Source organism: Massilia sp. Masssp93 (assembly GCF_059491295.1).
In genome coordinates, this window is the sequence record NZ_CP168502.1 from 4017753 (window position 1) to 4126105 (window position 108353).

General features: G+C 67.6%; 116 protein-coding genes (2 of these 116 cut by a window edge). 42 read left to right on the forward strand and 74 right to left on the reverse strand.

Features of this window, described 5'->3' with window-relative positions:
* Positions 1–493, reverse strand: the 5' portion of a protein-coding gene (locus ACEN9Q_RS16315; protein WP_056436699.1) for a type IV pilus twitching motility protein PilT. The gene continues 602 nt to the left of window position 1, outside the view; only the first 493 of its 1095 coding nucleotides appear in the window; the start codon lies at positions 491–493; its stop codon lies beyond the left edge, outside the window.
* A 2-nt stretch (positions 494–495) separates the two neighbouring features.
* A complete protein-coding gene (locus ACEN9Q_RS16320) occupies positions 496–1395 on the reverse strand; it encodes an SET domain-containing protein (RefSeq protein ID WP_495625306.1) in 900 nt (299 codons plus the stop codon).
* A gap of 318 nt (positions 1396–1713) precedes the next feature.
* Here ACEN9Q_RS16320 and ACEN9Q_RS16325 point away from each other — a divergent pair, with 318 nt between their 5' ends.
* Together ACEN9Q_RS16325 and ACEN9Q_RS16330 are read left to right on the forward strand one after the other, a co-directional pair.
* Entirely contained in the window at positions 1714–2295 is a 582-nt protein-coding gene (locus ACEN9Q_RS16325) for a hypothetical protein (RefSeq protein WP_495625307.1), read from the forward strand.
* A 299-nt stretch (positions 2296–2594) separates the two neighbouring features.
* Entirely contained in the window at positions 2595–3587 is a 993-nt protein-coding gene (locus ACEN9Q_RS16330; RefSeq protein ID WP_157201718.1) for a hypothetical protein, read from the forward strand.
* Between the two features lie 64 nt (positions 3588–3651).
* Here the strand turns inward: ACEN9Q_RS16330 and sctC (ACEN9Q_RS16335) are convergent, their stop codons facing one another.
* From sctC (ACEN9Q_RS16335) to ACEN9Q_RS16380, 10 genes are all read right to left on the reverse strand, one after another.
* A complete protein-coding gene (gene sctC, locus ACEN9Q_RS16335; RefSeq protein WP_495625308.1) occupies positions 3652–5568 on the reverse strand; it encodes a type III secretion system outer membrane ring subunit SctC in 1917 nt (638 codons plus the stop codon).
* A 12-nt stretch (positions 5569–5580) separates the two neighbouring features.
* Positions 5581–7029: a helix-turn-helix transcriptional regulator gene (locus ACEN9Q_RS16340; RefSeq protein WP_082547720.1), complete on the reverse strand. Its 1449-nt coding sequence runs from the start codon at positions 7027–7029 to the stop codon at positions 5581–5583.
* Between the two features lie 122 nt (positions 7030–7151).
* Entirely contained in the window at positions 7152–7982 is an 831-nt protein-coding gene (sctT, locus tag ACEN9Q_RS16345) for a type III secretion system export apparatus subunit SctT (RefSeq protein ID WP_495625309.1), read from the reverse strand.
* A complete protein-coding gene (locus tag ACEN9Q_RS16350; RefSeq protein WP_495625310.1) occupies positions 7979–8476 on the reverse strand; it encodes a hypothetical protein in 498 nt (165 codons plus the stop codon). The genes sctT and ACEN9Q_RS16350 overlap by 4 nt, the downstream gene beginning before the upstream one ends.
* On the reverse strand, positions 8473–9795 hold the full coding sequence (gene sctN, locus ACEN9Q_RS16355) for a type III secretion system ATPase SctN (protein ID WP_082547721.1): 1323 nt from the start codon (positions 9793–9795) through the stop codon (positions 8473–8475). The genes ACEN9Q_RS16350 and sctN overlap by 4 nt, the downstream gene beginning before the upstream one ends.
* The gene (gene sctL, locus ACEN9Q_RS16360; RefSeq protein WP_495625311.1) at positions 9792–10568 is read right to left on the reverse strand and encodes a type III secretion system stator protein SctL; all 777 of its coding nucleotides are present in this window, start codon (positions 10566–10568) and stop codon (positions 9792–9794) included. The genes sctN and sctL overlap by 4 nt, the downstream gene beginning before the upstream one ends.
* Positions 10565–11173 carry a type III secretion protein HrpB4 gene (locus ACEN9Q_RS16365; protein ID WP_495625312.1) on the reverse strand — a complete coding sequence of 203 codons (609 nt, stop codon included), beginning with the start codon at positions 11171–11173 and terminating at the stop codon, positions 10565–10567. Before ACEN9Q_RS16365 ends, sctL begins: the two co-directional genes overlap by 4 nt.
* Positions 11170–11937, reverse strand: coding sequence for a type III secretion system inner membrane ring lipoprotein SctJ (sctJ, locus tag ACEN9Q_RS16370; RefSeq protein WP_495625313.1), 768 nt, complete (start codon positions 11935–11937; stop codon positions 11170–11172). Before sctJ ends, ACEN9Q_RS16365 begins: the two co-directional genes overlap by 4 nt.
* A gap of 1 nt (position 11938) precedes the next feature.
* Entirely contained in the window at positions 11939–12346 is a 408-nt protein-coding gene (locus tag ACEN9Q_RS16375) for a hypothetical protein (protein WP_056436730.1), read from the reverse strand.
* Positions 12347–12355: 9 nt separating this feature from the next.
* Positions 12356–12826 carry an HrpB1 family type III secretion system apparatus protein gene (locus ACEN9Q_RS16380; protein ID WP_495625314.1) on the reverse strand — a complete coding sequence of 157 codons (471 nt, stop codon included), beginning with the start codon at positions 12824–12826 and terminating at the stop codon, positions 12356–12358.
* A 212-nt stretch (positions 12827–13038) separates the two neighbouring features.
* Between ACEN9Q_RS16380 and sctU the strand changes: the two genes are divergently transcribed.
* The 13 genes from sctU (at position 13039) to ACEN9Q_RS16445 (ending at position 21788) form a co-directional block, all read left to right on the forward strand.
* Positions 13039–14091, forward strand: a complete 1053-nt coding sequence (sctU, locus tag ACEN9Q_RS16385) for a type III secretion system export apparatus subunit SctU (RefSeq protein ID WP_056436736.1) — start codon at positions 13039–13041, stop codon at positions 14089–14091.
* A gap of 14 nt (positions 14092–14105) precedes the next feature.
* Positions 14106–16022 carry an FHIPEP family type III secretion protein gene (locus tag ACEN9Q_RS16390; protein WP_495625315.1) on the forward strand — a complete coding sequence of 639 codons (1917 nt, stop codon included), beginning with the start codon at positions 14106–14108 and terminating at the stop codon, positions 16020–16022.
* A 12-nt stretch (positions 16023–16034) separates the two neighbouring features.
* Positions 16035–16652, forward strand: a complete 618-nt coding sequence (gene sctP, locus ACEN9Q_RS16395; protein ID WP_495625316.1) for a type III secretion system protein SctP — start codon at positions 16035–16037, stop codon at positions 16650–16652.
* An 8-nt stretch (positions 16653–16660) separates the two neighbouring features.
* A complete protein-coding gene (gene sctQ / locus ACEN9Q_RS16400) occupies positions 16661–17704 on the forward strand; it encodes a type III secretion system cytoplasmic ring protein SctQ (protein WP_495625317.1) in 1044 nt (347 codons plus the stop codon).
* Complete coding sequence (gene sctR, locus ACEN9Q_RS16405) at positions 17688–18335, forward strand: type III secretion system export apparatus subunit SctR (protein WP_056436747.1); 648 nt, start codon at positions 17688–17690, stop codon at positions 18333–18335. The genes sctQ and sctR overlap by 17 nt, the downstream gene beginning before the upstream one ends.
* Before the next feature lie 4 nt (positions 18336–18339).
* Entirely contained in the window at positions 18340–18600 is a 261-nt protein-coding gene (gene sctS, locus ACEN9Q_RS16410) for a type III secretion system export apparatus subunit SctS (protein WP_056436750.1), read from the forward strand.
* Positions 18579–19133, forward strand: a complete 555-nt coding sequence (locus ACEN9Q_RS16415) for a hypothetical protein (RefSeq protein WP_495625318.1) — start codon at positions 18579–18581, stop codon at positions 19131–19133. Before sctS ends, ACEN9Q_RS16415 begins: the two co-directional genes overlap by 22 nt.
* Positions 19127–19444 (forward strand): hypothetical protein, encoded by a 318-nt coding sequence (locus tag ACEN9Q_RS16420; protein WP_495625319.1) that lies wholly within the window; start codon positions 19127–19129, stop codon positions 19442–19444. Before ACEN9Q_RS16415 ends, ACEN9Q_RS16420 begins: the two co-directional genes overlap by 7 nt.
* A gap of 43 nt (positions 19445–19487) precedes the next feature.
* Positions 19488–20471 (forward strand): HrpD5 family protein, encoded by a 984-nt coding sequence (hrpD5, locus tag ACEN9Q_RS16425; protein ID WP_495625320.1) that lies wholly within the window; start codon positions 19488–19490, stop codon positions 20469–20471.
* Between the two features lie 9 nt (positions 20472–20480).
* Positions 20481–20714, forward strand: coding sequence for a hypothetical protein (locus ACEN9Q_RS16430; RefSeq protein WP_056436761.1), 234 nt, complete (start codon positions 20481–20483; stop codon positions 20712–20714).
* A gap of 101 nt (positions 20715–20815) precedes the next feature.
* Positions 20816–20965 (forward strand): hypothetical protein, encoded by a 150-nt coding sequence (locus ACEN9Q_RS16435; RefSeq protein ID WP_200958257.1) that lies wholly within the window; start codon positions 20816–20818, stop codon positions 20963–20965.
* A 102-nt stretch (positions 20966–21067) separates the two neighbouring features.
* Entirely contained in the window at positions 21068–21523 is a 456-nt protein-coding gene (locus ACEN9Q_RS16440) for a CesT family type III secretion system chaperone (protein ID WP_056436764.1), read from the forward strand.
* 46 nt (positions 21524–21569) lie between these two features.
* Positions 21570–21788, forward strand: a complete 219-nt coding sequence (locus ACEN9Q_RS16445) for a hypothetical protein (RefSeq protein WP_495625321.1) — start codon at positions 21570–21572, stop codon at positions 21786–21788.
* Positions 21789–21832: 44 nt separating this feature from the next.
* Here ACEN9Q_RS16445 and ACEN9Q_RS16450 read toward each other — a convergent pair whose 3' ends face one another.
* From ACEN9Q_RS16450 to ACEN9Q_RS16540, 19 genes are all read right to left on the reverse strand, one after another.
* On the reverse strand, positions 21833–22816 hold the full coding sequence (locus ACEN9Q_RS16450; protein ID WP_495625322.1) for a pectate lyase: 984 nt from the start codon (positions 22814–22816) through the stop codon (positions 21833–21835).
* Between the two features lie 115 nt (positions 22817–22931).
* Positions 22932–24026 (reverse strand): type IV pilus twitching motility protein PilT, encoded by a 1095-nt coding sequence (locus ACEN9Q_RS16455; RefSeq protein WP_056436773.1) that lies wholly within the window; start codon positions 24024–24026, stop codon positions 22932–22934.
* A 79-nt stretch (positions 24027–24105) separates the two neighbouring features.
* Positions 24106–25881 carry a type III effector protein gene (locus ACEN9Q_RS16460; protein WP_495625323.1) on the reverse strand — a complete coding sequence of 592 codons (1776 nt, stop codon included), beginning with the start codon at positions 25879–25881 and terminating at the stop codon, positions 24106–24108.
* A 68-nt stretch (positions 25882–25949) separates the two neighbouring features.
* Complete coding sequence (locus ACEN9Q_RS16465; protein ID WP_495625324.1) at positions 25950–26399, reverse strand: lytic transglycosylase domain-containing protein; 450 nt, start codon at positions 26397–26399, stop codon at positions 25950–25952.
* Positions 26396–27667: a shufflon system plasmid conjugative transfer pilus tip adhesin PilV gene (pilV, locus tag ACEN9Q_RS16470; protein WP_495625325.1), complete on the reverse strand. Its 1272-nt coding sequence runs from the start codon at positions 27665–27667 to the stop codon at positions 26396–26398. Before pilV ends, ACEN9Q_RS16465 begins: the two co-directional genes overlap by 4 nt.
* A gap of 10 nt (positions 27668–27677) precedes the next feature.
* Positions 27678–28169: a type IV pilus biogenesis protein PilM gene (gene pilM / locus ACEN9Q_RS16475; protein WP_495625326.1), complete on the reverse strand. Its 492-nt coding sequence runs from the start codon at positions 28167–28169 to the stop codon at positions 27678–27680.
* A 9-nt stretch (positions 28170–28178) separates the two neighbouring features.
* Positions 28179–28724 carry a type 4 pilus major pilin gene (locus ACEN9Q_RS16480; protein WP_495625327.1) on the reverse strand — a complete coding sequence of 182 codons (546 nt, stop codon included), beginning with the start codon at positions 28722–28724 and terminating at the stop codon, positions 28179–28181.
* 21 nt (positions 28725–28745) lie between these two features.
* A complete protein-coding gene (locus tag ACEN9Q_RS16485) occupies positions 28746–29822 on the reverse strand; it encodes a type II secretion system F family protein (RefSeq protein WP_495625328.1) in 1077 nt (358 codons plus the stop codon).
* Positions 29812–31401 (reverse strand): GspE/PulE family protein, encoded by a 1590-nt coding sequence (locus ACEN9Q_RS16490; protein ID WP_056442244.1) that lies wholly within the window; start codon positions 31399–31401, stop codon positions 29812–29814. The genes ACEN9Q_RS16485 and ACEN9Q_RS16490 overlap by 11 nt, the downstream gene beginning before the upstream one ends.
* Positions 31398–31901 carry a type IV pilus biogenesis protein PilP gene (gene pilP, locus ACEN9Q_RS16495; RefSeq protein WP_495625329.1) on the reverse strand — a complete coding sequence of 168 codons (504 nt, stop codon included), beginning with the start codon at positions 31899–31901 and terminating at the stop codon, positions 31398–31400. Before pilP ends, ACEN9Q_RS16490 begins: the two co-directional genes overlap by 4 nt.
* Positions 31891–33153 (reverse strand): type 4b pilus protein PilO2, encoded by a 1263-nt coding sequence (gene pilO2, locus ACEN9Q_RS16500; protein WP_495625330.1) that lies wholly within the window; start codon positions 33151–33153, stop codon positions 31891–31893. Before pilO2 ends, pilP begins: the two co-directional genes overlap by 11 nt.
* A 19-nt stretch (positions 33154–33172) precedes the next feature.
* Positions 33173–34810, reverse strand: a complete 1638-nt coding sequence (gene pilN / locus ACEN9Q_RS16505) for a PilN family type IVB pilus formation outer membrane protein (RefSeq protein WP_056442306.1) — start codon at positions 34808–34810, stop codon at positions 33173–33175.
* Positions 34810–36585: a type III secretion system outer membrane ring subunit SctC gene (sctC, locus tag ACEN9Q_RS16510; RefSeq protein WP_495625331.1), complete on the reverse strand. Its 1776-nt coding sequence runs from the start codon at positions 36583–36585 to the stop codon at positions 34810–34812. Before sctC (ACEN9Q_RS16510) ends, pilN begins: the two co-directional genes overlap by 1 nt.
* A gap of 444 nt (positions 36586–37029) precedes the next feature.
* Positions 37030–38007 (reverse strand): type I phosphomannose isomerase catalytic subunit, encoded by a 978-nt coding sequence (locus ACEN9Q_RS16515; protein WP_495625332.1) that lies wholly within the window; start codon positions 38005–38007, stop codon positions 37030–37032.
* A 71-nt stretch (positions 38008–38078) separates the two neighbouring features.
* Entirely contained in the window at positions 38079–39704 is a 1626-nt protein-coding gene (locus ACEN9Q_RS16520) for a methyl-accepting chemotaxis protein (protein WP_495625333.1), read from the reverse strand.
* A gap of 38 nt (positions 39705–39742) precedes the next feature.
* Positions 39743–40783, reverse strand: a complete 1041-nt coding sequence (locus tag ACEN9Q_RS16525; protein ID WP_495625334.1) for an ABC transporter ATP-binding protein — start codon at positions 40781–40783, stop codon at positions 39743–39745.
* Between the two features lie 22 nt (positions 40784–40805).
* Positions 40806–43037, reverse strand: a complete 2232-nt coding sequence (locus ACEN9Q_RS16530; RefSeq protein WP_495625335.1) for an ABC transporter permease — start codon at positions 43035–43037, stop codon at positions 40806–40808.
* A gap of 85 nt (positions 43038–43122) precedes the next feature.
* Positions 43123–44145 (reverse strand): ABC transporter substrate-binding protein, encoded by a 1023-nt coding sequence (locus ACEN9Q_RS16535; RefSeq protein ID WP_056442223.1) that lies wholly within the window; start codon positions 44143–44145, stop codon positions 43123–43125.
* 31 nt (positions 44146–44176) lie between these two features.
* Positions 44177–45364 carry a porin gene (locus ACEN9Q_RS16540; protein WP_495625336.1) on the reverse strand — a complete coding sequence of 396 codons (1188 nt, stop codon included), beginning with the start codon at positions 45362–45364 and terminating at the stop codon, positions 44177–44179.
* Positions 45365–45714: 350 nt separating this feature from the next.
* Here ACEN9Q_RS16540 and ACEN9Q_RS16545 point away from each other — a divergent pair, with 350 nt between their 5' ends.
* Positions 45715–46395 (forward strand): response regulator transcription factor, encoded by a 681-nt coding sequence (locus tag ACEN9Q_RS16545; protein WP_056442218.1) that lies wholly within the window; start codon positions 45715–45717, stop codon positions 46393–46395.
* Complete coding sequence (locus ACEN9Q_RS16550) at positions 46392–47804, forward strand: sensor histidine kinase (RefSeq protein WP_056442213.1); 1413 nt, start codon at positions 46392–46394, stop codon at positions 47802–47804. Before ACEN9Q_RS16545 ends, ACEN9Q_RS16550 begins: the two co-directional genes overlap by 4 nt.
* Here ACEN9Q_RS16550 and ACEN9Q_RS16555 read toward each other — a convergent pair.
* A complete protein-coding gene (locus tag ACEN9Q_RS16555; RefSeq protein WP_056442210.1) occupies positions 47801–48202 on the reverse strand; it encodes a hypothetical protein in 402 nt (133 codons plus the stop codon). The genes ACEN9Q_RS16550 and ACEN9Q_RS16555 overlap by 4 nt on opposite strands.
* A gap of 9 nt (positions 48203–48211) precedes the next feature.
* Complete coding sequence (locus ACEN9Q_RS16560) at positions 48212–48409, reverse strand: hypothetical protein (protein WP_056442206.1); 198 nt, start codon at positions 48407–48409, stop codon at positions 48212–48214.
* Positions 48410–48673: 264 nt separating this feature from the next.
* On the opposite strand from ACEN9Q_RS16560, the gene ACEN9Q_RS16565 reads away from it, so the two are divergent.
* On the forward strand, positions 48674–48880 hold the full coding sequence (locus tag ACEN9Q_RS16565; protein WP_495625337.1) for a hypothetical protein: 207 nt from the start codon (positions 48674–48676) through the stop codon (positions 48878–48880).
* Here the strand turns inward: ACEN9Q_RS16565 and ACEN9Q_RS16570 are convergent.
* From ACEN9Q_RS16570 to rpsO, 4 genes are all read right to left on the reverse strand, one after another.
* Positions 48877–49197 carry a type II toxin-antitoxin system RelE/ParE family toxin gene (locus ACEN9Q_RS16570; RefSeq protein WP_495625338.1) on the reverse strand — a complete coding sequence of 107 codons (321 nt, stop codon included), beginning with the start codon at positions 49195–49197 and terminating at the stop codon, positions 48877–48879. The two genes, ACEN9Q_RS16565 and ACEN9Q_RS16570, sit on opposite strands and share 4 nt — an antisense overlap.
* 8 nt (positions 49198–49205) lie before the next feature.
* The gene (locus ACEN9Q_RS16575) at positions 49206–49481 is read right to left on the reverse strand and encodes a type II toxin-antitoxin system Phd/YefM family antitoxin (protein WP_056442196.1); all 276 of its coding nucleotides are present in this window, start codon (positions 49479–49481) and stop codon (positions 49206–49208) included.
* 152 nt (positions 49482–49633) lie between these two features.
* A complete protein-coding gene (gene pnp, locus ACEN9Q_RS16580; RefSeq protein ID WP_056442194.1) occupies positions 49634–51739 on the reverse strand; it encodes a polyribonucleotide nucleotidyltransferase in 2106 nt (701 codons plus the stop codon).
* Between the two features lie 205 nt (positions 51740–51944).
* Positions 51945–52214: a 30S ribosomal protein S15 gene (rpsO, locus tag ACEN9Q_RS16585; protein ID WP_056442303.1), complete on the reverse strand. Its 270-nt coding sequence runs from the start codon at positions 52212–52214 to the stop codon at positions 51945–51947.
* A 190-nt stretch (positions 52215–52404) separates the two neighbouring features.
* Here rpsO and ACEN9Q_RS16590 point away from each other — a divergent pair, with 190 nt between their 5' ends.
* The 4 genes from ACEN9Q_RS16590 (at position 52405) to ACEN9Q_RS16605 (ending at position 55180) form a co-directional block, all read left to right on the forward strand.
* Entirely contained in the window at positions 52405–52908 is a 504-nt protein-coding gene (locus tag ACEN9Q_RS16590) for a hypothetical protein (RefSeq protein ID WP_056442191.1), read from the forward strand.
* A gap of 19 nt (positions 52909–52927) precedes the next feature.
* Positions 52928–53446, forward strand: a complete 519-nt coding sequence (locus ACEN9Q_RS16595; protein ID WP_056442188.1) for an outer membrane protein assembly factor BamE — start codon at positions 52928–52930, stop codon at positions 53444–53446.
* Positions 53447–53502: 56 nt separating this feature from the next.
* The gene (locus ACEN9Q_RS16600) at positions 53503–54237 is read left to right on the forward strand and encodes a hypothetical protein (protein ID WP_495625339.1); all 735 of its coding nucleotides are present in this window, start codon (positions 53503–53505) and stop codon (positions 54235–54237) included.
* A 316-nt stretch (positions 54238–54553) separates the two neighbouring features.
* Complete coding sequence (locus ACEN9Q_RS16605) at positions 54554–55180, forward strand: phasin family protein (protein ID WP_495625340.1); 627 nt, start codon at positions 54554–54556, stop codon at positions 55178–55180.
* Between the two features lie 68 nt (positions 55181–55248).
* Here ACEN9Q_RS16605 and pssA read toward each other — a convergent pair whose 3' ends face one another.
* Both pssA and ACEN9Q_RS16615 read right to left on the reverse strand, forming a co-directional pair.
* On the reverse strand, positions 55249–56103 hold the full coding sequence (gene pssA, locus ACEN9Q_RS16610) for a CDP-diacylglycerol--serine O-phosphatidyltransferase (RefSeq protein WP_056442179.1): 855 nt from the start codon (positions 56101–56103) through the stop codon (positions 55249–55251).
* A gap of 84 nt (positions 56104–56187) precedes the next feature.
* Positions 56188–56964: an SIMPL domain-containing protein gene (locus ACEN9Q_RS16615; RefSeq protein WP_056442176.1), complete on the reverse strand. Its 777-nt coding sequence runs from the start codon at positions 56962–56964 to the stop codon at positions 56188–56190.
* Between the two features lie 207 nt (positions 56965–57171).
* Between ACEN9Q_RS16615 and ACEN9Q_RS16620 the strand changes: the two genes are divergently transcribed.
* A complete protein-coding gene (locus ACEN9Q_RS16620) occupies positions 57172–57978 on the forward strand; it encodes a PEP-CTERM sorting domain-containing protein (RefSeq protein WP_495625341.1) in 807 nt (268 codons plus the stop codon).
* Between the two features lie 117 nt (positions 57979–58095).
* On the opposite strand, the gene ilvC is transcribed toward ACEN9Q_RS16620, so the two are convergent.
* From ilvC to ACEN9Q_RS16640, 4 genes are all read right to left on the reverse strand, one after another.
* Positions 58096–59112 carry a ketol-acid reductoisomerase gene (ilvC, locus tag ACEN9Q_RS16625; RefSeq protein ID WP_056442168.1) on the reverse strand — a complete coding sequence of 339 codons (1017 nt, stop codon included), beginning with the start codon at positions 59110–59112 and terminating at the stop codon, positions 58096–58098.
* A gap of 122 nt (positions 59113–59234) precedes the next feature.
* The gene (ilvN, locus tag ACEN9Q_RS16630) at positions 59235–59726 is read right to left on the reverse strand and encodes an acetolactate synthase small subunit (RefSeq protein WP_026334297.1); all 492 of its coding nucleotides are present in this window, start codon (positions 59724–59726) and stop codon (positions 59235–59237) included.
* On the reverse strand, positions 59726–61450 hold the full coding sequence (locus tag ACEN9Q_RS16635) for an acetolactate synthase 3 catalytic subunit (RefSeq protein WP_056442164.1): 1725 nt from the start codon (positions 61448–61450) through the stop codon (positions 59726–59728). Before ACEN9Q_RS16635 ends, ilvN begins: the two co-directional genes overlap by 1 nt.
* Before the next feature lie 510 nt (positions 61451–61960).
* Positions 61961–62596: a glutathione S-transferase family protein gene (locus tag ACEN9Q_RS16640; protein WP_495625342.1), complete on the reverse strand. Its 636-nt coding sequence runs from the start codon at positions 62594–62596 to the stop codon at positions 61961–61963.
* Between the two features lie 166 nt (positions 62597–62762).
* On the opposite strand from ACEN9Q_RS16640, the gene ACEN9Q_RS16645 reads away from it, so the two are divergent.
* From ACEN9Q_RS16645 to ACEN9Q_RS16660, 4 genes are read left to right on the forward strand one after another with little or no spacing between them, the layout of a single operon-like run.
* Positions 62763–63332 (forward strand): RNA polymerase sigma factor, encoded by a 570-nt coding sequence (locus tag ACEN9Q_RS16645; protein ID WP_056442158.1) that lies wholly within the window; start codon positions 62763–62765, stop codon positions 63330–63332.
* Complete coding sequence (locus ACEN9Q_RS16650) at positions 63329–63751, forward strand: DUF3619 family protein (protein ID WP_056442156.1); 423 nt, start codon at positions 63329–63331, stop codon at positions 63749–63751. Before ACEN9Q_RS16645 ends, ACEN9Q_RS16650 begins: the two co-directional genes overlap by 4 nt.
* Before the next feature lie 3 nt (positions 63752–63754).
* Positions 63755–64531, forward strand: a complete 777-nt coding sequence (locus tag ACEN9Q_RS16655) for a DUF3106 domain-containing protein (protein ID WP_056442153.1) — start codon at positions 63755–63757, stop codon at positions 64529–64531.
* A gap of 7 nt (positions 64532–64538) precedes the next feature.
* Positions 64539–65060: an RDD family protein gene (locus ACEN9Q_RS16660; protein ID WP_495625343.1), complete on the forward strand. Its 522-nt coding sequence runs from the start codon at positions 64539–64541 to the stop codon at positions 65058–65060.
* 1 nt (position 65061) lies between these two features.
* Here ACEN9Q_RS16660 and ACEN9Q_RS16665 read toward each other — a convergent pair whose 3' ends face one another.
* Both ACEN9Q_RS16665 and ACEN9Q_RS16670 read right to left on the reverse strand, forming a co-directional pair.
* Complete coding sequence (locus tag ACEN9Q_RS16665; RefSeq protein WP_495625344.1) at positions 65062–65574, reverse strand: thioredoxin family protein; 513 nt, start codon at positions 65572–65574, stop codon at positions 65062–65064.
* Between the two features lie 10 nt (positions 65575–65584).
* Entirely contained in the window at positions 65585–66292 is a 708-nt protein-coding gene (locus tag ACEN9Q_RS16670; protein ID WP_495625345.1) for a cytochrome c biogenesis CcdA family protein, read from the reverse strand.
* 173 nt (positions 66293–66465) lie between these two features.
* On the opposite strand from ACEN9Q_RS16670, the gene ACEN9Q_RS16675 reads away from it, so the two are divergent.
* The 3 genes from ACEN9Q_RS16675 (at position 66466) to ACEN9Q_RS16685 (ending at position 69746) form a co-directional block, all read left to right on the forward strand.
* On the forward strand, positions 66466–67209 hold the full coding sequence (locus ACEN9Q_RS16675; RefSeq protein ID WP_056442141.1) for a response regulator: 744 nt from the start codon (positions 66466–66468) through the stop codon (positions 67207–67209).
* Positions 67206–68519, forward strand: coding sequence for an ATP-binding protein (locus ACEN9Q_RS16680; RefSeq protein WP_056442139.1), 1314 nt, complete (start codon positions 67206–67208; stop codon positions 68517–68519). Before ACEN9Q_RS16675 ends, ACEN9Q_RS16680 begins: the two co-directional genes overlap by 4 nt.
* Before the next feature lie 255 nt (positions 68520–68774).
* Positions 68775–69746, forward strand: coding sequence for an IS110 family RNA-guided transposase (locus ACEN9Q_RS16685; protein WP_495625346.1), 972 nt, complete (start codon positions 68775–68777; stop codon positions 69744–69746).
* Positions 69747–69970: 224 nt separating this feature from the next.
* On the opposite strand, the gene maiA (ACEN9Q_RS16690) is transcribed toward ACEN9Q_RS16685, so the two are convergent.
* Positions 69971–70618, reverse strand: coding sequence for a maleylacetoacetate isomerase (maiA, locus tag ACEN9Q_RS16690; protein WP_495625347.1), 648 nt, complete (start codon positions 70616–70618; stop codon positions 69971–69973).
* A 123-nt stretch (positions 70619–70741) separates the two neighbouring features.
* Here maiA (ACEN9Q_RS16690) and ACEN9Q_RS16695 point away from each other — a divergent pair, with 123 nt between their 5' ends.
* Entirely contained in the window at positions 70742–71212 is a 471-nt protein-coding gene (locus tag ACEN9Q_RS16695) for a MarR family winged helix-turn-helix transcriptional regulator (RefSeq protein ID WP_056442132.1), read from the forward strand.
* Between the two features lie 4 nt (positions 71213–71216).
* Here the strand turns inward: ACEN9Q_RS16695 and ACEN9Q_RS16700 are convergent, their stop codons facing one another.
* Positions 71217–71822, reverse strand: coding sequence for a TetR/AcrR family transcriptional regulator (locus tag ACEN9Q_RS16700; protein ID WP_082547998.1), 606 nt, complete (start codon positions 71820–71822; stop codon positions 71217–71219).
* Positions 71823–72074: 252 nt separating this feature from the next.
* On the opposite strand from ACEN9Q_RS16700, the gene ACEN9Q_RS16705 reads away from it, so the two are divergent.
* Positions 72075–72812: a 3-oxoacyl-ACP reductase family protein gene (locus ACEN9Q_RS16705; protein ID WP_495625348.1), complete on the forward strand. Its 738-nt coding sequence runs from the start codon at positions 72075–72077 to the stop codon at positions 72810–72812.
* Between the two features lie 5 nt (positions 72813–72817).
* Here the strand turns inward: ACEN9Q_RS16705 and ACEN9Q_RS16710 are convergent, their stop codons facing one another.
* The 13 genes from ACEN9Q_RS16710 to ACEN9Q_RS16770 form a co-directional block, all read right to left on the reverse strand.
* Positions 72818–73771 (reverse strand): basic secretory protein-like protein, encoded by a 954-nt coding sequence (locus ACEN9Q_RS16710; RefSeq protein WP_495625349.1) that lies wholly within the window; start codon positions 73769–73771, stop codon positions 72818–72820.
* Positions 73772–73840: 69 nt separating this feature from the next.
* The gene (locus ACEN9Q_RS16715) at positions 73841–74551 is read right to left on the reverse strand and encodes an RNA pseudouridine synthase (protein WP_495625350.1); all 711 of its coding nucleotides are present in this window, start codon (positions 74549–74551) and stop codon (positions 73841–73843) included.
* Positions 74548–75585: a low-specificity L-threonine aldolase gene (gene ltaE / locus ACEN9Q_RS16720; protein WP_056442118.1), complete on the reverse strand. Its 1038-nt coding sequence runs from the start codon at positions 75583–75585 to the stop codon at positions 74548–74550. The genes ACEN9Q_RS16715 and ltaE overlap by 4 nt, the downstream gene beginning before the upstream one ends.
* Before the next feature lie 10 nt (positions 75586–75595).
* A complete protein-coding gene (locus tag ACEN9Q_RS16725; RefSeq protein WP_495625351.1) occupies positions 75596–76504 on the reverse strand; it encodes a class I SAM-dependent methyltransferase in 909 nt (302 codons plus the stop codon).
* Positions 76491–76685: a Fe-S cluster assembly protein IscX gene (iscX, locus tag ACEN9Q_RS16730; protein ID WP_056442104.1), complete on the reverse strand. Its 195-nt coding sequence runs from the start codon at positions 76683–76685 to the stop codon at positions 76491–76493. Before iscX ends, ACEN9Q_RS16725 begins: the two co-directional genes overlap by 14 nt.
* Positions 76686–76702: 17 nt before the next feature.
* Positions 76703–77041 carry an ISC system 2Fe-2S type ferredoxin gene (fdx, locus tag ACEN9Q_RS16735; RefSeq protein WP_056442102.1) on the reverse strand — a complete coding sequence of 113 codons (339 nt, stop codon included), beginning with the start codon at positions 77039–77041 and terminating at the stop codon, positions 76703–76705.
* 132 nt (positions 77042–77173) lie between these two features.
* Entirely contained in the window at positions 77174–79078 is a 1905-nt protein-coding gene (hscA, locus tag ACEN9Q_RS16740) for a Fe-S protein assembly chaperone HscA (RefSeq protein ID WP_495625352.1), read from the reverse strand.
* A gap of 146 nt (positions 79079–79224) precedes the next feature.
* Positions 79225–79740, reverse strand: coding sequence for a Fe-S protein assembly co-chaperone HscB (gene hscB, locus ACEN9Q_RS16745; RefSeq protein ID WP_495625353.1), 516 nt, complete (start codon positions 79738–79740; stop codon positions 79225–79227).
* A 16-nt stretch (positions 79741–79756) separates the two neighbouring features.
* Complete coding sequence (gene iscA / locus ACEN9Q_RS16750) at positions 79757–80080, reverse strand: iron-sulfur cluster assembly protein IscA (RefSeq protein WP_056442094.1); 324 nt, start codon at positions 80078–80080, stop codon at positions 79757–79759.
* A 198-nt stretch (positions 80081–80278) separates the two neighbouring features.
* On the reverse strand, positions 80279–80680 hold the full coding sequence (gene iscU / locus ACEN9Q_RS16755) for a Fe-S cluster assembly scaffold IscU (RefSeq protein WP_056442092.1): 402 nt from the start codon (positions 80678–80680) through the stop codon (positions 80279–80281).
* Positions 80681–80711: 31 nt separating this feature from the next.
* Positions 80712–81968, reverse strand: coding sequence for an IscS subfamily cysteine desulfurase (locus ACEN9Q_RS16760; protein WP_056442090.1), 1257 nt, complete (start codon positions 81966–81968; stop codon positions 80712–80714).
* Positions 81968–82465, reverse strand: a complete 498-nt coding sequence (iscR, locus tag ACEN9Q_RS16765; RefSeq protein ID WP_056442087.1) for a Fe-S cluster assembly transcriptional regulator IscR — start codon at positions 82463–82465, stop codon at positions 81968–81970. The genes ACEN9Q_RS16760 and iscR overlap by 1 nt, the downstream gene beginning before the upstream one ends.
* Positions 82466–82623: 158 nt before the next feature.
* On the reverse strand, positions 82624–83406 hold the full coding sequence (locus ACEN9Q_RS16770) for a uracil-DNA glycosylase family protein (protein ID WP_495625354.1): 783 nt from the start codon (positions 83404–83406) through the stop codon (positions 82624–82626).
* A 163-nt stretch (positions 83407–83569) separates the two neighbouring features.
* On the opposite strand from ACEN9Q_RS16770, the gene ACEN9Q_RS16775 reads away from it, so the two are divergent.
* Entirely contained in the window at positions 83570–84028 is a 459-nt protein-coding gene (locus ACEN9Q_RS16775) for a CBS domain-containing protein (RefSeq protein ID WP_495625355.1), read from the forward strand.
* Between the two features lie 47 nt (positions 84029–84075).
* Here ACEN9Q_RS16775 and maiA (ACEN9Q_RS16780) read toward each other — a convergent pair whose 3' ends face one another.
* The gene (gene maiA / locus ACEN9Q_RS16780) at positions 84076–84720 is read right to left on the reverse strand and encodes a maleylacetoacetate isomerase (RefSeq protein ID WP_056442080.1); all 645 of its coding nucleotides are present in this window, start codon (positions 84718–84720) and stop codon (positions 84076–84078) included.
* Positions 84717–85742, reverse strand: a complete 1026-nt coding sequence (locus ACEN9Q_RS16785; RefSeq protein WP_495625356.1) for a fumarylacetoacetate hydrolase family protein — start codon at positions 85740–85742, stop codon at positions 84717–84719. Before ACEN9Q_RS16785 ends, maiA (ACEN9Q_RS16780) begins: the two co-directional genes overlap by 4 nt.
* A 116-nt stretch (positions 85743–85858) precedes the next feature.
* On the opposite strand from ACEN9Q_RS16785, the gene ACEN9Q_RS16790 reads away from it, so the two are divergent.
* From ACEN9Q_RS16790 to ACEN9Q_RS16805, 4 genes are all read left to right on the forward strand, one after another.
* Positions 85859–86935 (forward strand): LysR family transcriptional regulator, encoded by a 1077-nt coding sequence (locus ACEN9Q_RS16790; RefSeq protein ID WP_495628961.1) that lies wholly within the window; start codon positions 85859–85861, stop codon positions 86933–86935.
* A gap of 34 nt (positions 86936–86969) precedes the next feature.
* Positions 86970–87542, forward strand: a complete 573-nt coding sequence (locus tag ACEN9Q_RS16795) for a gamma-glutamylcyclotransferase (protein WP_056442075.1) — start codon at positions 86970–86972, stop codon at positions 87540–87542.
* A gap of 83 nt (positions 87543–87625) precedes the next feature.
* On the forward strand, positions 87626–88174 hold the full coding sequence (locus ACEN9Q_RS16800; protein ID WP_056442072.1) for an ankyrin repeat domain-containing protein: 549 nt from the start codon (positions 87626–87628) through the stop codon (positions 88172–88174).
* Positions 88175–88295: 121 nt separating this feature from the next.
* A complete protein-coding gene (locus ACEN9Q_RS16805) occupies positions 88296–89642 on the forward strand; it encodes a deoxyguanosinetriphosphate triphosphohydrolase (RefSeq protein WP_495625357.1) in 1347 nt (448 codons plus the stop codon).
* 13 nt (positions 89643–89655) lie between these two features.
* Here the strand turns inward: ACEN9Q_RS16805 and ACEN9Q_RS16810 are convergent, their stop codons facing one another.
* Positions 89656–90270 (reverse strand): AAA family ATPase, encoded by a 615-nt coding sequence (locus ACEN9Q_RS16810; RefSeq protein WP_495625358.1) that lies wholly within the window; start codon positions 90268–90270, stop codon positions 89656–89658.
* A 140-nt stretch (positions 90271–90410) separates the two neighbouring features.
* Between ACEN9Q_RS16810 and ACEN9Q_RS16815 the strand changes: the two genes are divergently transcribed.
* Entirely contained in the window at positions 90411–90953 is a 543-nt protein-coding gene (locus ACEN9Q_RS16815) for a GNAT family N-acetyltransferase (protein WP_495625359.1), read from the forward strand.
* Here the strand turns inward: ACEN9Q_RS16815 and ACEN9Q_RS16820 are convergent.
* The 7 genes from ACEN9Q_RS16820 to ACEN9Q_RS16850 all read right to left on the reverse strand — a co-directional run bounded on the left by ACEN9Q_RS16820 (position 90950) and on the right by ACEN9Q_RS16850 (position 98411).
* Entirely contained in the window at positions 90950–92053 is a 1104-nt protein-coding gene (locus ACEN9Q_RS16820; protein ID WP_495628962.1) for a PA0069 family radical SAM protein, read from the reverse strand. The genes ACEN9Q_RS16815 and ACEN9Q_RS16820 overlap by 4 nt on opposite strands.
* Positions 92054–92197: 144 nt before the next feature.
* Complete coding sequence (locus ACEN9Q_RS16825; protein WP_495625360.1) at positions 92198–92821, reverse strand: tRNA-uridine aminocarboxypropyltransferase; 624 nt, start codon at positions 92819–92821, stop codon at positions 92198–92200.
* Between the two features lie 58 nt (positions 92822–92879).
* On the reverse strand, positions 92880–93494 hold the full coding sequence (locus ACEN9Q_RS16830) for an NADPH-dependent FMN reductase (RefSeq protein WP_495625361.1): 615 nt from the start codon (positions 93492–93494) through the stop codon (positions 92880–92882).
* A gap of 17 nt (positions 93495–93511) precedes the next feature.
* Positions 93512–94897, reverse strand: coding sequence for an efflux transporter outer membrane subunit (locus ACEN9Q_RS16835; protein ID WP_495625362.1), 1386 nt, complete (start codon positions 94895–94897; stop codon positions 93512–93514).
* Positions 94894–96225, reverse strand: coding sequence for an HlyD family secretion protein (locus tag ACEN9Q_RS16840; protein ID WP_495625363.1), 1332 nt, complete (start codon positions 96223–96225; stop codon positions 94894–94896). The genes ACEN9Q_RS16835 and ACEN9Q_RS16840 overlap by 4 nt, the downstream gene beginning before the upstream one ends.
* Before the next feature lie 15 nt (positions 96226–96240).
* Positions 96241–97983: an MFS transporter gene (locus tag ACEN9Q_RS16845; protein WP_495625364.1), complete on the reverse strand. Its 1743-nt coding sequence runs from the start codon at positions 97981–97983 to the stop codon at positions 96241–96243.
* Positions 97980–98411: a MarR family winged helix-turn-helix transcriptional regulator gene (locus ACEN9Q_RS16850; RefSeq protein ID WP_056441908.1), complete on the reverse strand. Its 432-nt coding sequence runs from the start codon at positions 98409–98411 to the stop codon at positions 97980–97982. The genes ACEN9Q_RS16845 and ACEN9Q_RS16850 overlap by 4 nt, the downstream gene beginning before the upstream one ends.
* Positions 98412–98615: 204 nt before the next feature.
* Between ACEN9Q_RS16850 and ACEN9Q_RS16855 the strand changes: the two genes are divergently transcribed.
* Both ACEN9Q_RS16855 and ACEN9Q_RS16860 read left to right on the forward strand, forming a co-directional pair.
* The gene (locus ACEN9Q_RS16855; protein ID WP_495625365.1) at positions 98616–99860 is read left to right on the forward strand and encodes a dienelactone hydrolase family protein; all 1245 of its coding nucleotides are present in this window, start codon (positions 98616–98618) and stop codon (positions 99858–99860) included.
* Positions 99861–100115: 255 nt separating this feature from the next.
* Positions 100116–101315: an esterase/lipase family protein gene (locus ACEN9Q_RS16860; protein WP_495625366.1), complete on the forward strand. Its 1200-nt coding sequence runs from the start codon at positions 100116–100118 to the stop codon at positions 101313–101315.
* A gap of 10 nt (positions 101316–101325) precedes the next feature.
* Here the strand turns inward: ACEN9Q_RS16860 and ACEN9Q_RS16865 are convergent, their stop codons facing one another.
* From ACEN9Q_RS16865 to ACEN9Q_RS16880, 4 genes are all read right to left on the reverse strand, one after another.
* Positions 101326–103230, reverse strand: a complete 1905-nt coding sequence (locus ACEN9Q_RS16865; protein ID WP_495625367.1) for a hybrid sensor histidine kinase/response regulator — start codon at positions 103228–103230, stop codon at positions 101326–101328.
* Between the two features lie 194 nt (positions 103231–103424).
* Positions 103425–104300, reverse strand: coding sequence for a helix-turn-helix domain-containing protein (locus ACEN9Q_RS16870; RefSeq protein ID WP_495625368.1), 876 nt, complete (start codon positions 104298–104300; stop codon positions 103425–103427).
* A 31-nt stretch (positions 104301–104331) separates the two neighbouring features.
* Positions 104332–105186, reverse strand: coding sequence for an alpha/beta fold hydrolase (locus ACEN9Q_RS16875; RefSeq protein ID WP_495625369.1), 855 nt, complete (start codon positions 105184–105186; stop codon positions 104332–104334).
* A gap of 10 nt (positions 105187–105196) precedes the next feature.
* Positions 105197–105571, reverse strand: a complete 375-nt coding sequence (locus ACEN9Q_RS16880) for a nuclear transport factor 2 family protein (protein WP_495625370.1) — start codon at positions 105569–105571, stop codon at positions 105197–105199.
* A 291-nt stretch (positions 105572–105862) separates the two neighbouring features.
* Between ACEN9Q_RS16880 and ACEN9Q_RS16885 the strand changes: the two genes are divergently transcribed.
* Positions 105863–108103: an ATP-binding protein gene (locus ACEN9Q_RS16885; RefSeq protein ID WP_495628963.1), complete on the forward strand. Its 2241-nt coding sequence runs from the start codon at positions 105863–105865 to the stop codon at positions 108101–108103.
* 19 nt (positions 108104–108122) lie between these two features.
* Positions 108123–108353, forward strand: partial view of a response regulator gene (locus ACEN9Q_RS16890; protein ID WP_056441887.1) — the 5' portion only. Its footprint extends 228 nt past the window's final position; the window shows 231 of its 459 coding nt (coding positions 1–231); it begins with the start codon at positions 108123–108125; the stop codon falls past the right edge of the window.

The following is a 108353-nucleotide window of genomic DNA, read 5'->3' on the forward strand; positions in this document are numbered from 1 at the left end:
CGATGTGGGCGCTGCGCGTGGCATTGATGTGGTCCAGCATCGACGCGATCGTCGTCGACTTGCCCGAGCCGGTGGGGCCGGTGACCATGATGACGCCGCGCGTCGCCTCGACCATCACCCGGACGTGGGGCGGCAGCCCGGTCTGCGCCAGCGGGATGGGGTGCCGCGGGAGGCGCCGGATCGACACCGTGACCCTGGCGCCGCCGGCGGACCGGTAGACGTTGCAGCGCAGCCGGTAGTCGGTCAGCGCGAACGGCCGGTCGATGGCTCGGTCGGCGATCCTGTTCTTCCAGTCCTCGTCGATCGCGCCCAGCACCGGGACCATGTCTTCGAGCGTGACCGGTTCGGCGCCGGCCTGGCGCCAGCCGCGCGGCGTCTTGATCATCATGGGCATGTCCTGCTCCAGGTGAATGTCCGAAAAACTCTGCTCGGAATTCACCAGGGACACGAGTTCGTCCAGCAGGTCGCGGACAAGGCTGAATGCGTGGGGCATTGCTAGCCGGCGAGGTACATGGGGCGGTACACGGCGGCGATGGTCTCGGCCGGGTGGCCGTAGTTCCAGCGCAGTTCCGTGTCCGCCGCGACGTCGCCGGCGGCGAAGAACGCGCCGATCGAAAAGCGGCGGCCGCCTTCGGCAATGACGTGGAAGCGCGCCACCGTCATGTTGTAGCCGTCCCCCGCCTGGGCCACCGGCAGGCCGGCGGCATCGTAGGCGAGCCGGGTGTTGGCCATCGCGAGGATGTTCTCGCCGTCGACGAATGCAAAGTTCCCGCCCGACACGGCGGACAGGATGAACGCGTCGTCGGCGCACGCGAAGTACATGGCCGGCGTCAGCAGCTGGCCGCCGTACACGCCCAGGCATTCGCCGCTGCGCAGGTCGCGCGCGGCGAAGACGCCGAGCTGCCCCACGAGCACGCGCTCGCGCGGATCGGCCAGGTCGGCGCCGGTGATGGCGCGGCAGACCAGGCGGTCGTGGTAGGCGGCGGCCAGCGCCGCCGCGCCCGCGTCGGGATCGAGGAACGGCAGCACCGCCTCGCGGCGCGGGTCCTCGCACGCGCCGAACCGGTCCGGCCCGTCCGCCACGGCGACGATGTGGATGGGCCGGTGCCCCGCGTCGCGGAACGGGTAGCGCCCGTCGAGGAGCGGCGAATACGGCAGCCGCGCGACCGGACGGCGCTGCTTGAAGCGCTCGAACATGGCGGCCAGGTGGGCCAGGGCCTGCGCCTCCGCCTGCGCGTCGCCGGCCAGCGTGTCGACGATGCGCGCCTTGAGGGCCGGCACGCTGTCGAATATCGCGTCGTGCGCCGCCGCGCCGGGCAGGCGTTCGGCCTGCGCCAGGCAGGTGTCGATCGTCTCGATGAGGGATTGCACGCGGGGGTCGGTCGCTGCGCTCATGGGGTTTCTCGCTTTCTCGGGTGGGCCGCGCTGGTCGGCAGTGGCGCCACGATAGCCCCGCCGGCGGGCGGCCGGCCGCGTCGATGCGAAGCGCGGCGGCGGGAATGCGAAACTTCGCTGGCGGCGCGGCCGGATCGCTTCCCCGCCGCACCCCGCGCACGCGGCGCCCCAAGCTGGACGTACCGACCAACCACCTGGGGTCCCCATGCCACAAACCCGCATCACGGATTATTTTCGACCGGTGAACGACCCGGGCCAGTCGTCCCCGGCACCGGCCCCCCGCCCGCCCGCGCCACGCGTCCCGCCCCCGGTGGCCCGGTGGCGCCGGAACTGCAGGCGCGCGCGCCGCAGCCCTATTCGACCGGGTCGGTGAACCGCGGCCACGCGCGCGCCGACCTGGGCGCGAAGCTCGCGGCGTTCTCGGAACGCATGCGGCGCGAACAGGCGCCGCCGGCGCCGGCGTACGTCCTCAGTCACATGACGCAACCCGCGCCGGCACCAACGGCCGAACCTGCACCGGCCACGCCGCAGCAGCCGCTGTTCGTCCTCAGTCACATGACGCAACCCGCGCCGGCACCAGCGGCCGAACCTGCACCGGCCACGCCGCCGCAGCCGCTGTTCGTCCTCAGTCACATGACGCAGCCCGCGCCGGCACCAGCGGCCGAACCCGCGCCGGCCACGCCGCCGCAGCCGCAGCCGCAGTTCGTCCTCAATCACACGTCGCAAACGCATGCGCCCCAGCAGCCGCTCTACTACCTCAACCACAATCCGAACCCGGTCTACGCGGACCCGTTCGCGCGCGCGAACCGTCATTCGTACTTTGCGGGCCGGATGACCAACCTGCTGACCGGGCTGCCCAACCGGTTCCTGCCGCGCCGACGCGGCAACGGCGGCGTCTGAGCCGGCGGTCAAACCGTGGACGCGCCGTCCGCATCCACGCCCCGCGTCGCTGCCGCGGCCGTGTTCCCTCGCGCGCGGCTCGTCCTCGACGAACGCAGACAGCCGGCATGGTCGACGGGCCGTTCGACGAAGCGCCGGCCGGACTTCGGCGCCAACCGCACGTCTTCGCATCCCGCCCCGGCCGGGAAGGACCGTTCTCTTACGCTATGGTCCAGGAGGATCGCGTTCGCGATTCTGCGCGGCCAGACCTTTTCATTCTCCCGTAACCCAACGCGCGCCTGCGCATCGAGGAGCACAGCATGAGCAGTATATTTACAAAGATGAAACACGCGTTCCAGCATCTCGGCCACGATATCGAGAAGGCCGCCGGCGCGGTCGCCCACGGCGTCGAGCACCTCGCGAAGAAACTGGCGCACGACGTCCTGAACGTGTTGAAGGATGCGCTCGACCTGACCGAAGCGCTCATGGAGGGCAACATGAAACTGGCGCTGCAGGACCTGGCCAAGCTCGGCTCGGACCTGGAAAAGACGGCGGCGGATGCTGCCACCGGCACCGCCGACATGGCCCTCAAGACGCTCGGCGACCTCCACCTCGGCAAAGGCTTCGACCATCTCGTCGAGGATGTCGAAAAAGGATTGGAGACCGTCAAGGATGCGATCAACAAGGGCACCGACGCCGGCCTGAAGGACCTGGTCAATTCGGCCGAGGGCATCGTCGAACACTCGCTCAGCGCCGTCAAGGACCTGGCCCATGGCGACCTCAAGGGCATGATGGGCGAACTCGGCCACGTCGGCGAGGACGCCCTCAACCTGGCCGCCGACCTGACCCCGGAAGGCATGGGCACCACGATCGCGGCCTCGACCCTGTCGGCCCTGCACATCGGCAACGACAAGATCAACGGCGCGATTGCCGGCCTGATGCATGGCAGTGTGGGCAAGGTGGTCAAGTCGGCGGTGGAAACCGGCACGAACGCGGGCGCGACCGCGCTGGCGAACGGCACCGCCAGCGACGCGATCTTCGGCGGTGCCGCGGTGCTGACGGCGGCGTCCCTCGTCCCGGGCGGACGCGGCAAGAAAGGCGGCCACACGACGAGTCGCGTGTCGACGGAGCCGTCGAAGCCGCCGAAAGGCGAGCACAAGACCGGGCACAAGGACGACAAGAAAGCGGACAAGAAGGACAAGAAGGACGAAAAAGACGGCAAGGACGACGACAAGGGCAGCGACAAGTCGCCCAGGATCTTCGTCCTGCCGACGAAGAGCGATGCGTTCACGCGCAACGTCAAGCGGGTGTAAAAGCCTGCGGCCGACATGAAAACGGCGCCCGCGAGGGCGCCGTTTTCGTTTGGCCGGCAGCGTGTCAGGGCGCGGCCGCGGGCACGGCTGCGCGCTTCATGCGGCAGGCCAGGCGCGGCTTCTTGACGGGGGCCGGCAACACGGCCTGGCGCGCGCTTTCCGTCGCGCCGATGCCCCCGATGGCCGGCGACAGCACCCGCGGGGTCAGCAGGAACATGCGTTGATAGTGCTGCCCTTCGTGCTTGCGATAGCGGAACATGTCGCCGATCACGGGCAGCCGCGAGAGGCCCGGCACCGCCGTTTCGGTATTGTCGTCCTGGGTGACGGAATAGCCCGCGATCAGCAGGCTCTCGCCTTCGGTGATCAGGGCCTGCGTGTCGATGGTGCTGTTGCTCACCACCGGCAGCTGCCCCACCTGCTGGGTGGTGAGCTTGCCGTCTTCGATGTGCACGTCCATGCGGATCTGCTGGGCCCCGCCGGGCGCCGTGATAATCGACGGCAGCACGCGCAGGGACACACCGGCGGACACGCTGTACAGGTCGGCGGACTGGTAGCCGGCCACCTGCACGTAGAACGTCTTCTTGCTGTCCATCAGCGCTTCGACATTGTCGAGCGTCTCGACGCGCGGGCTGGCGGTCACGCGCGCCTGGTCCTTCTGCTGCAGGGCGCTGATGCGGTTGAGCAGGTAGCGGCCGGCGTTGCCGATCACCGTCGTCAGCACGGCGCCCTGGGGCGTGGCCGGCAAGGCGCCCGATACCGGAACGACGCCGAAGCCGGCGGGGTTGAGCGAGTCGGGATTGGCCGCCTGCGGCAGCTGGCCGTTGCCGGTCTGGAGGTCGAGGTGGCCCGAGTGCAGGCGCCAGTCGATGCCCAGTTCGTTCAGGGCGTTGTCGGTGATTTCGATGATGGTCGCGTCGATTTCGAGCACGCCTGGACGCATGTCGAGCGACTCGATCAGGCTGGCGTAGGCGGCCATGTTCCCGGCCCGGTCGCGCACCAGGATGGCGTTGCCACGCGGGTCCGCTTCGATCGACGGCCCGGCCTGGGCGGCCGGCGCGCGTTCCTCCTCCTGTGCGCGCGCGAGCGGCGGCGCCCCGGGCGGCAGACCGGGAGCAACGCCGGACGGAGCGGCGGCGGGCGCGCCGGGCGGCGTCATGGCGCCGAGTCCGGACAGCGCGGGCAGCGGCGGCACCCGGTTACTCGGCAGGCGCGCAGCCGCGTCGTCCTGGGTTTCGCGCATGCTCGGCAACCGGTAGGTGTCGCGCCGCACCGGTGCCGGTTCGGCGCCGGTGCCAGGGGTCTGCTGCCCGTACAGGCCGCGCAACAGGCCGGCGACGCCGCGTACGCTCACGCTGCGTCCGTTGATCGTGATGGTCTTGTCGGTGGCCGACGCGTAGCGCAACGGGAAGCGCTTCACGACCACGGTATCGCCCGAGACCTGGACATGGTCGATCAGGCGCGCGACGTCGTTGACCAGGTCGACCAGGTGCGGCGGCCCCGACACGACGGCCGTGCGCGACACGTCGTCGTAGCGCACCGGGAAGCGCGGGTCGTCGATCTGCAGCCGGGCCAGCGCCTGGCGCAGGTCGGCGGTGCTCGCATGCTGCAGGCCCAGCGTGGCGCTGCGCGCCTCGTTGGCGCCGTAGATGCGCAGCACCGCCCCGTCGTAGTACCAGAGCACGCCGAACGACGCGACCATCTTGTCGAGGAATTGCTGTGGCGCGCTGTTGAAGCGGCCAGTGACGTTGCCCTCGACCTGCGGCGAGATCCAGGTCATCACGTGCTGGCTGGCGCCGAAATCGCGCAGCACGTCCTTGAGGTCCTTGCGGTCGGCGACGTATTCGAAACGGTTGCCCTGCCACGGAATGCGCTCGGCGTGGGCGGGAGCGGACGCGGTCATGGCCGCGACGGCGGCGGCGACCGCCAGGAACATGGCGAGCCGCGAGGGCCGGCGCCGGCGTGCGGGAGTCGATGGGCTCATGACGGCGGCACCTCAACCGTAGATGGTCTCGGACGGCGACTCGTGGAACTGGCGCCGGTATCCCTTGGCCAGCACGGAGCGGCTCTTCACGCCCCAGCGGCTGGCGGTATCGACGATCGAGCCGTTGACCCGTGCGTCGCTGAGCAATTCGTCGCGGATGCCCTCCAGCCGCAGCTTGCGGATCAAGCCGCCCGGCGTCATGCCGATCGAGCTCTTGAAGGTCATCTGCAGCGCACGTTCCGTCACGCCGATCTGGGCGGCGACTTCGCGCGTGCTCAGGTCGGCGCGCTCGAGGTTCTCGACGATGTGGCGGTAGGCGCGCCGGTATTTCGCCGGCAGGCGGGCGGACAGGTCGTCGACGGCCAGCGCACGGCCGGGCTGCGGATGGATCGCGCCGGATTCGGGCGCCTCGCTGCGCAGGCAACGCAGCGCCTCGGCCGTGTAATTGGCGTAGAGCTTCAGCGCCTGGACCGGATTGCCCTGGCGCGCGGCGATCCGTGCCACGCAATACAGGTAGTCGAAGTTGCAGCGGCGCGTGCCAAGCTCCGTTTCGGTGCGGTTGAGCTTACCCATCACGGCCTCGGCCACGTCGTCGAGGCCGCCGGCGAACGCCGCCAGCGCGATATCGATCTTGGTCAGCAGGCCCTGGATGCCGCTGCGGAAATTGTGGCCGTGGTGCGCGATGGCGATCAGCGGCGCGGCGGCCAGGCGGTCGCCGTCGGCCAGCGCGGCCAGGCGCTCGAGATAATCGTTGCGCTGCGTGATCAGGGCGGGCAGCGGCGCCAGGATGGCCGTGGTGGCGGCGAGCCTGCGCGTGACGTCGGCGCGCTGGTTGCCGGCGTACGTCTGGACCAGCTGCGCCGAGCTCCAGAAGGCGTGGTCGTTCAAGGTGGTGGAGGTGCGGATGCGCAGCTGGACGTCGAACTCGCGCGCCAGCAGCCCGATCACGATGCGCCAGCCCGGCTCCGCGTGGCCATCGGCCAGCGTGGCGGCCTCCAGCAAGGCATTGTCGGCGTCGCGCTGCAGGCCGAGCTGGTGCTGCACGAGCGCGACGCCGATCAGGGCCTCGATGCGCTCGCCCGCCGTGGCGGCGCCGTCCTGCACGATGCGGGCGAAGCATTTCGCCGTCGTCGCATAGCGGTCGCGCATCATCAGCTGCCAGCCCGTGTTCCGGCACGACATGATGCGCAGGCGGTCGTTGTCGTTGACGGTGAATTTCTGCGCGCGCCGGTACAGGTCCTCGGCGTCTTCGTCGTAACCGAGCAGCAGCGATGCGTCGCCCGCCGCCACCAGGCGCGCGACGTCGACTTCGCCCAGCTTGCGCGCCGCGCTGTCGAGTACCTCGTCGACGGTGCAGTAGGCGCGCTCGGCGGCGCCGTCGAGGATGGCGGCCGCATAGCCGGGCAAGGTGCCGCGTTGCGCAAGTCCGGAACACAGAGCGAAATAAATGGTCGAAAACATGGTGCACCTCCCGGTTGATCTGTTTGCGGCCGGGTTATCCCGGCGACAAGATCATGGTAAGCGCGATACGCCTCGACAAATCTCAACAAACCGCAGCGCAAATCACAACAAACCTCAACTCCTCACTGCCCGGGCGCGCCGAGCATGCCCTTCGCCAGCTGGGAGCCGAGATCGCCCAGCAGCACGTCGCCCACGACCTGCGACGCGAACACGGCCACCAGCGCGATCAGCATGACCATGCCGATCATGCCGCGCAACGGCTGGCTCAGTGCGTTCGGCTCGAGCTTGTCGGCCGAGCGGGCCATGATGCCGAGGCCGACGTCGACCAGCACCAGTACGAGCATCACCGGCGTGCCCAGCTTGGCGAGCGCGGTCCACACGGTGTCGGTGCGACCGATCAGGAACGCCTCGGCCGTACTGGCCAGCGTGGGCAGCATCACCTGCGGCGGCCACCATTTGTACGACTGGAACAGCGCGCCGAGCAGGAAGCTCATGCCGCCGCCGACATAGAACAGCGTCGTCACCAGTTGCAGCAGCAGGTTCGAGACCGGGGTGCTCTGTTCGCCGCGCAGCGGATCGGTCATCTGGATGTTGTTGAACCCGGCCATGTCGTCGATCAGCGTGCCGACGCTTTGCGCGATCCAGAACACCGGCGCGGCCGCGAAGCCGAACGCCAGGCCAAGGAAGGCCTCCTTGCAGGCCAGTACGATCAGCATCGCGCTGCCGGCCGTCTCGAACGCCTGCGGCGACTGCCCGGACGCGACGAAGAAGGTGAGCACGTAGACGACGCCGTTGCGCACGGTGCCCGGCAACGCGCTGTCGCCGGTGGCCGGCAGCACGATGAAGGCCACCATGATGCGGATGCCGGTGAGCAGCACCAGCACGATCAGCGTGTGGTAGGCGCCGTACCAGTCCATCAGGGCCCGGAGCCAGGCGTGGGTATCGTAGGTCATCGTTTGCTCGCATAACGTCGGGCCAGCAGGTTGTCCACCGCTTCCTCGTCGGCGGCCAGTTCGGCGGCGTGGGCAGCGGCGCGGCGCACCTCGTCCAGCCTGGCCCGGCACCGGTCGAGCGCCGCGCCGGCGCGCGCCAGCCGGGCTTCCGCGGCGCGCACCCTTTCCTGGTGGCGCTCCACGGCGCCGGCCGCCTTCTGCTCTTCCTTGCGGGCCGCGTCGAGCGCGTCCTTGAGCGCCACGCGCCAGTTTTCGTGGCGCACGTAGTCGGGCACCGACAGCGCGGCGGCACCGCGGAAGCGCGCGGCCATGCCGTCGGCGTGGGTGCCGCAACGCGCCTGGGCCTGCTCCACCTCGCGCCGCGCCGCGTCGCGGGCGGCCTCGCGCTCGGCCAGCGCGCGCCGGTCGCGCGCGGCTTCTTCCTCGATGCGCTCGCGGCGCCGGGTCTTGGCGGCGACGATCGCCCGCCACTTGCCGATGGCCGCCGCGCTCATTGCGGTGCGAACCCGGCGACGAATTCGTGGGTGTCCGCGCCGTCCGCGAAGTCGTCGGTGCGCTGGTTGAGGAAGTCGTCGAGCGGGTCGTGCTGCGCGATCGCCTCGTCGGTCAGCGGGTCCGTGCCCTGCTGGTATTCCCCCATCTGCAGCAGCAGCTCGACGTCGTCGTACTTCGCCAGCAGCTTGCGCACGTGCCCGGCGCCGGCGCAGTGCTCGGGCGTGGCGACCAGGGTCATGACCCGGCTCAGGCTGTGCAGCACGTCGATGGCCGGATAGCGGTTGCGCGCCGCCACCTTGCGCGACAACACCATGTGCCCGTCGAGGATGCCGCGCACTTCCTCGCTGACGGGGTCGTTGCCCTCCTCGTCCTCGGCCAGCACCGTATAAAAGGCGGTAATGGAACCGTCCGGCCCCATGCCGGCCCGCTCGAGCAGGCGCGGCAGTTCGGCGAAGACCGACGGCGGAAAGCCGCGCCGGGTGGGCGGCTCGCCGGCCGCCAGGCCGATTTCGCGCTGCGCGCGGGCGAAGCGGGTCAGCGAATCCATCATCAGCAGCACGCGCAGGCCGCAGTCGCGGAAGTACTCGGCGATGGCGGTGCCGACGTGCGCCGCCTTGGCGCGCTCGATGGCGGAGCGGTCGGACGTGGCGCACACGACCACGCTGCGCGCCATGCCGTCCTCGCCCAGGATCAGTTCGATGAATTCGCGCACCTCGCGGCCCCGTTCGCCGATCAGGACGATCACGTTGACGTCGCAGGCCGCGCCGCGCGCCAGCATGCCGAGCAGGGTGCTCTTGCCGACGCCGGCCGGCGCGAAGATGCCGAAGCGCTGGCCTTCGCCGACCGTCAGCAGGCCGTCGATGACGCGCACGCCGGTATCCAGCGGCGTGTCGACCATGCGCCGCGTCAGCGGATCGGGCGCGGCGGCCATCACGGGGCGCAGCAGCGCGTCCGGCGGCAGCGGCGTACCGTCGATCGGCTGGCCGAGCCCGTCGAGCACGCGCCCCAGGAGCGCTTCGCCCACCGGCACCGACAGCGGGCGGCCCAGGCCTACCACGCGGGTCGCGCGCGACAGGCCGGTCACGTCGCCGAACGGCGCGAGCAGCGCGAACTGGCGCGTGAAACCGACCACCTCGGCGCGCTGCAGCAGGGTGCCGTGCGCGTCGCGCAGTTCGCACAGTTCGCCCAGCATGACGTCGATGCCGCCGACCTTCAGCAGCGTGCCGACGGCTTCGACCACTTTGCCGTGCCGGACGACCGCCGCGGCGTTATCGAGCGCGCCGCCCAGCGCGTCGAGGAAGGCGATGGCGTCGTTCATGGCGTGTCCCAATCGGCGCCGCCGTACGCAGCTTCGTCTTCTTCCTCGTCTTCCTCTTCCTCTTCCTCTTCCTCGCCCACCTCGGCGGCGTCCACGTCGAGCGCCGCGCCGCCGGCCCTGAGCGCGCCGACGGCCCGTTCGAGCGCGTCCAGCAGCAGCGGCAGGCCGCCGGTCACGATGCCATGGTCCCATTCGCACACGCAGCTGCCCGCTTCCGCGTCGGGATCGGCGGTCACCGCCGGGTTCAGCTGCCAGCGGTGCGCCGCGCACACGGCGCCGAACGCCCGGGTCGCGGCGGCGACGTCTTCCGGCGCCACGCGGACCGACAGGTACGAGGCATCGTCGAGGTGGCGCGACAGGTCGGCGCCGATGCGCGCGAACAGGGCCTCGCTGTCGGCGTCGCCCAGCGCGCGCGCGACCGTGCGCAGCACGACGTCGGCGATGCGGTCGCGCAGCGCCAGCAGCGCATCATGCCCGTCCTCCGCGCCGCGCAGCATGGTTTCCTGCGCCGCTTCCAGCGCGCGCGCCCGTCCGGCCTCGTAGCCGCGCTGCTCCGCCGTGTCGTACTCGGCACGCGCCGCCTCCATCATCCGCACGGCCTCGGCGCGCGCCGCTTGCCGGAGCGCCTCGGCTTCCTCTTCGGCGGCGGCGATCAGCTCTTCCACCTGCCGGCGGCACTGCTCGGCGGCGCCGTCGAGGGCGACCAGGCCGGCCATGTCGCCGGCACGCAGGACATCCTGTCCAACGCCGATCCCGCCACGCGGCGATCTCAACCAAATAACCATGTGAACTCCGGAAAAATCAGCGCGGCGTCCGCCAGGAAAGGCGTGCTCGCGCCGGTTGTGGCGGGGCGCGCGTCCGCTGCGCCCTGCAGGGTCAAGGCAACCAGCCGCGCCGCGACGTCCAGGGTCAACGCCCCGTCCGCGACGAGCATCGCGTGGCCGCCGGCGGCCAGCGCATCGGCCCCGTCGGGCGGCGCCGCGCCGGCGCCGGGCGCCTGCAGGCCGAGCCGCACCAGCGTGTCGAAAGCCTGTTCGCCGACCGCGCCGGCGAGCAGCCGCCGCTGCGCGCCGGATACGATGCGCCGCAGCGCGCCGCGCGCGGGATACAGGCGCAAGGCGGACAGCACGCGCCGCAACGCGTCCTCGTCGAGCAGGGCCAGGCGGTTGGCGTGCGGGGCGAAGCTGCTCAGGGGCGCCGGGGCACCCAGCCAGTCGGCGCGCGCGCCATACCAGGGTCGTTCCGCGCCGGACGGCACGGGCACGCCCAGGCGGCGGCAGGCGCGTTCGCCCAGCGCGGCCGCCAGCGCCGCCACCCGCCGCTCGTAGGCGGCCAGCCAGCCGGCCAGGCGTTCCGGCGGCAGCGGCACGGAGTTCATACGGCGTGGGTCCCGGAACGCTTGAGCACGCGCTGGACGGCCCCATTGAGCGAGATGCCGAAGCGGCGCGCCAGCAGCGCCAGCGCGGCGGCCAGCGCAAGCAGGCCGAGCGCGGCGCCACCCCAGCGCCAGGCCGCGGAGCCCTTGTTCGACTCGCGCAAGGCCTCCGGCGCCGCCATGCCCTGCACCATCGTGACGCTGACGTTGTCGTAGGTGAGCCCCTCGACCGCGTGCACCACCAGGTTCTTCAGGTTGGGCGTGAGCGTTGCCACGTCCGTGCCCGGCAGGTACTGGATGAAGACCGCCGCCGACGACGGCTTGACCGTGGCGGCCAGCGGATCGTTGTTCGGCAGGACGATCTGCACGCTGGCATAGGCCACGCCGTCGATGCGCGACAGGACCTCCGACAGCTGCTGCGACACGCCGTAGATGAAGCGCACGCGTTCCTCGGTGGGCGTCGAGATCAGGCCGTCCTTCTTGAACATGTCGCCCAGGTTCTGGAAGCGCTGGTGCGGCAGCCCGTGCGCGCGCAGCACGTCCATCGCGCGGGCGAACTGGTCGCCGTCGATCTCCACGTTCCAGGTCTTGCCGCCGTCGTCGGACTGCTTCGAGGCGTCGACCTGGGCGTCGAGCAGCACCGCCAGCATCTCGTTGGCGTCGCGCTCGGGCAGGTGCGCGAACAGCTGCTTGCTGCAACCGCTCAGCAGCAAGGCCGTGGCGCAGGCCAGCACGCCGGCCTTCAGCACTTTCACATGGGTGGCCATATCACTGGTTCTTCATCAAAGTCTGCACCGACGTCTTGACGCCCTGGGCCACCATCTGGCCGCCGTACATCTTGCACGCCATCTGCGCCGCCTCGAACTGGATCTTCGTGGTGGCGCCAACAAGTTCCTGCTGCGACATGAAGGGCGCCTCGGCGGCGAACCGGTCGACCCGCCCGCCGAATTCGGCGAAGGCCTGGTCCTGGCGCGTGACGGCCTCGGTCATCGCCGACGGGCCATGCGCGCGCGACGCCTCCGGGGGCGCCAGGCGCGCGGCGTCCAGCTTGCTGCGGAACAGGTCGACCAGTTCGCTGGCGGGCTGCGCGCGCGGGCCCGCCGGGGTTGCCGGCTGCGGCGCGGACGGCGGCGCCAGGGTGGAGATCGGCGGCAGGGGCTGGATGGGGATCGTCATGGCGGGCTCCTAGGCACGCAGGTGGCGCTGCTGCATCATCTTCTGCAATTCGGCGAGGTCGACCGGCGCCTCGGCGCTGGCAGCGGCGCGGCGCGTGCTGGCCTTGCCCAGCAGCGCATTGACGATGTCGACGGAATCCTGGTCCTCGTTGCGGTTGATGACGTCGTTGGCGTACGAGCGCCACGACGGATCCTGCAGCCCGTACAGCGCCACGGCCAGGAGGGCGCTGACGTAGGGGCCGAACGCGCCGCGCAGGGGGCGCTGTTCGAGGTCGCGCAGGTAGCGCAGGGCGCCGGCGAAGTCGTGGCGGCGGATCAGCATCCAGGCGTCGTAGGCGTGCAGCTCGACGAAATTCGGACGCAGGATGTGCAAGGCGGTCAGGACCCGTTCGGACTGCTCGAGATGGCCATGCTTGGCGCCGAACATCAAGACCTCGATCAACGCCGCTATCAGGCGGTTACTGCATTGGGACACGGGCATGGTTCGCTCCTGTTGGGTGGGCCGCACGGCGCGGCATGACCGACACCTTACCGGCCGGCCGGCCGTTCCCGCGGGCCGGAGCCGAAATCCCCGCGCGCCAAACGAAGACCCGCCTTCGCCGCGCCGGACTTCGCATGCGCCGCCGCCGCTTCGCGCGGCCGCCGGCCGGCCGCGCCGCGGCGCCGACAATGCCGATCGGAAGGGGGGACGCCATGTCCGACGAAAAAACCGAACAACCCAGCGACAAGAAGCTGCGCGACGCGCGCCGCGACGGCGAGACGAGCAAGAGTACCGACCTGCCGTTCGCCGCGATCCTGCTGTGCGCCTGGCTGGGCTTCTCGCTCGCCGGCGGGCGCATGGCAGAACAACTGCGCCTGCTGCTCCTCGACGGACTCGACGTCAAGCGCGCGCAAAACGACCTGCGCGTGGCCGACGCGCTCGTCGCCGCGGCCACCCACGGGCTGATCCTGGTGCTGCCGGTCGTGGCCGTCGCGGCGCTCGCCGCGGTGGGCGCGCTGGTCGCCCAGGTCGGCCTGCAGACGTCGTTCAAGCCGCTGGAACTCAAGTTCGACGCCATCAACCCGGCGTCGGGCCTGAAGCGCATCTTTTCGCTGCGTTCCCTGATCGACCTGCTCAAGTCGGTGCTCAAGGCCCTCTTGATCGGCGCCGTGCTGTACCGCACCGGCATGCTGCTGGTGCCGCTGGTGCTCGGGGTGGTGTACCAGCCGGTCGGCGGCCTGGCCGACGTCGCCTGGGGCGTGCTGTGCAAGGTATTCGGCGTGGCCGGCGTGCTGTACGCGATCGTCGGCGTGGCCGACTACGGCATCCAGCACTGGCTGTTCGTGCGCGACCACAAGATGAGCAAGGACGAGGTCAAGCGCGAGAACAAGGATTCCGAGGGCGACCCGCACATCAAGAACGAGCGCCGCAAGCTCGGGCGCGAATTCGCCAACGCCGCGCCGAACGAACCGGTGGCCAACGCCAACGTGGTGGTCGTCAACCCGACCCACTATGCGGTGGCGCTGCGCTACGACCCCGGCGAGACGGGCCTGCCGCGCGTGATCGCCAAGGGCGTCGACGGCGACGCCAGGGTGATCCGCGAGCAGGCCATGCGCTTCGGCGTGCCGATCGTCGGCAACCCGCCGCTGGCGCGCGCGCTGTACCTCGTGGCGGTCAACGATGCCATTCCGGAACCGCTGTTCGATTCGGTCGCCGCCGTGCTGGCGTGGGTCGAGGACATGCGGGCCCCGAGCCCCAACCCATGACAAAGAGGACGCCCATGAAATCATTCCGCCTGAACGACCTGGGAGGGGAAGTCTCGATCGCCGTGCTCATCGTCGCGGTGATCGCCCTGATGATCCTGCCGCTGCCGACCGTCCTGATCGACGGCCTGCTGGCGCTCAACATCACGATCAGCGTGCTGCTGCTGATGGTCACGCTGTACATCCCGAACGCGACGTCGCTGTATTCGTTCCCGTCGCTGCTGCTGTTCACCACGCTGTTCCGGCTGTCGCTGAACATCGCGTCCACCAAGTCGATCCTGCTGCACGCCGAGGCGGGCCACATCATCGAAAGCTTCGGCGAGCTGGTCGTCGGCGGCAACCTGGTCGTCGGCCTCGTGGTGTTCCTGATCATCGCCATCGTCCAGTTCATCGTCATCGCCAAGGGGTCGGAACGGGTGGCCGAGGTCGGCGCCCGCTTCACGCTGGACGCGATGCCGGGCAAGCAGATGAGCATCGATGCCGACGTACGCGCCGGCAACCTGACCGCCGAGGAGGCGCAGCGCCGCCGCACCATGCTGTCGATCGAGAGCCAGCTGCACGGCGGCATGGACGGTGCCATGAAGTTCGTCAAGGGCGATGCCATCGCCGGGCTGGTGATCACCATGGTCAACATCGTGGCCGGCATCGTCATCGGCGTCACCTATCACAGCATGTCGGCGGCCGAAGCGGCCGACCGCTTCGCCGTGCTGTCGGTGGGCGACGCGATGGTGTCGCAGATTCCCTCGCTGCTGATTTCCGTCGCGGCCGGCGTGCTCATCACCCGGGTGTCCGACGAACACAGCAAGCCGCGTTCGCTCGGCACGGAGATCGTCAAGCAGCTGGGCACCAATTCGCGCGCCCTGTACAGCGCGGCGGCCATGCTGCTCGGCTTCGCGCTCGTGCCGGGCTTCCCGTGGCCGATGTTCCTCGTGCTCGCGGCCGCGCTGTTCGCCGGCGCGCGCATCATGGGCAAGCGGGTCCTCGACCGCGAACCGGCCGCCGGCCCGGAACTGTCCGCGCTGCGCGCCGACGGCGCCAAGGGCCAGGCGCCGACCATCGGCGCGCAGGCGCCGGCATTCTCCGCGCCGCTGTCCGTGCGCCTCTCCCCCGCGCTCGCGCAGCGCCTCGATACCGCCGAACTGAACCGCGCATTCAACATCGCCCGCACCGCGCTGGTCGACGAACTGGGCCTGCCGTTCCCGCGCGCCGCCGTGTGGACGGCCGACGCCCTCGCCGGCCTGGCGTACGAGATCATGCTGCACGACGTCCCGCAGCCGGCGACCGAATTGCCGGCCCGGCCCGAGCGTCCCGAACGCGCGCTGGCCGACGCCGTGGGCGCGGCGGTGCGGGCGCATGCCCACCTGTTCATCGGCGTCCAGGAAACCCAGTGGATCCTCGACCGGGTCGGGACCGAGTATCCGGGCCTCGTCGCGGAAGTCCAGAAAGTCATGCCGGTGCTGCGCATCGCCGAGGTCCTCAAGCGCCTGCTCGAGGAACACGTCCCGATCCGCAACCAGCGCGCCATCCTCGAGAGCCTCGTGAACTGGGGCGCCAAGGAAAAGGACCTGCTGCTGCTCACCGAATACGTGCGCGGCGACCTCGGCCGCTTCATTGCCCACCGCGCCGCCGGCGGCGGCCAGCTGGCGGCGATCGTGCTGGACGTCGAAGTCGAGCAGACCATCCGCCAGGCGATCAAGCAGACCCCGGCCGGCAATTACCTGACTCTGGAACCGCAGCAGATCGACCAGTTGCTGGCGTCGCTGGAACACCTCGTCGGCGCCAATCCGCCGCCGAATCTCGCGGTCGTCACGTCGATGGACATCCGGCGCTATTTCCGCCGCATGATCGCGCAGCGGCTGCACTGGCTGCAGGTGTATTCGTTCCAGGAACTGGGCGACATCGACCTGCGCCCCGTCGGCCAGCTCGGCCTGTAACGGGAGGCCCCGATGACCCGCATCCGCTCGCCGCGCGAACTGCGCATCGTGGTGGCGCAACCGCCGGCCGCCGGCACGCGCTTCGGCCAGCTGCTCGACCAGGCGCGCCAGGCGCTGGACCCGCCGGACCGGGGCGCGCCCGCCGGCGACGACGGCGCGCGCGACGACGGCGACGAGGCAGGCCAGGAACGCCACGGCGGCGACGGCCATGCGCCGGACCGTGTCGGCGCCCTGCCTCCGCCGCCGCGCCCGCGGGTGCCCGGCGCCGCGCGCGACGTCTCGACCCGCGCCATCGGCGCACGGCTCGTCGCCCACTGCGCCCGCGCCGCCGAGGCCGAGCTGGTGGCCGATCACCTGGCCGAACGCATCGCCCGCTTCTGCACCAGCCCAGCGCTGGAGCACGCGGGCGGGCGCTGGGAGGTCGTGGTCGAACTCGACCCGGCCATCCTGCCGCACACCCGGCTCCACCTGCTGCTTTCGGACGGCACGCTAGCGCTTCGCTTCGACGCCCGCGACGCCCGGGCCCGCCAGCTAATCTGTGACCACGGCAGCGCATTGCGCAGCCGACTTGAAGCTCACCTTGAAGCGCGCCCCGGCGCGCGCATCACGGTCCATGTGGAAGTGAACTGAGGAAGCCCATGCAAACCACAACGGCAACCATTGCGCTCGCGGACAGGCTGCGCCACTACACGCCGGCGCTGGCCGGCCTGGCGCGCGCCCTGTACGACGCCCGCGGCGCGCTGCACGGGAGCGTGCGGGCCGTGCCCGCCGGGCAGCCGCGCACCGGCAAGACGGCGCAGCTGACCATCGCCAGCGGCCAGGGCGAGTTGCACGTGCACGTCGAGGCCGGCGCCGCCTTCGAGGCGATCGCCCTCGAACCGGAGGCAGCGTGCCGCGCCGCGGTGGCCAGCCTGTACCTGGCGGGCCCGCTGGAAGCGCTGGCGCGCCATGGCATGACGCGGCCTGCCGTGCAGGACCTGCGCCTGGCCGCGCCGCCGGCCGGCCGCACCGGCGTGCTGCACCTCGAATACGACCACGATGGCGCCACCGCCACGGCCACCGTGGCCGCGGTGTCCGGCACGCTGGCCGCCGCGCTGGCGGAGCGCATCGGTCCGCGCGGCCGCGCCGCCCTGCCCCCGGCGCTGGCCACGCTCACCCTGCCGACCACGCTGCGCCTGCGCACCCGCCACGCCACGCCCGCGCTGCTGCGCACCTTGCGCGCGGGCGACGTGCTGCTCGGCTGGCCGGCCGCACCCGGCCTCGCGCCGCACGCGACACTCGACCGGGCGACCCTGCTGTGGGGCGCCGCCAACGGTCACGCCGTCCATGCGCGCGCGCGCATCGATTCCCGCAACGTCATCCTGGAAAGCCATCCCGCCACCATGAGCCACGATCCCGACCTGTCCCTGCGCGCCGCGCCGGACGCCGCCTCCACCCCGATCGACGTCAGCGACGTCGAACTGCCGGTCCACATCGAAGTGGTGACGGTGAACCTGCCGATCGGGCAGATCGCCGCCCTGCAGCCGGGCTATCTCCTCACCCTGCCGGTCGCGCTGGCCGACGCCGAGATCCGCCTGGTGGCGCACGGCCAGACCCTGGCCTTCGGGGAGCTCGTCGCCATCGGCGACCAGCTCGGCCTGCACATCCGCCGTATCGCGAGCGCCGATGAACGCCGCGCCTGACGTCGGCTCGCTGCTGATCGCCGCGCTCGCGCTCGCGGTCCTGCCGTTCGTGGCGATGGTGGTCACGTCCTACACCAAGATCGTGGTCGTGCTGGGCCTGCTGCGCAATGCGCTCGGGCTGCAAGGCGTGCCGCCCAACTCGGTCCTCAACGGCGTCGCCCTGATCGTGACGTGCTTCGTGATGGCGCCGGTCGGCATGGACGCCATGCACCGCGCCCACCTGTCCGGCGAAGGCGCGGCCGGGGCCCAGGTCATGCCGCTGCTCGACGCCGGGCGCGAGCCGTTCCGCGCCTTCCTGCAAGCCCATGCGACGGCGCGCGAGAAGGCGTTCTTCCTGCGTTCGGCGCGCCAGATCTGGCCGCCGGCGCGCGCGGCCGAACTCAAGGACGACGACCTGATCGTGCTGGCGCCGGCGTTCATCCTGAGCGAGCTGACCGCCGCCTTCAAGATCGGTTTCCTGCTGTACCTGTCGTTCATCGTGATCGACCTCGTCGTCGCAAACGTGCTGATGGCGCTCGGCCTGTCGCAGGTCAGTCCGACGAACGTGGCGATCCCGTTCAAGCTGCTGCTGTTCGTCTCGCTCGACGGCTGGTCGATGCTGGTCCACGGCCTGATCTCCACCTACAAGTGACGTCATGGAATACGATAACCTCACCCACCTGACCGCCCAGGCACTGAAGCTGTGCCTGATGGTGTCCCTGCCGGCCGTCGCCGTGGCCGCGCTCACGGGCCTCGCCGTCGCCTTCCTGCAGGCGATCACGTCGCTGCAGGACTCGAGCATTTCGCAAAGCGTGAAGCTGGTGATCGTCACCGTCGCCATCATGGTCAGCGCGCCCTGGGGCGGCATGGCGGTGCTCAGCTTCGCGCGCAGCCTGTGGGAGGTCATGTTCGTATGAGCATCCCGCGCATCGGCGGCGGCTGGCTGCCGTCCCTCCCCGCCGCGCCGGACACGCCCCGGCCGGCCACCCAGACCGACCAGCCGGCGGCGCAGGAGCCGCTGCCGCTGCTGCCGCACCTGCGCCGCCACGGGCCCGGCCTGGCGGCCCGGCGCCGCGCGGCCAGCCGCAAGAAGCGCGACGCCGACAATCCGCACGGCGCCGATCCCGGCGCCGAAAGCGAAGACCTGCTCATGATGCTCGAGCAGCACCTGCTGCACGACGACCGCCAGGTGGCGCAGACCGGCGAACGCAACGCGCGCGACCAGCAGTCGTCGTCGCAGGGGCGCGACCCCGGCGGCGCCGGCGGCTTCGGCCGGCAGCAGGCCGCCGCCGATGCCGGGCCGCGCACCGCCCCCGCTGGACGATGCGCGCGGTGGCGCGTCCGGCGCGCGACGACAACCGCCTGCTCGCCCAGTGGCGGGCCGCGGCCACGGCCAAGGACTCCCGGGCCCGCGCCGAACGCGCGCTGCTGGCGCTGCCCGCGGTGGTGAAGCGCGCCGCGGCGCCGGGCGCGGGCCCGGCCGCCAGCCCGACTTACCCGATCCTCGCCATCGTGCGCGCATTCCTCGCGATCCCGGAGACCGAGCGCACGCGTCCCGCCACGCTGGCGGACGTGCGCGACCGCCTGCTGGCCGCGGCCAGGCCGGCCGGCGCGGGACGCCCGCCGTCGGACGCCGAGGAGTCCATCAACCTGCTGCTGCCGATCGTCCTGCTGAACCTGGGGCGCCACCGGACACGCGAAGGCCGCGCGCTCGGCATGTCCGCGCTCGCCGCTTTGATCCGCCGCGGCCGCGGCTGGTGATCCGGCTGCCGCAACCGCATCACACTGAATAGGAGATTCGTTCATGACCAAAGAACTTCGCATCCTGACCGGCTTCCACGCCGGCGCCCGGATACAGTTGAATCCAGCGACGATGTCGATCGGTGCGGAAACGACGGCCGACATCCTGATCCAGGACTGGAACGAGGGCACCATGCAACTGGCAACCGACACGCAAGACCGGGTAACGATCGCCGCCGCGGGCACGGCCGGCGCCCCGTCGACGCTGGACGATTTCACGCCACGCCGCTTCGGCGACGTGGTGCTGTGCGCCGGACCGTCCGACGCGCCGTGGCCGTCGGACGTGCAGCTGCTCGAAACGATGCTCGCCGCGCCGGCCGCCGCCGATGCCGATGCCGCCACGGACAAACCTGTGCGCGTACCGCCCGCCCCGCGTGCCTCGTGGACGCGTACCGGGCTGGTGGCGATGCTGGTCGGCTCGGTCGGCGCCGGCGCCCTGGCGCTGGCCGTGGGCAAGACGTCGCAGGCGGCCACGCATCCGCTCGCCCGGGTCGGCATCGCCGACGTGCGGGGCGCGCTCGACCGCCTGCAGGAACCCGGCATCGAGCTGCGCGAGCAGCCGGACGGCTTCGTCGCCAGCGGCATCGTGGCGAACGCCGCGGCGGCCCGCAAGGCGCACGCCAGCCTGCGCAGCGTCGCCGGCAGCCGCCTGCGCTGGCAGGTCAAGCCGGCCGACGACATCGCCCGCGAACTGGCCGAATCGCTGCACGAGCCGCACGTCACGGTGCGCTACGCCGGCGCCGCGCGCTTCGAGGTGGCCGGCACGGCGCGCCAGCCCGCCGCGGTGCGCGACGTGGTCGAGCGCTTCCGCAACGACATGGCGCCGCTGGCGCTCACGGTCGGCGTGAAGGTCGAGCGAATCGACGAACTGGCCGTCGCGGGCAAGGTCGATTCGGCCCTGCATGCGGACAGCGTGCGCTACATCGAATCGAGCGACGGCACCAAGAACTTCCTGGCCGACGCTTCCGGCAACACCACCTTGCAATAGGAGACCGCAATGTACGAAGTCATGACCGAAGCATTGATCGACGTGCTCGACGACCTGCCCCAGGCGGGCACCCAGGCCAGGCGCCACCACGAGGTCCGCGCCGCGGCGCAGGCCCTCGACAGCCTGGCCGACGCCTGCGCCGCGCGCTCGACCGACACGGCGAGCACCGAAGCCCAGGCCGGGCGCGCGGTGGCCGATGGATTCCGCGCCGCGGCCCAGTTGTGCCGCCTGGCGATCCAGTAGTTCCGCCAGCCATGTGCCAAGCGCACGGCCGGCAAACCAGCGTGTGCGGCAATACCGCACACATATCCAGCAGTAATCCACTTACTTTCAGGAGAAACATCATGGCAGACGCACCCGTCACTCTGAACACCGGCGCCCAGATCGCAGCGATCGAGGCCGCCGCCGCAGCCGAAAATGCGATCAACCTGGCCACCCTGCATGCCAAGATCAGCACCATGGGCCTGAAGGCGGCCAAGGACATCGTCCAGTAAGGTCGACGGCGCGCCATCGGGCCGCGCATGGCGCGCCGGCCGGGAGCCGCAACCCGCTCCCGGCCGGCTTTTTTTATTTCACCGGTGCGACGGAAAAGAACGATGAGCCTCGAACGACGCGATCAACTGATCCACGAAATCTGCGCGCTGCGCGACGTGCCCGGCGCCGACGAGGTGCTCGCGCGCGGCGTGCTCGACATCGACAGCTTCGACGTGGCGATCGACCATTTCGAGGAAGACGGCGACGCGGTGTACGTGACGTTCCAGTACGGCGTCGTCACGGCGGGCCGGACGCTGCGGGTGTTCCGCCTGCTGCTCGAAGCCAACCTGGCCGTCTACGCCCAGGACCAGGCGCAGCTCGGCCTGGAAGTCGACACCGGCGCCATCGTCCTGATTGCCCGCGTGGCACTCAACGAGGAGGTCGACGGCAAGTGGCTGCTCGCCATGATCGAGCACTACGTCGAACACGGGCGCTACTGGCGCGACAACATCTTCAAGGCGCGCGACGACATGTTCGAGAACCTCGCACGCGGCGACTACGTCTGGCTGCGCGCATGAGCCGCCTTTCCCCTCCACCGGCAACCGACACTTTCAGGAGAACGACATGACATCCACGAGCAGGACCGGGAGCAAACCGCCTTCGCCGCCGGAGAAGACCGACAAGACGAAGGACAAGAGCAAGGACAAAGACAAGGACAAGGCCGACCAGGACGCCCTGGACCAGGCCATCGGCACGCTCGGCATCATGATGCTGCAGAAGGTCCTGCAAGGCGCCAAGCGGCGCCGCGCCGAAATGAACGAAGACGATCCCGACGCCTTCTGATCCCGCCCGGCACGGGCGACGCTGCCGCGCCGCCCGCTTCCACCTCACCCCGAATATGGCTTGTACGAGACCTTGCCGGTGCCACTGATCCGCGCGGCATCCGGCGTCAGTGCATCCACCTTCATGCCGCCATCGTCGATGCCCGAGAAACTGGCGCTCGACGTCTTCGAATCGGTGCGGAACAGCGATTCCTTGACGTTCTCGAACGTCGAATCCTCCACCGTCAGCTTCGTCGTGATCGGCTGGCCGCCGTTCGTGCGGAACACCTTGCCGGCGCCGTTGACGTAGACGTTCCTCATCAGCACCTCGGCGTCGCCATTGTCCTGCACCACCTTGTCGGAACCGTTGTAGAACGAACTGTTCGTGATGACGACCTGCGCCGGCCCTTTCGGAATGTCGTCGACCGACATCCCGGACAGCTTCGCGTCGTGGATGCGGTTCTTCGCGCCGTCGATCGTGATGGCATCCTCGCCGATGTCGCGGTTGACGACGTGGTCGAGGTTGGCGCTGCCGATCAGGTGGATGCCGTCGGCGCCCGAGTACTGGACGTTCTTCAGCGTCGCCCCCGGTTCGAGGATGAACACCGGCTGCTGGTGCTCGCCCTGGGAACCGTCGCCGAGCGCCTTCGTCGGCCGGTAGTACTTGCCGCCGCCGTCGAAGGTCTCGCCGGCCTTCACGATGATGGGCTTGTCGACGTCGACGACGCCGGTCGGCTTCGGCATCGGCTGGCCGCGTTCCGGCCTGGCGCCGTCGGGCACGTGGGTGTGCACCGGCGGCCGGGACGTCTTCTTCCGCTTGGTTTCAGGTTCGCCGTCCGCATCGTTATAGGGCGCCGCCGGCACACTGGCCGTGCGCTTGGGCCGGTGTTCGTGGTCGTCGTCCCTGGCCTGCTGCTTCAGCTTGACGGACAAGTGGTCGAGCCGCCTGACCCATTCGTCCGTCTGCTGCTGCGGGGACGGCCCGGCCGGGGGCTTGGGGAAGTCGGGAAAACTCTGTGGGGGATAATGGGCATGCACGCACGTGCTCATGTCGGTACCTGTACGGTTGGTTGAGGGAGGGTCCCTCTACAGGATGACGGCACATGCGCCGCCGGCGGGCGGGGCCGGCGAAGCGGCGCGCCCGCGTGCGAAGCGGGCGCGGGTGTCAGCGCTTGGCGTTGACCATCTCGTGCAGCTCGAGACGGTTGTAGGCGGCGCGCATGGCATCCTTGACGTTGACCGCCTTCTTCGCGATCAGCTGGGCCAGGACGTCGTTCAGGCTGCGCGACATGCTGTCTTCCTTGCGGCGCATGAAGTCGGCGATCAGGTGCAGCTTGCCGGGGTCGGCGACGTACTGCGCCACCTGCTGGTTGTTGTTGAACACCATTTCGTAGGCGAGCACGACGTCGTCGCCCTGCTCGGTCGGCAGCAGGGTCTGGAAAACCACCGCGACCAGCGAATTCGACAGCGCGGCCGCGCGCTGCTCGCGCTGCTCGGCGGGGAAGAAACCCAGCAGCTTGGAGATCGCGCTGACGGCGCTGTTCGTGTGCATCGTCGCGAGCACGAGGTGGCCGGATTCGCCCGCGTGCAGGACGGTGTCGGCGGTGTCGAAATCGCGGATCTCGCCCACCATCAGGACGTCCGGCTTCTGGCGCAGCGCCTCGCGCAGGCCGGACGAGAACGTGGCCGTGTCGGTCGGGACTTCCTTTTGCGAGACGATCGACTGCTTGCGCCGCAGCTGATATTCGATCGGCTCTTCGATCGTGATGATGTGGGCGCTGCGCGTCGCGTTGATCTGGTCGAGCATCGAGGCGATCGTCGTCGTCTTGCCCGAGCCGGTCGGCCCCGTGATCAGGATGACGCCGCGCGTCGCCTCGAGCACGGTCTTGACGTAATGCGGCAGGCCCGTGTGCTCCAGCGCGATGGGCCGCAGCGGCAGGCGCCGGATCGAGATGGTGGTCTTCGAGCCGGACGAGGAGCGGAACACGTTGCAGCGCAGCCGGTAGTCGGTGAGGATGAACGGCCGGTCGATCGCGCTTTCGACGATCTTGTCCTCCCAATCCTCGTCGATGGCGTTCAGCACGGGCAGCATGTCCTCGAGCGTGACCGGTTCGGTGCCGACCTGGCGCCACCCGCGCGGCGACTTGATCATCACGGGCATGTCCTGCTCGATATGAATATCCGAGAAGCTCTGGCCGGAATTGACGAGGGAGATCAGCTCCTCCAGTAATTCACGGGATATCGAAAAATCGTCGGACATGGTGCACCTGGGTAATGTAGGACTTGTTCGAGTATAGCGCGGCTGCCTTTTACTGACCAGTCATCCGGCGCCGCCGAACTCAGCGCCGCAACCCCACCAGCCCCGTGAACCGGTTGATGGCCATCCTGTACAGGCCCGGATCCGCATGGTAGCCCATGCCCGGCGGACCGGACGTGCGCGGCGGACGCAGTTCCGTCCCGCCGTCGGGCAGGGTTTTGGTCCGGTCGTAGGCGCTCAGGCCCAGCTTCAGGCGCACGAGTCCTGGCGATTTGAAGCCCAGCCCCTTCATGCGCCCCATCAGGCTCTTGCGCGAACGCTCCGCATAGTCGAGCGTGATGGCGATGCCGCGCGGCTTGGCGTAGTCATAGCCCAGCTTGCCGTCCTTGATGGCATGCCTGGCCTGGGTCTCGTTCGGCAGCTGTGGATCGAACAGGATCAGCGGCGCCGGGTCGTTCAGTTTCACGCGGCTCTCGACCGCGGCGGCGAACAGTTGCGCGCTCGCGCCGCCCATCGATCCGCCGGCGATGAAGTCGAATTTCACGTTGCGCCCCTTGCCGTAGGCGTCTTCGACCGCTTTCGCCACCAGCACGGCCGCCTCGTGGTTCGCCTTGAACACCTTGCCCACCGACTGGCCGATGCTGCTGAAGGCCTGGCCGACGTCGCGCATGTTCTGCGTGCCGCCGAACATCACGCGCACCTCGAGCCGCTGGTTGCCGTGCTCATCCGTACCGATTTTTTCATCCCAGACCATGTGCGCGACGTGGGCCGCACGTACCAGCTTTTCCCGCTCGCCCTCGGGCAGCAGGCTGAACAGGCGCGACGTGCGTATCGTCGCGTCCATGTAGTGCCGGGAAGTCAGTTCCGTGCGGGCGGGCCGGTAGGTCATCGGCATCTGCCGGGCGAGCTGATCCGCGAACACGTCGGCGCTGCCGCCCTGCGCGCGGAGGCACGCCACGTACTCGATCCGGTATTCCTTGTCGTCGGTCCGGAGGATCGGCGACAGCGCTTCGGCAAAGCGCGCCGCCAGTCGTTGCACGGCAATGAAGCTGGCCGAGTCCGGCTGGGACGCGAGCGGCTCGCCTTCCTGGTCGGCCCGGTTCGCGAAATGCACCTGCAACATGTTCACCGTCTTCCCGTCGGGGCCGGTGACCTGGCGCTCGCCGATGAAGCAATTGGCCGCCCGGGCCGCCCGCGACAGGGACGCCAGCACGTCGGGCGGCATCCCTCTGCCGAATTGCGTCCGGCCGATCGACGCGCTGTCCGGCATGGGCGGATCGAGATCCAGCGGTGCGCGCAGCAACTTGCCCGCGGCTTTCAGTTGCGCATCCCGCTCGCGGCCCGGCGCGGCGGCGGGTCCCATGCCGAGCGCTTCCGTGATCTGCGACACCTGCTGGTCGTCCAGGCGATGCATCGACGTCAGCGTGTCCGCCATGCAGTCGATCTTCGGCCCCGGCGCCAGTTTGCCGAACGTCTTCGGGCGCGCGGCCGGCGCGGCCTCCGTGCGCACGGGCGCGGGCGCAGGTGCGGACGCGGACGCGGCACGCGCTTCGTCATCCGCCCGCATCAGGTCCGCCAGCGTCGGATGCTCCGGCGCGCGCATCAGTTGCGCCAGCGTGACCCGCGCCGGCTCCGGCGCCTGCGCCTGCGCGTGGCGGGCGCTGAACTGTTCCAGTCGCTGCAACGGCGCCTGCACGGGCGCCGCCGGCGGCGGCGTCCTGGGGCGCCGGCCCAGCGCCGGCAGGGAGAATCCGAACGTACGCCTGGGCGCGCGGCTGGTCTCGGGCCTGGCATTGGACGCAGTCTCGGCAACCGGGCTGTCGCTGACCGGCGCCACTGTCGATGAAATCGTTTTCATATCAACTTCCAAGGTCATGCGCGCAGCCGCGCGGACGTCTCAACAATGATGTATGCGGCGCAAACCGATCAACGCTGGGCCTCGATGGCCGCGCGCGGCAGGTTGCGATAGACCTTTTGCGCATAGGCGATGCGCAGCTTGGGCTTGCCGGCGTTGTAGGCGCCGACGGCCGTCCATGAATTGCCCAGTTGCTGCATCTTCCCCGACAGTATCCACGCCCCGACCTCGATATTCGTGCAGGCATCCATCAGCTCGGCCTCACCGATGCCGTACTGGCGCAGGGTCGGCAGCCAGCTGCTGTTGATCTGCATGAGCCCGATATCGTAGGAACCGTTCTTGTTTTTTGGACCGATCGCGGCGGGGTTCAGGTTCGATTCCGTCTTGGCGATGGCGTACAGCAGGTAGGGGTTCACGCCGTAGCGCGCGCCGGCATCGTCCCAGCACGCGTGCGCATGGCCGCACGCGAGCACGCACGCGAGCACGGCCGCCGCCCGGCCCGGTGTGAAGGTGCCGCTCATGGGGTCAACGTTCCATTCGAATATTTAAAGACGTTGTCCGGTGGCTGGCACGACAGCAGGAAGCCGTTGGCATCTTTCTTGAACGAGCCGATGTTGTACGTGGTGCTGCCGTCCGGATTCAGGATATTGCAGGGCGTGCCCGGCGCGATGGCGTCGTTGAGATACAGCGTGGGGCCCTCCATCCAGTTCCTGCCGACCACCCAGTTGCTGGCGATTCCGCCGTTCGTCGAGGAGATCGTCTTGTCCGCCGTGATCGTGCCGGCCGTGACGATGGCCGTGGCCGTGTCTACCGTGTCCGCGTACACCGTCGCGGGAACGCGCAGGTTGCCGCTCTCGTCGACCGCCAGCGCCACCCACGCGCTGCCGCTGTAGGTGAAGCCGCGGTTCAGCGCGGTGACCATGCGCACGTCGCCGGCCGTATTGCCCGTCGTGGGCAGGTCGGCGAAATTGGCCACCGGCGCCTTCCACGTCGACGCCGCCTGCCACAGGCCGTCGGCCCCGCAGGTCACCACCGTCCGGCTCGCGCTGTCGATCGCGATCGCCGCCGCGCTGCCGCAGGCCGTGCCCGGCGTCACGAGCGCGGCCCCGGCGAATCCCAGCGCCGTGTTCATCTGGTTCAGTTGCGGGCGTCCCGGCACGGTGTCGCGGTAGAGGAAATCGGTCGACAACTGGCCCGGCCCGTCGTAGAACAGGCCCGACACGAGGTGGCCGCCGTCGTGGGCGGCGGCGCCGTCCAGCACCGTCGTGCCGGCGCACGCCACGCCCTGGTATGCCGTGGTGACAAGTTCCCAGGACGATCCGCGCGCGATGCCGGGCTGCGCGGCGCTGACGTAGCCGCCGCCCTGCCCCGCCATCATGGCCACCGCCGCGATGGCGCGGTCCGGTATCGCGCTGCCGCCGTAGCCGGCCACCAGCGCGTCGAGCCGGCCCGGCGTGGGCTGGCGCACGAGCACGCAGGCCGATTGCCCGTAAGGATTGGTCGCGGCGAAGCCGGCCGGCAGGAAGCCCGCCGTTTTCAGTTGGGCGACGGTGACGGCCGTCAAGGCCCCCCCGCCCGTGCCGGCGACGAGGTCGCTGTAATTCGCCGCGACATACCTGGACGCGGCCGCCACGACCTGGGCCTGCTGCAGGGCCGTTTGCTGTTCCTTCAGTTCGTCGATCGAATCGCCGATCATGCTGGACAGGCCGACCAGCAGCACCGACGCGATGGCGAGTGCCGCCAGGACTTCGACCAGGGTCATGCCGCGCTGCCGCCGCATCGTGTTCATCGTTCGTTCCTCAATCGCAATGCGCCAGCCACACCGGCGCGCCGTCCGGGATCACGGCATCGCCAAGCGGCGGCAGCGCGATGCGCGTCCCGTCCACCGGCGACGCCAGGGTGTGGTCGGCCGCACGGTAGATGCCGACGTTGAGTGAGTTGCGCGACAGCGCCAGCAGTTCCGCGACGATCGGCCGCGTGCCCGCCGCGGCGGGGAAGATGTAGATCCGGCCCGCGCCGTCGCGGTAATTCATCCAGGCCGCCGTGGGAGCGGTCGCCAGCTTCGACCACGCCGGCAGAACGCCCGCCAGCTTCAGGTCGGCCAGGCTCACGCTGGTATCGGTGACGTCGTTCGCCTTGAACCAGGCCATCACCGCTTCCCGGTAGATCCCCATGCTCCCGGCATCCTCGCTGGCCTGCTGCCGGACCACGGCCTCGCGTCCGCGTTCGGCCGGCCAGCCGTACCAGCCACCGAGCGCGGCCACGAAGACCACGATCAGGACAGCCCACATTTAATCAGCTCAGTCCGCAATGAACGCGACCGTATTCGTCGCCGCAGCGCACAGCTTCGCGGCGCTGGCCGCGGCGGCGGGAAACACGGTGATCGGATTGTTTCCGGCGCCGTCGTCAATCTGGGTCCAGCCGGTCGCACCGCTGACGATGTTCATGCACACATCCTGCGGCACCGACGCATAGGTGATCTTGAAGGTTCCCGCGTCCACCTTCGCTATCGTTACCGCGCCGCCCCACGTGTTTTTAATGGCATTGTTGGCGTCGACCGTCAGCGTGCCGGGGATGGCCTTCGCCGTGACCATGTTGGCCAGCATGGTGGCATCGTCATAGGACTGCCCCGCATACATCTTGCGCACATTGGTGCGCAGGCCCGTGATCTCTTCCGTGGTCTGGTTCGACCGCGCACTGCCGAACGCGTTCTGCAGCAGCGATACCGCGGCCAGCACGACGAGGGCGGCGACGCCCAGGTAGGCGATGGCTTCCAGCAGCGAGGCGCCGCGCTGGCGATGCAGGCTGGCGAGGCGGGCACGGCGTTGGGGCAAGGTAGCAGGCATGTCGTATCTCCTTTGTTGGATTTAATGTACTGCGCGTGTCATCGTTGCGAGTTCGTGCTGGATGCCAAAAAAGCCCGTCACCAGCCAGCCGATCACGGCGGCCATCACGAGGATGGCGACGCCGTTCAGGATCTTCATCTGATTGGAAATCTGCTCGATACCCTCCTCCCGCCATTCGTCGGCGAGCACCTTGAGCGCCTCGCCGAATCCACGGAACTCGGCGTACACGCACAGGTCGTCGATCACTTCCGCCGACGGGAAGCCGTAGCCGGCGTTGCGCATGGCCTCACCGCAGTTGAGGCCGGAGCGCACGCCCAGCAGCGCGCCGTCGAGGCGTTCGCGCAGCCAGGGGTCGGCCATGTCGGACAGGCGGCTGAGCGACTTCTCGACCGTGACGCCGGCCGTCTGCAAGGCCGAGAACGCCAGCAGGAAGCCGCTGCCCACGACCAGCCGGTAGATCGAGAACGGCGCGAAGCGGTCGGCGAACACGCGCAGGTTGCCGCGCCAGCGCGGCAGCGCCGCGGCGATGCCGCCCACGACGAGCAGCAGCACGCCGACGATGGCGAACATCCAGTGCCGGACCACCTCGGACATCAGATACAGCGACCGGGCCGCGCCATGCCACGTCGTGGGGTCGGTGATGCGGGTGAACTCGGGAATCACCCGGGTGCCAAACAGGTAGACGTAGGCGAGGATCAGCGCCAGGAGCGAGCTTGGGTAGACGAGCCCGCCGACGATGACCGCCTTGATGCGCTGCTGCGCCTGCACCACGTCGACGACGGCCAGCAGCGCGGTCTCGACGTTGCCGGACTGTTCGCCGGCCAGCAGGATCATGCGCTCGGTCCGGGGCGCCCAGCCTTCCAGGCTTTCCGACAACATCCTGCCGTTCTGCACCTGCCTGCGGCAATCGTCGAGCACGATCGCCAGCGGTTCCTGCGGCTTGCGCCCATTGTCCGACGCGCGTTCGCGCAAGACTTCCAGGATGCGCAGCAACGGCAGCCCGTTGGTGAGCATCTTGGCGATCTTGCGATACAGGCGCACGCGCGCCGATGCCGGGAACTGGGTCTTCGCCCAGGCGCGCGTGACGTCAAACCGCATGGATCGCCTCCAGCCGGCTCGCCGGTCCCACGAGGTGGCCGACCACTTTTTCCGCCATGCGCGGATCGATCTGTCCGGCCGCGATCTTGTCGATCGCATGGCCCAGCATCGTGCGCCCGTCCAGGTGCTCGAGCCAGTACGCGACCGCCGCGCATTTGTCGCCGGCCCGGATGAATTTGAAGAACTGATCGTCCGGCACGATGACTTCCGCCAGCACCGACCGCCCCACCGTGCCATGCATGGCGCAATGCTCGCAGCCGCCGCCGGTCACGCGCACCCGCGGCAACGCGCCGCCGACCGCTTGCCGGACACGGGCGTACATCGCCGGCGGCAACGCGTCCGGCATGTCCACCAGCAGCTGGCTGCAGTGAGGGCACAACACCTTGACGAGGCGCTGGCTGATCAGGCTCGTGATGATCGTGTGGTCCGCGACCAGGCTCAACGGCAGGCCGAGATCGACCAGGCGGTCGACGATCGCCAGCGCGCTGTTGGCGTGCACCGTCGTCCACACCTGGTGGCCCGTCATCGACGCGCGCAGGGCGTTCTGCGCCGATGCGGCATCGCGGATCTCGCCGATCATGATGACGTCGGGATCGAGCCGCATCGCATTCGAGATCGCGGCCGAGAACTGGCGCACGCGGTCCGCTTCCGTGCACGCATTGGTCACGGCCGTCTGCACCGCGCCCTCGATCGGGTATTCCACGGGGTCTTCGACGGTCAGCACGTGCAGCTTGCCGCCCGCCTCGATGATTTCGCCGGTCAGGATGCGCTGCAGGGTCGTCGACTTGCCCGATCCGGTGGGACCGCTGATGATGTTCATCCCGACCGGCTGTTCCTTGATCTGCTGGAGCTGGCCGGCGTGGATGTCGCTGAAGCCGAGCGGGCGCAGGTCGACGTTGTCGCCGGCGTCGTTGTACAGCAGGCGCAGCACCATGACGGCGCCTTCGCTGGTGGGCGCGGTGGCGATGCGCACGCCGTACAGCCTGGGCGGCAGCTTGTCGCGGTCGGAAATCGCCGCGTCCTGGCGCTCCATGGGCTTGTACGAATTGTCGGACACGGAGGTCATCGCGCCATACAGCGTCGCCAGCAGGCGCTCGCCATATTCGCGCGTCTGGACGCCGATCGCCACCAGGTCGTTATGAATGCGGAACCAGGTTTCGGTGCAATCCTTGCGGACGCGGATATGGATGTCGGACGCACGCGCGAGGCAGGCCCGGTTGAGCAGGTCCTTGGCCGTCACCTGCATGAGCGAGTGCTCGTGCTGGGGCTGCGCGCCCGCGCCGCCGCTCTGGTAGGCGCGGGCGATGACCTCGATGCGGGTGTACGTCACCTGGAACGGCCGGCGCATCTTTTCCAGCCGCCCGATATACGACAGCACGTGGCGGTTCAGGCTCTGCCCTTCGGCGACGAGCAGGCGCCCGTCGCTCAGCAGGCAGAGCAGTTTGCGCTCCTCAGCGCTGGCCTCGAACGTGCCCGCGCTGCTCAGGACGACGGCCGTGCCGACGTCGCCGGCACCGGCCTGCTGCTCGTTGCGCCCGGTGGCGCGCTGTTCCGGCCGGTCCAACGCGAGCAGGTTCATCGCACTGCTCCCGTGGGCATGCCGGGCGGCGGACCGGGAATGGCGGCGACCGGCGGCAGCGTGGGACCGGATTGCGGCTGGGGCGCCGCCTGCGCGAGGCGGACCCGCCGCCTGCCCTTCCTGACGACGACGTTGCCCGGCGCGATCGACACCACCTGCATCCCTTTCGGCAGCATGTCGCCGGGCTGCACCTCGATGACGGCGCCGTCGCCCAGCTGCAGCGTCGCGAAGACTGCGCGCCCGATCCCCTCCACGCTGCGTACCTGCGGATCGCCCGCGCCGGGCGCATGCGCGAACGCGCTGGTGGCCGCCTGGATCGCGGCGATCTGGTTCTGCTTCATGAGGATGCTGCCCTGTACGTCCAGCTGGCGTTCGCGCGCCTTCAGCAGCAGCGTCTCGCCTTCGATCCGGCTCAGCTTTTCGGCGGTGGGATCGGCGTAGGCGTGCGCGCAGCCGAGCATCGATACGAGCACCGTACACCAGAGGGACTTATTTGACATACATGACTCCTTCGATTGACCATTGACCTGTCCGGTAAGCGATCCGGTCGATACGCACGCCGGGCCGGTCGAGCAACCCCGCCACCGCCGTCGGCGCCAGCGCCCGGCTGTCGCAGCTGAACGAATACGCCTGCCACTGCGGCACCGGCGTTCGCGCCGCCGCCGCGGGCGGCGCCAGGCTGGCGATCCTGAAACCGATGCCAATGTGTTGCATATCGGAGATGATTGGTTCCATCAATGCCTTGCGGTCGAGCAGCGCCTCGGGCGCATCCCGTTCGAGCCGGAGCGGCACGACCAGGCTGGCCTTCTCGCCGTTCAGGTCGAACACGGCGTCCGGCACCTCGGCGCGCAGCAGCGCCAGCGTGGAACCGTGGCGCGACCACGCATAACTGACCTTGTCGCCAGTGCAGACATACTCGTCGAGCAGCCAGCCCCCGGCGGCCAGGAAGCCCAGCTTGTCCACGCAGGCTTTTGCCAGGCTCGCCGGCCTGGGCTTGCCGCCCCACGGCGGCGGCTGCACCGACGGCGCCGCGCGCTGCAGCACGTGCATGCGCTCGGCGCGATGCGCCTCCTCGGCCAGTTGCTCGGCCTGTTGGCGCCGCACGCGCTGCAGATAGCCCCAGCCCCCGGCGAGCGCCAGCACGACGAGGGCCGCCGCGAGCCACGGCCAGTGGTTGCGCCGGGTGCGCACCGGTTGCAGGCCCCACCAGCGGTGCGCGCGGATGCGCCCGTCCTTGCGGTGCGGGATGAAGCTTTCGACGGTGCGCGCCTCGAAATTGTGGAAGCCGTAGTCGGCCAGTTCCGCATCGCCGAGGACGACGTTCCAGCCGCCCAGGCCGTAGTCGCCATGCAGGCGCTCCATGACTTCCTCGCGGGTGCCGGCGAAATCGCCGTTGGGGAGGAAGTTCGCATCGCGCGCCGCGAAATAGGCCCACATGCCGTCGGGCAGCCTGAGCGCGGCGAGCCAGTTGTGGACCCGCTGCTTGTCGCCGTCGTAGTACGCGCCCTCGAGCGCCAGCGTCTTCGAGATGATCGCGCCCAGCGAGAACATGCCGCGGCGCGCCCCGTCCGCGCTCTGGCCGAAGCCGGCCTGCGCGGTCGACTGGTCGGTGCGCAGCACGTACAGGTCGGATTCGATCTTCGCGCCCAGTTCGCGCGCCTCCCTGGCCAGTTCGCGCGGCCGCGACAGCGACTGCCAGAACAGGCCGCACACGAACCGGTGCTTGTCGATCTGGATGATGTGGATGGCCATGATGCCGGATCGCTTCGCGTCAGGGGCCAACCGTGGTGGGCGTGATCAGGATGACGATGGATTCCTTGGCGCTGGCCGCCTTGACGCCGCCGCCGAGCGCGACGTTGCGTGCGCTGCCCACGCCCTGGCGGTCGAGGTTGTCGTCCGTCTGCTCGAACCCGCTGATGATCAGCGTCTCGTTCGATTTCATCGCCACGCGCTGCAGGAAGTTGCGGGTATCGATCTCCGGCGTTTCGATCTTGCTGGTGCCGCTCTGCACTTCGCGGATGGTGTTCAGGGCCGAGATGTCGGTCGAGAACTGCAGCAGCACCGTGCCGTTGGCCAGCACGTGCGGCAGGATGCTCATGTTGAAACCCGACGTGACGGTTCCCGGAATCAGCGTCGTGGTGGTGCCGACCTGGGGCACCACCGTCGTCTGCGACTGCTGCAGGTAAGAGGTCTGCTTCGCCACCTGAAGCGGCACCACCTGGTTGTTCAAGGTGATCACCGACGCGGTGGTCTGGCGCCGCACCTTGCCCTGCTTCGACAGGGCGTCGATGATCGCCGTGCTGCCCGCGAAGCGCGAATCGCCCACGATGCCGGCCGAGAAGCGGGTCGCGTCCAGCGTGGCCGGCACCGCGCTGGTCAGCCCGTACTTCTGACGCAGGGTGGTGTACACGAGATTCCAGTTGATGCCGTAGTCGTCGCTGTCGTTCAGGCTGACCGACAGGACGGTGACGTTGATGACCACCTGGCGTTCGAGGGTCTTGTTCTCGTTGTCGATGTACGCGGCCACCCGGTCGAGCGAGTCGGGCGTGTCGACCACCGTGATCGACCCGGTCGCGGGCGAGATGACGACCTTGCCATAGCTCGACAACATGGCCTTGATCACGCTTTCGATGCTGCCATAGACCGACAGCTTGGACGCCACCGCCGTGTTCTGGCTGTTGTTGGCGGTGACGCCGTTCGTCGTTCCGGCGCCGCCGCCCGCCCCCGCGGCACCGCCCCCGGCGCTCGAGCCCGGGTTCGACGTGGCGCCACTGGTGACGCTGGCGTTGAACGTCGAATCGCCGGGCAGCGTGTTGATCTGGAAGGTGCGCGATTCGGTATGGAAGAACCGGATCGCGCCGTCGGCATATTTCCACGACACGCCGAAGCGCGCCGCCGCCGTGTCGAGCAGGCCGCGCAGGTTGCCGTTCGCGTAGTAGATGCGGACCCCGGCACCGCGCGCGCCCGACGGGGCCGGCGGCACGCCGCCCGCGCCTCCCGGCGGCAGGGGCACGGCATGACCCGGGGACGATGCCGCACCGTACATGGTCGCGGCCACCTCCAGCGCATCGGGCGTCACTTTCACCGGCAGCCCGGTACGCACGCCGATCCGTTCCGCCAGTTCGGGCAGCGACGCGACCGTCTTGTCGAACACCGCGTTCTCGTAAAAAATCTTCGGCAACGCGGGTTGCGCCAGCTTGACGACGTCCTTGCCCAGCCAGATGCCGGATTCGTGACTGACCGGCGACGGCGTCCTCGCCACGATGCCGTTCGCGGTATGGCCGGTGTCCCTGACCAGGTTGGCCACCTGGCCGCCGGTGTCGTCGATCTTCTTGTCCAGCCTGGCCGACATGCCGCCGCATGCCGACAGCAGGAGCAGGGGCACTACCGCACGCAAGCGCGTGGTCATCATGGTTCGCTTCCTTTCGCAACGATCCGCAGCACCTTGTTGCCGTCGTAGAAAATCGCCTTCATCGGTATGTCCGCGCCCTCCATGCTCTTCACGACCATGCCGACGGCGTCGGCAAAGGAACCGTGCAGTTCGGTGCGCACCGCGACGGCGTAATCGACGGGCAGCTCCCACATCAGTTGCCAGCCGGCGCCGGCGGCCCACCGTTGCAGGGTGCCGTTCAGGGTCTTATCGCTTTGCAGCACCGCCCAGGTCGGCTCCGGCGGGGGCGCGGCCGGCGCGGCGGGCGCGGCACGCACCGGCACGACGGCGGTTGCGACCGGTGCCGGCACCGATGCCGCCGGCGCGGGCGACTGCGGTTGCGGTTGCGGTTGCGGTTGCGGTTGCGGTTGCGGCGCCACGGCCGGTTCGGCGGCGGCCTGCGCCGGCATGCCGCCGCCGGCCAGGCGCGGCGTGATCAGGTACAGGCGCTCGCGCCGCGCACCCGCCGCGTCCTTGTGGCCGGACATCGCCTCCGTCCCGTAACCGCCGATCATCAGCATCTGCTGCAAATCGACGATGGCCAGCGCACTGAGGGTCGAGCGGGTCACCTGCGCGTCGGCGCCGCTGCCCAGGTTGCCGTCCTCGATGTCGACGTCCAGCCGCACCCGGGCGGCGCCGTCGTCCACGATGCGCGGAACGACCCGCAGCAGCGTCCCCGCGCTCACCTCGGCCACGTCGGCGACCCGCTCGCCGACCAGCGGGATATACCGGGACTGGCGCAGGTCCAGCACGGCGGCCACGTTATTCAGCGTCAGCGCGCCTGGCGTCGCCACGATGCGCGCATCGCCGCTGGCTTCCAGGCCTTTCAGCCTGGCGAGCAGGCCGGCGGCGTCGTTGACCAGCAATGTCGCCCCGGGTCCGGCCGGCGCCGCGCCGGAAACCAGCCCGGGCAATTTGGCGCGGTCGACATCGACGATCAGCGCATCGATTTCGATCTGGCGGGGCAGCACGTCGAGCTGCTCGATGAGTGCCTGGTACATGGCGCGCCTGCCGGCCGAGTCGTGGATGATGATGGCGTTCAGCGAAGGATCGGCATCGATGCGCGGACGGCCGGCGTTCCCGCCCTGGGATGGCTGCCCAACCAGCAGGTTCGACAGGATCGTCTTCATTCCCGGGATGGTTTCCGTCTTGCCGCGGGCGGCGATCACGCGGTCGGTCGCGCCGGCGTATTTCAGGCGGAAGACCATCGGTTGCATGTCGTCCGCGGCGTCTCCGGGCCGGGCCGGCAACAGGACCTCGCGCGCCAGGCGGACGTATTCGCGCGGCCCGCTGACGATGACGGCGCCTTCGCGCGGCAGCTCCACCCACCCGAAGCGGCTGTCGAACAGGCCCACGCCGGCCAGCACGCCCTTGGCATCCCGCACGCCGTTCGCGCCGAGGTCGAGGCGCATCGACACATTGTCTTCGCGCGGGACCACGTGCAGCGTGTCGCCGTACACGAACCAGCGGAAGCGATACGCCTGCGCCAGCCGCTCCAGCAGGCCGCCGCCGCCGGCGGCGCGCAAGGTTTCCCGTTTCACCGCCCGGTCCGGCACGTCGGACACGACCTCCACGCCGTACTCCCGGGCGAACCGGTCCAGCACCTCGTGCAGCGGCATGCCAGCGGTATCGAGCGTGAAGCCGTGGTTCGTCCATCCCGCCGGCACCGCGGCACACGCCGCCGGCGTCCAGAACGACGCCGCCACCGTGGTCGCCGCGACCAGCGCCAGCGTCCCGTGTCGCAAAACTCTCATGCAGTCCCCTTCGGTGGCGCCCCATGCGCCGTTCGCCGCAATGAGGCCGTCCTGAGCACGGAGTAGAAAATGTTAGCGCTAAACATAGGCCTACCCATTACCATTTTGTTACCACCAAAACGCCGATCCACGCCGCGCCGGCAATAACGCCGTGCGGGATTCGACCGGCTCGCCATTCGCCGGAATCCACTCCGCCATCGACAAGGTATTAGCGATGTCGAAAACAAGAAACGTTCGACGATGAAACAATTTAATTCGATGCGTAGTCTACCCCGAGCAGATAAAAAATCACAAGAATTTTTGATATACGTCAGTACTTTTTAACGAATGACGCCTGCCAACCACAGCACGAAGTTTGTTTAGCAAACAGGGGCACCTCGCCGGCAAGAGCGATAATAATGGACATGGTCGAGAACGACCAAAAAAGAGGGAAACGGCGATTATTTAAACGATAAAGCACTCCAGAACCGTGAATCCGGATTCGGTTTCCAAATTGACGGATTCAATTGCCGCCGGGATTAACACGCAATCGCCCCTACGCACCTCCAGACGCCCCCTGCCATAATCGATCGCATAGGATCCGTGCACGCAAACATGGATGACGAAGGAATCGAACACGTAATTCCGCACGACCGTTTCGAAACACGTCAATAGATTGGTCGTGAAATGCCGGCACTGCACGAGAGGGGTCGGCGCATTCGGAATCGCCTGATACGGGATTTTGCAGTCCTGATCGACACCGAGGTCCAGCGCGGCGATGGCATTGTCCATGTCCAGCGCGCGCCGGCTGCCGTTCGCGTCGATGCGGTCGTAGTCGTGGATCCGGTAGGTCACGTCGGACGCCTGCTGGATCTCGGCGATCAGGACGCCCTTCCCTATGGCGTGGACCCTGCCGGCGGGCAGGAAGAACACGTCGCCCGCCGCGACCGCGTGGCGGTTCAGGATGTCGTCGACCTGCCCGGCCTGGAACCTTTCCCGGCACATTGCCGCGCTGACCGGGCGGCTGAAACCGGCAATCAGCGTCGCGCCGGGATCGGCCTGGATCACGTACCACATTTCCGTTTTTCCCGGCGAATCGTAGTTTATCCCGGCCGGTACATCGTCGGGATGCACCTGGATCGATAAATCGTCTTCGGCATCGATGAATTTGACGAGCAGGGGAAAACGATTACCAAAGCGCGTATATAAGGATTTCCCGACAAGGATTTCCTGATAGTCCTTCAGCAAACACGAGAGCGAAATCCCGGCCAATGCCCCATTTTTCACCACCGAATCGTCCGACGGCAATCCACTGAGTTCCCAGGACTCGCCACAACGCGTCCGAAGCGGAATGTCCTTGTCTAGATGACTGAATAGCTTCCGCCCTCCCCATAATTTGTTTTTATATATACTTTTAAATATCAGAGGATATAAATTCGTCATCTTCCGCGAGATAATGTTGACATCTTTTTTTGTCGATCGGCAAATCGCATACTATTCGCCGATACCGGTTTTTATTCCGCGACAGGATAATCAACCATATCCGCATCCGGTCGCCGTGACACAATCCGGCGTTGTGGCGGCGCCTGCGTTCCGCTCGCGCCGGTCATGTGAAAGCGGGCCACTGCGTCGACCAGCCGGGCCGATTGTTTGCGCAAACTTTCCGCAGCTGCTGCGGCCTCCCCGACGAGCGCCGCGTTCTGCGCCGTCATCCCGTTCATTCGGCCGATCGCGACGCTGATCCCGCCGATGCTGGCGCCCTGCTCGGCGCTGGCCGTGGAAATCAGGCTGACCAGTTCGGCGACGCGCCGTACCGCCTTCACGATCTGGTTCATGGTCACGGAGGCCTCGCCGACCAGCGCATGGCCGGCGTCGACCTGGGCCGCCGAATCGCGCAGCAGCGTATCGATCTGCCGCGCCGCCGCGGCCGAACGCTGCGCCAGTTCGCGGACTTCCGCCGCGACCACGGCGAAACCGCGGCCGGCCTCGCCCGCGCGGGCCGCCTCGACCGCCGCGTTGAGGGCCAGGATATTGGTCTGGAAAGCGATCGAATTGATCACCACGATGATGTCGACGATCTTGTCCGAGCTCGACTTGATCGCCCCCATCGTGTCCGACACGCGTGCGGCCACCTCGCTGCCGCGCATCGCGTCGGCGTACGCGGCCGTGCTCAATTCCCGCGCCTGCCGCGCATTCTCGGCGTTGCCCCCGACCGTGTCCTCCAGGCGCGCCATGGCGGCCGTCGTCTGCCGGAGCGTGCCCGTCTGCTGTTCGGTGCGCGCCGACAGGTTCAGGTTGCCCGCGGCGATGTCGCGCGACGCCACGAGCACGTGCTCGCTGCCCTCGGTGATCTGCGCGATCGCCGTGGACAGATTGTGTTGCATGAGCTTCAGCGCCCGCATCAACTGGCCGGCCTCGTCCCTGCCGCCGATGTCGATCGCCACGTCGAGATCGCCGCCGGCGATGGTGTCGGCGATACGCGCCGCATGCCGCAGAGGCGTCGTGATCGACCGCGTGATGTACACCGCGCACAGGGCGCCGAGAAACAGCATCGCCAGGCCGGCGCCGAGCATGTGGATCTGCGCCGTCCGGTAGCGCGTGCGCGAGTGGTCGCGCGTTTGCGCCATGGCGCCCTGCTCGGCGGCGGCCAGCGTGTCGAGCGCGCGGATCCAGTCGGCGTACCTGGGGCCGAAATCGGTCTTCAGCATCACGGCGGCGTCGAACATATTCCCCGCCGCGACCGTGGACTGGATGGTCCGCACCACCGGCATCAACGCCTCCTTGCGCCGGCGCACCTCGGCCAGGGCGGCCGCATCGATCGCCGCATGCTGCAGGGCCAGCTCGGCCCGGTCGTAGTCGGCCAGCAGGCGCACCAGCGCGGCGCCCGCGTCGCTGCCCTCTTTGCCATCCGTGGGCGCGGCGATCCGGCGCATGCTCAGCGCGATCTCCGCGCCCACGTGCCGCATCCGCAGCGCGCCGTTCAGGCTGACCAGGCGGCTGCCGACGATTTGCTCGGTATCGCTCTGCAGGACGCCCATGTTGCCAAGCCCGACGCCGAGCATGGCGCCGGCGCACAACAGGACGAGGCCGAAACCCAGCGCCAGCCTCGCGCCGATATGAAGATTGACGATTGCGCGCATGAATACCCTCCCGGTGCCGGCGGAATGTCAGCGGACCATCACGCGCGCAGCACCGACACGCCGCGTTGGTGCATGCCCAGGCTGACCGCGTCGGCCACGTTGCGCGACCGGTCGACGTGGGGACAGACGACGAACAGTTCGCCGATGTCGGTGGCCACGGTGTACTCGTAGAACCCGCCGAGGTACGTGGCCTTGAGCACCCTGGCGGCGAGCCCGTACTGGCCGGCGTCGCCCACCATCCACGCCTCGGGTCGCACGGCCACGAGCGCGCGTCCGGACGGAACGGCATCCGGCGCGCGCCAGCTCAAGGGCCCCAGCTGCACGTCGCCGCCATGGGTCACGTTGGCCGGCAACAGCAGGGCCTCGCCCATGAAGCCGGCCACGAACTCGCTGTTGGGACGTTCGTACAAGTCCGACGGCGAGCCCGCCTGGGCGATCAGGCCGTCGCGCATGACGATGATCTGGTCCGACACCGCCAGCGCTTCGCTCTGGTCGTGCGTCACGTACGCCACGGTCAGCTGCAGGCGCTGCTGCAACGCGCGGATCTCGTCGCGCATCTGGCGCCGCAGGCGCGCGTCCAGGTTGGACAGCGGCTCGTCGAACAGCAGCACGGCCGGCTCCAGCACGAGGGCGCGCGCCAGCGCCACGCGCTGCTGCTGCCCGCCGGACAGCTCGCCCGGCCAGCGCGCGCCGAAGCCTTTCAACCCCACCGTATCGAGCGCGGCGTCGACGCGTTCTCTGGTGCGCGCGCGGTCCACGCCGGCCACCTTCAGGCCGTAGGCGACGTTATCGAAAATAGTCATGTGCGGGAACAGCGCGTAGCTCTGGAAGACCAGGCTGACGTTGCGCTCCGCCGCCGACAGCGTGGTCACGTCGACGCCGTCGATCAGGATCTGGCCGCCGCTCGGGCTTTCCAGTCCGGCGATCATGCGCAAGGTCGTGGTCTTGCCGCAGCCCGAAGGCCCGAGCAACGTCGTCAGGGTCCCCTTGGGCACCGTAAAATTGATGCCTTTGACCGCCAGGGCGCCGTCCTTGGTGTAGGCCTTGGTGATGTTCTTGAATTCGATTCCGGGCTTCATGATTGCTCCTCGTTGTTGTTCGTTATGAGATCACCGGCGCGGCCTGCACCTTGTCCTGCTGCTGCTCCTGCTGGCGCTTGCGGCGTCCCAGCGAGCGCTCCCCGACCAGCCACTGGATGACCCAGGTGGCGGCGAGCATCATCAGCGTCAGCACCGTGCAATAGGCCAGCGCCACGCCGTACTCGCCGTTGCCGACGCGGCCGATGATGAACGTGGTGGCCAGCTCGTTTTCGGCGCTCACCAGGAAGATCACGGACGATACGGTCGTCATGCCGCGCACGAACGAATACACGAGCGACGTCACCAGCGCCGGCCGCAACAGGGGAAGAATGATGCGGCGCAGGGTGGTCGGTGTGGACGCGCCCAGCATGCTCGATGCCTCGTCGAGGCTCTTGTCGATCTGCTTGAACGCGGCCGTGCCGGCGCGGATGCTGACCGGCAGGTTGCGGAACACGAAGCACACCATGATGATCAGGCCGGTGCCCGTCAGCTCGAACGGCGGCACGTTGAAGGCCGTGATGTAGGCGACGCCCAGCACGGTGCCCGGCACCGCGAAGGCCAGCAGCGCGCCGAACTCGAAGATGTTTTGTCCGCGGAACTTGACGCGGGCCAGCAGGTAGGCGACGAGCAGGCCGAACAGGGCCGTCACGGGCGCCGCCGCGCCGGCCAGGCGCACGGTCGTCAGCAGCGATTGCCACGCCGCCCCGGTCAGCGTGATGCCGCCGTGCCAGTCGATCCCGAACGCGGTGTGGAAGTGCTGGAACGTCAGGCTGAAATCGCGCCCCCACAGCTTGACGAAACCGCCGGCGAACGCGAACAGGTAGATGATGGCGGTGAAGCCGAGCCATGGCACGGCCACGCCCATGGCGACGCGCCGCACCGGCGCCGGCAGCACGGGCGGGATGCCGTTGTCGCCCTTGCCCGACATGCTGGTATAGCTGCCCTTGCCGAGCGCCTTGCGCTGGAGGACGAAGACGGCGAGCGCGAACCCGCTGAGGATCAGGGCTAGCGACGCGGCGCGGCCCGGATCGATCTGCGCGCCGACGATCGCGAAGAAGATCTCGGTCGACAGCACGGCGAACTGGCCGCCCACGACGATCGGATTGCCGAAGTCGCTCATCGATTCGATGAAGCCGACCAGGAAGGCGTTGGCCAGGCCCGGGCCGAGCAGCGGCAGCGTGATGGTGATGAAGGCGTACATCGGCCGGGCGCGCAGGGTCTGCGCCGCTTCCTCGAGCGTGGGCGCGATGGCTTGCGTGACGCCGCGCATCATCAGGTACGAGATCGGCGTGAACGCGATCATCTGCGCCAGCCACACCCCTTTGGCGCTGTAGAACCAGCGCGAAGGCTCCAATCCAAACAATTGTTCCAGCGCCTCGTTGACGAGGCCGGCGCGTCCGAACAGCAGGATCAGCCCCAGGCCCACCACGAACGGCGGCGTCACGATGGGAAGGATCGACATCACGCGCACCAGCGGCTTGGCGCGCACCAGCGCGCGCTCGGTCAGCAGCGCCAGCAGGGTGCCGAGGATCGTGGTGCCGGTGGCGGTGGCCAATGCCAGGCCCAGCGTATTCCACGCCACGCCGCAGCTTTGTTCCCCGGTGACGCAGCGCAGGCTCCACACGCGCGCACTGGACAGGCGCGCCCAGGCCTCGGTCGCGCTGACCTGCCCGGCATCGTCGAACAGGGCGGCGCTCAGTGACTTAAGAACCGGCGCCGCGATGAACAGGATCAGCGCGGCGGCGCACAGGACGACGGCGCCGGCGACGAATTCGTTACCCTGGAAATAGCCGAGGCGGGCCAGTCCGACCCCCAGCAGCACCAGCAGGGACAGCAGCATGATCGTCGCGCCCCAGCCGAATCCGAACTGGCCGACCGGGAGCGCCAGCGCGCCCGCCTGCAGCGAAGGCCACACCCAGCCTTGCGGACCGATCGCGTAGCCGGCGCCCAGCATGCCGGCCAGCCCCACGCCTGCGCTGCCCAGCAATACGAAAGCCTGCGCGCGGCGCGCGCCGAGGAACAGGCCGCCCAGCGCGACGAAGGGCGCGATGAGGGGCAGGAACAGCCACGGACGCTGGAACGCGGCCGCCTGCATCCAGGCGTTGGCCGCGGTGTCGTCGTGGAGAACCGTCCCGAAGTCGCGCAGCCAGTTGAAGTCGTCCGGCACGCCGTACCAGGGCAGCAGCGCGGCAGCCGCGATGGCGAGCAAGGCCCAGCATTCCGGGACACCGCCGAACCAGTTTTTTTGTTTCATGATTGTCTTCCCGTCCCAGGCCGGAGCCTGATGTTGCACGCGGCGCGGTGCCGGCTCGGCACCGCGCCATGGATGGCGCCTCGTTCTAATCGCCGTTGACTTCTTTTTCCCAACGATCGAGCAGGCGCTTGCGCTCGGTCGCCTTGCCGTATTTCTCGAAGTCGTAGCTGATCAGCTTGATGTGGCTGACATCCGGCACGCGCGGATCGACCTTGGCGGCCTTGTTCGACGGCAGCTGGAACTGCTTGGCCGCGGCGCCGAGTTCCTGCGCCTGCGCGGTCAGCGCCCAGTCATAGAAACGCTTGGCGTTGGCCAGGTTGCGCGCGCCCTTGACGATCGACATCGACCCGATTTCGTAGCCGGTCCCTTCGCATGGCGTGACGCTCTTCACCGGGAAACCCTGGATGACTTCGCCCGGCACGTCGTGCACGAAGCTGATCGAAATCGTGTTCTCGCCATGCGACACGTTCTTCAACGGCCCCGTACCGGACCTCGGGTACTGGCTGATGTTCTGGTGCAGCTTCTTCAGGTACTCGAAAGCCTTGTCTTCGCCCGTGAGCTGGACGAGGGTCGCGATCGCCATGTAGGCGGTGCCGGAGGAATTCGGATTGGCCATCTGCACCTCCCCCTTGTACTGCGGCTGGATCAGGTCGGCCCAGCACATCGGGACGGGCAGCTTTTTCTTGGCCATCAGTTCGGTGTTGTAGGCGAAACCGAGGGGACCGGAATAGATGCCGACGGTCCTGTACTTCGCTGCCTTGGCCTGCTCCACCGCCCAGTCGCGCAGCAGGTTGATGTTGGGGGACTGGTAGGCCAGGGTCAGGCCTTTCTCGGCCGCCTGCAGGTGCGGGTCGCCGGTGCCGCCGAACCACACGTCGGTCTTCGGATTGGCGCTTTCGGCGGCGATCTGCGCCAGCGCTTCGCCGGCGCCCTTCTGCACCATGTTGACCTTGATGCCGGTGGCGCGCGAGAACGTGGTCTGCACCAGGCTGCACCATTCGACCTGCACGCCGCAGATCACGTTCAGCGTGCCGCCGGACGCGCTGGCCGGGCCGGCGGCGAGCGCCAGCAGGGGAGCCGCGAGGGCCCCCGCGATAAATCGTTTCATGTTGTCTCCGTTTAAGTATTGCCGGAATGGCTTAGAAGGCGTAGCGCAGGCCGGCACCGATGGCGCGCGACTGCGCGCCGGTGGCGACGCCGACGCCGCCGGAATCGAAGTCGTAACGGCCGCGCGCCTCGTTCTTGACGATGGCGGCGAAGGTTTCGAACATCATCTGTTTGTTGAACACGTACTGGTACGCGATGACCGCGTTGCGGGCGCCCGTGTCGTTGCCGTTGCAGGCGCTGCCGTTGCCGTACTCGCAGCGCACGTCGCTGCCCACGCCGAAGCCGCCGTACAGGACATGCTTGCCGAAGGCGTGGCGGGCGGAAATGACGGTGCCATGCTTGCTCAGCAGGCTCTTGGCCGTGCCGGTGGCGTCGGCGTCGGACAGGCGCATGCGGTCGTGGCCCAGCCCGATGATGGTGCCGTCCGGCAGGGTGTAGCGCATGCCGAAGCGGAAATCGCGGTCGCGCGTGTTGTGGTCGGTGGTGCCGTTCAGCGTGCCCTTGTCGTTGCGCTGCTCTCCCGACACGCGCAGTTCGAGCGGACCGTGGACGTACTGCAGGCCGAGGCTGAAGCTGCCGTCGTTCAGGTGCGGGCTGTTGGCCGTGCCCGTGGCGCTCTTGCCTTCGTTGGTGCTGTAATAGACGCGCGCCGACAGGCCGCCGAAACTGGCCGATTCGAACGCCAGCGTGTTGTCGAAGCGGACGTTGAACTGCGGACCGACGGCCGACTGGCCGCTGGCGCCGGACAGCATGCCCTGGTCGTCCTGCAGGCCCGCGCCCATCGGCGAGAAGTCGGCGGTGCCGCTGTTCCAGCGCGCCGCCGCCGTCATCCGGCCCAGCTTCACGGTACCGACGTTGGCGAACGCGATGCCGACGTAGACGTCCTTCGCGCTGCCGAACATGCCGCCGCTGGTATTGGCGTTGGCATTGTCGACGGAAATGCCGGTGGTGTAGTTGACCAGGCCGGTCATGCCGTCGCCCAGGTCCACCGAGGCGCGGAAGGCCAGCTCGGAACTGACGTTGCTGACCCGGAAGCGGCCTGGCTTGTCCTGGGCGGGCACCGCGGCGTCGACCGCGTCGACGTACTCGAACTGGGCATCACCCACGCCCGAGATCGCCAAGTGCACCGGACCCGCCGCCACGGCCGACTCGGCGTACGCCGCCGACATGCACACCATCGAAACAGCCAAAGCGATACCGCCGATTACCTTCTTCTTCATTTCATCTCCTGTAGGGCGCTCGCATGTGCGCCCATCCCTTGTTATGGAAGCCGGCCGTGCGAACCTTCACACAGCCGGGCCCTGTGCCGATGTGCCCGCCGGGGGGGGGTGGCATGACGCTCGACTTGGGCGCAGTGTATTGAAGCAATTTATGAATTGCGATATTGCAGTGCCGCAAAAACCCGCCAATCTTGCGGCTGGCTTTCAGCCTCCTTTCAACTCGCTTTCAGTAAGTACCTTTTTCCGGCCGGAAAGTTCATTCGCCTTCCATTTTTTCTCGTGCACAAGTAAATTCGCGGATGTAACAGCAGTGTTCGCGGTACTCCGACTACTCAACGACCCGACGATCTATGAAAATCCTGCTTGTGGAAGACGACGCCGACATGTCGAAAGCCCTGGCCCGCGCCCTCGACAAACGCGGTTTCCAGGTCACCACGTGCGCCGACGGCGCCCAAGCCTTCCGCCAGATCCGCGAAGAAACGAACGATCTGGTCATCCTCGACCTGAACATTCCCTCCCTGGACGGCCTGCACATCCTCCAGCGCACCCGCGCCCTGTCGATCGAGGTCCCGGTCATCGTGCTGACGGCGCGCGGCGCGGTCGGCGACCGGGTCGCGGGCCTGAACGCCGGCGCCGACGACTACCTCGCCAAGCCGTTCGACCTGGAAGAGCTGGAGGCGCGCATCCACGCTCAGCTGAGGCGCAAGGGGAACGGGGAAGAGTCGATGCAGAAATGCGGGCGGCTGCGCTTCGAGCGCAGTTCGGGCGCGTTCTACAACGGCGAGGAACCGCTCGAATTCACGCCCCGCGAGCAGGCATTGCTGAAGGCGCTGATCGCCCGCCCGGGCCACGCCGTCAATCGCGAGCGCCTGCTGCAAATGGTGTTTCCCGAAGACGCCAGCGTCCAGGTCGAGGCCATCGAGGTCGTCATCCACCGCCTGCGCAAGAAACTGATGGCGACCAGGACCGAGATCATGACGCTGCGCGGCGTCGGTTACCTGCTGCGTCCCGAGACCGCGCGGCCGGCATGAAGTTCGCGCTGCGCGACCGCTCGCTGCGCCGTTACCTGCTGGCCGGGATCCTGGCGCCGATCGCGCTGTTCATCGTCCTCAATGCCTTCCGCCTGTACGAGCGCGCGCTTGATTCGGCCAACACGGCCTACGACCGCATGCTGGTGACGACCGCGTATTCGATCGGCAACGATCTTGTAATGGAGAACGGTCACCTACGCAACGAGGTGGCCTTCGCCACGCTGGAAGTCTACGAAGCGGGGTTTTCCACCCGGATGATCTACAAGATCAGCGACCGTCACGGCAGGTATGTCGCAGGCGACGAGGACTTGCCGACCTTCCGGAACGACAACGTCCGGTGGCCGAAAGTGCCGACCCTGCTGAAAGTCTATGAAAGCACGTATGGCAGCGCCCCCGTGCGCGTCGCCGCGCTGGCGCAACCGTCGAAACTGCAGCACGGAGAAGACGATCTCATCATCCAGATCGCCGAACCGCTGACGTATCGGCGCGAGGTGGTGAGCGGCATCCTGTGGGGCACCGTGCTCGGACAGGCGCTGCTGCTGGCGGTCGCGGCCGCGGTGACGATGGCCGTCGTCGCGCTGGCCCTGCGCCCGCTCGACAGCCTGCGCATGCAACTCGATGCGCGCCACGAAGACGACCTGTCGGCCCTCCACTGCGCGTCCGCGCCGCGCGAACTGCGACCGGTGGTGGCGGCGTTGAATCAATTGATGAGCCGGCTGCACCGCACCGTTGACCTGCAGCAGCATTTCGTGGCGAACGCGTCGCACCAGCTGCGCACGCCGCTGGCCGTCCTGCAGACGCAGCTACAATCGGGACTGAGCGGCGACATCGAGCCGGAACTGGCACTGCGCGAAATGCGTTCAACGGTCGAGCGCGCCACCAAGCTGGCCAACCAGCTGCTGTCGCTCGCCAGGATCGAGCAATTGCGCGGCAAGCCCACGCGCGAGCGGTGCGACCTGGCGGACGTGGCGCGCGACGTGGCGATCGACCTGTCGCCCCTGATCTCGGACAAGAACCTCGATTTCGAGCTGGACGCCAGCAGCGTCTGGGTCGAGGGCCGCCACTGGATGGCCGCCGAAATGGTGTCGAACCTGCTGCACAACGCGATTCGCCACACACCGGCCGAGTCCCGCCTCGGCATTCGCGTCGCGCCCCTCGACGGGGGCGCCCTGTTGTGCGTCTGGGATTCCGGTCCCGGCATCGCCGACCAGCAGGAGATGCGCGTGTTCGAACCGTTCGCCGCCGCGCACAACTCGACAGGCGGCGGGCTGGGGCTCGCGATCTGCGCCGAAATTGCCGATTCGATGCACGCCGGGCTGACCTTGTGCAACTGCGGCACGGCGGGCGCGGTCACCGGACTGGAGGCGCGGGTCCGCTTCGCGAGCCGCCTTGCCGACCCGGCCGGCTAGGCGCCGAGGCGCCGTGCCGTCAACCAGGCCGCCGCCATGTCGGCCGTCGCCAGGATCGCATCCATCACGCTGCGTTCGTCGCGCAGCGATCCGATGGGCACCAGGCGCAAGCCGATGTAGCGGCCCTCGTCCGCATCCCAGAGGAATTCCATGTCCTGCCCGTGCGGCGTGCGGTACCCGCCGTCGCCGCACGGCGGCAACATGGCCATGATCGCGAGGTGATTCCCGTCCGGCGCATGCAGGGCGGTACGCGTCAGGATGTCGCCGAACCGGAGCTCGAGCGCGTGGACGTCTCGCTCGTCGTGGCCGGTCAGTTCGATCAGTTCGCGCAGCAGCGCCGTGATCCGCGCCAGCGAACCGTCAAGCGTGCCAGGGGCAGTGCCGGCATCATTTTGCAAGTGTCCCCCTTATGCCGTCTCTCCGCCTTTGCGCGCCAGGCCCCGGATGTGGCCCCAGTCGACGTCGTCGATCAGGTGCCGCGCGGCGGGCCCGCGCGACGTCACGACCCACTGCCCGTCGCTCAACGACGCGCAGGCCGGGTGCCGGTCGGGCTTCCCCGGCGGGTTCTTGTAGAAGAAATGCTGGATGAAGAATAGTTTGTCCATGATATCCAGTCGTTGGCTGCCTGATCGGCCCTGGGCATATGTGCATGGACACAGGCCAACGGTTCCGCGCCCGGCGCGAAAATCCCGCGCCACCTCATTCATGGACTCCAATTAAATTATTCGCTACGGTGATATCACAGCGCTGTCCGGCCAGCAAGATATTTGCCAGGGGAATGCCGAGTATTTGAACTTGAAATTGGATTTATATCTCATCCGTTCCGATAATGTCCGTACAGTCAAACGAAACGAAACGGAGAGAAGAAAATGAACATCGCAAAAAACATGGAAGCCGTCTTTCTTGCAGCCCTGGTCGTGGCAGTGAGCATCTCGAACACCTTCGCCGCCCCCGCCGCACCCCTGCAAGTGGCCGCCCGGCCAGTCGTCCAGGCCGTGCCGACCGCACCGGCCATCACGATCGTCATCGTCGGTAAGCGCCTCACGGCCGCGCAGAAGGCCGAACTGGCGGCCTAAGCAGCCAACAGCCGGCGGCGCAAGAGCGATTCGAGATCGCGGCCCGTATGGCAAACGATGTGGATGTAGAACGCGTCGCCCGCGCGTTCGAAAATGATGCGCTGCTGGCCCGCGAGGAGCTCCCGATACTGGTCCAGCTGAAGCTCCTCCAGTTCCCGCACATGGACGCCCTTGGATGGCCAGTGCTTGAGCGATTCGACCTCGTCGCGGATATGTTCGATCACCTTTTTGACGAACGCCGCTGACTGATGCATCTTGAGGTAGGCACGAAGTTCGAGCAGATCGTCGCGCGCGGCATGGGTCCAGATGATGTCCATGAAGTCGTTCAGCTTTCCTTGTCTTCTACGTCGAGCCGGGCAAACAGATCATCATGATCGGTCACTTTGCCTTCTTCGATTTGTTTCTGGCCATGGGCAAGGACGCGCAGCATCATGAGTTGATCGTGCATTTTCTGATAGCTCAAGGGATCCTGGATGACGGCCTGGACCTTGCCGTTCACCGTGATCAGCACGGGTTCGCGGGTTTCCTGGACCTGCTTGACCACATCGCTCGTGTTCGTTTTCAGGTAGCTGATGGGCTGGACATTTTCGACAAGGTTCATAGGGCCTCCATGGTCAATGACGGTATCCTACCATGACGTGACCAAATTAAGCACCGAATTTAGCACATCGTCCGTACCGATAAAAAAAACCGCCAGGCTCACGCACTGGCGGTTTTTTGTCTGGCGGGACGCCGCAGCGTCCCACAACCGGCTTACTGCGCCGCTGCCGCGTCGTCCGCAGCCGCTGCCTTCATCGACAGCTTCAGGCGGCCGCGCTCGTCGGTCTCGAGGACCTTCACGCGCACTTGCTGGCCTTCTTTCAGGTAGTCGGCCACGGCGTTGACGCGCTCGTTGGCGATCTGCGAGATGTGCAGCAGGCCGTCCTTGCCCGGCATCACTTGCACGATCGCGCCGAAGTCCAGCAGCTTCAGCACGGTGCCGTCGTAGGTCTTGCCCACTTCGACCGATGCCGTCAGCTCTTCGATGCGGCGCTTGGCTTCCTGGCCGGCGGCGGCGTCGACCGAGGCGATGGTCACGATGCCTTCGTCGGTGATGTCGATCTGCGTGCCGGTCTCTTCGGTCAGCGCGCGGATCACGGCGCCGCCCTTGCCGATCACGTCACGGATCTTTTCCGGGTTGATCTTGATGGTGATCAGGCGCGGTGCGAAGTCCGACAGCTCGGTCTTCACGGTCGGCATGGCCTTCTGCATCTCGGCCAGGATGTGGTGACGGCCTTCCTTGGCTTGCGCCAGCGCCACCTGCATGATTTCCTTGGTGATGCCCTGGATCTTGATGTCCATCTGCAGCGCCGTGATGCCGTTGGCGGTGCCGGCGACCTTGAAGTCCATGTCGCCCAGGTGGTCTTCATCGCCCAGGATGTCGGTCAGGACCGCGAACTTGCCGCCTTCCTTGATCAGGCCCATGGCGATGCCGGCCACGTGTGCCTTCATCGGCACGCCGGCGTCCATCAGCGCCAGGCAGCCGCCGCAGACCGATGCCATCGACGACGAACCGTTCGATTCGGTGATTTCCGACACCAGGCGGACCGAGTAGCTGAACTCTTCCGGCGCCGGCAGCGCGGCGACCAGCGCGCGCTTGGCCAGGCGGCCGTGGCCGATTTCGCGGCGCTTCGGCGTGCCCACGCGGCCGGTTTCGCCGGTGGCGAACGGGGGCATGTTGTAGTGCATCATGAAGTCGTCGGTGTACTCGCCCATCAGCGCGTCGATCTTCTGGCTGTCGCGGCCCGTGCCCAGCGTCGCGATCACGAGCGCCTGGGTTTCGCCGCGGGTGAACAGGGCGGAACCGTGGGTGCGCGGCAGGACGCTGGTGCGGATCGAGATCGGACGCACGGTGCGGGTGTCGCGGCCGTCGATGCGCGGCTCGCCTTCCAGGATCTGCGAACGCACGACCTTGGCTTCCATGTCGAACAGGATGTTGCCGACTTCAGCCGAGTCGGCTTCGACGCCCTGCCCGGCCAGGCCTGCCATCACTTCGGTCGACAGCGACTTCAGCTTTTGCTGGCGTGCCGACTTTTCGCGGGTCTGGTAGGCGTCGCGGATCTTCGCGTCGGCCAGTTGCGCAACTTGCGCAATGAGAGCTTCATTCTTTGGAGCCGGCGCCCATTCGACTTCCGGCTTGCCGCCTTCTTCGACCAGCGCGTGGATCGCGTCGATCACGGCCTTCATCTGCTCGTGGCCGTAGACGACCGCGCCCAGCATGATTTCTTCGGACAACTGCTGCGCTTCGGATTCGACCATCAGCACGGCGTGTTCGGTACCGGCCACGACCAGGTCCATCTGCGACGTCTTGAGCTGGGTGGTGGTCGGGTTCAGGATGTACTGGCCGTTCGAGTAACCGACGCGGGCGGCGCCGATCGGGCCGTTGAACGGGATGCCGGCCACGCACAGGGCGGCCGAGGCGCCGATCATCGACGGGATGTCCGGATCGATTTCCGGATTGACGGACAGGACGTGGATGATTACCTGGACTTCGTTCAGATAGCCTTCCGGGAACAGCGGACGGATCGGACGGTCGATCAGGCGCGACGTCAGCGTCTCCTTCTCCGACGGACGGCCTTCGCGCTTGAAGAAACCGCCCGGGATCTTGCCGGCGGCGTAGCTCTTCTCGATGTAGTCGACGGTCAGCGGGAAGAAATCCTGGCCCGGCTTCGCGTCCTTCCTGGCCACCACGGTCGCGAGGACGACGGTGTCTTCGACCGACACGAGGACGGCGCCACTGGCTTGACGGGCGATCTCGCCGGTCTCGAGGGTGACGGTATGGTCGCCGTACTGGAAGGTTTTCGTAACTTTGTTAAACATGGGTAATCCCTTTCTATTTGCCGACAGATTTTCAGGCGCTGTCGTTCACCTCAACTACATTTTTTTCCTTTGGGCTCAGAGCACGGTGTTCACGGGTGTGCTCTGACCCCGACTGACTTCAAAAACGAAAAATGCCCGCGACAGTAAAACTGACGCAGGCATTTCGAAGCTTGTGCCGTCTGGCGCAATGCTCAGGAACTGCTGATTACTTACGCAGGCCGAGCTTGGAGATCAGGTCGCGGTAACGGTTCAGATCCTTGCGCTTCAGGTAAGCCAGCAGGCTCTTGCGACGGTTGACCATCATGATCAGGCCGCGACGCGAGTGGTGGTCCTTCTGGTGTTGCTTGAAGTGGCCGTTCAGATCGTTGATGCGGGCGGTCAGCAGTGCAACCTGGACTTCCGGCGAACCGGTGTCTTTGTCGCCGCGTGCGTTGTCCGCGATGATCGCGGCCTTGTTGATGTTTTCTACGGTCATGATGTTGCCTTTCACATGCGGTGCAAGAGTCGGAACCCAGCGCACCGTGAATTGATAAAAAACCTGGCCGGAAGGCCAAGACCGGGAAGTATAGGTGAAAACGCCGCCAGGAGCCAGTGTTTCGTCGTCTTCCGTTAAAATCCCCGGGTTGGCGTTGCCGTTCCGGCACGCCCGATGACGCGACCATACCATGAACAATCCGACCAAGAACGTTGCCGCCGCCCTCGCACTCGCCCTCTCCCTGTCCGCCTGCGCGACCTTCAGCCGCACGCCGCCCGCCGGCACCCCGCTGGCCGAAGTGACCGCGAAACTGGGCAAGCCGGATGCCGTGTATCCGGATCCCGCCGGCGGCCAGGTGCTGGAATACCGCGGCCAGCCGATGAGCCAGTACCAGCACATGGCGCGCATCGGCGCCGACGGCCGGCTGGTCTCGTACGACCAGGTGCTGACGAGCGAAAACTTCGCGAAGGTGCAGCCCGGCCGCTGGATGAAGGACGACATCCTGCGCAACTTCGGCCGCCCGGCCGAGGTCGGGCACGCGCGCGCGACCGGCTTCGAAGTCTGGTCGTACCGCTACAAGCAGGACGGGGTCTGGGATTCGTTCATGAACATCTATTTCAACGGCCGGGGCGAAGTGCACCACATGGACAACACCCCCGATCCGCTCCTCGACGACCGCTCGAAAGGCGTCTGACCGCCAACGGAGGATTGCGATGACCACCCGATTCCATTCGACGCTGCGGCCGGCCGGCGCGGCGCTCGCCGCCGCGCTGGCCCTGTCGGCCTGCACGACGGTGTTCCGCCAGCCGCCGCCCGCGGGCGCGCCGCTGGCGACAGTCACGGCGCAGCTGGGCCAGCCGAACGCCGCCTACCCGTTGCCGGACGGCGGGCAGATGCTCGAATATCGCGGCCAGCCGATGGGCCAGTTCCAGTACATGGCGCACATCGGCCCGGACGGCCGCCTCGTCTCGTACGACCAGGTGCTCACCAGCGAGAATTTCGCCCAGGTCAAGGTCGACCACTGGACCCGTGACGACATCCTGCGCCACTTCGGCCGCCCCGCCGAAGTCTCGCGCGTGTACGCGCACAACTACGAAGTCTGGTCCTACCGCTACAAGGAAGCCGGCGTGTGGAATTCGATGATGAACGTCCACTTCGACGAACAGGGCGTCGTGCGCCAGATGCTCAACGGGCCGGACCCGATGTACGACGACCGCTTCCACCGCCGCTGACGGCGCGCGACAATGTGTGAGAATGGCGCGCCCGGCGCTGGCTATACTGGGACGCCATGATCGCCACCGCCCCCGCCCTCCTTCCGCCGCGCGACCGCCGCCCTGCCGGCATCGCCGCCACGGTCCTCGTGCACGCCGTCCTGATCCTGGGCTGGCAGGCGACGCGCCATGTGCCGGCCGTCGCGCCCGAGCCGCCGCGCACGACCATCCAGTGGATACGCCTGCCGGCGCCCGCCGCGCCCAGGCCGCACCGCGCGGACGAGCGCGCGGCGCCGCCCCGGACGCACGCGGCTCCGGGGACGAACGCGATCACCCTGGTGCGGCCGGCGCGGCCCGCCGCACCGCCGGCCGCGAGCGCCCCCGCCGCGAACGCGGCCCCGGCAGTGGACGCACTGGCGCCCGCCGCGCCGTCCGCCGCCGCCGCGCTGCTCGAACGGGCGCGCCGCGACGCGGGCGCGGTCGACCGCGCGCTGCGCAAGGAAAACCACCCGTACATCGTGGCGCCGCTGGACAGCCCGCAGATCCGCCTGCGCAAGGGCATCCAGGCCGCGGCCGACATGGCGCCGAACGCGTGGTATGAAGCGCCCAAGACGGCGGAACTGGTCAACAATACGGGCGACGGCGCCCGCCGCACGCGCGTCATCACGGGCGGCGGCACCTATTGCATGACCGAGCGCTCGCCCGCGACGAGCATCGACATGGTCGAAAAGCACGGCAAGTGGAGACAAACCAATTGCCCGGAGCATGAATCGACGGCCAACGGGCAGGAATGGCGCACGGCGCGGGATTGACGTCGTTCGCCATGCCCCCGCGACAGACCTGCTGCGTCGCAGCAATTCCGCTTAAAATCCATCAGGATACTGTACAAAAAAACAATTGGCCGCCTGCGAGGGAAAACCCTGATGCAAGTCATTTATTTCGTCCGCACGATTGAAAAAGCGGTTGAAATGTCATCGAAATGGTCTAGTCTACCGAACTCGCGCTAGAACGCATTTTGCGCAGCAGCGCGATTGTGCGATGCAAAATTATCGAAGTCTATTGATTTTTGGCATCTTCATGCCAGGGCATCGCATTTCATAGACCGGATACACTTTAATGAGGTCATCCATGTTCCTATTCTCGCAATCCGTTACGCCCGCAATTCGTTCGCACCTGGACGCCCAGGTCGCCTTCCTCAACGACATGTCGAAATCGTGGTCGCGTTCGATCCAGAACATCGTCGAGGCCAACATCCAGTTGAGCCAGACACTGCTCGAAGAGAGCAGTATCGCCGGCCAACAACTGCTGACCACCAATCATCCGACCGAGATCATCTCGGCCGCCGCGTCGCGCGCCCAGCCCGCCGCGGACAAGCTGCGCGCCTACCAGCAGCACCTGTCCCGCGTCATGGCCGACTCCCAGGTCGAGATGGCCCGCGTGGCCGAGCAGCACGTCCCCGAGACCTCGCGCACGGCCAAGACGCTGGCCGACGAGGTGGCGCGCGTCGCCTCCGAAGAAACGCAGAACAGCCTGCGCACCCAGCAGGACACGCTGAAGAACTTCCGCGATCCGTTCCAGCACGCCGGCGCCAGCAGCAGCGTGCATCGCGGCAATCTGCAAAGCGGCGGCAACGGCTCGGAGGCCGGCATGCACGTCGAAGCCGATACGCGTGACGGCACGTTCCGCGGCAATGTCCAGGGTGGCCAGCAGGCCGGTCAACAGGGCCCGCAAGGCAAGTCGGCCAAGGCCAGCTGACGCCGGCCGGAAGGATTACTGACACAGCGCCCCGGAAGGGGCGTTGTCGTTGGTGGACTTCCGCCGTTTCAGCGCCGCTCGCTCGGGTCGAACGTCTCTTCATCCGTCTGGATGATGCTGACGGGCTTGCCCTTGGCGAGACGCCACAGGTACACGGCGTAGCCGGACAGGCCGTACACGACGAACAGCGGCCACAAGACCTTGGGCGGGTCGATCGCCAGCAGCGCCAGCGCAAGCGCGATCAGGAACACGACGATGAACGGCACGGACTTGCGGAAATTGACGTCCTTGAAGCTGTAGAACGGCACGTTCGTCACCATCGTCAGGCCGGCGAACAGCGCGATGCCCCACGAGATCCAGTCGACCTTGCGCGCGCTGACGTTGATGTCCGGGTCCGTCATCATCATGACGAAGCCGACGACGAGCGCCGCGGCGGCCGGGCTCGGCAAGCCCTGGAAGAAACGCTTGTCGACCACTTCGATGTTCGTGTTGAAACGGGCCAGCCGCAGCGCGGCGCCGGCGCAATAGACGAACGCGGCGATCCACCCCAGCTTGCCCAGCCCGCGCAGCGACCATTCGTAGATGACGAGGGCCGGCGCCGCGCCGAACGAGACCATGTCCGACAGGCTGTCGTACTGGGCGCCGAATTCGGATTGCGTGTTCGTCAGGCGCGCGACGCGGCCATCCAGGCTGTCCAGCACCATCGCGATGAACACGGCCCAGCAGGCGTGGTCGAAACGCTGGTTCATCGCCATCACGATCGCGTAGAAGCCGCCGAACAGCGCGGCCGTCGTGAAAGCGTTCGGCAGCAGATAGATGCCCCGGCGCGGGCGCCCCGCGTCGGACTTGCGGACGCGGCTGAACCGGGCGAAGCGGGGTGCCTTGATCGCGCCGGGTTTGCGGCGTCGGGGAAGAGTCGGCATAGGTTTCTTTTTCTTAACAGTGCGCAGGGGCGCGGGACCACGCCATTATAGTGTCCGCACCCCCGTGTTAGCGAACCACTATCGTCAGCGGAATTTCACCTTGCCGACGAGACGCATCTGCAACGTCGTCTCACCCGGTTCGAAGCTCGGTTCCGGCATCTCGGCCGCGTCGGCGCGCTTGGCCGCCATGCGCATCATCATCGGCGCCGCCTCGGCCTGGCCGCCCGCGTAATTGCCGCTGCCTTCGAAGTCGACCGTGTCGATGACGGCATCCGCCACGTTGCGGCCCATCGCGCGCGCGATCGATGCGATGCGCTCGTTCAGGTTGCGGTACGTGGCCGCGATGCGCTCGTCGTCGAGGCGCTTCGACAGTTCCGGGCTCAGGTGGTAATCGATGCCGTTCAGGTTGAGGATCTTCTGCGCGGCCGCGGCCGTTTTCGGCAGCGCCTGCAGGTTGCGCGTTTTGACTTCGAGATATTGGCCGACGCGCCAGCCGATCGGGACGCGGCGGGCCGCGGGATGCGCCAGCGGACGCGGGCCGTCGGGCACTTCCGGGTAGACGGGGTAGGTGTAGTAACCGACCGTCTTGAGTTCCGCCTGCGGGTCCTCGCGGCGCACGGTGTCGGTGCCCTGCTTCATCTTCTGGTTGACGCGGGCCGTGGCGGCGGCGCGGTCCTTGTCCTGTTCCTCGACCGCGAACGTGACGGTGGCTTCGTCGTTGGCATGTTTCACCTCGCCGAACGCGGGCACGACGACCAGCGTGCCGCTCGTGGTGGCAACGGCCGGTGCGGCCTGGACTTGCGCCTGGGCCGCGAACGCGCAGGTCAGCGCGGACAGCAGGACGAGTTTTTTGATGGACATCGTTGTTCTCCTTGAAGGCATGCGCGGCGTGGTGCCGCGGCACGAGAACGATAACCGGTTTTGCGCGGAAGTCGAGTTTGTGTAATGGAAAGTTGCAATTGATTGCAAAGGAGTGCAGTTGCGCACGCCATACACGGGTCGACGCGCGCGGCCGCGAGCGTGCTAAGTTAGCCCGATCGTCATGCCGCCCGCATCGAGGAGAAGACCATGCGCATCGCCCTTCCGCTGCTCGCCGCCCTGGCCGCACTGGCCGCGTCCCCGCCCGCCCTGGCCCAGGTCCAGGGCACCGCGGAAGCCACGAACCTGCGCTACACCCTGACCGACCTCACGCCCGCCGACGGCCTCGCGCCGGCCGTGAATTTCACGAACGGGCAAGCCGTCGCGCTGAGCGTCCAGAGCCTGCTGATGGCGCCCGGCACGCGCCCGGACGAGCACATCGCCGACGTCACCGCGACCGCGCCCACGACGCTGTCGCGCAACTGGACGCCCGAGGTACAAGTCGACGCCAGCCTGGGCCGGCTCGGCGTGCGCACGGCGCTTACCGTCGACACTGTGCCCGACGCGTTCACGCGCGGCAGCGCGACGGCGACGCTGGCACCGTGGTACTTCACGCTGGCGCCGCACACGGGCATCGCGTTCTCGTTCGACGTCGCCATCGCCATGGCCCTCGACGAAGGCGCGAACGTGAGCGAATACGGCGGCGCCAACGCCTTCGCGACGCTGTACTACCGGACCGCGTCCGGCGCCTGGAGCGCGCCGATCGTGGACGGCCTGTTCGGCTCGGCCGGGACGAGCCAGGCCGGCGTCTTCGCGCCGTTCGACCTGACGCGGACCGCGACGGTGAGCTGGGCGAACACCGGCGACACGTGGATCGAGGGGCATGTGATCTATGACGTGGGCGTCTCGGGCGAGGTCCAGGGCGGACCGGCGCCGGTGCCCGAGCCGGCGGGGTGGGCGATGCTGGCGGCGGGGGTGGGGTTGCTGGGCGCTGTGGCGCGACGACAGCGAATTTAAGCGAACCCCAAAAAACGTCGCCCCCGCGCAGGCGGGGGCCCAAGTTCCAGCATTGCGACAACGCCGGATTGGGCCCCCCCCGGCGCGGGGGCGACGGATCAACAGCTAACTAACCGATCAGTTCTTCGACTGGTCGACCAGCTTGTTCTTGGCGATCCACGGCATCATCGCGCGCAGCTTGGCGCCGACTTCTTCGATCTGGTGCTCGGCCGTCAGGCGGCGGCGCGAGATCAGGGTCGGGGCGCCGGCCTTGTTTTCCAGGATGAAGGACTTGGCGTATTCGCCGGTCTGGATGTCCTTCAGGCACTGGCGCATCGCGTTCTTCGTGTCTTCGGTCACGACGCGCGGGCCGGTGACGTATTCGCCGTATTCCGCGTTGTTCGAGATCGAGTAGTTCATGTTGGCGATGCCGCCTTCGTAGATCAGGTCGACGATCAGCTTCAGCTCGTGCAGGCACTCGAAGTAGGCCATTTCCGGCGCGTAGCCGGCTTCCACCAGCGTTTCGAAGCCGGCCTTGATCAGCTCGACGGTACCGCCGCACAGCACGGCCTGCTCGCCGAACAGGTCGGTTTCGGTTTCTTCACGGAAGTTGGTTTCGATGATGCCGGCCTTGCCGCCACCGTTGGCCATCGCGTACGACAGGGCGATGTCGCGCGCCGAGCCCGACTTGTCCTGGTAGATGGCGATCAGGTGCGGCACGCCGCCACCCTGGCGGTAGGTGCCGCGCACGGTGTGGCCCGGGGCCTTCGGTGCGATCATGATGACGTCGAGGTCGGCGCGCGGCACGACCTGGCCGTAGTGCACGTTGAAGCCGTGCGCGAACGCCAGCACGGCGCCCTGCTTGATGTTCGGCTCGACGTTGTTCTTGTAGACTTCGGCGATGTTCTCGTCCGGCAGCAGGATCATGACGACGTCGGCGGCCTTGACTGCCTCGTTGACTTCAGCGACCTTGATGCCGGCCTGTTCGACCTTGCCCCAGGACGCGCCGCCGCGGCGCAGGCCGACGGTGACATTGACGCCCGATTCGGTCAGGTTCTGGGCGTGCGCGTGGCCTTGCGAGCCGTAGCCGATGATGGCGACGTTCTTGCCTTTGATGAGGGAGAGGTCGCAGTCTTTGTCGTAGAAAACTTTCATGATTATTCCTGTACTTTTATGTGTTTCGTTATGTGTTTGGTGGGCTCGGGGAGCCCACCCTACGTTCATTTGCCGGCGCAATGGACGCCGTAGCGTGGGCACCTGCCCACGCACCACCGGCGTCAAACCTTGAGGATGCGCTCGCCGCGGCCAATGCCTGAACCACCCGTGCGGACGGTCTCGAGAATCGAGGCGCGGTCGATGGAGTCGATGAAGGCGTCCAGCTTCGTCTTCGCGCCCGTCAGCTCGATCGTGTACGTTTTTTCCGTCACGTCGATGATGCGGCCGCGGAAGATGTCGGCGGTGCGCTTCATTTCCTCGCGCTCCTTGCCCACCGCCCTCACCTTGATCAGCATGAGCTCGCGCTCGATGTGCTGGCCTTCGGTCAGGTCGACCACCTTCACCACTTCGATCAGGCGGTTCAGGTGCTTGGTGATCTGCTCGATGATGTCGTCCGAGCCCGTGGTCACGATGGTCATGCGCGACAAGGTGGCGTCTTCGGTCGGCGCCACGGTCAGCGTCTCGATGTTGTAGCCGCGTGCCGAGAACAGGCCCACGACGCGCGACAGCGCGCCGGCTTCGTTTTCGAGCAGGACGGAGATGATATGTCGCATTACAGGTCCTCCGATCCGAGCAGCATTTCCGACAAGCCCTTGCCCGTCTTGACCATCGGCCAGACGTTTTCGCTACGGTCGGTAATGAAGTTCATGAACACCAGGCGGTCCTTCATGGCGAAGGCGTCGCGCAGCGCGCCGTCCACGTCGCCCGGCTTCTCGATGCGCATGCCGACGTGGCCATAGGCCTCGGCCAGCTTCTCGAAGTCCGGCAGGGAATCCATGTACGACTCGGCGTAGCGGCCGCCGTAGTCGAGTTCCTGCCACTGGCGCACCATGCCCAGGAAGCGGTTGTTCAGGAGGATGATCTTCGGCGTCAGGTGATACTGCTTGCAGGTCGCGAGTTCCTGGATGTTCATCTGGATCGAGCCCTCGCCGGTGACGCAGGCGACGGTCGCGCCGGGGTTCGCCATCTGCACGCCCATCGCGTACGGCAGGCCCACGCCCATCGTGCCCAGGCCACCGGAATTGATCCAGCGGCGCGGCTTGTCGAACGGGTAGTATTGCGCGGCCCACATCTGGTGCTGGCCCACGTCCGACGTGATGAACGCGTCGCCGCCGGTCACTTCCCACAGCTTCTCGACGACGGATTGCGGCTTGATCAGTTCATCCGAGGTCGCATAGCGCAGGCACTGGCGGCCGCGCCAGTCCTGGATCTGCTGCCACCATTTCTGCACGGCCGGGTTCGGACGCTGTTCGGCGGCGTCCAGCTGCGACAGCAGTTCGATCAGCACGTCCTTGACGTTGCCGACGATGGGGATGTCGACCTTCACGCGTTTCGAGATCGACGACGGGTCGATGTCGATGTGGATGATCTTGCGCGGATTGGTCGCGAAGTGCTTCGGGTTGCCGATCACGCGGTCGTCGAAGCGGGCGCCGATGGCGATCAGGACGTCGCAGTGCTGCATCGCCATGTTCGCTTCGTAGGTGCCGTGCATGCCGGGCATGCCGACGAATTTCTCGTCGGTGGCGCGGAACGCGCCCAGGCCCATCAGCGTGTTCGTGATCGGGAAGCCGAGCTTGTCGACCAGCCGGTTCAGTTCGTTCGATGCATTGGCCAGGATGACGCCGCCGCCCGTGTAGATCATCGGACGCTCGGCCGCCAGCAGCAGTTGCACCGCCTTGCGGATCTGGCCCGCGTGGCCCTTGTCGACGGGGCGGTAGGAACGCATCTCGATCTCTTTCGGATACGAGTACGCGGCCTTGTGCATGCTGACGTCCTTCGGGATATCGACGAGCACCGGGCCCGGACGGCCGGTACGTGCGATATAGAAGGCTTTCTTGATCGTCTCGGCAAGGTCCTTGACGTCCTTGACGAGGAAATTATGTTTCACCACCGGGCGCGTGATGCCCACGGTGTCGCATTCCTGGAACGCGTCCTGGCCGATCGCCGCGGTCGGAACCTGGCCGGAAATCACGACCATCGGAATCGAATCCATGTAGGCGGTGGAGAGGCCGGTGACGGCATTGGTGACGCCCGGACCGGACGTGACCAGGCAAACGCCGACTTCGTTCGAGCTGCGCGAATACGCGTCGGCCGCGTGCACGGCTGCCTGCTCGTGGCGTACCAGGATGTGCTGGAATTTGTCCTGCTTGAAGATGGCGTCGTAGATGTAGAGAACCGCTCCGCCGGGGTAACCGAAGACGTGTTTCACGCCCTCTTCCGCCAGGCAACGGACTACGATCTCAGCGCCCGTGATGGAAGCTGCTGCGTCGTTACTCATGATACGTTTCCTTTCAAGACCCATAGGGAGATTGATCGGATGCTCGTCCCTGACGAGATACGTGTCACGCAACAGTGCTCATGCTTCCCTTCTTTCTGCGGTCACGACGATCTTTCAGGATACCGTAGGATCCTTACGAACCGACGCTGGACGCAACTCGTTCAGCTTGAGTTACTGTAGCGGAATGCGAATCTCTCGCGCTTGTGGCACGGGTTGGAGCAAACTGCCTACATTGTGAAAGCGCGTCATGCCGAGATTGACTTTGTGTGACAAGCTGGCTTGACAATATGCTTCGGGGGTGCAAAGCGTCTCATACCTTACTGCGTCGCACCATTCTGGTCAAGATAAATAATTATTTTTTCACGAGTTTTAAGTGCGTTTCGGCATCGCACCGTGGGCACGGGGTGCCCACCCTACCACGCGTTTCGATCTCGCACCGTGGGCACGGGGTTGGCTGGCAGAGCGGCATGGCGCCGTAGGGCGGGCACCCTGTGCCCGCGACACGCCGGCTCAAGCCGTATCGTCGGGCAGCCACGCGCCGGCACCGGGCCGTGCGTCCAGCCGCGCCATCCACGCGGCGACCGCGGCGTATGCCGGCCGGTCGTCCATCGGCGTCTTGCGCCAGCGGTGCGTGGACAGGCCCAGCACGACGTCGGCCAGCGAGAACGCCGCGCCGGCCGCATACGCCCCCGTCTTTTCCAGTTGGCGTTCGAGGATGCCCATATGGCGGTTCCAGCCGGCGATGCCGGCGGCGATGAGGACCGGGTCCTGGTGGGCGGCACTGCCGCGCACCAGCCCCATGAAGGCATAGCGCCAGGCATTGTTCAGCTCCGTCGCCTGCCAGTCCATCCACTGCTCGACCTGCGAGCGCGCCAGCGCGTCGCGCGGCAACAGGCTCGTCGCCGCCCCGTCGCCGTAGCGTGTGGCCAGGTAGCGGCAAATCGTGTTCGACTCCCACAGCACGACGTCGCCATCGACCAGCACCGGCACCATCGCGTTCGGATTCAGCGCGAGGAATGCAGGGTCCTGCGTCGGGCGGAAGCCGCTGCCCCAGTCTTCCCGGTCGAATACGATGTCGAGTTCGGCGCAGGTCCACAAGACCTTGCGGACATTGATCGAGCTTGCCTTCCCGAGGATACGCACCACGTCTATCTCCAGAACAATGTCAATCCGACCATTCTAGAGTCAATAAGGGAAGACCGCACACGCCTGCCTGCCGGTTTCGGGTGCGGTCATCCGTAATTTTTGCTAGGATTCGAAAGTTTTCCGAAAAGCCACAGGCAACGTACCGGTGGCGTCCACCACTTATCGCATGGCCACTGATAAAGAACTCAACGACTTCCTCGAGAGTGTCGAGCGGCGCGCCTTCAAGCAGGCGGCGTACGCGGTCCGCAAGGACGAGGCAGCGCTCGACATCGTTCAGGACGCCATGATCAAGCTCGCGGAGAAGTACGGCGACAAGCCCCTGGCCGAACTGCCGATGCTCTTCCAGCGCATCCTGCAAAACACCATCCTCGATTACTTCCGCCGCGAAAAGGTCAGGAACACCTGGATCAGCCTCTTCGGAGGCCTCGGCCGCCGGGACGAAGACGACTCGGAATTTGATATACTGGCATCTTACGAGGCCGAGGAAGGAACGTCCGCCGCGGAGTCCAGCGCGGATCAGGTCGAACGGGCGCAAACCCTGCGCCTGATCGAAGAAGAGATACAAAAACTCCCGGCGCGTCAACGGGAAGCGTTCCTCATGCGTTACTGGCAGGACATGGATGTGGCCGAGACGGCCGAAGCGATGGGATGCTCCGAGGGCAGTGTAAAAACGCATTGTTCTCGCGCTACGCATACCCTGCAGAAAGCCCTGGAGGCCAAGGGAATTAAACTATGAACACCGACGACATCAACCTGGCGTACAAGATCCGCCATGCCCTGAACGAAAACCTCGACAACCTGCCGGCGTCGACGACGGACCGCCTGGCCGCCGCGCGCGCACAGGCGCTGGCGCGCAAGAAGGCCGATGCACCGGCCCGCGCCCGGGCGCCGCAGCGCGCCGCGTTCGATCTGGGCGCGCTGTTCTCGATGCAATGGGTGGCGCGCGCCGCCGTCGTCGCCCCGCTGCTGGCGATGGTCGCCGGCATGGTCGGCGTCTACCAGTACGAACGCGAGCAGCGCGTCGCCGAGCTGGCGGAGCTGGATGCGGCCGTGCTGTCCGACGACCTGCCCCTGACGGCCTACACCGACCACGGTTTCAACGCTTACCTGGCACAACAGCAGCAAGCACAGCAACAGCCGCAGCGAGCCCAGTAAAGGATGACGGCCAACAAGCTCAAACTTGCCGGCGCCGCCGCCGCCGTCGTGCTCGTTGGCGCGGCCGTACTGAGCATCAACCAGCACGGCAGCTCCGTTCCCGCCGCATCGGGCCCGGCCACGCGCGACGCGCCGGCCGCCGCCCCCGCCACGCACACCCAGCCCGCCAAGCCGTCGACCGGCAGCCACAAAGGCGGCGACAAGCCCCTGTGGCACAGCTTGAGCCCGGCCCAGCAGGTCGCCCTGCAACCGCTGCAGGCCGAGTGGGACCAGATGGACGGCGTGCGCAAGCAGAAATGGCTGCAGCTCGCGAACCGCTTCGCCGGCCTGAAACCGGCGGAACAGGCGCGCGTGCACGAACGCATGCGCGAATGGGCCAAGCTGACGCCCGAGCAGCGCGAACTGGCGCGCGAAACCTATACGCGCACCCGCAAGATCGCTCCCGAGCAAAAGAACGCCACGTGGGAAACGTATCAGCAGCTGCCGGAAGAGCAAAAGAAAAAGCTGGCCGCATCGGCCACCGCGCGCAAGGCGCCGCGGGTGGTGCCGTCGCAGGCCAGCGGCAAGGTCGTCGCGCCGCTGGGCCAGGGCGCGACGTCGTGCCCGGCCGGCATGGTCAAGAACACCGTATCGGCCGCCCCGCCCTGCGTGACGCCGGCGCCCGCGACACCCGTGCCGGCGCAACCGGTGCAACCGCCGCCGCAGCCCGCCAAGCCGCCCGCGCCCGAACCGGAAAAGCAGGTGCCGGCCAACTGGGGCATCACACCCAACAACGCCTGAGGTCCGCATGACTGACACGCCAACCGTCAAACGCCGCCTGATCGCGATGGTCTACGAGACCTTCCTCCTGCTGGCGGTCGAGATGCTGGCGGTGGCGTTGTACCTGCTCATCACCCTCAACAATCACGCGCCCGTGTTCCAGTACGGCCTGAAGGTCTGGCTGTTCGTCGTCACCGGCGCCTATTTCGTCTGGGGCTGGACCAACAGCGGCCACACGCTCGCCATGAAGACGTGGCGCATGCAGGTCGTGACGGCCGATCACGCGCGCCTGCCGCTGACGACGGCCATCGTGCGCTACCTGCTGGCCTGGGGCTGGTTCCTGCCGGCCCTCCTCGCCTGCACGGCGCTGGGCCTGAAGGACAAGGCCCAGGTCGGCGCCGCCATTGCCGTGGGCGTGCTGGGCTGGAGCCTGACGGCCTTCCTCGACCGCGACCGCCGCTTCCTGCACGACCGCCTGGCCGGCACGCGCATCATCGCGCTGCCGAAGAAGCGGCCGGCGCCTGCCGCCGCTCCCGCCGAAGCCGCCTGATTCAGGGCGCGGCCAGCAGCTTGCGGATCGTCGCCTCGGTCTGCGCATAATCGCCTTCGCCGAAGTGCGTGTACACGACGGCCCCCTTCTTGTCGACGAGGTAGAACGCGGGCCAGAACTGGTTGTTGTACGCGCTCCACGTGGCATACCGGTTGTCCTGCGCGACCGGAAAGGAAATCGCGTTGCGCTGCACCGCGGCCTTGAGGTTGTTCAGGTTGCGCTCGAAGCCGTATTCCGGCGTGTGCACGCCGACGACGACGAGCCCCTGGTCCTTGTACTTCTGGTGCCAGCCTTTCACGTACGGCAGCACGTGCTGGCAGTTGATGCAGTCATACGTCCAGAAATCCACGAGCACCACCTTGCCGCGCAGTTGCTGCATGGTGAGCGGCGCGCTGTTGATCCAGTTGTCGATGCCCGCGAATTCCGGCGCGGGGGCGGCGCTTGCACTCATGCTCACGCTTGCGGCGGCGACGGCGACGACGGCGGCGGCGAGGGAACGGATGGCGTATTTCATGGCGAACTCCTTAGATGGTCGGGAAAATGGAAGGGATGTGGGCGGCGAGCTGCGTGTCGACCTGGAACCAGATCGCGGCCGCGCTGGCCAGTACGAGCACGCCGAATGCGCGCTGCAGCGCCACGGCATGGCGGGCGACGCCGCGCACACGCTGGACGATGGCCTGGCCGCCGTGAATGAGCGCCAGCATCGGCAGCGCCGCGCCCAGCGCATACAGGCCGACGAGCCGCACGGCCCTGGCCGGATCGTGCGCCTGCACGACGAGCGCGAGGATCGATGCGAGCACCGGGCCGGCGCACGGCGTCCAGACGGCGCCCAGCGACAGGCCCAGCACGAACGCCCCACCCGGCTTCGGCACCGCGTCGGCGCGGACGCCGCGCAGCCGCGCCCACACGGGACGGACGTAGTCGACGAGCAGGTCCCACGGCCGCGGCCAGATGCGCAGCAGGCCCGAGACGCCCAGCAGGACGATGGCCGCGTTGCGCAGCGTTTCCTGCGCCAGCTGCGCGGCGCTCGACACGGCGCCCAGCGCCAGCGCGAACGCCGAGAACGACAGCACGAAGCCGGCCACGATCAGGAGCGGCCGCCGGCGGCTCGCGCCGTCCACCTTGTCGACGGTCGCGCCGAGCAAAAACGGCAGCACGGGCAGCACGCACGGGGACGCCACCGTGGCCAGGCCGGCCAGCAGGGCAAGCGGGGATTCGATCGTGTGGGTCATGGGAGCCTCCTGGTTGTGTGAGACTCCATTGGACGCCCGCGATGTGTGCGCGATGTGTCCGCAACCTCCCATTTTTGTCAGGCCATGTGTCCTGTCCCGGCCCCGACACATTCGGACATAATGACGCCGGTAGGCCGCGCTACATTACGTCGGCAACCACCGAAGGAGACAACATGAACGAGAACGACCACGTCCTGGTCGTCGACGACGACCGCGGCATCCGCGAACTGGTCGGCGCCTATCTGGAAAAGCAGGGCCTGCGCGTGACCTTGGCCGCCAACGGGCGCGAGATGAAGAACGCGCTGCTGCAGGCGGCGCCCGACCTGATCCTGCTCGACATCATGATGCCCGGCGAGGACGGCCTGACCCTGTGCCGCGAACTGCGCGCGGGGAAGCATCGCGCGATCCCGATCGTGATGCTGACGGCGCGCGACGACGAGACCGACCGCGTCGTCGGCCTGGAACTCGGCGCCGACGACTACGTGCCGAAACCGTTCGCCGTGCGCGAACTGCTGGCCCGCATCCGCGCCGTGCTGCGCCGCACGCGCATGCTGCCGCCGAACCTGCAGGTGACGGAGGCCGCGAAACTGCTCGCGTTCGGCGACTGGCGGCTCGACACGGTCGGCCGCCACCTGCTCGATGCGGACGGCGTCGAGGTCGCGATGAGCGGCGCCGAATACCGGCTGCTGCGCGTGTTCCTCGACCACCCGCAGCGCGTGCTGTCGCGCGACCAGCTGATGGGCCTCACGCACGGCAACGACAGCGACTTCTTCGACCGCTCGATCGACCTGCTCGTGAGCCGCCTGCGCCAGCGCCTGGGCGACGGGGCGCGCGAGCCCCGCTACATCAAGACCCTGCGCAACGAGGGCTATGTGTTCTCGTCCGACGTGACGATCGTGGAAGGCCGGACGGCATGAACGCGCGGTGGCGCGCGCCATGGCCGCGCAGCCTGTATGCGCGCCTGGCATTGATCCTGTTCGCCGGGCTCGCGCTGGCGCAGGGGCTGTCCGTGGCGCTCACGTTCACGGAGCGCGACCAGGCCACGACGCAGCTGATGATGGGGTATGTGGAACGCGAGGTGGCAAGCGCCGTCGCCCTGCTCGACCTGCTGCCGGCGGCCGAGCGCCCGGCCTGGCTGCCCCGCCTCGCGCGGCGCAGCTACCGCTTCATCCTCGGTCCCGGCGAAACGATCGGCGCGATGCCGGACGAGAAGCTGTCCGCCCAGATCGCGAGTTCGATCGCGCAAGGCATCGGACGCAGCTACCCGCTCACCGTGAACGGCCTCGGCGACAACGGGCGCATGCAGGTCCACCTGCGCCTGTCCGACGGATCGCCCTTGACCATCGACGTGCAGCCGATGCGCGGCGTGCCGCTGTCACCGTGGCTGCCGTACATGCTGGCCGCGCAGCTGGCGATCCTTGCCGCGTGCTGCTGGCTCGCGGTGCGCCAGGCCGTGCGGCCGCTGCGCGCGCTGGCCGAGGCGGCCGACGCGCTCGGCCCCGACCTGCGTCCCGTCGAACTGCCGGAACGCGGACCGTCCGAAGTCCTGCGTTCGGCGCGCGCGTTCAACGCCATGCAGCGCCGCATCGCCGCCTATGTCGACGAGCGCGTGCGCATCCTGGCCGCCATCTCGCACGACCTGCAGACGCCGATCACCCGCATGCGCCTGCGCGTGGACTTGATGGACGACGAGGCCCAGCAGCCGAAGCTGCGCGCCGACCTCGAGGAACTGCAGGGCCTCGTCAAGGACGGCATCGGCTATGCGCGCGCCATGCACGGCGAACGGGAACCGGCGCGCGCCATCGACCTCGACGCGCAACTGGACAGCCTCGTGCTGGACTACCGCGACGCCGGCAGCGCCGTGCGGCTGGAAGGGCGCATCGGCACGCCGGTGCAGACGCGCCCGAAAGCGCTGCGCCGCATCGTCGGCAACCTCGTCGACAACGCGCTGCGCTACGGCGGCAGCGCGGACATCGTCGTCGGCCGCGACAGCCAGGGCGCGGTGCTCGTGCGCGTGCTGGACGACGGTCCCGGCATCCCGGCCGAACAGCTGGAAACCGTGTTCGAGCCGTTCTTCAGGCTCGAGGCATCGCGCAACCGCGACACCGGCGGCACGGGGCTGGGCCTCGCCATCGCGCGCCAGCTGGCGGGGAGCCTCGGCGGCACGCTCACCCTGAACAACCGGCCCGAGGGCGGGCTGGAAGCGCGGCTGACGCTGTCCCGATGACGGACGTCGGCCGTGCATCGTGGGCGGAGGCCGCCCACCCTTGTATCTTGAGCGTGTTGGTGATTAGCTACCACTAACTGAGGTGAAGACCAGCTTGTGCCCACCCTGAAGGCGTTGACCTTGTGGAGTAGATTAGGCCCTTCACCTCTCCCCACCCCATGACTGAACACTGGACGGTATCCGAGGGCTCTGACCCTGCATGTACAAGGCGAGTGTGGAGTGGATAGGGAAAATCAAGAACACAAGGAAGATCAAATGTTTTATCTTGGCGTAGACGTTTCGAAGAAAAAACTGGACTGCATGCTGCTCGATACTAAGAACGGCAAGTTGAAGTCCAAATCGTTATCCAACACAAAGGCTGGATTCGAAGAACTGATTGAATGGCTGGCCACAAACAAAGCGCCTGATGCGCATGTGATCATGGAGCCGACCGGTGTGTATCACGAACCGGCCGCGCTGGCGCTGACCGATGCGGGCTTGAAACTGTCACTGGCTAATCCGGCCCAGCTGCGGCAGTTTGCCCAAGGACTGGGCGTCAAGAACAAGACCGATAAAGCCGACAGTACCGTACTGGCGCGCTACGGCGAGACATTGAAACCCGTAGCTTGGCAACCGCCGTCGAAATCTGCGCGTCACCTGAAAGCCCTGCTGACGCGCCGTGACGCTGTTGCCGATGATTTGCAGCGCGAACAAAACCGTCAGGAGGCCATCGATTTCGGTGTATCACCGGACGAGGTCAAGCAGTCGATCATGCAGTCGCTCAGGTTTTTGCAGGCTGAGCTCAAGCGTCTGGAACAGATGATCGAAGAGCATATCGACAACGATCCTGATTTGCGCAACAAGCAGGATCTGCTGGAGACGATTCCTGGCGTGGGCGAGCGTGTCTCGAGTAACCTGACCGCGCTGTTTGCCGCTAAAACCTTCGACACTGCCGAGCAACTGGCCGCTTATCTTGGCCTGGTGCCGGTACAGTGGGACTCAGGTTCGTCGGTGCATAAACGTCCTCGCCTATCCAAGGCTGGCCCATCGCACCTGCGCAAGCTGCTTTACATGCCAGCCGTGGTGGCCCGGCGCTGGAACCCTCACATCAAATCCTTCAGCGACCGTTTGCTCGCCAAAGGCAAGGCCAAGATGGCCGTCATCGGTGCCTGCATGCGCAAGCTGGCCCACCTGTGCTTTGGTGTTGTGCACTCAGGCAGGCCATATGACCCGAATTACGCCATGTGAAGCTTGACGCACAAGACGGTATCTACGATTTCTCGGTGGCCGTGGCTAAACCGGCGTTGTCGTCGTGCACCGTGGGCACGGGGTGCCCACCCTACGATGATTCGGTGGCCGTGGGATGGGCTGACGTTGTCGTAGGGTGGCCACCCGTGCCCACGCGGGCGTTTGCGATATGTCGGCGTGACACGTGGGCACGTGATTGATGCCCCGGCATCAATCGCCTCACCCTACCGCTGCAATATGGCCTGCGCGTTATCCCTGAACGCGGGAATCTCCGCGAGGCGCACCGCGATCGCCTCGACGTGCGGCCAGCGTGCCAACGGCAGGCCCACACGGCCGGCGTTCAGCGCCTGCGGGAACAGGAAGACGTCCGCCAGGCCGGGCGCGTCGCCCGCGCAGAAGTGGCTGGGCGTGGCCGCGTGGCGACGCGCCAGCAGCGCTTCCAGCGCATCGATGCCCTCTTCCGTCCAGTGGCGGCGCCAGGCCGGCGCGGTCGTCTCGTCGGCGCCCGGCAAACTGGATAAACGGTTTATCACGCGCGGCGTCACGATCGCATGCGTCTCCGCCAGCACGGCCAGCACGAACGCCCGCACCCACGCCCGCGTCGCCGCGTCGGGCGGCAGCAACGGCGGTTGCGGGACCACCTCGTCGAGGTATTCGACGATCGCCAGCGATTGGGTCAACAGCACGCCGTCGTCCGTCAGCAGCGCGGGCACGAGGCCTTGCGGATTCACGTCGAGGTAGGCCGGCCGGCGGTTCTCCGCACCGGCGCCGACGATCTCGACGGGGACGCGCTCGACGGCGAGGCCCTTCAGTGCGAGAGCGATGCGGACCCGCGCGGCGGCGGACGAGATGGCGGCGTCATACAGTTTCATCGTCGGCTCCGTTATTGATTATCTAAATAATGATTATCGAGATAAATATTTCATGAAGTCTAGCAGCGCATTTCGCCGATTTCAAGTACGATAATCGTTATCACGATAATTTTCTCGATAATCATGCCTAACGACAACGACACCCGCGCCAAGGCCGCCCGCATGGCGGACTTCATGTGCTTCGCCATCTATTCCACCAATCTCGCTTACTCGCGCGTGTACAAGCCCGTGCTGGACGCGCTGGGGCTCACGTATCCGCAATACATGGCCGTCATCGCGCTGTGGGAAGAAGACAACCAGACGGTGAAGGCCCTGAGCGAAAAGCTGTTCCTGGAACCGAGCACGGTCACGCCCATGCTCAAGCGGCTGGAGGGCATGGGCTATGTGCGCCGCGAGCGCGACAAGGAAGACGAGCGCAATGTCCGTCTCTCCCTCACCGACGCGGGCCGCGCGCTGCGCGAACGGGGACTGGGCTTCGGCAAGCAGACGGTGGCCGCATCCGGCCTGGACCCGCAAGAATTCCCAGCCCTGCAAAAGGCCGTCGTGCACCTGCGCGACAACCTGATCGCGGCCGCCGCGAAGACCGGCGACTGACCCGTCAGACTTCCGCGACCGGCGTGCCATGCGCCTTCAGCGCGGCGATGACGAAATCGACCGTCGCGCCCAGTTGCGCGGCGCTGGCGCCCGCCTTGGCGCTGATGCGCATACCGCGGATGGCCGTGTGGATGAAGTGCGCGGCGGCGGGCGGATCGATGCCGGCCGCCAGCTCGCCCGCCTGGCGCGCACGCGCGAGCACCTCCGCGAAGATCGTTTCCGTGAGCCGCTGCGAACGTTCGATGAGTGCATGCACGTCGGCGTCGGCCTGGCCGAATTCCGCCACCGCGTTGACGCTGAGGCAGCCGCGCGCGCGCAGCGCGGCGTCCGCGCCCGCGAGCTGGCGCAGGAATGTGTCGAGCGCGGCCAGCGGCGACGGTCCCGCCGCCAGCCTGCGCCTGAGGTCCGCGCCGCCCGTGTCCGTGTAATGGGCGAGCACGGCGAGGTAGAGCTGCTTCTTGTCGCCGAACGTGTCGTACAGGCTCTGGCGGCCGATGCCCATCGCACGCAGCAGGTCGTCGGTCGACGTCCCCTCGTAACCCTGTTCCCAGAACACCCGCATGGCCGCCTCGAGGGCCGCGGCCGGATCGAATACCTTGGTTCGTGCCATCGTTTTCTATTTTGACTAATCAGTCCAAAATGACAGTATAATCGAAAATTCGGGGTCAGAGCCCGTTTTCGATTAATGTCCCGCGCACAACGATTCGCGAAGTCGGCAGCGTTGCATAGGGCCGGCAAACGAACAACACATCGATTGACATGCACACTTGCCACCAGGATCGTGCCTCAAAAAGGGCTCTGACCCCGAATTTCGGTCATTTTTTTTCGCTATTTTGGACTAATCAGTCAAGAAAGGCCCACCATGACTTCCCTCACCGGCAAGACCGCATTCGTCACCGGCGGTTCGCGCGGCATCGGCGCCGCCATCGTCCGCCGCCTCGCGAGCGATGGCGCCACCGTCGCGTTCACGTACGTCAGCGCCCAAGACCGCGCACGCCAGCTGGCGGCCGACGTCGAAGCGGCCGGCGGACGCGCCCTGCCGATCCGCGCCGACAGCGCCGACGCCGAGGCGCTGCAGCGCACCGTCGCGGCCGTGGCGGCGCAGTTCGGCCGCATCGACATCCTCGTCAACAGCGCGGGCATCCTCGTCCACAAGGACCTGGCGGAGACGACGCTTGCCGACTACGACCGCATCGCCGCCGTCAACGTGCGCGCGCTGTTCGTCGCGACGCAGGCGGCCGTGCCGCACATGGGTGCTGGCGGGCGCATCGTCAACATCGGCAGCATGGTGGCGGACCGCGCGGGCGGCCCGGGTGTGGCGTTGTACGCGATGAGCAAGGCGGCCGTGGCCGGCCTCACGCGCGGCCTGGCGCGCGACCTCGGGCCGCGCGGCATCACGGTGAACAATGTGCAGCCGGGACCGACGGAGACGGAGATCGTCGCGGACGAATCCGTGCGGGCGTACCTGCGCGCCCAGATCCCGGTCGGCCGCATGGGGCAGGATGCCGAGATCGCGGCGCTGGTGGCCTATCTCGTCGGCGCCGAGGCGGGGTATGTCAACGGGGCGTCGTTGACGATCGATGGGGGCTTCGTGGCCTGAACGATTTAGCCGCCATAGCCGCTGGCCTTGAGGATCGCGTCCGGGTCGCGCAACTCGATCAGTGCGCGCAGCGCGGCGCGCTTGTCGGCGGCACGCGCCACGTAGGCTTCGGCGATGCGCATGCCGATCCAGTAGCCGGCCTCGCACGGCCATCCTTCGGGCGCGGCACCGCAGTTCGCGAACCAGCGCTGGAAGTGGGGACTGGCGACCAGCTTGTTCACGCCGTCGCCGCTGCCGCGGATGGCCGCGCGGTCGCGCTGGAACGCCTGCCACAACGCGGCTTCGTGCGGGCGCGCCCAGGCGTCGCGGTCCAGATGCGGGATCGCGCCCGTGACCAGCGTCGCGAGATAGTCGGCGACGCCCTCGCGCAAGGCTTGGCTCAGCAGGAGATCGGCCAGTGCCGCCGGCGTTTCGTCGTCCTGCCAGGTGTGCACCGTTTCGTGGGCGAAGAAGCCGCGCATCGTGGTGCGGAACTGTTCCGGCGTCGTACCGGGCGGACACGTCACCTCCAGGCCGATCACCTGCGTGTCGTTGCTGGCGGTGCCGCCCGACGTGTGGGCGCCGAAGACGACGTCGATGGCGGGCAGCGGACGGTCCGGCAGCAGGCCGGCAAACGCGAGATAGATCGCGCGCAGGTCGCCGCGCAAGGCCGGCAACTGCGGCAGGCATTCGCGGATCGCATAGCGGTAGGTGTCGGGCCTGGCGGCGACCGCCTTTGCCAGGTGTTGCGCATCGATGATGCGCGGCGCCGGGGTGAAGATCTTCACGCCGGGTCCGGCCCCGTCCAGATAACCGCGCTGCAGGGCGTCGGCCGTCGGCACGGCGCCATCCTTCATGAGATTCGCGAAGCGCAGCGCGTCGCGCGCGTCGATATCGGCCGCCAGCGGGTCGACGCCCGCGGCAAGAACGGCGCCGGTCCACAGCGCCAGCACGGGCAGGAGCAGCTTACTGAACGTCATCCATCGATCCTCTCTGTCGCGCCGGACGCGCGCAGCGCAGTGTACAGGAGGCGTTGCCTTTCCGGCAAGTCAGAAGCGTTCGGTCTCGAGCAGATAGCGCCAGCGCCCGTTCGGCAGCGCGCCGAGCGCCACGCGGCCGACGCGCAGCCGGCGCAGCGATTTGATCGTGAGCCCGACCTCGGCGCACATCGCCTCGACCTGGCCCGGGCGGACGTCCTTGCCGGCCAGGCGCAGCCGCGCCTCGCTCTGCCAGCTGGCCTTCAGCGGCGCGGTCGCCCTGCCCTGCACGCGCATGCCGCCGTTCAGGCGCGCCAGGCCGTCGTCCGCGATGGCGCCCGCCACCTCGGCCACGTATTCCTGTTCGATGCGCGCGCCATCCTCGACGAGCTTGCGGGTCACGCGCCAGTCCTGGCTCAGCACGAGCAGGCCGCTCGCTTCCGGCTCCAGCGGCGTGACGATCGAGAGACGCGCCAGGTGCCGGCGCAGGAAACGCGTGCCCGCCGTCGCGGCCAGCGTCTCCGGTGCGATCAGCGCCAGCGCGCCGGCCGCGTCGACGCCGGCCGGCTTGTGCAGCAGGATCGTCACGGGCGCCACGTCGACCGGCTCGGCGCCGGCCAGCAGCGCGACAGTTTGCGGCGCCGTGACGCGGGTGGCCGGGTCTTCGACGACGACGCCGTCGACCGTTACCCAGCCGCCCGCGATATAGCGTTCGGCCTCGGCGCGCGAGCACGGCACCGCTTCGGCCACGCGCTTGGCGAGGCGGATTCCTTCGTCGGTCATTGTGCTTTCCAGTCGCGGAAGAATGCTTCGAACGCGGCGACGGTCTTCTTCACGTCGGCGCTTGATACGTCCAGGTGCGTGACGAGGCGCGTGTGCGGGCCGATCGACGCACGGATGCCCTGGCGGGCCAGCGCCTCGCGCAGGGGCGCGCACGCGGCGTCCGGGATCTCGACGTAGAAGATGTTCGTCTGCGGCGCCGTCACGCGCAGTGCTTCGATGCGCGCGAGGCCGGCCGACAGGTCCGCCGCATTCTGGTGGTCGTCGGCGAGGCGCTCGACGTTATGCTCCAGCGCGTGGTGCGCGGCGGCCGCGATGACGCCGGCTTGCCGCATGCCGCCGCCCAGCATCTTGCGCCAGCGCTTGCCCTGCTCGATGAACGACTTGGGACCGAGCAGCACGGAACCGACCGGTGCGCCCAGGCCCTTCGACAAACACACCGACACGGTATCGAAACCGGCCGCCGCCGCGCGCAGGCTCAAACCCTGCTTGACGGCGGCGTTGCAGATGCGGGCGCCGTCCAGGTGCGTGACGAGGCCGCGCGCATGCGCGAAATCCGTCGCGGCCTTGACGTAGTCCTGCGGCAGCACGCGGCCGCCGATCGTGTTTTCCAGCGCCAGCACGCGGGTGCGCGCGAAGTGCATGTCGTCCGGCTTGATGTACGCGGCGATGTCGGTGATGGCGATCGAGCCGTCCGGCTGGTTGGCGATCGGCTGCGGCTGGATCGAACCCAGCACCGCGGCGCCGCCGCCTTCGTACTTGTACGTGTGCGCTTCCTGGCCGACGAGGTATTCGTCGCCGCGGCCGCAATGCGTCATCAGCGCGATCAGGTTCGTCTGCGTGCCGCTCGGCGCGAACAGGCCGGCCTCGAAGCCGAACAGCTCGGCCGCGAAGTCCTGCAGACGGTTCACGGCGGGGTCGTCGCCGTAGACGTCGTCGCCGACGGGCGCGCCGGCCATCGCAGCGCGCATCGCGGCGGACGGTTGGGTGACGGTGTCGCTGCGCAGGTCGATCCAGCGGTCTGGTTGGTCGCTCATGGTGTGGGCATCAATCGGTGGTCGATTCGGCCGCCTGCGCTCGTGACGCAGCGGGGTCCGTGTAGAAACGCGAGGAGAGTTCTTCCAGCCCGACTTCGGCCAGCACCTGCTGCAGGCGCTCGGCGGGCCGGCGGCGCGGCAGGTTTTTATAGGTGGCGACGATCAGCTCGTTCTTCATCGAGTGCTCCCAGCCCACCAGTTCCGTCACGGTGACCTGGTAGCCGTGCGCTTCCAGCTGCAGGCAGCGCAGCACGTTGGTGATCTGGCTGCCGAATTCGCGCGTGTGGATCGGATGGCGCCAGATCTCGGTCAGCGCGCTGCGGCCCAGGTCGCGGCCCTTGTTCTTGCGCAGCACGGTCGCGACTTCGGCCTGGCAGCACGGCACCAGCACGATGTGCTTCGCCTGCTTCTTCAGCGCGAAATCGATGGCGTCGTCCGTCGCCGTGTTGCAGGCATGGAGTGCCGTCACGACGTCGATCGTGGCCGGCAGCTTGTCCGACCCGGTCGATTCCGCGACCGACAGGTTCAGGAACGACATGCCCGGGAAGCCCAGGTGCGCGGCCAGTGCCGTCGATTTCTGCACGAGTTCCTCGCGCGTCTCGATGCCGTAGATGCGGCCACCGTTCTCGCGTCCCTTGAAGAACAGGTCGTACAGGATGAAGCCGAGGTAGGACTTGCCGGCACCGTGGTCGACCACGGTCGCGCCCTGCCCGTCCTTCTGGGCCTCGACGTCCTTGAGCAGCGGCTCGATGAACTGCACGAGGTGGTAGACCTGCTTCAGTTTGCGGCGGCTGTCCTGGTTCAGCTTCCCGTCGCGCGTGAGGATGTGCAGTTCCTTCAGCAGTTCGATCGACTGGCCCGGCTTGATTTCCGGCGCCTGTTCGTAGATCGTCGGGACTGGTTTTTTATCTTGCTTCATCGATCCATGCCGCCTGGATGGCTTCCAAGACGCGCTCGCCGCCGCGCGCGTGGTCGTCGTCGAAGCCGTCCAGCGCGACGACCCAGTTATGCAGGTCGACGAAGCGCACGGTGGCCGGATCGACGTCCGGATAGGTTTCGTACAAGGCCTCGGCGATGGCCGTGACATCGGTCCACTTCATGGTGTCCTCCGTCGCGCTCAGTGGTTCTCGGCTGCGTGGTTGATCGTGTACTTGGGGATCTCGACGACGAGGTCTTCGCCGGCGATGATGGCCTGGCAGGACAGGCGCGAGTTCGGCTCCAGGCCCCAGGCCTTGTCGAGCATGTCCTCTTCCTTTTCCTCCTGCTCGTTCAGCGAATCGAAGCCTTCGCGCACGATCACGTGGCAGGTCGTGCACGCGCACACGCGGTCGCAGGCGTGCTCGATCTCGATGTCGTTCTCGAGCAGCGTGTCGCAGATCGACTTGCCGCTCTGGCCGTCGAGCACGGCGCCTTCGGGGCAGAAGACGGGATGGGGGAGGATGACGATTTGTGGCACTTCTTGACCTCTTCGTGTTTGTTCGTTTGCGCGGCTGACCAACGTTCTGGTGGGCTCGGGGAGCCCACCCTACGATATTCGTATTGTCGTAGGGGGGGCACCCCGTGCCCACCATGCATGCACGCGGCCGCGTTATACCTGATCGAGCGCTTTCCCGGCCAGCACCTTGCGCACGCTCTTGTCCATGCGCCGCGCGGCGAATTCCTCGGTGCCGTGCGCCAGCGCCTGCACGGCGTCGTGCAGCACGTTCTGGCGCGAATCGACCGCGACGTCCGCATCGTTCGAACGCTTCACCGCATCGCGCACGACCTGCACCAGTGCCGCGATCGCGTCCTGTTCTTCGGCGCTCAGCAGGTCGGCGTCCGTATCGAGCGCGGACTGCGTGGCCAGCAGGATGCGCTCGGCCTCGACCTGTTCCTCGCGCAGCGCGCGCGCGACCATGTCGACCTGCGCCGAGTTGTACGAATCCTGCAGCATGCGCGCCACCTCGTCGTCGCCGAGGCCGTACGACGGCTTGACGGTGATCGCCGCTTCCACGCCGGAGCGGGTTTCGCGCGCCGACACCGACAGCAGGCCGTCCGCGTCGACCTGGTACGTGACGCGGATGCGCGCCGCGCCGGCCGCCATCGGCGGGATGCCGCGCAGCTCGAAGCGCGCCAGCGAACGGCAGTCGGACACCAGCTCGCGCTCGCCCTGCACCACGTGCACGGCGAGGGCCGTCTGGCCATCCTTGAACGTCGTGAATTCCTGGGCGCGGGCGCACGGGATCGTCGAGTTGCGCGGGATGATCTTCTCGACCAGGCCGCCCATCGTCTCGATGCCGAGCGACAGCGGGATCACGTCCAGCAGCAGCCAGTCGTCGCCCGCCGCGCGGTTGCCCGCCAGGAGATTCGCCTGGATGGCGGCGCCCAGCGCGACGACCTTGTCCGGGTCGATGTTCGCATGCGGGATCGTCTTAAAGTAATCGCCGACGGCGCGGCGGATGTGCGGCATGCGCGTGGCGCCGCCGACGAGCACGACGCCGTCCACGTCCTCGACGGACACGCCGGCGTCGCGCATGGCCTTGCGCACCGCGTTCATCGTCTTCGCGACGAGCGGCTGGGTGATCTCGGCGAAGGTCTTCGCGCTGACGGTCACCTGCACCACTTCGCCCGATTTCAGGATCGCCTCGACCGTCGTCTCCTCGTTCGTCGACAGCAGTTCCTTGGCCTGGCGCGACTTGACCATCAAGGTCGCGGTGTCCATTTCGGACAGCGGCGCGAGGCCGGCCTGTTGCGTGATGTAGCAGAACAGGCGCTGGTCGAAGTCGTCGCCGCCCAGCGCGGAATCGCCGCCGGTCGACAGCACTTCGAACACGCCCTTGGAGAGCTTGAGGATCGAGATGTCGAACGTGCCGCCGCCCAGGTCGTACACGGCGAACACGCCTTCCTTGCCGTGGTCGAGGCCATACGCGATGGCGGCGGCGGTCGGCTCGGACAGCAGGCGCAGCACGTTCAGGCCGGCCAGCTGGGCCGCGTCCTTGGTCGCCTGGCGCTGGGCGTCGTCGAAATACGCGGGCACCGTGATGACGGCGCCGACCAGCTCATCGCCGAGGGCATCCTCGGCCGTCTGGCGCAACGTGGCCAGGATCTGCGCGGAGACTTCCACGGGCGACTTCACGCCGGCGACGGTTTTCAATTGGACCATCCCGTGACCGCCTTCGCGGCCGCCATCGACGAAATCGTATGGCAGGTTCTCGACGTGCGCGATGTCCTTCAGGCCGCGGCCCATGAAGCGCTTGACGGAGACGATGGTGTTCTTGGGATCGGTGGTGCGGGCCGCCATGGCCTTGTAGCCGATGTTGGCGTGGCCGTTCGGGAGGTAGCGCACGATCGATGGCAGCAGCGCGCGGCCGTCCTCGTCGGAGAGCACTTCCGGGATCGAATGGCGCACGGTCGCGACAAGGGAATTGGTGGTGCCCAGGTCGATGCCCACCGCCAGCCGGTGCTGGTGCGGCGCGGTCGACATGCCGGGTTCGGAGATCTGCAGTAGTGCCATGGTCGTGTTACCTAATCTTCTTGTTGGATACGGTCGCAAATTACGTAGGGTGGGCATCCAATGCCCACGCGGATGCCGACATGTTGCCGGCGTTCGCGTGGGCACAGGGTGCCCACCCTACCAAGCTCGTTCCGTTTATCGTCGTCTCAACTCTCCAGCGCCTCGAACGCGTAATGCAATTCGTCGCCGAATTTATCGAGGAACATCAGTGCCCGCACGCCCTGCGCCGCCTGCAGATAGTCCCCCGCGTCGAGCAGCTTGCCGACCTGCGCCAGGCGCTGCTTGCGCTCGCCGCGCACGCGCGTGTCCAGCGCGTCGAGGGCGCCGGCATCCTTCGCGGCGCGCGCGTCGGACAAGGCCTCGCGCAGCTCCATCTGCTCCATCAGGAAGTCCATCGGCATCGCCGTATTCGACTCGGTCTGCAGGTCGACGCCATTCAGCTCGCACAGGTAGCGCGCGCGCAGCATCGGATTCTTCAGCGTCTGGTAGGCCTCGTTGGCGCGCGTGGCCCATTGCATCGCGACGCGTTTTTCGGCGTCGCTCGCGTTCACGAAGCGGTCCGGATGGACGCGGCCCTGGACTTCGCGGTAAGCGGTATCCAGCGCGTCCATGTCGACGTCGAACCTGGCCGGCAGCTGGAACAGCTCGAAGTGGTTTTGCACGGTCCTGCGCTCCCGGTCAGATCCGGAAGCTTTCGCCGCAACCGCAATTGTCCTTGACGTTCGGGTTGTTGAAGCGGAAGCCCTCGTTCAGGCCTTCGCGGGCGAAATCGAGCTCGGTGCCGTCGATGTACGGCAGGCTCTTGGGATCGACAAACACTTTCACGCCGTGCGATTCGAAGACCGTGTCCTCGGTCGCCGCTTCGTCGACGTATTCCAGCTTGTAGGCCAGGCCGGAGCAGCCGGTGGTGCGCACGCCGAAACGCAGGCCCACGCCCTTGCCCCGACGCTCGAGGTAACGGTTGATGTGCTTTGCGGCTTTTTCGGTCAGGGTCACAGCCATTTCTGTTTCTCCAGCTTCGTGTGTTGCTATGTCATTTGGTGGGCTCGTTTCATTTGAGGCCCCCGGCCTCAAATGTCCACCCTACGATGATGGCCGTCGCCATTTTTGGTGGGCTCGTTTCATTTGAGGCCCCCGGCCTCAAATGCCCACCCTACGATTGTCGTGGCCGTAGGGTGGGCACCCCGTGCCCACGTGCGATCACGCGGCTTTGACTTCTTCGGCGCCGTGCTTCTGCTTGTAGTCGGCGACGGCCGCCTTGATGGCGTCTTCGGCCAGGATCGAGCAGTGGATCTTCACCGGCGGCAGCGCCAGTTCTTCGGCGATCTGCGTGTTCTTGATGGACAGCGCTTCGTCCAGCGACTTGCCCTTGACCCATTCGGTCACGAGCGAGCTCGATGCGATCGCCGAACCGCAGCCGTAGGTCTTGAATTTCGCGTCTTCGATGACCCCCGCTTCGTTGACCTTGATCTGCAGTTTCATCACGTCGCCGCAGGCCGGCGCGCCGACCATGCCGGTGCCGACGTCGTCGGAGTTCTTGTCGAACGAGCCGACGTTGCGCGGGTTTTCGTAGTGGTCGAGGACCTTGTCGGAATATGCCATGGTAGTACTCCTTCGTGTTCGGTTCGGTGAATTAGTGGGCGGCCCACTGGATCGAGTTCAGGTCGATGCCGTCCTTGTGCATTTCCCACAGCGGCGACAGTTCGCGCAGCTTGCCGACCTTGGACTTCAGCAGGTTGACGGCGAAGTCGATGTCTTCTTCGGTCGTGAAGCGGCCGATGGTGAAACGGATCGAGCTGTGTGCCAGTTCGTCGCTGCGGCCCAGGGCGCGCAGCACGTACGACGGTTCCAGGCTGGCCGACGTGCAGGCCGAACCGGACGACACGGCGATGTCCTTGATGGCCATGATCAGCGATTCGCCTTCGACGAAGTTGAACGACACGTTCAGGTTGTGCGGCACGCGGTGTTCCATGTCGCCGTTGATGTAGACCTCTTCGATCTCCGTCAGGCCCTTGGCCAGGCGGTCGCGCAGCGCTTTCACGCGCGCGGTCTCGGCATCCATCTCTTCGCGGGCGATGCGGAAGGCTTCGCCCATGCCGACGATCTGGTGCGTCGGCAGCGTGCCCGAACGCAGGCCGCGCTCGTGGCCGCCGCCGTGCATCTGCGCTTCAAGGCGCACGCGCGGCTTGCGGCGGACGTACAGCGCGCCGATGCCTTTCGGGCCATAGGTCTTGTGCGCCGTGAAGGTCATCAGGTCGACCTTGAGCTCTTCCAGGTTGATGTGCACCTTGCCGGTGGCCTGGGCGGCGTCGGAGTGGAAGATCACGCCCTTCTTGCGGCACAGTTCGCCGATTTCCTTGATCGGCTGGATCACGCCGATCTCGTTATTCACGAACATCACCGACACGAGGATCGTATCCGGACGGATCGCCGCTTCCAGCTGCTCCAGGGAGATCAGGCCGTTGTCCTGCGGTTCCAGGTAGGTCGCCTCGAAGCCCTGGCGTTCCAGTTCGCGCACGGTGTCGAGCACGGCCTTGTGCTCGGTCTTGACCGTGATGATGTGCTTGCCCTTCGACTTGTAGAAGTGCGCCGCGCCCTTGAGTGCGAGGTTGTTCGATTCGGTCGCGCCCGAGGTCCAGATGATCTCGCGCGGATCGGCGCCGACGAGTGCCGCGACCTGCGCGCGCGCTTCCTCGACGGCCGCCTCGGCGCTCCAGCCGTACGCGTGGCTGCGCGAGGCCGGGTTGCCGAACTGCTCGCGCAGGTACGGGATCATCTTGTCCGCCACGCGCGGGTCGATCGGCGTCGTGGCCGAATAATCCATGTAGATCGGGAAATGCGGCGCAGTCGCGAAGCTCTGCTCGATTTTTTTGTCCAAAGGCGCGTTCATCAGTTCACTCCAATATGCTTAGCTTCAGTATTTTCCGACGGCGCGGGGCGGTGCATCACCACGACGTTCTGTTCTTTCTGCTTCTGCTGGTCGACGAGGTCCTGCAGCGTGACGGAATCGAGGAAATCGACCATCTTGGCATTCAGCGTGGCCCACAGCTCGTGCGTCATGCAGCGGGTGCCGCTGGCAGCGTCGGCGCCGTGGCAGTTTTCCTTGCCGCCGCACTGGGTCGCATCGATCGGCTCGTCGACGGCGATGATGATGTCGGCGACGGTCACCTTGTCGGCAGTGCGCGCCAGGCTGTAGCCGCCGCCCGGGCCGCGCACCGACTCGACGATCTCGTGCCGGCGCAGCTTGCCGAACAACTGCTCCAGATAGGACAGCGAAATGGCCTGGCGCTGGCTGATGCCCGACAGCGTGACCGGACCATTGCCCTGGCGCAGGGCGAGATCGATCATCGCGGTAACAGCAAAACGGCCTTTGGTGGTCAGACGCATCACAACCCCGGTTGGTTTTCCAGACAGTGTTAAAATCTTGCTTCTCTTCAACCAGTCAAGCTTTCATCTGTCCCCAAGGACATTCGGAAAAGCCTGATTAGTTGATCGATTTAGTCAAGTATAGCGTATTTCGCCAGCCTTTGCTTGGCGCCCCCTTTTCAGCTGCGGCGCAGCAAATGCATCGGGCCGAACAGTTGCTGCATGCCCGCGTGACGAATGAACGACAGGTTGTACGGGTGCTCGGCGTGGATCTGCGGCAAGCCCGCCGTTTCCGGCACCTTGTTCAGCTGCTCGGCGATCTTGCCCCACAGGACCAGCGTCGGCTTGTCCGTCCGCGCCGCCAGCGCGGCGAACACGGCCCGCTGGAACGGCACCCAGGCGCGCGCTTCCTGCACCGGAGGCACGTGCTTGCGGAACACGAGGGCCGCATTCAACAGCAGGAAACCGTGGCCGAGCAGGTTGTCCTGCAGCTCGGCCAGTGTCCGGATCGCACCGTTCGCCTCGGCTGCCTTCGCGACGGGCGCCAGCGCCGCGCCGCCCGTGTCGTCCGGGCTCAGCTGGCCGTCGGCCACGAGCAGCATCTTCATGAAGTTGCGCAGCGACGTCGCGCGGTTGACGGGCTTCGACAGGCCCGTGTCCGACCACAGCGGCCCGACCGCGCCATCCATGAAGCACACGCCCGTCGCGCTTTCTTCGCGCGGATACGGGCCCTCTCCCACCAGCACGTAGCGCACGGCGGGCAGCGGCAGGGCGAACGCGGCGAACAGGCGGCCGGCCGTCGGCAGGTAATGGTCGTTCGCCAGATCCGGCAGGTAGGCGGGCGTGGCCCGCATCATCGCGTCGAGGCCGGCAATGAGATGCGGGCGCCAGGAAGCATCGGCGCGCTCCAGGGCAGCGGCGATGGTCGGGGGAACGGCGGCGGAATTGGCGTGGTCCGGCATGGCATCGATCACGGTTGAAAAGGGGCAGATTGTAGCCGAGCCGGGTTCGCACAAGTCCGTCATTTACGGGCTGTTCCGCAAGTCAACGTAGCGTCCGACATGCGCGAATGCGTGCATCATGCATCCCCGTTTAACGCCGTGTGAACGTATCGAGGAGGTTCAAATGCAGACGATTCAGGATGTGATGACCCGCGACGTGCAAAGCATTTCGCCGCAGGAAACCGTGCAGCGCGCCGCGCAGATGATGGATGAACTGAACGTGGGATCGATCCCCGTGCTGGACGGCCAGAGGCTGGTCGGCATGATCACCGACCGCGACATCACGGTCCGCTCGACCGCGGCCGGCCAGGCGCCGGGACAGACGCGCGTGGGCGACGTGATGAGCATCGACGTGCGCACCTGCGCGCCCGACCAGACGGTGGACGAGGTGCTGGGACAGATGGGCGACGTGCAGATCCGCCGCGTGCCCGTCGTCGACGCGGCGTCGCACGAGGTGGTCGGCATCGTCTCGCTGGGCGACATGGCGGCCAAGCATTCGGCCGGCATCGACCACACGCTGGAAGAAATCTCGACGCCGGCCGAGCCGGACCGCTCGACCACCGGGTCGCAGACGCGGCACTGACGTCGGCGGCGGACGGCGCGGCGGGTCGACCCGCCGCGCCGTCCGTCTTATTCCGCGTCCGGTTGGTGGGACGGATGCGCCGCCACGAAGGCCGGGATCTCCACGCAGGCCGCGTTGATGCGCGCGATGTTCGGATAGGCCGAGATGTCGACGCCCTGGCGCTGCGCATTGAACACCTGCGGCACGAGGAAGCAGTCGGCGATGGTCGGCAGATAGCCATGGCACAGCGGCCCCGCGCTGGGGTCGCGCGCCAGGTGTTTTTCCAGCACGTCGAGGCCGCCCAGCAGCCAGTGGCGGTACCACTGCGTCTTGACCTCTTCCGACAGGCCGAGGTCGTTCACGAGATAGCGCAGCACGCGCAGGTTGTTCACCGGATGGATGTCGCAGGCGACGATCTGCGCCAGCTCGCGCACGCGCGCACGCCCGGCGGCATCCTTGGGCAGCAGCGGCACCTCCGGGTACTCGTCCTCCAGGTACTCGAGGATCGCCATCGATTGCGTCAGCGTGATGTAGTCGTCCTGGAAGGTGGGGACGAGGCCGCTGGGATTCATCTTGACGTAGTTCGCCTGCAGCTGTTCGCCGCCGCCGCGCAGCAGGTGCACCGGAACCGCATCGTACTGGAGCCCCTTGAGGTTGAGCGCGATACGCACCCGGTACGCGGCAGAACTGCGGAAATAGGTATAGAGCTTCATTCCTTCCTCCCGTGATAGTGTGCAACCTCCTGGTCGATGGCGCCGAAGACACTGGCGCCGTCGGCATCGAACATCTCGATACGGACAGTATCGCCGAAGCGCAGGAACGGCGTGCTGGGCGCCCCGTGCTCGATCGTTTCGTACATACGCAGCTCGGCCAGGCAGCAATAACCCACGCCGCCGTTGGCGATGCTCGAGCCGTGCAGGCTGCCCTGCTTGTTCGACACCGTGCCCGAACCGATGATGGAACCGGCACCGAGCTCGCGCGTCCTGGCGGCGTGCGCGATCAGTTGCGCGAAGCTGAACGTCATGTCGTCGCCCGCGTTCGGACGGCCGAACGGCGCGTCGTTCAGCGTCACCTGCAACGGCAGGCACAGCTTGCTGTCGCGCCAGGCATCGCCGAGCTCGTCCGGTGTCACGGCCACCGGAGAGAACGCGCTGGCCGGCTTCGACTGGAAGAAGCCGAAGCCCTTTTCCAGTTCCTTGGGGATCAGGTTGCGCAGCGATACGTCGTTGACCAGCATGACGAGGCGGATGGCCTGCGCCGCCTTCTCGATGCTCGCGCCCATGGGCACGTCGCCGGTGACGACCGCCACTTCGGCTTCCAGGTCGACGCCCCACTCCTCGGACAGCACGGCGATCGGATCGCACGGGCCGACGAAGGAGTCCGAGCCGCCCTGGTACATCAACGGGTCCGTGTAGAACGACGGCGGCACCTGGGCGCCGCGCGCCTTGCGCACGAGTTCCACGTGGTTGATGTAGGCCGACCCGTCGGCCCACTGGAAGGCGCGCGGCAGCGGCGAGGCGCACTCTTCCTCGATGAAGGATTCCGCCCCGGCGGCGGTGCCGGCATTCAACTGGTCGTAGACCTGGAGCAGCCGCGGCGCGACGTGATCCCAGTCGTCCAGCGCCTGCTGCAGGGTGCGGGCGATCTTGGGGACGGCCTGGCAGGTGACCAGGTCGCGGCTGACGACGACGAGCGTACCGTCGCGGCCGCCCGACTTCAGGGTAGCGAGTTTCATGGCGTTTCCTTCAACGATTTAATGTTTCCGCCATTAAAAAGTAAAACGGACTATCATACAAACAATATTTTCCGCTCTATTTATCGGACTTTCTGATGAATCCCACCCTGCGCCAGATGCGCGCCTTCGTTGCCCTGGCAAAGACCGGTAACTTTACGCTTGCGGCGCAGTACATGCACGTTACACAGTCCGCTTTGTCCGGTTTGATCAAAGAGTTGGAACAAACTCTCGGCGTCCGTGTCGTCGACCGCAATACGCGGCGTATCGCACTGACCGAAACGGGAAACGAGCTGTACCCCCTATTCAGCCAGATGATCGACGACCTCGACCGTGCGCTTACGAACATTGCGGACCAGGCGCAACTGAGGAAAGGCATCGTGCGCGTGGCGGTGCCCCAGTTGATGGCCTGCACCCTGCTGCCGCAGGTGATCGCCGCGTGGCGCACGCGCTACCCGGACATCGGCATCAGCCTGTCCGATTCGCCGGTCGAGGCCGTGACGACGCGCGTGCTGTCCGGCGAGACGGATTTCGGCATCGGCCCGGAACGCGACGGCGCCCCGCAACTGGAGGCGCGCGAGCTGATGGAGATGCCGTTCGAAGCCGTCGTGCCGCACGATCACCCCCTGGCGAAGCACAGCCGGCTCGGGTGGAGCGACCTGGCCGCGCATCCGCTGATCTCGCTGCGCGGCCAGTTCACGGAGCGTCTGCTGGCGGACATGGCACGCAGGAACAGTGGGGGAAAAGTCGGTGGCCCCGGCACGGATGACGGCGTGCGTAATGACAGGAGCGATGCCGGACGCGACGGCCGCAGCGACGGCCGCAACAACGACGGCAGCGATGGCCGCAGCAACGGCCGAACCAACGGCCGCAGCGATGGCCGCAGCAACATCCGTACCGCCGATCTGCGCGACGTCGCCCTGCGGCCGGCCCACGAAGTCACGTACATGACCACCGCGCTGGCCATGGTCGCGTCCGGCCTCGGCGTGACGGTGTGCATGCCGTACGCCGCACCGCTCGTGCGGCTGCACGGCCTGCGCATGCTGCCGCTCGACGCGCCGGTATTGACGCGCCGTTTCTTCGTCTACACGCGCGAGCAGCGGTCGGTGTCGCCGGCGGCGGCCGCGTTCATCGCCTTCCTGTTCGACTGGGTCGGCGCGGCCGACAACCCCGCGGGCGCGCTGCGGCCGCGCTAGAATGCAGCTTCCACCACGCAACCTCCTGTCATCGATGTCCCACAACACCATCGCGATCAACCGGCGCATGGGCAAGTTCGACAACCACGCCAGCGTCTGGCTGTTCGGCTACGGCTCCCTCATCTTCAAGGCCGACTTCCCGTACCTCGAGCGGCGCCCCGCCAGCATCGAGGGCTGGACCCGGCGCTTCTGGCAAGGCTCGCACGACCACCGCGGCACGGAGGCGGCGCCGGGCCGCGTCGTGACCCTCGTGCCGGACGCCGCTGCGACCTGCCACGGCATGGCCTACCTCGTCACGCCCGAGGAATTCGCCCACCTCGATTACCGCGAAAAGAACGGCTACCTGCGCCTGGCGACCGACATCCGCTTCGAGGACGGCGGCAGCGCCGAAGGCCTCGTCTACATCGCCACGCACGAGAACGCGGCCTACCTCGGCCCGGCGAGTGAGCGCGACATTGCGCTGCAGATCGCCTCCGCGCGTGGCCCGAGCGGGCCGAACAGCGAATACCTGCTGGAACTGGCCAAGGCCCTGCGCGCACTCGGCAAGCCCGACCCGCATGTGTTTGAGATCGAGCGCCACCTGGAAGAGTTCCAGCGCCGGGTTTGATCCCGCACGAATCCATCGTTGCCGTGCGCGGCGCGGCGTTGTGTTCTAATCCTCTCGGGCCATATGCCCGTCAGGAGACCACGATGCAGGAGCCGCAGCAGCCACCGTCCCGCCCGCCGTCGGCCAGCGAACTCGACGAAGACACGCTGGCCTTCGTGCGCAAGGTCTTCCACTTCGCGCGCACCGGCGAGGCCGGGGAACTCGCGACCTTGCTGGACCAGCACTTGCCGCCCAACCTGCGCAACGAACGCGGCGACAGCCTTCTGATGCTGGCCTGCTACCACGGCCATGCGGACGCGGCCCGCGTGCTGCTGGAACACGGCGCCGATCCGGAACTCATGAACGACGCCGGCCAGACCCCGCTCGCCGGCGCCGCGTTCAAGGGCGACACGGCGATCGCGACCCTGCTGCTGGACCACGGCGCGGCGGTCGACAACGCGGGCCCGAACGGCAAGACGGCACTGATGTTCGCCGCCATGTTCAACCGCGTGGACATCGTCCGCCTGCTGCTGGCGCGCGGCGCCGACCCGTTCCGCCCGGACGCGGACGGGAATGCGCTCCTCGACGCGGCGCGCAGGATGGGCGCGGCCGACACGGCCGAACTGCTGGCGGCCGTGACCAGCGAGCGCTGACAGGCCGTTCGTTTGGCGGCACCGCCGGGTGCTGCCGGACGCGCCGCGCGCACGTCGCGGGCCGTCGCCATGCGCTACACTGGGCCGCCGGCCATCGCTGCCGGGCCTGAGATGACTGTTCATGGAGAAGTCGATGTCGATGGAATGGGAACGCCTGGTCTCGACGATGCGCCTGGGCCGCGAGGATGACGAGGGCGACGGCGGCAGCCGGACGGGCTATCTGCGCGACTGGGACCGGCTCGTGTATTCGAGCGCGTTCCGGCGCCTGCAGGACAAGACGCAGGTGTTCCCGCTGTCGGACAGCGATTACGTGCGCACGCGCCTCACCCACAGCATCGAGGTGTCGTCCGTCGGCCGTTCGCTGGGCATGCTGTGCGGCGAATTCATCAAGGAGCGCGCGCCGGCATTGTCGATGGCGCCGCAGGACTTCGGCAGCATCGTGGCCGCCGCCTGCCTCGCCCACGACATCGGCAATCCTCCGTTCGGCCATTCCGGCGAGGCCGCGATCCAGTCGTGGTTCGCCGAGCATGCCGATCGCTGGCTCGCCGGCCTGACCGAGCGCGAGCGCCAGGACTTCCTGCGCTTCGAGGGCAATGCCCAGGGCTTCCGCCTCGTGACGCGGCTGCAGAATGCCGTCGACCACGGCGGCTTCCAGCTGACCTATGCCGTGCTGGCCGCGTTCATGAAGTACCCGCGCGCCTCCGACCTGGCATCGGCGAAAGACAGGATCAGCGAAAAGAAATTCGGCTACTTCGCGGACGATGCCGCCACCGCGGAACGCATCGCCACGCGGGTCGGCCTCGTGCGCAAGGGGCCAGGCGCATGGGCGCGTCACCCGCTCGCGTTCGTGATGGAGGCCGCGGACGACATCTGCTACGGCATCGTCGACCTGGAAGACGGCCATCGCCTCGGCCGCGTCTCGTTCGACGAAGCGCACGGCCTGCTGTGGCCCATCGCCTTTCCCGATGGCGCAAGCGCGAGCCCATCCTATCGACAACTGGCCGACGACACGGGCCGCGTGGAATACCTGCGCGCCCGCGCCATCGGCCATCTCGTGGCGGCCGCGCTGGACGTGTTCCGCGCGCACTACGACGCGATCATGGATGGCCGCTTCGAACGGGATCTCGCCGGCGCGTCCCGCTTCGCGCCCGAGCTCAAGGCGATCGCCATGCTGTCGCGCGATCGCATCTACGCGACGCCCTCGGTGCTGCAGATCGAAGCGGCCGGCTTCGAGATCCTCGGCGGCCTGCTGGGCAAGATCGTGCCCGCGCTCGTCAAGCCGGAAACTGAGCGCTCGGCGGCCGACCGCAAGATCGCGCAGATCATTCCGCAACAATTCAGCCGCGGCGCCACGCCGTACGCGCGCCTGCTCGGCGCGACCGACTACATTTCCGGGATGACGGACAGCTTCGCGCTGAAGCTGTTCCGGCGCCTGCACGGGATCGAACTGCCGGGCACGATCGTCTAGGCGCGCCCCACGGTCAGCGCACGGCGCCGTCGAGCACGCGCCGCACCTGCCGTGCCCGCTCCTCCACGCTGCCGCGCACGACGGTGTACGGGATGCCGCGCGCAGCGAGATCCCGCAACACGAGTCGCTGGATGCGTCCGCGCCACGCCTCGTTCTCGCGCACGGCCTGTTCCTCGTACGGGATGTCGTCGGCGCAGACGAACGTGTGGGCATAGCGCGCCCGGCAATCGTCGGCACACCGCAGCAATTCGGCCGGCGGCGGGTCGCCGACCTGGTGGAACTCGATGCCCAGCAACAGCGTGGTCAGCGCATTCGTGTCGACGAACAGCCAGCGCCGCGCCTGCGCCATGGCCTCGTCCTCGGCCGCGCGGTGCTTGACGGCGATGTCGACATAATCGTCCGGCCCCAGCCGGCCCTGCTTTTCTTCCCAGATGAAGCGGCCGATCTCGGGCACGGCGACGGTATCGTAGGCGTGCGCCAGATAGTTGGACAACGTCGACTTTCCGGTCGACTCCGCGCCGACGAAGACGACACGCTGGACGTCGTTCGCCGCCCGGTCGTTCGCCGCCCTGTCGTTCGTCACCGTGCCGTTCGTTACCTTGTCCGTCGCACTGCCCTGCTCCACCATGTTCCCGCCTGCCGATCGCGCCAAAGAGCGCAATCGTAGCCGAGAGCATGCATCCTCACAACCCGGCGGCGTCGGCGCCGTGAGTCCAGTCCAGCACGTTATGATGTCGGCAACACAAACCAGCCCGCGCAGGCGCCGCCATGACACTGTCCCTTCACGCCGACGACTATCTGCTCCGTCCACTGGTCCCGACGGATGCCAAGGCGATGGCCGCGGCCGTCCGCGAATCGATGGCGAGCCTCGGCCCATGGATGCCCTGGGCCCATGCCGCCTACGACGAGGCCGATGCGCTGGCCTGGATCGCGGCCTGCGCCACCGCGCGTGCGGACGGCACCGCGCACGAGTTCGGCATCTTCCGCCGGGACGGCCACCACTACATCGGCGCGGCGGGCCTGAACCAGTTCAATCGTGCCCACCACCTCTGCAACCTCGGCTACTGGGTCCGCGCATCGGCCCGGCGTCAGGGCGCGGGGCTGGCAGCCATCCGTGCGCTGGCATGCTTCGCCTTCGACCGCCTCGGCCAGACGCGCGTCGAGATCGTCGTCGCCGACGGCAACCTGTCCAGCCTCGCCCTCGCCCTCAAGGCCGGCGCCATCCACGAATGCCTGGCGCGCAACCGCCTCGACCTGCACGAACGGCCCGTTGCGGCGCACGTGCTGTCGCTGGTGCCGGAGACGCTTTAAAACAAATCCATCTGCGCCGCCGCCGCGCTGGTCGGCCTGACGACCGTTTTCGGCACCACCAGCGGGCGCCGGAATTGCGACGGATCGCAGGTATTGAACCGGCTCATGCGGCCTTCAAGCCCCAGGCGCTTGACGGCCTTCGTGAAGCGCTGGCGGATCAGGTCGGCCCAGATGCCCTCGCCCGTCATGCGCTTGCTGAAATCGCTGTCGTAGTCCTTGCCGCCGCGCATGTCGCGGATGCGGTTCATCACGCGCTGGGCCCGGTCGGGGAAGTGGGCGTGCAGCCATTGCTGGAACAGCGGGTTCACTTCCCACGGCATGCGCAGCACCGTGTAGTGGGCGCCGACGGCCCCGGCGTCCTTCGCGGCTTCCAGGATGCGCTCGATTTCCGGCTCCGTGACGAACGGGATGATCGGCGCGACGCTCACGCTGACGGGGATGCCGGCCTCCGTCAGGGTGCGGATCGCGCGCAGGCGGCGCGCGGGCGCGGCCGCGCGCGGCTCGAGCGTGCGCGAGATCTCGCCGTCCAGCGTCGTCAGCGTGATGGCGGCGCAGGCCAGGCCTTTTTCGGCCATCGGTGCGATCAGGTCGATGTCGCGTTCGATCAGCGCCGACTTGGTGATCAGGCCGTACGGATGCTGGCATTCGGACAGCACTTCCAGCACCTCGCGCGTGAGGCGGCGCTCGCGCTCGCAGGGCTGGTACGCGTCCGTGTTGACGCCGATGGCGATGTTTTCCGGGACGTAGCCCGGACGCGCCAGCTCGCGCCGCAGCAGGTCGGCCGCGTTCACCTTGGCGAAGATGCGGCTTTCGAAATCGAGGCCCGGCGACAGGCCCAGATAGGCGTGCGTGGGCCGCGCGAAGCAGTAGATGCAGCCGTGCTCGCAGCCGCGGTACGGGTTCAGCGAGACGCTGAACGGGATGTCCGGCGACGTGTTGCGGCTGAGGATGGATTTCGCGATCTCGTCCGTGACGATCGTCTTGAGGGGCGCCGGCGCCTCGTCCCCGGAGCCCGGCACGGTCCAGCCGTCGTCGAAACGCTCGCGCCCGTTCACTTCGTAGCGGCCCTGGATGTTGGTGACGGCGCCGCGGCCTTTCATGGGCCCGTTGATGGGCACGACCTCGGCGGACTTTTGCGGGAACGGCAACACCACCTGGCTGACCGCCCGACTTGCGTTTGCTTTGACCCGATTCACACGGCGCTCCTTAAGTACTGTATGTTTATACAGTATAGTACGCCGATCTCAGGATGGGTTCAAGCGTGAAAAAAGAGCGGCTTGTTGTTGCACAAAACCGTCAAATGCCTGCAGCAGGGGCCGGTATGCGGCGGCGTCGCCCTCCAGCTGGGCCAGCGCCAGCGCGGCCGCTTCCAGCGTCGACAGCTGGTGCGCCGCGTGCGCCTTGCGAATCCGATAAGCCGACGCGGGCACGTCGTGCAGGGCGACGCGCGGCAGGCGCTGCAGCTCGGGATTCAGGTACAGCATCTTGCGGCTCTTGCGCCAGGTGGCGTCCAGCACGACGAGGCGCAGGCGCTCCGGCTGCGCCATCGATGCAGGATCGGGCACGGGTGCGGTCGCCTCGCCCGGCGTCTCCGGATACAGCAGCAGCGGCACGCGCCCGCCCTCGTGCAGCAGCGCGTGCAGCACCGCAGCATCGAACGCCTCGCCCACGTCGAGCCGGCTGCCGCCCAGGCACAGGTGCAGCAGGCGCGCGCTGTTCTTGGCGTTGCGCACCTCGAGCGGGTGTTGCAGGATCAACAGGTCGGCGCGGCTGGACAGCGGCCGCACCCAGTGGCAGATGCAGGCGCTCTGCGCGCGCAGGCAGGCGGCGCAGGTGGCGCGCCGCGGCGGTGATGGGAGATTCGTCATGGGCGGCGAGGATTGTAGCGCCAATCCCGCGCCGCCACGCCGCCGCGCCGTCACGCCATCACTGGCTGCCCATGCGCTGCCCCACGTGGGGCGCGTCGGCCGGCGCGGCCGGCGCATCCGGCCGCAGGCACTTGAGCGCGCGGCTCCACGCCACCACCTGGTCGAGCATGGCGTCGACAGCCTGCTCGTGATGCGCGGCCGGGTTGAACGTCTCGTAGTTCTCGAAGTCCGTGCGCAGCGACAGCATCACCTGCGCGCGCACGTCCGCGACCATCAGCTCGCCCATCACGAGGCGCAGGCTCTCGATGGCGCGCGATCCGCCCGCGCTGCCGTAGCCGACGAAGCCGGCGGCCTTGTTGTTCCATTCCTTGTACAGGAAATCGATCGCGTTCTTCAGCGCGCCGGACGTGCCGTGGTTGTACTCGGGCGTGACGAAGACATAACCGTCGAAGCCGGCGATGGCGGCGGCCCAGCCCTTCGTGTGCGGCTGCGCATACCGGCCCTGGGACGGCGGCACCGGCTCGTCCAGCAGCGGCAGGCCGAAGTCCTGGATGTCGACCAGTTCGAACACGGCGTCGGCGCGCATGCCGGCGATGTCCAGCACCCAGCGCGCCACGTCCGGCGCCTTGCGGCCGGGCCGGGTGCTCCCGACGATGATCCCGATCTTGATCATGCTCCCCTCCTTTGTGGTTATTTGACCGATTCTAGCGGTGCCCACCCGCCGCCCAGCGCGCGGTACAGGTCGACGTGGGCCTGCAGCCAGGCGGCGCGCAACTGCAGCACGCCGGTCTCGGCGCTGAACGCGTTGCGCTGGGCATCCAGTTCTTCCAGGTACGACGAATAGCCGTTGCGGTAGCGGTTGTGGGCGATGCGCAGGACTTCCTTCGTCGCCACCCGGCGCGCCTCGGCCTCGTCCAGCTGCTCGCGCAGGCGCTGCGCGGCGCTCAGGGCGTTCTCGGTGTCGGCGAAGGCGTTGCGCACGGCGGCCTCGTACGCGAACACGGCGCGGTCGCGCAGCGATGCCGAGATGTCGGCCTGGGCGCGCAGCCGGCCCGCGTCGAACAGCGGCGCGAGGACGCTGCCGCCCACGCTCCACAACGCGGTCGGCGACGACAGCAGCGTCGGCAGGTCGTGCGCGTACGCGCCCAGCGACGCGGTCAGCCGCAACGACGGCAGCATCTGGTCGCGCGCCGCCGCGAGGCTGGCGTCGGCCGCCGCGACCGCGCGCTCGGCCGAGGCGACGTCCGGCCGGCGCCGCAGCAGCTCGGACGGCAGGCCGGGCCGGATCGCCGGCGCGTTCAGGCTGGCCAGGTCCGCGCCCCGCCCGACCGGGCCGGGATTGGCGCCCGCGAGGACGTCGAGGGCGTTCTCCTGCTGCGTGATCGCCCGCTGCAGCTGGGGCACGACGGCGGCCGTCGCGCGGTATTCCGCCTCCGCCTGCGCCAGTTCGAGGCGCGAGCTGTAGCCCACTTCGAACTGCCGCCGCGCCAGGTCCAGCGAGCGTTGGCGCGACGCCAGCGTGGCGCGCGCGAGGGCCAGCTGGGCGTCCAGCCCGCGCAGGTTCAGGTAGCCGGATGCCGCGTTCGCCGCCACCGACAGCGCCGTCGCGTCGGCCGCCGCCTGCTGCGCCGCGTAATCCTGGCGCGCCGCCTCGGTCGCGGCGGCCAGGCGGCCGAACGGATCGAGTTCGTAGGCGGCCTGGAAGCTGCCCTGCATGGCGGTGGAATCGATGGGCGTGCCGAACGGGCCGATCGCGCGCGCCCGCACGGGCGAGAAACCGACCGAGAGCGTCGGTTCCTGGGCCGCATGCGCCGCCTGGATGCGCGCCCGGTATTCGCGCAGCCGCGCCTGCGCCGTGCGCACGTCGTTGTTGCGTTCGAGCGCCCGCGCCACGAGGCGGTCCAGCGCGGGATCGCCGAACGCGCGCCACCAGTCGCGTTCCACCGGCGCGCCGGGACCGACCTTGCCGCGCCACGCCGCCGGCACGACGAGCGTCGCTTGCGGCGGCGGCTGCACGGGGATGCGGCAGCCGGCCAGCAGCGCCGCGCAGGCGCCCAGCGCGAGGCGGCGCTTCATCGCGCCGGCTCCGGCGAGCGTGCGGCTGGCTCGGGCGTGCGCGTGGGCACGGGGGTGCCCACCCTACCGTTTTCCGGCTCCGGGGAGTGTGCGGCTGGTTCGGGCGTGCGCGTGGGCACAGGGGTGCCCACCCTACCGTTTTCCGGCTCCGGCGAACGTGCGGCGGGCGCCGGCGTGCGCGTCGGCACGGGGGTGCCCGCCCTGCCCGCGGCGCCGCCGTTGCCGGGCCCCGGCGGCACCCGGCCGCCGGCCTTCGTGTCGATGCTCGCCACCACCGACATCCCCGGCCGCAGGCGCGCGGCCAGCGCCTGGTCCGGGTCGATGCTGATGCGGACCGGGATCCGCTGGGCGATCTTGACGAAGTTGCCGGTCGCATTGTCCGGCACGATCACGGAGAATTCGGAGCCGGTCGCGGGCGAGATCTGCTCGACGTGCCCGCGCAGCCTGGCGTGGTTCAGCGCATCGACGGTGAACGTGACGGGCTGGCCCAGGCGCACGTCGGCCATCTGCGTTTCCTTCATGTTGGCGATGACCCACATCGTCGGCGGCACGAGCGCCGTCAGCTGCGCGCCCGCGTTGACGAACGCGCCCAGGCGCACGCCGACCTGCCCCAGCTGGCCGTCGCGCGGCGCCGTGATGCGGGTGTTGGCGAGGTCGATCTCGGCCAGCCGCACGGCCGCCTCGGCGTTCGCGACGGCCGCTTCCAGCGATGCGCGGTTGACGTCCACCGTGCGCAGGTTCTGGCGCGCGATCTCCAGCGCGGCGCGCGCCTGCTCGGTCGCGGCGACGGTCTGGGCGCGGGCGGCGCGGGCGGCGTCCCGCTCACGCGCCGACAGCGACCCGTCGGCCGCCAGTTCTTCGACCCGGCGCAGGTCGGCGTCGGCGCGCCGCGACTGGGCCGCGGCGTTGGCGACGGCGGCCTGGTTCTGCGCGATGGTGGCGCTGGCCGTCCGCCGGCTCTGCGCGAAGTTCGCGAGCGCGGCGCGCTGCGCCGCGAGCTGGGCCCGGGCCTGGTCGAGGCGCTGGCGGTAGATGCGGTCGTCGACGCGCATCAGGAGCTGGCCCTGGCGCACCATCTGGTAATCCTGCACGTCGACCTCGACGACGTAGCCGGACAGTTGCGGACTGATGATCGTCACCTGGCCGCGCACGAGGGCATTCTCCGTCGTCTGCAGCGCGCTGTGGAACGGCGGCAGGTTCCACGCGTACAGCACGATCAGGATGCCGATCAGGGCGATGAAGGCGAACAGCAGGCCGCTGGCGATGACGTTGCGGTTCGACTTCTGCTGCGTCGTCGTCGTGGTGGTCGTGGTGGTCGTTTCCGGCATGGCGATGGGCTCGGTTCAGGTGGGGACGGCCGGCGTCGGCCGGGGCGGGCGCGGCGCCAGGCGGCGGTCGCCGGACGGCACCGCGATCGGCGAATCGGTCGGGTCGGGCGGCGCCGGGACCGGCAGCGGCGCCGGCGGTGGCGGCGCCACGTATTTCAGCCACAGCGAGCGGCCGAAGATCCACGCGGCCAGCAGGGTGGCGATGACGGCGATCAGCAGGAACACGTCGTTGTAGGCGAGGATGTTCGCTTCGCGCGCGGCCGCCTGCGTCAGCACGGAGATGCCCTGGCGCGTGCGCGCGGACGGGTCGGCCAGCATGCGCGCGTACGCGGCGCCGCCCTGCTGGATGCGCGCGGCGACGAGCGGGTCGAGCGAACTCAGTTGCTCGGCCAGCACGGACGAATGGAATTTTTCGCGCATCACCTGGAACGTGCCCAGCAGCGCGGAGCCGATCAGGCCGCCCAGGTTCTGCGTCAGCCCGAACAGCACGGAAAAGCTGATCAGGTTCGCGGGATTGGAAATCACGGACCCCAGCAAGGTCAGCAGCAGCGGTCCGAGGAACATCACGCCGCCGAACGCCAGCATGCCCTGGCTGACGTACAACTGCGCGGGCCGCGTGACGTTGCTCGCGTGCGAATCGACCCACGCGCCCAGCGCCATGATCAGCAGGGCCACGACCTGCGGCGCCATCAGGTGCGGCGGCCGGATGATCAGCACGGACACGGCGATCCCGAGGATGGTACTGAGCAGGATGACGATGAACAGCGTCTGCATCTCGTCGTTGTTCAGGCCCACGAGGCGCAGGAAGCCGACGGCGCCGATGCTCTGTTCCGACAGCACGACGCGCACCAGCATCAGCGCCAGCGCCAGCCGCACGATCATGCCGTTGGTCAGCCAGCGGATGTTCAGCAGCGGGTTCTCGCGGTTGTGCTCGACGCAGATCGCGGCCAGCAGCAGCGCGATGGCCACGGCCAGCGCGATCCCGACCCAGGCATTCTCGGTCCACCACAGCACGCGGCCGAACGTCAGGGCGGCGCACAGCAGGGCCATGCCCGGCGCGAACAGGGAAAACGTGAGGAAGTCGGTGGGCCGGAACGCCTTGAAGCGGTCGCCCGGCGGCAGTTTGAGCCACAGCACGGCGGCCAGCGTGACGAGCGTCAGTCCCAGTTCGAACAGGTACAGGCCGCGCCATTCCGCCATCTGCAGCAGGCTGCGCGAAAAAATGTAGGCGATCGGCTGCGCCAGTTGCGCCATGCCGGTCGAGATCACGATGCCGCGCGGCCGCCATTCCTTCTTGAACGCCTGCAGCGTGTAGTACAGCCCGAGCGTCGACAGCGCCGCGCCGACCATGCCGTGGGCCGCGCGCACGGCGATAGCCGAGCCGAGGTCGCCCACGAACAGATGTCCGAACGTGACGAGCGCGTACAGCACGAGGAAGAACTCGGTGAACGCGCGCAGGCCGAACTGCTGGCGGAATTTCACCAGCAGCAGGTTCATCGAGACATTGGTCATCACATAGGCCGTCGGCAGCCAGTTGGCCTCGGCCGAAAAGACGCCCAGCGTGCCCTGCAGGTTGACGAGGTTGACGGTGACGAGTGCATTGCCCAGACCGCCGGTCAGCGTCACCAGCGTGCCGATCAGGAAATAGGCGATGCGCCGCGGCGTCGAGTGGCTGGGGAACGACGGGCTGCCCGGCAGCGTGGGGCGCTCGTCCGGATGCCACTGGCGCGGCGCGTAGTCGGCGTCGGCGTCGCTCACGCGTCCTCCAGCAGCCGTTGCAGCGCTTCCAGCACGCCGGCGGCGGCGGCCATCGCATGGGCGTCGAGCCGTTCGACCGTCGCGCGCCGCAGCGCGGCCGCTTCCGCGCGCACCTGCGCCGTGAGCGCCACGCCCCGCGCCGCCAGCGCGATGCGCCGGACGCGGCGGTCGCCCGGTTCGGCCTCGCGCCGCACCAGGCCGCTTGCGACGAGGCGGTCGAGCGTCGTCACCAGCGTGGCGCCGTCCACGCCCAGGCGCCGCGCCAGCTCCCGTTGCGACGGCGGCTCGGGACTGTCCGCCACGGCCGTCAGCGCATTCCAGCCGGCCGTCGTCAACCCGTGCGCCTTCAGGTGGCGTTCGAGCGCGAGGCGCCAGGCGCGTGCGCCGCCTTGCAGGGCCTGCAGGAAACGGTCGTCGGTATTCATCATGTCAAGGAAACATGGGCATCCCAATCGTTGGCCCTGCAGATTATCTGCCTGTTATGGCAAATGTGGCCACACACGAAGATTTAATTCGAGAATTGGTTATTCGGATATTGCTCTGGAAAATCACCGTGCTTAGAATCAATTCATTCCGCGAGGCAATCAGTCCTCGGGGAAAACGAGCAAACCCGGTGTCCTTCAGAGTTTCCTATGTTCAGAGCCCGTATTTCCGTTCGCAAACTGACGTCCACCTTCCTCGCCGCCCTTGCCCTGCTGCCGGGCCTCGCGATCGAACAAGAGTTGCAACTCGACTATCGGATCAATGAACACATCATCCTGATCCCGGCCGGCCAGGACCACCAGGCCCGCCTCGAGACGACCGTGTTCCAGCCGAACGGGCCGGGCCCGTTCCCGCTCATCATCATCAACCACGGCAAGGACCCGGGCCACCCGAACCTGCAGCCGCGCGACCGCTTCTACCACATGGCCCACGCCTTCGTGGAACGGGGCTATGCCGTGATGGTGCCGATGCGCCAGGGCTTCGCCAACTCGACGGGTTATTACCACGACCACGGCTGCGACATGACGGCCAACGGCTACACCCAGGCCGAGGACATCGTCGCCACCCTCGCCTATGCGCGCGAGCAGAGCTGGATCGACGCCGACCACATCGTCGTCGCCGGGCAGTCGTACGGCGGCCTCGCCACGGTCGCGCTGGGCACCCAGGACCTGCCGGGCGTGCGCGGCCTGCTCAATTTCGCCGGCGGCCTGCGCGACGACAGCAACGGCTGCGGCTGGCGCTCGGCGCTCGTCTCCGCGTTCGCCGAATACGGCGCGCAGAACAAGGTCCCGAGCCTGTGGATGTATGGCCAGAACGATTCGCTGTTCTCGCCGGAACTGGTGGCGCGCATGCACGACGCCTTCGAACAGGCCGGCGGCCACGCCCAGCTCGTCGAATACGACGCGTTCAAGCGCGATTCGCACGGCATGCTCGCGAGCCGCGACGGCGAGAAGGTCTGGCTGGCGGACACGATGAAATTCCTGCAACGGGTCGGCATGCCGACCAGGGTCGTGTACAAGGTGCCGGAACCGCCGCAGCCGCAGGCGACCAATTTCGCCGGCATCGACGACATCGACGCCGTGCCCTTCCTCAGCGAGAACGGCAGGCGCGCCTACCGCGAATATCTGACCAAGATGACCCCGCGCGCCTTCGCCGTGTCGCCCAGCGGCGCCTGGTGCTGGGCCGAGGAAGGCGAGGACCCGGATGCCCGCGCCCTGGCCACCTGCTCGGCCAAGAGCGACAAGCCGTGCCGCCTGTACTCGGTGGACGAGAACGTCGTGTGGAACCCGGACCTGGCCGAGAAGGCCGCCGTCACGGCCTCGAACACCCCGGCGCCCGTCGGGCCCGGCGATGGCGCGGTGGGCAATGCGGCCGGGATGACGGCCGCGAACTGACTTTTTTTTCGCTCTGCACAATGGCCGTAGGGTGGGCACGCCGTGCCCAGGCGTGACGTGCGCGGTTTGTTGGCGTTACGCGTGGGCGGAGGGCCGCCCACCCTACGCACGACGGCTCGGACGTAGTGCGCACAAGCGACACCCGCGCCATTTTGTTGCAACGCAGCACCCATTTCGCCGTCCCGGTCGAGGCAGCGCAAACTCCTTACCGAATATCAAACCGACAATGGGCTCCGCCACGTCACGGAGAATCCCATGTTGCGACTGACGAAAACCTGCGCCTGCGCGCTGCTGGCAGTCCTTGCGCTGCTGTCCGTCCCTGCCCGCGCGGCCAATAACGACCCCGTCGTGCTCGTGCACGGCGTCCTCGGCTTCGGGCCGCAATCGCATCCGCTCGGCAGCTTCCTGTACTGGGGCGGCTACGGCAACATCGCCGCGCACATGGCTGTCTATCACGGTCCACACGTCATATTTACGGCCCAGGTCGGCGCGATCGCGTCGAACTGGGACCGCGCCGCCGAACTGTACGCCCAGATCAAGGGCGGCTGCGTCGACTACGGCGCCCGCCACGTCGCGCGCTATGGCTATCCGGGCCAGCCGCAAAAGCCGCCCGGCAAGTGCTGGGCGGCGGACCCGGCCAACAATCCGGAACAATATCCGCTCGCGTTCTATCCGCAATGGGATGCCGCGCACCCGATCCACCTGATCGGCCACAGCCAGGGCGGCACGACGATCCGCGCCCTGATCCAGTTGCTGGAACACGGCTCGCCGGACGGCGACGAAGGCGGCGGCGATCTCTACAAGGGCGGCAAGGTCGGCTGGGTGAAGAGCGTCGTCACGATCTCCGCGCCGCACGACGGCACCACGCTCAGCGATGCCGTGCTGGACGTATCGCCGAACCTGCGCAGTCCCTTGCGCGACATCCTCGACAACCAGCTCGCCCACTGGGAACTGGCGCCGGACGGCGCGCGCGAATTCAACCGCTGGGCGCTGACGTCACCGTCGGTCTATTACTTCTCGCTGGGCACGCTGGCCACGGAGGCCGGCGCCTGGTGCTGCAACGGGACCGACCGCGCCCTCGCGCCCGTGCAGAGCGTCGAGTTCCAGTATCCGCGCGCCGACATGATCCCGTACTTCAAGCTGTTCGCCGGCGAGTGGATCGTCGGTTCGCTGGCCCAGCCCGGCATGGGTTCGTACACGCAGAACGCCCCGGGACGGGTGCGCATCGACAGCGCCTGGTTTCCGAACGACGGCGTCGTCAACACGGTCAGCATGCGCGCGCCGGGCGGCCATCCGGTGCGCGATTACGACGGCAAGGCCGTGCGGGGAATGTGGAATTTCCTCGGCAATTACCGGGGATACGACCATTTCGATATCCTGAACTGGCCGAACGACGGGCCGTCGGCCGACCCGGTCTACGAGCGGATCAGCGACATCATCTTCGGGCTCGACTGACGCGTCCCGATCACATGGTCGACCGCAACGTGCGTGCCAGGTCCGACAGCCGATACGGCTTGTTGACGAACGCGAATTCGTTGAGGTCGACGCCGTGCCGCTGCTTGAGGGCCGGCAGCGGATAGCCGGATGCGAGCATGATCTTGGTGCGCGGATAGTGCTCGCGCGTGAACGTGGCCAGCTCGATGCCGTTCATTCCGTTCGGCATCACGACGTCGGTGAACAGGATGTCGATGTCGCTCTGCTCCATCAGGTCGATCGCTTCCTGCCCGCTGGCCGCCGTGACGACGTCGTAGCCCATGCTGGTGAACAGCGACGCGGCCACGTCCATCAGGTCGGGTTCGTCCTCGACGATCAGCACGCGCTCGGTATGGTCGGCGCGCGCCTCCTCGACGGAATTGACGGCCGCCGGCAGGTAGATGGACACGGTCGTGCCCTCGCCCGGCGTGCTGTCGATGGCGACCTCGCCGCCCGACTGCTTGATGAAGCCATAGACCTGGGACAGCCCCAGCCCCGTGCCCTTGCCGACTTCCTTGGTCGTGAAGAACGGCTCGAAGGCGCGCGCCACCACGTCGTGCGGCATGCCGGTGCCGGTGTCGCTCACGGTCACGCGCACGTATTCGCCCGGCGCCAGGCCGGGCGGCTGGTTGCCGTCGGCCACGACGTTGCCCGTGGCGATCGTCAGGTTGCCGCCGTCGGGCATGGCGTCGCGCGCGTTGACGACGAGGTTCAGCAGCGCCGATTCGAAGCGCGCGCTGTCGATCATCGCGCTGTGGGCCTTGCGGTCGAGGTCGATCACGAACTCGATGCTCGGATTGCCGGCGCGGCGCAGCACGGTCTCGAAGCCGCGGATGATGCCGTTGAGGTTACGCGTCTCAGCCTGCAGCGGCTGCTGGCGCGCGAACGCAAGCAGTTGCTGGGTCAGGCGCGCGCCGCGGTCGATCGCGCGGCGCATCGATTCCAGCGTGCGCACATCGCTGTCGCCGCGCTGCAGGCCCAGCACTTCCAGGCCGCTGGACAGCACGGACAGGAGGTTGTTGAAATCGTGCGCGACGCCGCCCGTGAGCTGGCCGATCGATTCCATCTTCTGCGCCTGGTACAGGGCGATATTCGCCTTTTCCAGCGCCTCGTCGGCCTTTTTCTTTTCCGTCAGGTCGCGCGTGATCTTGGCGAAGCCGAGCAGTTCGCCATCGTCGCCGTGGATGGCGTCGAGCACGGCATGGGCCCAGAAACGCGAGCCGTCCTTGCGCACGCGCCAGCCCTCGGACTCGAAGCGGCCCGCCGTGGCGGCCGTCTCCAGCGCACGCCTGGGCACGCCCGCGGCCTGGTCTTCCGGCGTGTAGAAGCGCGAAAAATGGCTGCCCGTGATCTCGGCCTGGGTGTAGCCCTTGATGCGCTCGGCGCCCGGGTTCCAGTTGGTGACGGTTCCTTCCGGCGACAGCATGTACAGCGCGTAATCCGTCACGCCGTTCACGAGCAGGCGGAAGCGCTGCTCGCTTTCGCGCAGCGCATCCTCGGCGCGCTTGCGCTCGGTGACGTCGCGCGTGACCTTCGCGAAGCCCAGCAGCACGCCTTCTTCGTTGTAGATCGGGTCGATCACGACGTGGGCCCAGAAGCGCGAACCGTCCTTGCGCACGCGCCAGCCTTCGGCCTCGTACTTGCCTTCCGCCAGCGCGATCGAGAGCGCCCGCGCGGGCTTGCCCGCTTCGCGGTCCTCGGGTGTGTAGAAGCGCGAGAAATGCTCGCCCAGGATCTCCTGTGCGACATACCCCTTGAAACGGTTGGCGCCGGCATTCCAGCTGCTGACGTAGCCGTTCGGGTCGAGCATGTAGATGGCGTAATCGCTGATCCCGGAGATCAGGTACTGGTAGCGCCGCTCGTCGGGCCAGGGTTGCGTGAGAGTCAGGTCGTTCATTTACTGCGGTTGTCTTGGGCTGAAAAGAGTATGGAAACCAGCCCATCATACACCTCAGCAAAAATGCTCGCGCGCGACTCGAGGACACGAATTTACGTTGTCAATTTCGTACTTACGGATCGTCAAAAAACGTGCATTTCCGATGCATGTTCACGAAAAATCACCGGATTTGATTGGCTGGATCGCAACTTTGATCACGTTGTCGTCCCGAAACGTTGGCGGAACCAGTCCGCCGTCGCTTTGTCGGCGGGAAAGAACGACTCCAGGCGCAGCTCGTGCACGGTGACGTCGTGCGGGGTGCCCAGCGTCGTGATCGTCGTGAACAGGTTCAGCTCCACGCCCTCGTGCACGATCGTCAGCGGCAGGAACGGCAGCGCGCGCCGGTCGAGGTTCGGCAGATGGCCGTCCGCGACCTGGCCCGCCGCCTGCATGCCCGGGAATGCAGACAATTCGGCCAGCAGCGCCGTCGCCTCGCTGCCCGGGCCGTCGGCCATGGCTTCGCGCTGGATCCACAGCAGGCTGTCGGCGCACACGGCCTGCCAGTTGACGAAGCGCGGCCGCAGCCCGTCCGGGTCGAGCATCAGGCGCAGCACGTTGATGGAACCGTCGCGCGGGATGGCCGCATCGAGCGGTAGCCCGAGCAGCCACTTCATGAAGCCGGCGGCGGGCTCGTTGAACATCACGAGATTCCACAGCCGGTCCACGACGAGGGCGGGAAACGGCACCTGCTGGCGCAGCATGAAGTCGAGCGCCTGCATCACGGACGACAGTTCCGGGTCGGACAGGTTGCGCTCCTGGTAGGCGGGCGCGAAACCGGCCGCCAGCAGCATCGCGTTGCGCTGGCGCAGCGGCACGTCGAGGACGATCCCGAGCTTGAGGACGAGGTCGCGGCTCGGCTGGGCGCGTCCGCTTTCCAGGAAGCTCAGGTGGCGCTGCGACACGCCGCCGTCCACCGCCAGGCGCAGCTGGCTGTAGCCGCGCCGCGTGCGCCAGTAGCGCAGCGCCGAGCCGAAGTCGCTGAAGTAGCCGTCGCTGCGCGCCTGCGCCGCGTCCACGTGTCCGTCCAGCATCGCGCCTCCTCCGTGATATGAAGTCATCAATTTAGCCTTCGGCACGGATGAACTCAAGGAGTTCGCCATTGACCTGCTCCACGTGCGTGAGGAACATGCCGTGCGCCGCATCCTCGTGGATGACGAGGCGGCAGTCCGGGACCAGGGCCGCCGTCCGGCGCGCCGTCAGGTCGAGCGGCGCGGAGACGTCGCGGGCGCCGGCGATCAGCAGCACCGGCACGTCGACGGCTTCCAGCTCCGCCCCCATGTCGGACGCCTGCACGGCGACGTTACAGTCGTGCAGGGCCTGCAGCGAGCATTGCAGGGCCATCTGCGCGAGCCAGTCGCGCATGCGCGGGCCGGCGCCGGGGACGAAGGGCTCCAGGTTGTCCTCGATCCAGCGCGGGAAATCGTGCAGCAGCTCGCTGCTGCGGAACTGTTCCAGCAGCGCCGGATAGACCCCGTGCGGATTCGACGGGCTCAAGGTGATACCCGGCGTCATCGGCCCGAGCAGCGCGACCTGCCGCACGCGCGCGCTGCCGTGGCGCGTGAGGTAGCGCACGATCTCGTTGCAGCCCATCGAGTGACCGACCAGCACGACGTCGCGCAGGTCGAGGGCCTCGATGACGGCCGCGATGTCGTCGGCCAGCGTGTCGAGGTCGTAGCCGCCGCCCGGGTCGGACGAGCGGCCGTGGCCGCGCCGGTCGAAGGCGATGCAGCGCAGGCCGCGGCGGCACAGCGCCATCATCTGGTAGCCCCAGGAATCGGAACACATCGACCAGCCGGACACGAACAGCACGGGGCGGCCGCGGCCCCAGTCGCGGTAGTACAGGTTGACGTCGCCGGCGATGATGGTATTCGGCGCGCCCGTATAGGCCCGGGTGTGGCGTGCGTTGTGCATGGTCATGATCGTCTCCTCAGGGGGCGTCCAGGAAACCGGTGACGCGCACGAGGCGCCCGTCGGCGTCGACCGTGGCGAAGTCGGTGCCGATGGCGAGCGGCGCGGCATCCGGCGCGTCGGCCGCCAGCGACCAGGAAAAGCGCACGACGTCGTGGTGGCCGGACGGCGTGCCGTGCAGCGCGAAGCGGCAGCCGGGAAATTGCTGCTGGGCGGCGCCGATCATGGCGTCAATGCCGTCCACGCCGCTGCCGCGCATCATCGGGTCGAGGTAGCTGGCATCCGGCGCGAACACCCGCGCGACTTTCGTCCGGCGCGCGGCCGGTGCGCGTTCGTTCCAGGCGGCGAGGTAGGCGTCGGCGATCCGGGCGGCGTGCAGGGTGGCTTGGTTCATGATGGTCTCCTTCGGTGGGTTAACGATGGAGCCAGTGTGCCCGCGGCCGTGCGGCGCGGCGATTACCTCCCAGGTAATGGCCGGACGGGGCGACGTCAAATTGCCCATTTCGAGGGCGGCGATCCCGCCATTCCCGAGTACAATTTGACGGATTCGCGCACAAACCGATGAAGTATCGTTGCAATATCACCGCAACCACCCCGCATGAGCATGCGCCGCGAATAATTGACGTTTGGCGTTTCATTGTAAAATGCCGCACTTGCAACCCGACGTTCCGCACCCTTGCCACCCATGATCCAGGCCGCCGCCGCTCCCGTCCTCGACCTGTCGACCTGCGACAAGGAACCGATCCGCACCCCCGGCAGCATCCAGCCGCATGGTTTCCTGCTGACGCTGGCCGCCGACCTGGCCGTGCTGCAGGCCAGCGCGAACCTGGGCGACTGGTCCGGGGTCGCGGCCGACGCCGCGCCCGGCCGTCCGCTGGCGGACGTGATCGGCCCGGCGGCCGCGCAACGGCTCGTACCCGAGCTGGCCGCCGGCCTGGGCCCGCGTCCGCTCTACGTGGGCACGGTCACGACGGACAACGGGCGCCACTTCGACGTGCTCGCCCACGAATGGGACGGCGTCACCATCGCCGAATTCGAAGCGGTCGACCGCGCCGAACCGGCCGATTTCCGCAACCTGTATCCGCTGATCGGCGATTTCCTGCTGAAGGTGAACGACACGAGCAGCATCGAATCGCTGGCGCGGCTGGCCTGCCGGCACGTGCGCTCGGTGACGGGCTTCGGGCGCGTGCTCGTCTACCGGTTCGACGCCGACGGCCACGGCCACGTGATGGCGGAAGCGCGCGACCCCGGCTACCACTCGTACATGGGGCAGCATTTCCCGGCGTCGGACATCCCGGCCCAGGCGCGCGACCTGTACAAGCTGTCGCGCATCCGCCTGATCCAGGACGCCACCTATTCGCCGGCCGCCCTCGTGCCCCCGCTGAACCCGGTCACGGGCAAGGCCAACGACCTGTCGTTCGCCGCGCTGCGCAGCGTCTCGCCGGTGCACCTGCAGTACATGCGCAACATGAACACGCTGGCCTCGATGTCGGTGTCGCTGATGGTCAAGGGCAAGCTGTGGGGCCTGATCTCGTGCCACAACGAAGTCCCGGCCGCGGTGGCGTTCGACAAGCGCACGGCCTGCGAGCAACTGGGGCAGATCCTCGCGCTGTGCATCGAATCGCGCGAGGACGCGGCCGAACTGCAGTTCCGCCTCGAAGTCCGGCGCACGATGGTGTCGATGCTGGCCGGCCTCACGCAGGGCAGCGACTTCATCGAAAACCTCGCCAACGTCTTCCCGGACCTGCTGCGCTTCGCGCGCGCGTCGGGCGTGGCGATCATGGTCGACGACCGCATCCTGACCTTCGGCGACACGCCGGAGCAGGACGACATCCGGGCACTCGCCGACTGGCTCGCCTTGCACGACCACGGTGACGTGTTCCACACGGACAAGCTGTCCGCGCTGTATGCGCCGGCGGCACGGATGACCCGCAACGCCAGCGGCCTGCTCGCGATGCCCATCTCGCGCATCCACAAGCACTACCTGTTGTGGTTCCGTCCCGAGTACGTGCACACGATCGAATGGGCGGGCAATCCGCACGCCAAGGAGCCAACGTCCGGCGCTCCCACGCAACTGTCGCCGCGCACGAGCTTTGCCGCATGGCGCGAGACGATCCACGGCACCAGCCAGCCGTGGCACGGCGGCGAGATCGAGCTGACGCTGGAATTCCGCACCGCCCTGCTCGGCATCGCGCTCGAACGCGCCGAGCAGATGGCTGAACTGGCCGAGGAACTGGGCCGCGCCAACAAGGAACTTGAAGCGTTTTCGTACTCCGTGTCGCACGACCTGCGCGCGCCGCTGCGCCACATCGTGGGGTTCGCCGACCTGCTGCTCGAATCGGCCGGCAGCGAAGACGGCCAGCAGCGCCAGCGCTTCCTCAAGAACATCAAGGACGCGGCGCGCCTCGCCGGCAAGCTCGTCGACGACCTGCTGTCATTCTCGCAGATGGGCCGCGCCTCGCTGCACCCGACCACGGTGGACATGAACGAGCTGGTGGCGGCCTGCCTCGACAAGCTGGCGCTGGAAACGCGCGGCCGCAACATCGAGTGGGACATCGGCCCGCTGCCCACGATCTGGGCCGACCCGACCTTCCTGCACCTGGCCTTGTTCAACCTGCTGGCGAACGCCGTCAAATTCACGGGCCAGCGCGATCCGGCCGTGATCCGCATGGCCGCCGAGGACCATCCGCATGAGACGGTGTTCCACGTGGCCGACAACGGCGCCGGCTTCAACATGGAGTACGTGCACAAGCTGTTCGGCGTCTTCCAGCGCCTGCACCGGATGGAAGATTTCCAGGGCACGGGCATCGGCCTGGCGAACGTGCGCCGCATCGTCGAACGCCACAACGGCCGGGTCTGGGCCCGCTCCGTGCACGGCGAGGGCGCGACCTTCTCGTTCGCGCTCCCGAAACAGACCAATCCTTGAACGTTTTACGAATACACCCATGCTCAAGCCCATCCTGCTGGTCGAAGACAACCCGAACGATCTCGAACTCACGCTGATCGCGCTGTCCAAGAGCCAGCTTGCCAACCAGGTCATCATCGTGCGCGACGGCGCCGAGGCGCTGGACTACCTGCACCGCCGCGGCGAATACGCGTCGCGCCCGGCCGGCAATCCGGCCGTCGTGCTGCTCGACCTGAAACTGCCGAAAGTGGACGGGCTCGAAGTCCTGCGC

Excerpts from the sequence above, each read along its gene's own strand:
- ACEN9Q_RS16320 (WP_495625306.1), bottom strand. The coding sequence starts at position 1,395 with ATGAGCGCAGCGACCGACCCCCGCGTGCAATCCCTCATCGAGACGATC.
- ACEN9Q_RS16390 (WP_495625315.1), top strand. The coding sequence starts at position 14,106 with ATGAAATCATTCCGCCTGAACGACCTGGGAGGGGAAGTCTCGATCGCC.
- ACEN9Q_RS16795 (WP_056442075.1), top strand. The coding sequence starts at position 86,970 with ATGTCCCACAACACCATCGCGATCAACCGGCGCATGGGCAAGTTCGAC.
- ACEN9Q_RS16545 (WP_056442218.1), top strand. The coding sequence starts at position 45,715 with ATGAAAATCCTGCTTGTGGAAGACGACGCCGACATGTCGAAAGCCCTG.
- ACEN9Q_RS16865 (WP_495625367.1), bottom strand. The coding sequence starts at position 103,230 with ATGAACGACCTGACTCTCACGCAACCCTGGCCCGACGAGCGGCGCTAC.
- ACEN9Q_RS16330 (WP_157201718.1), top strand. The coding sequence starts at position 2,595 with ATGAGCAGTATATTTACAAAGATGAAACACGCGTTCCAGCATCTCGGC.
- ACEN9Q_RS16595 (WP_056442188.1), top strand. The coding sequence starts at position 52,928 with ATGACCACCCGATTCCATTCGACGCTGCGGCCGGCCGGCGCGGCGCTC.
- ACEN9Q_RS16530 (WP_495625335.1), bottom strand. The coding sequence starts at position 43,037 with ATGAAACAAAAAAACTGGTTCGGCGGTGTCCCGGAATGCTGGGCCTTG.
- ACEN9Q_RS16605 (WP_495625340.1), top strand. The coding sequence starts at position 54,554 with ATGTTCCTATTCTCGCAATCCGTTACGCCCGCAATTCGTTCGCACCTG.
- ACEN9Q_RS16520 (WP_495625333.1), bottom strand. The coding sequence starts at position 39,704 with ATGCGCGCAATCGTCAATCTTCATATCGGCGCGAGGCTGGCGCTGGGT.
- sctC (WP_495625331.1), bottom strand. The coding sequence starts at position 36,585 with ATGAGAGTTTTGCGACACGGGACGCTGGCGCTGGTCGCGGCGACCACG.
- ACEN9Q_RS16885 (WP_495628963.1), top strand. The coding sequence starts at position 105,863 with ATGATCCAGGCCGCCGCCGCTCCCGTCCTCGACCTGTCGACCTGCGAC.
- sctN (WP_082547721.1), bottom strand. The coding sequence starts at position 9,795 with ATGAACGACGCCATCGCCTTCCTCGACGCGCTGGGCGGCGCGCTCGAT.
- ilvC (WP_056442168.1), bottom strand. The coding sequence starts at position 59,112 with ATGAAAGTTTTCTACGACAAAGACTGCGACCTCTCCCTCATCAAAGGC.
- maiA (WP_056442080.1), bottom strand. The coding sequence starts at position 84,720 with ATGAAGCTCTATACCTATTTCCGCAGTTCTGCCGCGTACCGGGTGCGT.
- sctP (WP_495625316.1), top strand. The coding sequence starts at position 16,035 with ATGACCCGCATCCGCTCGCCGCGCGAACTGCGCATCGTGGTGGCGCAA.
- ACEN9Q_RS16565 (WP_495625337.1), top strand. The coding sequence starts at position 48,674 with ATGAACATCGCAAAAAACATGGAAGCCGTCTTTCTTGCAGCCCTGGTC.
- iscX (WP_056442104.1), bottom strand. The coding sequence starts at position 76,685 with ATGAAGTGGACCGATGTCACGGCCATCGCCGAGGCCTTGTACGAAACC.
- ACEN9Q_RS16615 (WP_056442176.1), bottom strand. The coding sequence starts at position 56,964 with ATGTCCATCAAAAAACTCGTCCTGCTGTCCGCGCTGACCTGCGCGTTC.
- ACEN9Q_RS16430 (WP_056436761.1), top strand. The coding sequence starts at position 20,481 with ATGTACGAAGTCATGACCGAAGCATTGATCGACGTGCTCGACGACCTG.
- pnp (WP_056442194.1), bottom strand. The coding sequence starts at position 51,739 with ATGTTTAACAAAGTTACGAAAACCTTCCAGTACGGCGACCATACCGTC.
- ACEN9Q_RS16570 (WP_495625338.1), bottom strand. The coding sequence starts at position 49,197 with ATGGACATCATCTGGACCCATGCCGCGCGCGACGATCTGCTCGAACTT.
- ACEN9Q_RS16535 (WP_056442223.1), bottom strand. The coding sequence starts at position 44,145 with ATGAAACGATTTATCGCGGGGGCCCTCGCGGCTCCCCTGCTGGCGCTC.
- ACEN9Q_RS16375 (WP_056436730.1), bottom strand. The coding sequence starts at position 12,346 with ATGACGATCCCCATCCAGCCCCTGCCGCCGATCTCCACCCTGGCGCCG.
- ACEN9Q_RS16810 (WP_495625358.1), bottom strand. The coding sequence starts at position 90,270 with ATGGTGGAGCAGGGCAGTGCGACGGACAAGGTAACGAACGGCACGGTG.
- ACEN9Q_RS16875 (WP_495625369.1), bottom strand. The coding sequence starts at position 105,186 with ATGACCATGCACAACGCACGCCACACCCGGGCCTATACGGGCGCGCCG.
- ACEN9Q_RS16815 (WP_495625359.1), top strand. The coding sequence starts at position 90,411 with ATGACACTGTCCCTTCACGCCGACGACTATCTGCTCCGTCCACTGGTC.
- ilvN (WP_026334297.1), bottom strand. The coding sequence starts at position 59,726 with ATGCGACATATCATCTCCGTCCTGCTCGAAAACGAAGCCGGCGCGCTG.
- ACEN9Q_RS16855 (WP_495625365.1), top strand. The coding sequence starts at position 98,616 with ATGTTCAGAGCCCGTATTTCCGTTCGCAAACTGACGTCCACCTTCCTC.
- sctU (WP_056436736.1), top strand. The coding sequence starts at position 13,039 with ATGTCCGACGAAAAAACCGAACAACCCAGCGACAAGAAGCTGCGCGAC.
- ACEN9Q_RS16525 (WP_495625334.1), bottom strand. The coding sequence starts at position 40,783 with ATGAAGCCCGGAATCGAATTCAAGAACATCACCAAGGCCTACACCAAG.
- ACEN9Q_RS16655 (WP_056442153.1), top strand. The coding sequence starts at position 63,755 with ATGACGGCCAACAAGCTCAAACTTGCCGGCGCCGCCGCCGCCGTCGTG.
- ACEN9Q_RS16650 (WP_056442156.1), top strand. The coding sequence starts at position 63,329 with ATGAACACCGACGACATCAACCTGGCGTACAAGATCCGCCATGCCCTG.
- ACEN9Q_RS16435 (WP_200958257.1), top strand. The coding sequence starts at position 20,816 with ATGGCAGACGCACCCGTCACTCTGAACACCGGCGCCCAGATCGCAGCG.
- ACEN9Q_RS16540 (WP_495625336.1), bottom strand. The coding sequence starts at position 45,364 with ATGAAGAAGAAGGTAATCGGCGGTATCGCTTTGGCTGTTTCGATGGTG.
- ACEN9Q_RS16350 (WP_495625310.1), bottom strand. The coding sequence starts at position 8,476 with ATGAGCGCGGCGGCCATCGGCAAGTGGCGGGCGATCGTCGCCGCCAAG.
- ACEN9Q_RS16560 (WP_056442206.1), bottom strand. The coding sequence starts at position 48,409 with ATGGACAAACTATTCTTCATCCAGCATTTCTTCTACAAGAACCCGCCG.
- sctC (WP_495625308.1), bottom strand. The coding sequence starts at position 5,568 with ATGAGCCCATCGACTCCCGCACGCCGGCGCCGGCCCTCGCGGCTCGCC.
- iscA (WP_056442094.1), bottom strand. The coding sequence starts at position 80,080 with ATGGCTGTGACCCTGACCGAAAAAGCCGCAAAGCACATCAACCGTTAC.
- pssA (WP_056442179.1), bottom strand. The coding sequence starts at position 56,103 with ATGCCGACTCTTCCCCGACGCCGCAAACCCGGCGCGATCAAGGCACCC.
- hrpD5 (WP_495625320.1), top strand. The coding sequence starts at position 19,488 with ATGACCAAAGAACTTCGCATCCTGACCGGCTTCCACGCCGGCGCCCGG.
- ACEN9Q_RS16620 (WP_495625341.1), top strand. The coding sequence starts at position 57,172 with ATGCGCATCGCCCTTCCGCTGCTCGCCGCCCTGGCCGCACTGGCCGCG.
- ACEN9Q_RS16590 (WP_056442191.1), top strand. The coding sequence starts at position 52,405 with ATGAACAATCCGACCAAGAACGTTGCCGCCGCCCTCGCACTCGCCCTC.
- ACEN9Q_RS16830 (WP_495625361.1), bottom strand. The coding sequence starts at position 93,494 with ATGATCAAGATCGGGATCATCGTCGGGAGCACCCGGCCCGGCCGCAAG.
- sctT (WP_495625309.1), bottom strand. The coding sequence starts at position 7,982 with ATGACCTACGATACCCACGCCTGGCTCCGGGCCCTGATGGACTGGTAC.
- ACEN9Q_RS16445 (WP_495625321.1), top strand. The coding sequence starts at position 21,570 with ATGACATCCACGAGCAGGACCGGGAGCAAACCGCCTTCGCCGCCGGAG.
- ltaE (WP_056442118.1), bottom strand. The coding sequence starts at position 75,585 with ATGAGCGACCAACCAGACCGCTGGATCGACCTGCGCAGCGACACCGTC.
- ACEN9Q_RS16440 (WP_056436764.1), top strand. The coding sequence starts at position 21,068 with ATGAGCCTCGAACGACGCGATCAACTGATCCACGAAATCTGCGCGCTG.
- ACEN9Q_RS16340 (WP_082547720.1), bottom strand. The coding sequence starts at position 7,029 with ATGTTTTCGACCATTTATTTCGCTCTGTGTTCCGGACTTGCGCAACGC.
- ACEN9Q_RS16880 (WP_495625370.1), bottom strand. The coding sequence starts at position 105,571 with ATGAACCAAGCCACCCTGCACGCCGCCCGGATCGCCGACGCCTACCTC.
- ACEN9Q_RS16450 (WP_495625322.1), bottom strand. The coding sequence starts at position 22,816 with ATGAGCACGTGCGTGCATGCCCATTATCCCCCACAGAGTTTTCCCGAC.
- ACEN9Q_RS16860 (WP_495625366.1), top strand. The coding sequence starts at position 100,116 with ATGTTGCGACTGACGAAAACCTGCGCCTGCGCGCTGCTGGCAGTCCTT.
- ACEN9Q_RS16760 (WP_056442090.1), bottom strand. The coding sequence starts at position 81,968 with ATGAACGCGCCTTTGGACAAAAAAATCGAGCAGAGCTTCGCGACTGCG.
- ACEN9Q_RS16465 (WP_495625324.1), bottom strand. The coding sequence starts at position 26,399 with ATGAGCGGCACCTTCACACCGGGCCGGGCGGCGGCCGTGCTCGCGTGC.
- ACEN9Q_RS16635 (WP_056442164.1), bottom strand. The coding sequence starts at position 61,450 with ATGAGTAACGACGCAGCAGCTTCCATCACGGGCGCTGAGATCGTAGTC.
- ACEN9Q_RS16825 (WP_495625360.1), bottom strand. The coding sequence starts at position 92,821 with ATGACGAATCTCCCATCACCGCCGCGGCGCGCCACCTGCGCCGCCTGC.
- iscU (WP_056442092.1), bottom strand. The coding sequence starts at position 80,680 with ATGGCATATTCCGACAAGGTCCTCGACCACTACGAAAACCCGCGCAAC.
- ACEN9Q_RS16805 (WP_495625357.1), top strand. The coding sequence starts at position 88,296 with ATGGAGAAGTCGATGTCGATGGAATGGGAACGCCTGGTCTCGACGATG.
- ACEN9Q_RS16670 (WP_495625345.1), bottom strand. The coding sequence starts at position 66,292 with ATGACCCACACGATCGAATCCCCGCTTGCCCTGCTGGCCGGCCTGGCC.
- ACEN9Q_RS16515 (WP_495625332.1), bottom strand. The coding sequence starts at position 38,007 with ATGACGAATTTATATCCTCTGATATTTAAAAGTATATATAAAAACAAA.
- sctJ (WP_495625313.1), bottom strand. The coding sequence starts at position 11,937 with ATGGCCACCCATGTGAAAGTGCTGAAGGCCGGCGTGCTGGCCTGCGCC.
- ACEN9Q_RS16380 (WP_495625314.1), bottom strand. The coding sequence starts at position 12,826 with ATGCCCGTGTCCCAATGCAGTAACCGCCTGATAGCGGCGTTGATCGAG.
- iscR (WP_056442087.1), bottom strand. The coding sequence starts at position 82,465 with ATGCGTCTGACCACCAAAGGCCGTTTTGCTGTTACCGCGATGATCGAT.
- ACEN9Q_RS16800 (WP_056442072.1), top strand. The coding sequence starts at position 87,626 with ATGCAGGAGCCGCAGCAGCCACCGTCCCGCCCGCCGTCGGCCAGCGAA.
- ACEN9Q_RS16575 (WP_056442196.1), bottom strand. The coding sequence starts at position 49,481 with ATGAACCTTGTCGAAAATGTCCAGCCCATCAGCTACCTGAAAACGAAC.
- maiA (WP_495625347.1), bottom strand. The coding sequence starts at position 70,618 with ATGAAACTGTATGACGCCGCCATCTCGTCCGCCGCCGCGCGGGTCCGC.
- ACEN9Q_RS16680 (WP_056442139.1), top strand. The coding sequence starts at position 67,206 with ATGAACGCGCGGTGGCGCGCGCCATGGCCGCGCAGCCTGTATGCGCGC.
- pilO2 (WP_495625330.1), bottom strand. The coding sequence starts at position 33,153 with ATGGCCATCCACATCATCCAGATCGACAAGCACCGGTTCGTGTGCGGC.
- ACEN9Q_RS16485 (WP_495625328.1), bottom strand. The coding sequence starts at position 29,822 with ATGCGGTTTGACGTCACGCGCGCCTGGGCGAAGACCCAGTTCCCGGCA.
- ACEN9Q_RS16675 (WP_056442141.1), top strand. The coding sequence starts at position 66,466 with ATGAACGAGAACGACCACGTCCTGGTCGTCGACGACGACCGCGGCATC.
- ACEN9Q_RS16685 (WP_495625346.1), top strand. The coding sequence starts at position 68,775 with ATGTTTTATCTTGGCGTAGACGTTTCGAAGAAAAAACTGGACTGCATG.
- ACEN9Q_RS16695 (WP_056442132.1), top strand. The coding sequence starts at position 70,742 with ATGCCTAACGACAACGACACCCGCGCCAAGGCCGCCCGCATGGCGGAC.
- ACEN9Q_RS16870 (WP_495625368.1), bottom strand. The coding sequence starts at position 104,300 with ATGCTGGACGGACACGTGGACGCGGCGCAGGCGCGCAGCGACGGCTAC.
- ACEN9Q_RS16645 (WP_056442158.1), top strand. The coding sequence starts at position 62,763 with ATGGCCACTGATAAAGAACTCAACGACTTCCTCGAGAGTGTCGAGCGG.
- ACEN9Q_RS16660 (WP_495625343.1), top strand. The coding sequence starts at position 64,539 with ATGACTGACACGCCAACCGTCAAACGCCGCCTGATCGCGATGGTCTAC.
- ACEN9Q_RS16600 (WP_495625339.1), top strand. The coding sequence starts at position 53,503 with ATGATCGCCACCGCCCCCGCCCTCCTTCCGCCGCGCGACCGCCGCCCT.
- ACEN9Q_RS16705 (WP_495625348.1), top strand. The coding sequence starts at position 72,075 with ATGACTTCCCTCACCGGCAAGACCGCATTCGTCACCGGCGGTTCGCGC.
- ACEN9Q_RS16785 (WP_495625356.1), bottom strand. The coding sequence starts at position 85,742 with ATGAAACTCGCTACCCTGAAGTCGGGCGGCCGCGACGGTACGCTCGTC.
- ACEN9Q_RS16715 (WP_495625350.1), bottom strand. The coding sequence starts at position 74,551 with ATGACCGACGAAGGAATCCGCCTCGCCAAGCGCGTGGCCGAAGCGGTG.
- pilM (WP_495625326.1), bottom strand. The coding sequence starts at position 28,169 with ATGTGGGCTGTCCTGATCGTGGTCTTCGTGGCCGCGCTCGGTGGCTGG.
- ACEN9Q_RS16490 (WP_056442244.1), bottom strand. The coding sequence starts at position 31,401 with ATGAACCTGCTCGCGTTGGACCGGCCGGAACAGCGCGCCACCGGGCGC.
- ACEN9Q_RS16770 (WP_495625354.1), bottom strand. The coding sequence starts at position 83,406 with ATGCCGGACCACGCCAATTCCGCCGCCGTTCCCCCGACCATCGCCGCT.
- sctR (WP_056436747.1), top strand. The coding sequence starts at position 17,688 with ATGAACGCCGCGCCTGACGTCGGCTCGCTGCTGATCGCCGCGCTCGCG.
- ACEN9Q_RS16365 (WP_495625312.1), bottom strand. The coding sequence starts at position 11,173 with ATGAACTCCGTGCCGCTGCCGCCGGAACGCCTGGCCGGCTGGCTGGCC.
- ACEN9Q_RS16480 (WP_495625327.1), bottom strand. The coding sequence starts at position 28,724 with ATGCCTGCTACCTTGCCCCAACGCCGTGCCCGCCTCGCCAGCCTGCAT.
- pilN (WP_056442306.1), bottom strand. The coding sequence starts at position 34,810 with ATGACCACGCGCTTGCGTGCGGTAGTGCCCCTGCTCCTGCTGTCGGCA.
- rpsO (WP_056442303.1), bottom strand. The coding sequence starts at position 52,214 with ATGACCGTAGAAAACATCAACAAGGCCGCGATCATCGCGGACAACGCA.
- pilP (WP_495625329.1), bottom strand. The coding sequence starts at position 31,901 with ATGTCAAATAAGTCCCTCTGGTGTACGGTGCTCGTATCGATGCTCGGC.
- ACEN9Q_RS16840 (WP_495625363.1), bottom strand. The coding sequence starts at position 96,225 with ATGCCGGAAACGACCACCACGACCACCACGACGACGACGCAGCAGAAG.
- ACEN9Q_RS16820 (WP_495628962.1), bottom strand. The coding sequence starts at position 92,053 with ATGAAAGGCCGCGGCGCCGTCACCAACATCCAGGGCCGCTACGAAGTG.
- ACEN9Q_RS16790 (WP_495628961.1), top strand. The coding sequence starts at position 85,859 with ATGCGCGCCTTCGTTGCCCTGGCAAAGACCGGTAACTTTACGCTTGCG.
- ACEN9Q_RS16455 (WP_056436773.1), bottom strand. The coding sequence starts at position 24,026 with ATGTCCGACGATTTTTCGATATCCCGTGAATTACTGGAGGAGCTGATC.
- ACEN9Q_RS16775 (WP_495625355.1), top strand. The coding sequence starts at position 83,570 with ATGCAGACGATTCAGGATGTGATGACCCGCGACGTGCAAAGCATTTCG.
- sctQ (WP_495625317.1), top strand. The coding sequence starts at position 16,661 with ATGCAAACCACAACGGCAACCATTGCGCTCGCGGACAGGCTGCGCCAC.
- ACEN9Q_RS16460 (WP_495625323.1), bottom strand. The coding sequence starts at position 25,881 with ATGAAAACGATTTCATCGACAGTGGCGCCGGTCAGCGACAGCCCGGTT.
- sctS (WP_056436750.1), top strand. The coding sequence starts at position 18,340 with ATGGAATACGATAACCTCACCCACCTGACCGCCCAGGCACTGAAGCTG.
- ACEN9Q_RS16700 (WP_082547998.1), bottom strand. The coding sequence starts at position 71,822 with ATGGCACGAACCAAGGTATTCGATCCGGCCGCGGCCCTCGAGGCGGCC.
- pilV (WP_495625325.1), bottom strand. The coding sequence starts at position 27,667 with ATGAACACGATGCGGCGGCAGCGCGGCATGACCCTGGTCGAAGTCCTG.
- ACEN9Q_RS16665 (WP_495625344.1), bottom strand. The coding sequence starts at position 65,574 with ATGAAATACGCCATCCGTTCCCTCGCCGCCGCCGTCGTCGCCGTCGCC.
- hscA (WP_495625352.1), bottom strand. The coding sequence starts at position 79,078 with ATGGCACTACTGCAGATCTCCGAACCCGGCATGTCGACCGCGCCGCAC.
- ACEN9Q_RS16725 (WP_495625351.1), bottom strand. The coding sequence starts at position 76,504 with ATGAAGCAAGATAAAAAACCAGTCCCGACGATCTACGAACAGGCGCCG.
- ACEN9Q_RS16550 (WP_056442213.1), top strand. The coding sequence starts at position 46,392 with ATGAAGTTCGCGCTGCGCGACCGCTCGCTGCGCCGTTACCTGCTGGCC.
- ACEN9Q_RS16710 (WP_495625349.1), bottom strand. The coding sequence starts at position 73,771 with ATGACGTTCAGTAAGCTGCTCCTGCCCGTGCTGGCGCTGTGGACCGGC.
- ACEN9Q_RS16835 (WP_495625362.1), bottom strand. The coding sequence starts at position 94,897 with ATGAAGCGCCGCCTCGCGCTGGGCGCCTGCGCGGCGCTGCTGGCCGGC.
- ACEN9Q_RS16850 (WP_056441908.1), bottom strand. The coding sequence starts at position 98,411 with ATGATGAATACCGACGACCGTTTCCTGCAGGCCCTGCAAGGCGGCGCA.